The sequence below is a fragment of the Grimontia sp. NTOU-MAR1 genome, assembly GCF_035758505.1.
Classification (GTDB): Bacteria; Pseudomonadota; Gammaproteobacteria; order Enterobacterales; family Vibrionaceae; genus Enterovibrio; species Enterovibrio marinus.
Map to the genome: position 1 here is coordinate 807,401 of NZ_CP142108.1, position 115,343 is coordinate 922,743.

117 protein-coding genes, 1 tRNA gene and 2 pseudogenes (1 of these 120 cut by a window edge) are annotated in these 115,343 nt (G+C 47.8%); 78 read left to right on the forward strand and 42 right to left on the reverse strand.

What is annotated here, in order from left to right:
* Positions 1-195: 195 nt before the first annotated feature.
* From VP504_RS03590 to VP504_RS03630, 9 genes are all read right to left on the reverse strand, one after another.
* Complete coding sequence (locus VP504_RS03590) at positions 196-945, reverse strand: hypothetical protein (protein WP_325892986.1); 750 nt, start codon at positions 943-945, stop codon at positions 196-198.
* A gap of 140 nt (positions 946-1,085) precedes the next feature.
* The gene (locus VP504_RS03595; RefSeq protein ID WP_325892987.1) at positions 1,086-1,733 is read right to left on the reverse strand and encodes a hypothetical protein; all 648 of its coding nucleotides are present in this window, start codon (positions 1,731-1,733) and stop codon (positions 1,086-1,088) included.
* 100 nt (positions 1,734-1,833) lie between these two features.
* Positions 1,834-2,958 (reverse strand): hypothetical protein, encoded by a 1,125-nt coding sequence (locus VP504_RS03600; RefSeq protein WP_325892988.1) that lies wholly within the window; start codon positions 2,956-2,958, stop codon positions 1,834-1,836.
* 602 nt (positions 2,959-3,560) lie between these two features.
* Complete coding sequence (locus VP504_RS03605) at positions 3,561-4,157, reverse strand: class I SAM-dependent methyltransferase (protein ID WP_325892989.1); 597 nt, start codon at positions 4,155-4,157, stop codon at positions 3,561-3,563.
* A gap of 130 nt (positions 4,158-4,287) precedes the next feature.
* On the reverse strand, positions 4,288-4,818 hold the full coding sequence (locus VP504_RS03610; protein WP_325892990.1) for a hypothetical protein: 531 nt from the start codon (positions 4,816-4,818) through the stop codon (positions 4,288-4,290).
* 87 nt (positions 4,819-4,905) lie between these two features.
* Positions 4,906-5,373, reverse strand: a complete 468-nt coding sequence (locus VP504_RS03615; RefSeq protein ID WP_325892991.1) for a hypothetical protein — start codon at positions 5,371-5,373, stop codon at positions 4,906-4,908.
* A gap of 125 nt (positions 5,374-5,498) precedes the next feature.
* Positions 5,499-5,861 (reverse strand): hypothetical protein, encoded by a 363-nt coding sequence (locus tag VP504_RS03620; protein ID WP_325892992.1) that lies wholly within the window; start codon positions 5,859-5,861, stop codon positions 5,499-5,501.
* Between the two features lie 184 nt (positions 5,862-6,045).
* On the reverse strand, positions 6,046-6,510 hold the full coding sequence (locus tag VP504_RS03625) for a DUF695 domain-containing protein (protein ID WP_325892993.1): 465 nt from the start codon (positions 6,508-6,510) through the stop codon (positions 6,046-6,048).
* A 125-nt stretch (positions 6,511-6,635) separates the two neighbouring features.
* A complete protein-coding gene (locus VP504_RS03630) occupies positions 6,636-7,241 on the reverse strand; it encodes a glutathione S-transferase family protein (protein WP_325892869.1) in 606 nt (201 codons plus the stop codon).
* A gap of 277 nt (positions 7,242-7,518) precedes the next feature.
* On the opposite strand from VP504_RS03630, the gene VP504_RS03635 reads away from it, so the two are divergent.
* Positions 7,519-8,283, forward strand: coding sequence for an integron integrase (locus tag VP504_RS03635; protein ID WP_325893976.1), 765 nt, complete (start codon positions 7,519-7,521; stop codon positions 8,281-8,283).
* Positions 8,284-8,689: 406 nt separating this feature from the next.
* On the opposite strand, the gene VP504_RS03640 is transcribed toward VP504_RS03635, so the two are convergent.
* Entirely contained in the window at positions 8,690-9,385 is a 696-nt protein-coding gene (locus VP504_RS03640; protein ID WP_325892994.1) for a helix-turn-helix domain-containing protein, read from the reverse strand.
* Between the two features lie 160 nt (positions 9,386-9,545).
* On the opposite strand from VP504_RS03640, the gene VP504_RS03645 reads away from it, so the two are divergent.
* From VP504_RS03645 to VP504_RS03690, 10 genes are all read left to right on the forward strand, one after another.
* A complete protein-coding gene (locus VP504_RS03645; RefSeq protein WP_325892995.1) occupies positions 9,546-9,773 on the forward strand; it encodes a hypothetical protein in 228 nt (75 codons plus the stop codon).
* Positions 9,766-11,991 (forward strand): DNA-binding protein, encoded by a 2,226-nt coding sequence (locus VP504_RS03650; RefSeq protein WP_325892996.1) that lies wholly within the window; start codon positions 9,766-9,768, stop codon positions 11,989-11,991. The genes VP504_RS03645 and VP504_RS03650 overlap by 8 nt, the downstream gene beginning before the upstream one ends.
* 111 nt (positions 11,992-12,102) lie before the next feature.
* A complete protein-coding gene (locus VP504_RS03655) occupies positions 12,103-12,834 on the forward strand; it encodes an ATP-binding protein (RefSeq protein WP_325892997.1) in 732 nt (243 codons plus the stop codon).
* A 12-nt stretch (positions 12,835-12,846) separates the two neighbouring features.
* Positions 12,847-13,473 carry a winged helix-turn-helix domain-containing protein gene (locus VP504_RS03660; protein WP_325892998.1) on the forward strand — a complete coding sequence of 209 codons (627 nt, stop codon included), beginning with the start codon at positions 12,847-12,849 and terminating at the stop codon, positions 13,471-13,473.
* Positions 13,460-14,029: a hypothetical protein gene (locus tag VP504_RS03665; protein WP_325892999.1), complete on the forward strand. Its 570-nt coding sequence runs from the start codon at positions 13,460-13,462 to the stop codon at positions 14,027-14,029. Before VP504_RS03660 ends, VP504_RS03665 begins: the two co-directional genes overlap by 14 nt.
* 65 nt (positions 14,030-14,094) lie before the next feature.
* Positions 14,095-14,328, forward strand: coding sequence for a hypothetical protein (locus VP504_RS03670; protein WP_325893000.1), 234 nt, complete (start codon positions 14,095-14,097; stop codon positions 14,326-14,328).
* 1 nt (position 14,329) lies between these two features.
* The gene (locus tag VP504_RS03675; protein WP_325893001.1) at positions 14,330-14,941 is read left to right on the forward strand and encodes a DUF3164 family protein; all 612 of its coding nucleotides are present in this window, start codon (positions 14,330-14,332) and stop codon (positions 14,939-14,941) included.
* A 9-nt stretch (positions 14,942-14,950) separates the two neighbouring features.
* Positions 14,951-15,199: a hypothetical protein gene (locus VP504_RS03680; protein ID WP_325893002.1), complete on the forward strand. Its 249-nt coding sequence runs from the start codon at positions 14,951-14,953 to the stop codon at positions 15,197-15,199.
* Between the two features lie 57 nt (positions 15,200-15,256).
* Positions 15,257-15,469 (forward strand): hypothetical protein, encoded by a 213-nt coding sequence (locus tag VP504_RS03685; protein WP_325893003.1) that lies wholly within the window; start codon positions 15,257-15,259, stop codon positions 15,467-15,469.
* Positions 15,469-15,936: a gp16 family protein gene (locus VP504_RS03690; protein ID WP_325893004.1), complete on the forward strand. Its 468-nt coding sequence runs from the start codon at positions 15,469-15,471 to the stop codon at positions 15,934-15,936. Before VP504_RS03685 ends, VP504_RS03690 begins: the two co-directional genes overlap by 1 nt.
* Before the next feature lie 70 nt (positions 15,937-16,006).
* Here VP504_RS03690 and VP504_RS03695 read toward each other — a convergent pair whose 3' ends face one another.
* From VP504_RS03695 to VP504_RS03705, 3 genes are read right to left on the reverse strand one after another with little or no spacing between them, the layout of a single operon-like run.
* Positions 16,007-16,477, reverse strand: coding sequence for a hypothetical protein (locus tag VP504_RS03695; RefSeq protein ID WP_325893005.1), 471 nt, complete (start codon positions 16,475-16,477; stop codon positions 16,007-16,009).
* A complete protein-coding gene (locus VP504_RS03700; RefSeq protein WP_325893006.1) occupies positions 16,474-16,725 on the reverse strand; it encodes a hypothetical protein in 252 nt (83 codons plus the stop codon). Before VP504_RS03700 ends, VP504_RS03695 begins: the two co-directional genes overlap by 4 nt.
* A gap of 34 nt (positions 16,726-16,759) precedes the next feature.
* On the reverse strand, positions 16,760-17,605 hold the full coding sequence (locus VP504_RS03705) for a hypothetical protein (protein WP_325893007.1): 846 nt from the start codon (positions 17,603-17,605) through the stop codon (positions 16,760-16,762).
* 309 nt (positions 17,606-17,914) lie between these two features.
* Between VP504_RS03705 and VP504_RS03710 the strand changes: the two genes are divergently transcribed.
* The 10 genes from VP504_RS03710 (at position 17,915) to VP504_RS03755 (ending at position 24,956) form a co-directional block, all read left to right on the forward strand.
* Positions 17,915-18,322: a Mor transcription activator family protein gene (locus VP504_RS03710; protein WP_325893008.1), complete on the forward strand. Its 408-nt coding sequence runs from the start codon at positions 17,915-17,917 to the stop codon at positions 18,320-18,322.
* 167 nt (positions 18,323-18,489) lie between these two features.
* Complete coding sequence (locus VP504_RS03715) at positions 18,490-19,014, forward strand: glycoside hydrolase family 108 protein (protein ID WP_325893009.1); 525 nt, start codon at positions 18,490-18,492, stop codon at positions 19,012-19,014.
* A 10-nt stretch (positions 19,015-19,024) separates the two neighbouring features.
* On the forward strand, positions 19,025-19,636 hold the full coding sequence (locus VP504_RS03720) for a hypothetical protein (RefSeq protein ID WP_325893010.1): 612 nt from the start codon (positions 19,025-19,027) through the stop codon (positions 19,634-19,636).
* A complete protein-coding gene (locus tag VP504_RS03725; protein ID WP_325893011.1) occupies positions 19,633-19,857 on the forward strand; it encodes a TraR/DksA C4-type zinc finger protein in 225 nt (74 codons plus the stop codon). The genes VP504_RS03720 and VP504_RS03725 overlap by 4 nt, the downstream gene beginning before the upstream one ends.
* The gene (locus VP504_RS03730) at positions 19,857-20,186 is read left to right on the forward strand and encodes a DUF2730 family protein (RefSeq protein WP_158174741.1); all 330 of its coding nucleotides are present in this window, start codon (positions 19,857-19,859) and stop codon (positions 20,184-20,186) included. Before VP504_RS03725 ends, VP504_RS03730 begins: the two co-directional genes overlap by 1 nt.
* Positions 20,183-20,479, forward strand: coding sequence for a VpaChn25_0724 family phage protein (locus VP504_RS03735; protein ID WP_158174742.1), 297 nt, complete (start codon positions 20,183-20,185; stop codon positions 20,477-20,479). Before VP504_RS03730 ends, VP504_RS03735 begins: the two co-directional genes overlap by 4 nt.
* A 1-nt stretch (position 20,480) precedes the next feature.
* A complete protein-coding gene (locus tag VP504_RS03740; RefSeq protein ID WP_325893012.1) occupies positions 20,481-21,059 on the forward strand; it encodes a DUF3486 family protein in 579 nt (192 codons plus the stop codon).
* On the forward strand, positions 21,056-22,642 hold the full coding sequence (locus VP504_RS03745) for a hypothetical protein (protein ID WP_325893013.1): 1,587 nt from the start codon (positions 21,056-21,058) through the stop codon (positions 22,640-22,642). The genes VP504_RS03740 and VP504_RS03745 overlap by 4 nt, the downstream gene beginning before the upstream one ends.
* 9 nt (positions 22,643-22,651) lie before the next feature.
* Positions 22,652-24,208, forward strand: coding sequence for a DUF935 domain-containing protein (locus VP504_RS03750; RefSeq protein WP_325893014.1), 1,557 nt, complete (start codon positions 22,652-22,654; stop codon positions 24,206-24,208).
* Positions 24,201-24,956 carry a phage head morphogenesis protein gene (locus tag VP504_RS03755; RefSeq protein WP_325893015.1) on the forward strand — a complete coding sequence of 252 codons (756 nt, stop codon included), beginning with the start codon at positions 24,201-24,203 and terminating at the stop codon, positions 24,954-24,956. Before VP504_RS03750 ends, VP504_RS03755 begins: the two co-directional genes overlap by 8 nt.
* Before the next feature lie 136 nt (positions 24,957-25,092).
* Here the strand turns inward: VP504_RS03755 and VP504_RS03760 are convergent, their stop codons facing one another.
* The 3 genes from VP504_RS03760 to VP504_RS03770 are packed head-to-tail and all read right to left on the reverse strand — an operon-like array spanning position 25,093 to position 28,311.
* Positions 25,093-26,157 carry a serine/threonine-protein kinase gene (locus VP504_RS03760; protein ID WP_325893016.1) on the reverse strand — a complete coding sequence of 355 codons (1,065 nt, stop codon included), beginning with the start codon at positions 26,155-26,157 and terminating at the stop codon, positions 25,093-25,095.
* Positions 26,154-27,203, reverse strand: a complete 1,050-nt coding sequence (locus VP504_RS03765) for a serine/threonine-protein kinase (RefSeq protein WP_325893017.1) — start codon at positions 27,201-27,203, stop codon at positions 26,154-26,156. Before VP504_RS03765 ends, VP504_RS03760 begins: the two co-directional genes overlap by 4 nt.
* A complete protein-coding gene (locus tag VP504_RS03770) occupies positions 27,190-28,311 on the reverse strand; it encodes a PP2C family protein-serine/threonine phosphatase (protein WP_325893018.1) in 1,122 nt (373 codons plus the stop codon). The genes VP504_RS03765 and VP504_RS03770 overlap by 14 nt, the downstream gene beginning before the upstream one ends.
* Before the next feature lie 226 nt (positions 28,312-28,537).
* Between VP504_RS03770 and VP504_RS03775 the strand changes: the two genes are divergently transcribed.
* From VP504_RS03775 to VP504_RS03870, 20 genes and pseudogenes are all read left to right on the forward strand, one after another.
* Positions 28,538-29,500, forward strand: coding sequence for a phage protease (locus tag VP504_RS03775; RefSeq protein ID WP_325893019.1), 963 nt, complete (start codon positions 28,538-28,540; stop codon positions 29,498-29,500).
* Positions 29,501-29,506: 6 nt separating this feature from the next.
* A complete protein-coding gene (locus VP504_RS03780; protein WP_325893021.1) occupies positions 29,507-30,394 on the forward strand; it encodes a Mu-like prophage major head subunit gpT family protein in 888 nt (295 codons plus the stop codon).
* Between the two features lie 73 nt (positions 30,395-30,467).
* Positions 30,468-30,872, forward strand: a complete 405-nt coding sequence (locus VP504_RS03785) for a hypothetical protein (protein WP_325893022.1) — start codon at positions 30,468-30,470, stop codon at positions 30,870-30,872.
* Positions 30,873-30,875: 3 nt separating this feature from the next.
* On the forward strand, positions 30,876-31,313 hold the full coding sequence (locus tag VP504_RS03790; RefSeq protein WP_325893023.1) for a gp436 family protein: 438 nt from the start codon (positions 30,876-30,878) through the stop codon (positions 31,311-31,313).
* Positions 31,313-31,855 (forward strand): phage virion morphogenesis protein, encoded by a 543-nt coding sequence (locus VP504_RS03795; protein ID WP_188009246.1) that lies wholly within the window; start codon positions 31,313-31,315, stop codon positions 31,853-31,855. The genes VP504_RS03790 and VP504_RS03795 overlap by 1 nt, the downstream gene beginning before the upstream one ends.
* Entirely contained in the window at positions 31,852-32,463 is a 612-nt protein-coding gene (locus VP504_RS03800) for a hypothetical protein (protein ID WP_325893024.1), read from the forward strand. Before VP504_RS03795 ends, VP504_RS03800 begins: the two co-directional genes overlap by 4 nt.
* Positions 32,460-32,663, forward strand: a complete 204-nt coding sequence (locus VP504_RS03805; RefSeq protein ID WP_325893025.1) for a DUF2635 domain-containing protein — start codon at positions 32,460-32,462, stop codon at positions 32,661-32,663. Before VP504_RS03800 ends, VP504_RS03805 begins: the two co-directional genes overlap by 4 nt.
* Positions 32,660-34,132: a phage tail sheath subtilisin-like domain-containing protein gene (locus VP504_RS03810; protein WP_325893026.1), complete on the forward strand. Its 1,473-nt coding sequence runs from the start codon at positions 32,660-32,662 to the stop codon at positions 34,130-34,132. Before VP504_RS03805 ends, VP504_RS03810 begins: the two co-directional genes overlap by 4 nt.
* A gap of 12 nt (positions 34,133-34,144) precedes the next feature.
* Positions 34,145-34,498 (forward strand): phage tail tube protein, encoded by a 354-nt coding sequence (locus tag VP504_RS03815; protein WP_062715042.1) that lies wholly within the window; start codon positions 34,145-34,147, stop codon positions 34,496-34,498.
* 12 nt (positions 34,499-34,510) lie between these two features.
* Positions 34,511-34,903, forward strand: a complete 393-nt coding sequence (locus tag VP504_RS03820) for a hypothetical protein (RefSeq protein WP_325893027.1) — start codon at positions 34,511-34,513, stop codon at positions 34,901-34,903.
* A gap of 110 nt (positions 34,904-35,013) precedes the next feature.
* Positions 35,014-36,789: a hypothetical protein gene (locus VP504_RS03825; protein ID WP_325893028.1), complete on the forward strand. Its 1,776-nt coding sequence runs from the start codon at positions 35,014-35,016 to the stop codon at positions 36,787-36,789.
* 9 nt (positions 36,790-36,798) lie between these two features.
* The gene (locus VP504_RS03830) at positions 36,799-37,998 is read left to right on the forward strand and encodes a DNA circularization protein (protein ID WP_325893029.1); all 1,200 of its coding nucleotides are present in this window, start codon (positions 36,799-36,801) and stop codon (positions 37,996-37,998) included.
* On the forward strand, positions 37,991-39,040 hold the full coding sequence (locus tag VP504_RS03835; protein ID WP_325893030.1) for a phage baseplate assembly protein: 1,050 nt from the start codon (positions 37,991-37,993) through the stop codon (positions 39,038-39,040). The genes VP504_RS03830 and VP504_RS03835 overlap by 8 nt, the downstream gene beginning before the upstream one ends.
* A complete protein-coding gene (locus VP504_RS03840; RefSeq protein ID WP_325893031.1) occupies positions 39,034-39,624 on the forward strand; it encodes a phage baseplate assembly protein V in 591 nt (196 codons plus the stop codon). Before VP504_RS03835 ends, VP504_RS03840 begins: the two co-directional genes overlap by 7 nt.
* Positions 39,621-40,079, forward strand: coding sequence for a phage GP46 family protein (locus VP504_RS03845; RefSeq protein WP_325893032.1), 459 nt, complete (start codon positions 39,621-39,623; stop codon positions 40,077-40,079). The genes VP504_RS03840 and VP504_RS03845 overlap by 4 nt, the downstream gene beginning before the upstream one ends.
* On the forward strand, positions 40,069-41,148 hold the full coding sequence (locus tag VP504_RS03850) for a baseplate J/gp47 family protein (protein WP_325893033.1): 1,080 nt from the start codon (positions 40,069-40,071) through the stop codon (positions 41,146-41,148). Before VP504_RS03845 ends, VP504_RS03850 begins: the two co-directional genes overlap by 11 nt.
* The gene (locus VP504_RS03855) at positions 41,136-41,693 is read left to right on the forward strand and encodes a putative phage tail protein (RefSeq protein ID WP_325893034.1); all 558 of its coding nucleotides are present in this window, start codon (positions 41,136-41,138) and stop codon (positions 41,691-41,693) included. The genes VP504_RS03850 and VP504_RS03855 overlap by 13 nt, the downstream gene beginning before the upstream one ends.
* Positions 41,693-42,433, forward strand: coding sequence for a phage tail protein (locus VP504_RS03860; protein WP_325893035.1), 741 nt, complete (start codon positions 41,693-41,695; stop codon positions 42,431-42,433). Before VP504_RS03855 ends, VP504_RS03860 begins: the two co-directional genes overlap by 1 nt.
* A complete protein-coding gene (locus VP504_RS03865) occupies positions 42,433-43,458 on the forward strand; it encodes a DUF4376 domain-containing protein (RefSeq protein WP_325893036.1) in 1,026 nt (341 codons plus the stop codon). Before VP504_RS03860 ends, VP504_RS03865 begins: the two co-directional genes overlap by 1 nt.
* 112 nt (positions 43,459-43,570) lie before the next feature.
* Positions 43,571-43,759: pseudogene (locus VP504_RS03870) on the forward strand (tyrosine-type recombinase/integrase); the annotation flags it as partial.
* Positions 43,760-43,938: 179 nt separating this feature from the next.
* Here the strand turns inward: VP504_RS03870 and VP504_RS03875 are convergent.
* Positions 43,939-45,453, reverse strand: coding sequence for a fumarate hydratase (locus tag VP504_RS03875; RefSeq protein ID WP_325893037.1), 1,515 nt, complete (start codon positions 45,451-45,453; stop codon positions 43,939-43,941).
* A 317-nt stretch (positions 45,454-45,770) separates the two neighbouring features.
* Here VP504_RS03875 and pabB point away from each other — a divergent pair, with 317 nt between their 5' ends.
* From pabB to VP504_RS03895, 4 genes are all read left to right on the forward strand, one after another.
* On the forward strand, positions 45,771-47,123 hold the full coding sequence (pabB, locus tag VP504_RS03880; protein ID WP_325893038.1) for an aminodeoxychorismate synthase component I: 1,353 nt from the start codon (positions 45,771-45,773) through the stop codon (positions 47,121-47,123).
* A gap of 28 nt (positions 47,124-47,151) precedes the next feature.
* Positions 47,152-47,844 carry a CoA pyrophosphatase gene (locus tag VP504_RS03885; protein ID WP_325893039.1) on the forward strand — a complete coding sequence of 231 codons (693 nt, stop codon included), beginning with the start codon at positions 47,152-47,154 and terminating at the stop codon, positions 47,842-47,844.
* Between the two features lie 201 nt (positions 47,845-48,045).
* Positions 48,046-49,311, forward strand: coding sequence for a serine/threonine transporter (locus tag VP504_RS03890; RefSeq protein ID WP_325893040.1), 1,266 nt, complete (start codon positions 48,046-48,048; stop codon positions 49,309-49,311).
* Between the two features lie 224 nt (positions 49,312-49,535).
* Complete coding sequence (locus VP504_RS03895; RefSeq protein ID WP_002541359.1) at positions 49,536-50,897, forward strand: L-serine ammonia-lyase; 1,362 nt, start codon at positions 49,536-49,538, stop codon at positions 50,895-50,897.
* Positions 50,898-50,990: 93 nt separating this feature from the next.
* Here the strand turns inward: VP504_RS03895 and VP504_RS03900 are convergent, their stop codons facing one another.
* The 4 genes from VP504_RS03900 to VP504_RS03915 form a co-directional block, all read right to left on the reverse strand.
* Positions 50,991-51,575: an RNA polymerase sigma factor gene (locus VP504_RS03900; protein ID WP_325893041.1), complete on the reverse strand. Its 585-nt coding sequence runs from the start codon at positions 51,573-51,575 to the stop codon at positions 50,991-50,993.
* Between the two features lie 396 nt (positions 51,576-51,971).
* Positions 51,972-53,195, reverse strand: a complete 1,224-nt coding sequence (locus VP504_RS03905) for an L-lactate MFS transporter (protein ID WP_062712716.1) — start codon at positions 53,193-53,195, stop codon at positions 51,972-51,974.
* A 419-nt stretch (positions 53,196-53,614) separates the two neighbouring features.
* A complete protein-coding gene (gene nfsA, locus VP504_RS03910) occupies positions 53,615-54,337 on the reverse strand; it encodes an oxygen-insensitive NADPH nitroreductase (protein WP_325893042.1) in 723 nt (240 codons plus the stop codon).
* A 74-nt stretch (positions 54,338-54,411) separates the two neighbouring features.
* On the reverse strand, positions 54,412-54,897 hold the full coding sequence (locus VP504_RS03915; RefSeq protein ID WP_325893043.1) for a YybH family protein: 486 nt from the start codon (positions 54,895-54,897) through the stop codon (positions 54,412-54,414).
* Between the two features lie 97 nt (positions 54,898-54,994).
* Between VP504_RS03915 and VP504_RS03920 the strand changes: the two genes are divergently transcribed.
* Positions 54,995-55,759 (forward strand): response regulator transcription factor, encoded by a 765-nt coding sequence (locus VP504_RS03920; RefSeq protein ID WP_325893044.1) that lies wholly within the window; start codon positions 54,995-54,997, stop codon positions 55,757-55,759.
* A gap of 6 nt (positions 55,760-55,765) precedes the next feature.
* Here VP504_RS03920 and VP504_RS03925 read toward each other — a convergent pair whose 3' ends face one another.
* Positions 55,766-56,953 (reverse strand): iron-containing alcohol dehydrogenase, encoded by a 1,188-nt coding sequence (locus VP504_RS03925; protein WP_325893045.1) that lies wholly within the window; start codon positions 56,951-56,953, stop codon positions 55,766-55,768.
* A 346-nt stretch (positions 56,954-57,299) separates the two neighbouring features.
* On the opposite strand from VP504_RS03925, the gene VP504_RS03930 reads away from it, so the two are divergent.
* From VP504_RS03930 to VP504_RS03945, 4 genes are all read left to right on the forward strand, one after another.
* Positions 57,300-57,563: a GrxA family glutaredoxin gene (locus tag VP504_RS03930; RefSeq protein WP_325893047.1), complete on the forward strand. Its 264-nt coding sequence runs from the start codon at positions 57,300-57,302 to the stop codon at positions 57,561-57,563.
* Between the two features lie 217 nt (positions 57,564-57,780).
* On the forward strand, positions 57,781-59,463 hold the full coding sequence (locus tag VP504_RS03935) for an aspartate:alanine antiporter (protein WP_062712708.1): 1,683 nt from the start codon (positions 57,781-57,783) through the stop codon (positions 59,461-59,463).
* Between the two features lie 212 nt (positions 59,464-59,675).
* Entirely contained in the window at positions 59,676-60,350 is a 675-nt protein-coding gene (locus tag VP504_RS03940; RefSeq protein ID WP_325893048.1) for a response regulator, read from the forward strand.
* Between the two features lie 16 nt (positions 60,351-60,366).
* Complete coding sequence (locus VP504_RS03945; protein WP_325893049.1) at positions 60,367-61,704, forward strand: ATP-binding protein; 1,338 nt, start codon at positions 60,367-60,369, stop codon at positions 61,702-61,704.
* A 125-nt stretch (positions 61,705-61,829) separates the two neighbouring features.
* Here VP504_RS03945 and pgsA read toward each other — a convergent pair whose 3' ends face one another.
* The 3 genes from pgsA to uvrY all read right to left on the reverse strand — a co-directional run bounded on the left by pgsA (position 61,830) and on the right by uvrY (position 64,913).
* Complete coding sequence (gene pgsA / locus VP504_RS03950; RefSeq protein WP_325893050.1) at positions 61,830-62,384, reverse strand: CDP-diacylglycerol--glycerol-3-phosphate 3-phosphatidyltransferase; 555 nt, start codon at positions 62,382-62,384, stop codon at positions 61,830-61,832.
* Between the two features lie 42 nt (positions 62,385-62,426).
* Positions 62,427-64,196, reverse strand: coding sequence for an excinuclease ABC subunit UvrC (uvrC, locus tag VP504_RS03955; protein ID WP_325893051.1), 1,770 nt, complete (start codon positions 64,194-64,196; stop codon positions 62,427-62,429).
* Positions 64,197-64,268: 72 nt separating this feature from the next.
* Positions 64,269-64,913, reverse strand: a complete 645-nt coding sequence (uvrY, locus tag VP504_RS03960) for a UvrY/SirA/GacA family response regulator transcription factor (RefSeq protein WP_062663114.1) — start codon at positions 64,911-64,913, stop codon at positions 64,269-64,271.
* Between the two features lie 427 nt (positions 64,914-65,340).
* On the opposite strand from uvrY, the gene VP504_RS03965 reads away from it, so the two are divergent.
* The 4 genes from VP504_RS03965 (at position 65,341) to uraH (ending at position 69,234) form a co-directional block, all read left to right on the forward strand.
* The gene (locus VP504_RS03965) at positions 65,341-66,057 is read left to right on the forward strand and encodes a glutamine amidotransferase-related protein (RefSeq protein ID WP_325893052.1); all 717 of its coding nucleotides are present in this window, start codon (positions 65,341-65,343) and stop codon (positions 66,055-66,057) included.
* Between the two features lie 191 nt (positions 66,058-66,248).
* Positions 66,249-67,148, forward strand: coding sequence for a sulfotransferase (locus tag VP504_RS03970; protein WP_325893053.1), 900 nt, complete (start codon positions 66,249-66,251; stop codon positions 67,146-67,148).
* Positions 67,149-67,473: 325 nt separating this feature from the next.
* Entirely contained in the window at positions 67,474-68,685 is a 1,212-nt protein-coding gene (locus VP504_RS03975) for an MFS transporter (protein ID WP_325893054.1), read from the forward strand.
* Positions 68,686-68,880: 195 nt separating this feature from the next.
* Entirely contained in the window at positions 68,881-69,234 is a 354-nt protein-coding gene (gene uraH / locus VP504_RS03980) for a hydroxyisourate hydrolase (RefSeq protein WP_062712694.1), read from the forward strand.
* Between the two features lie 81 nt (positions 69,235-69,315).
* On the opposite strand, the gene VP504_RS03985 is transcribed toward uraH, so the two are convergent.
* Together VP504_RS03985 and VP504_RS03990 are read right to left on the reverse strand one after the other, a co-directional pair.
* Complete coding sequence (locus tag VP504_RS03985) at positions 69,316-69,855, reverse strand: cytochrome P460 family protein (RefSeq protein WP_325893055.1); 540 nt, start codon at positions 69,853-69,855, stop codon at positions 69,316-69,318.
* A 25-nt stretch (positions 69,856-69,880) separates the two neighbouring features.
* On the reverse strand, positions 69,881-70,447 hold the full coding sequence (locus VP504_RS03990) for a cytochrome P460 family protein (protein WP_325893056.1): 567 nt from the start codon (positions 70,445-70,447) through the stop codon (positions 69,881-69,883).
* Between the two features lie 160 nt (positions 70,448-70,607).
* Here VP504_RS03990 and VP504_RS03995 point away from each other — a divergent pair, with 160 nt between their 5' ends.
* Together VP504_RS03995 and VP504_RS04000 are read left to right on the forward strand one after the other, a co-directional pair.
* Positions 70,608-71,210 carry a cupin domain-containing protein gene (locus tag VP504_RS03995; protein WP_232314472.1) on the forward strand — a complete coding sequence of 201 codons (603 nt, stop codon included), beginning with the start codon at positions 70,608-70,610 and terminating at the stop codon, positions 71,208-71,210.
* 41 nt (positions 71,211-71,251) lie between these two features.
* Entirely contained in the window at positions 71,252-71,539 is a 288-nt protein-coding gene (locus VP504_RS04000) for a helix-turn-helix transcriptional regulator (protein ID WP_232314471.1), read from the forward strand.
* Between the two features lie 25 nt (positions 71,540-71,564).
* On the opposite strand, the gene VP504_RS04005 is transcribed toward VP504_RS04000, so the two are convergent.
* The 3 genes and pseudogenes from VP504_RS04005 to VP504_RS04015 all read right to left on the reverse strand — a co-directional run bounded on the left by VP504_RS04005 (position 71,565) and on the right by VP504_RS04015 (position 73,483).
* Entirely contained in the window at positions 71,565-72,143 is a 579-nt protein-coding gene (locus tag VP504_RS04005; protein WP_325893057.1) for a hypothetical protein, read from the reverse strand.
* Positions 72,144-72,535: 392 nt separating this feature from the next.
* On the reverse strand, positions 72,536-73,006 hold the full coding sequence (locus VP504_RS04010) for a GNAT family N-acetyltransferase (protein WP_325893058.1): 471 nt from the start codon (positions 73,004-73,006) through the stop codon (positions 72,536-72,538).
* A 33-nt stretch (positions 73,007-73,039) separates the two neighbouring features.
* Positions 73,040-73,483 (reverse strand): annotated as a pseudogene (locus VP504_RS04015) (GNAT family N-acetyltransferase).
* A gap of 287 nt (positions 73,484-73,770) precedes the next feature.
* Here VP504_RS04015 and VP504_RS04020 point away from each other — a divergent pair.
* A complete protein-coding gene (locus VP504_RS04020; RefSeq protein WP_325893060.1) occupies positions 73,771-75,402 on the forward strand; it encodes an MFS transporter in 1,632 nt (543 codons plus the stop codon).
* 258 nt (positions 75,403-75,660) lie between these two features.
* Here the strand turns inward: VP504_RS04020 and VP504_RS04025 are convergent, their stop codons facing one another.
* Positions 75,661-76,152, reverse strand: coding sequence for a DUF2867 domain-containing protein (locus VP504_RS04025; protein WP_325893061.1), 492 nt, complete (start codon positions 76,150-76,152; stop codon positions 75,661-75,663).
* 692 nt (positions 76,153-76,844) lie between these two features.
* On the opposite strand from VP504_RS04025, the gene VP504_RS04030 reads away from it, so the two are divergent.
* The 4 genes from VP504_RS04030 (at position 76,845) to VP504_RS04045 (ending at position 82,422) form a co-directional block, all read left to right on the forward strand.
* Positions 76,845-77,858, forward strand: coding sequence for an adenosine deaminase (locus tag VP504_RS04030; RefSeq protein ID WP_325893062.1), 1,014 nt, complete (start codon positions 76,845-76,847; stop codon positions 77,856-77,858).
* Between the two features lie 77 nt (positions 77,859-77,935).
* A complete protein-coding gene (locus tag VP504_RS04035; protein ID WP_325893064.1) occupies positions 77,936-79,738 on the forward strand; it encodes an amidohydrolase in 1,803 nt (600 codons plus the stop codon).
* Between the two features lie 292 nt (positions 79,739-80,030).
* Complete coding sequence (gene gltS, locus VP504_RS04040; RefSeq protein ID WP_046306778.1) at positions 80,031-81,257, forward strand: sodium/glutamate symporter; 1,227 nt, start codon at positions 80,031-80,033, stop codon at positions 81,255-81,257.
* 184 nt (positions 81,258-81,441) lie between these two features.
* On the forward strand, positions 81,442-82,422 hold the full coding sequence (locus VP504_RS04045; protein ID WP_325893065.1) for an FUSC family protein: 981 nt from the start codon (positions 81,442-81,444) through the stop codon (positions 82,420-82,422).
* Between the two features lie 23 nt (positions 82,423-82,445).
* On the opposite strand, the gene VP504_RS04050 is transcribed toward VP504_RS04045, so the two are convergent.
* Positions 82,446-82,536: transfer RNA gene (locus VP504_RS04050), tRNA-Ser, on the reverse strand.
* A 552-nt stretch (positions 82,537-83,088) separates the two neighbouring features.
* On the opposite strand from VP504_RS04050, the gene VP504_RS04055 reads away from it, so the two are divergent.
* From VP504_RS04055 to VP504_RS04080, 6 genes are all read left to right on the forward strand, one after another.
* Positions 83,089-84,234, forward strand: coding sequence for a transporter substrate-binding domain-containing protein (locus tag VP504_RS04055; protein ID WP_325893067.1), 1,146 nt, complete (start codon positions 83,089-83,091; stop codon positions 84,232-84,234).
* Positions 84,235-84,320: 86 nt separating this feature from the next.
* Positions 84,321-85,529, forward strand: coding sequence for an amino acid ABC transporter permease (locus VP504_RS04060; RefSeq protein WP_325893068.1), 1,209 nt, complete (start codon positions 84,321-84,323; stop codon positions 85,527-85,529).
* A 3-nt stretch (positions 85,530-85,532) separates the two neighbouring features.
* Positions 85,533-86,633 (forward strand): amino acid ABC transporter permease, encoded by a 1,101-nt coding sequence (locus tag VP504_RS04065; RefSeq protein WP_062713903.1) that lies wholly within the window; start codon positions 85,533-85,535, stop codon positions 86,631-86,633.
* Positions 86,634-86,651: 18 nt separating this feature from the next.
* Positions 86,652-87,401, forward strand: coding sequence for an amino acid ABC transporter ATP-binding protein (locus VP504_RS04070; RefSeq protein WP_002539046.1), 750 nt, complete (start codon positions 86,652-86,654; stop codon positions 87,399-87,401).
* A 215-nt stretch (positions 87,402-87,616) separates the two neighbouring features.
* Positions 87,617-88,282: a Bax inhibitor-1/YccA family protein gene (locus VP504_RS04075; protein ID WP_062713905.1), complete on the forward strand. Its 666-nt coding sequence runs from the start codon at positions 87,617-87,619 to the stop codon at positions 88,280-88,282.
* A gap of 108 nt (positions 88,283-88,390) precedes the next feature.
* The gene (locus tag VP504_RS04080; protein ID WP_325893069.1) at positions 88,391-88,720 is read left to right on the forward strand and encodes a TusE/DsrC/DsvC family sulfur relay protein; all 330 of its coding nucleotides are present in this window, start codon (positions 88,391-88,393) and stop codon (positions 88,718-88,720) included.
* Between the two features lie 34 nt (positions 88,721-88,754).
* Here the strand turns inward: VP504_RS04080 and yccX are convergent, their stop codons facing one another.
* Positions 88,755-89,027: an acylphosphatase gene (yccX, locus tag VP504_RS04085; protein ID WP_062713909.1), complete on the reverse strand. Its 273-nt coding sequence runs from the start codon at positions 89,025-89,027 to the stop codon at positions 88,755-88,757.
* A gap of 98 nt (positions 89,028-89,125) precedes the next feature.
* Between yccX and VP504_RS04090 the strand changes: the two genes are divergently transcribed.
* The 9 genes from VP504_RS04090 to VP504_RS04130 all read left to right on the forward strand — a co-directional run bounded on the left by VP504_RS04090 (position 89,126) and on the right by VP504_RS04130 (position 102,013).
* Entirely contained in the window at positions 89,126-90,511 is a 1,386-nt protein-coding gene (locus tag VP504_RS04090) for a methyl-accepting chemotaxis protein (RefSeq protein WP_325893070.1), read from the forward strand.
* A 139-nt stretch (positions 90,512-90,650) separates the two neighbouring features.
* Complete coding sequence (locus VP504_RS04095; RefSeq protein ID WP_325893071.1) at positions 90,651-91,838, forward strand: class I SAM-dependent methyltransferase; 1,188 nt, start codon at positions 90,651-90,653, stop codon at positions 91,836-91,838.
* A gap of 55 nt (positions 91,839-91,893) precedes the next feature.
* On the forward strand, positions 91,894-92,556 hold the full coding sequence (locus VP504_RS04100; RefSeq protein WP_325893072.1) for a YccT family protein: 663 nt from the start codon (positions 91,894-91,896) through the stop codon (positions 92,554-92,556).
* 526 nt (positions 92,557-93,082) lie between these two features.
* The gene (locus VP504_RS04105) at positions 93,083-96,250 is read left to right on the forward strand and encodes a chitinase C-terminal domain-containing protein (RefSeq protein WP_325893073.1); all 3,168 of its coding nucleotides are present in this window, start codon (positions 93,083-93,085) and stop codon (positions 96,248-96,250) included.
* 546 nt (positions 96,251-96,796) lie between these two features.
* The gene (locus tag VP504_RS04110) at positions 96,797-98,626 is read left to right on the forward strand and encodes an ABC transporter ATP-binding protein (RefSeq protein WP_325893074.1); all 1,830 of its coding nucleotides are present in this window, start codon (positions 96,797-96,799) and stop codon (positions 98,624-98,626) included.
* Positions 98,627-98,754: 128 nt separating this feature from the next.
* Positions 98,755-99,006: a hypothetical protein gene (locus tag VP504_RS04115; protein WP_325893075.1), complete on the forward strand. Its 252-nt coding sequence runs from the start codon at positions 98,755-98,757 to the stop codon at positions 99,004-99,006.
* Between the two features lie 49 nt (positions 99,007-99,055).
* Entirely contained in the window at positions 99,056-99,313 is a 258-nt protein-coding gene (locus VP504_RS04120; RefSeq protein ID WP_062713922.1) for a hypothetical protein, read from the forward strand.
* 307 nt (positions 99,314-99,620) lie between these two features.
* A complete protein-coding gene (locus tag VP504_RS04125; protein ID WP_325893076.1) occupies positions 99,621-100,997 on the forward strand; it encodes a hemolysin family protein in 1,377 nt (458 codons plus the stop codon).
* Positions 100,997-102,013: a hemolysin family protein gene (locus tag VP504_RS04130; protein WP_325893077.1), complete on the forward strand. Its 1,017-nt coding sequence runs from the start codon at positions 100,997-100,999 to the stop codon at positions 102,011-102,013. The genes VP504_RS04125 and VP504_RS04130 overlap by 1 nt, the downstream gene beginning before the upstream one ends.
* A gap of 104 nt (positions 102,014-102,117) precedes the next feature.
* On the opposite strand, the gene VP504_RS04135 is transcribed toward VP504_RS04130, so the two are convergent.
* From VP504_RS04135 to VP504_RS04155, 5 genes are all read right to left on the reverse strand, one after another.
* Complete coding sequence (locus VP504_RS04135; protein WP_442788890.1) at positions 102,118-103,722, reverse strand: ABC-F family ATPase; 1,605 nt, start codon at positions 103,720-103,722, stop codon at positions 102,118-102,120.
* A gap of 239 nt (positions 103,723-103,961) precedes the next feature.
* Positions 103,962-104,117, reverse strand: a complete 156-nt coding sequence (locus VP504_RS04140; protein ID WP_325893078.1) for a hypothetical protein — start codon at positions 104,115-104,117, stop codon at positions 103,962-103,964.
* Between the two features lie 18 nt (positions 104,118-104,135).
* Complete coding sequence (locus VP504_RS04145) at positions 104,136-105,995, reverse strand: hypothetical protein (protein ID WP_325893079.1); 1,860 nt, start codon at positions 105,993-105,995, stop codon at positions 104,136-104,138.
* Positions 105,996-106,417: 422 nt separating this feature from the next.
* On the reverse strand, positions 106,418-107,542 hold the full coding sequence (locus tag VP504_RS04150) for a M14 family metallopeptidase (protein ID WP_325893080.1): 1,125 nt from the start codon (positions 107,540-107,542) through the stop codon (positions 106,418-106,420).
* 194 nt (positions 107,543-107,736) lie between these two features.
* Positions 107,737-108,381: a hypothetical protein gene (locus VP504_RS04155; protein ID WP_325893081.1), complete on the reverse strand. Its 645-nt coding sequence runs from the start codon at positions 108,379-108,381 to the stop codon at positions 107,737-107,739.
* Between the two features lie 545 nt (positions 108,382-108,926).
* On the opposite strand from VP504_RS04155, the gene VP504_RS04160 reads away from it, so the two are divergent.
* Positions 108,927-110,129: a sugar transporter gene (locus VP504_RS04160; protein WP_325893082.1), complete on the forward strand. Its 1,203-nt coding sequence runs from the start codon at positions 108,927-108,929 to the stop codon at positions 110,127-110,129.
* 159 nt (positions 110,130-110,288) lie between these two features.
* Positions 110,289-110,813 (forward strand): spermidine N1-acetyltransferase, encoded by a 525-nt coding sequence (gene speG / locus VP504_RS04165; RefSeq protein ID WP_062714767.1) that lies wholly within the window; start codon positions 110,289-110,291, stop codon positions 110,811-110,813.
* Positions 110,814-110,887: 74 nt separating this feature from the next.
* Here speG and VP504_RS04170 read toward each other — a convergent pair whose 3' ends face one another.
* The 4 genes from VP504_RS04170 to VP504_RS04185 all read right to left on the reverse strand — a co-directional run.
* Complete coding sequence (locus tag VP504_RS04170; protein WP_325893083.1) at positions 110,888-111,862, reverse strand: ABC transporter permease; 975 nt, start codon at positions 111,860-111,862, stop codon at positions 110,888-110,890.
* A 1-nt stretch (position 111,863) separates the two neighbouring features.
* Positions 111,864-112,982, reverse strand: a complete 1,119-nt coding sequence (locus VP504_RS04175) for an ABC transporter permease (RefSeq protein ID WP_325893084.1) — start codon at positions 112,980-112,982, stop codon at positions 111,864-111,866.
* Complete coding sequence (locus VP504_RS04180; protein ID WP_325893085.1) at positions 112,979-114,523, reverse strand: ABC transporter ATP-binding protein; 1,545 nt, start codon at positions 114,521-114,523, stop codon at positions 112,979-112,981. Before VP504_RS04180 ends, VP504_RS04175 begins: the two co-directional genes overlap by 4 nt.
* Positions 114,524-114,664: 141 nt before the next feature.
* Positions 114,665-115,343, reverse strand: partial view of a BMP family lipoprotein gene (locus tag VP504_RS04185; RefSeq protein ID WP_062714776.1) — the 3' portion only. The gene runs 320 nt beyond the window's last position; the window shows 679 of its 999 coding nt (coding positions 321-999); the start codon falls outside the window, past its right edge; it ends in the stop codon at positions 114,665-114,667.

Genomic DNA, 115,343 nt, shown 5'->3' on the forward strand with positions numbered 1-115,343 from the left:
TTATTATTCTTGTGCTTACGCTACAATTTTTCCGAATTTTTCGATAGCAGTCTAACGCCGCGTTAAGTAGTGAGCAACGCCACCACCCTATCTAAGCTATTGTGCCGTAAACACTAAATTCAAAGCAAACTGAAAATGCCGAGCGTTGCGAATCTGTCTTAAACGCTTTGTTATACAAATTATTTCGACATTACCTCAAAACGGTATATCCATATCAAACTCAAACGTCTCATCTCTGTTTGGGTTGGTTCTCCAGTGTAAGTGAGATAACCCTAGAGAACTCACAAGCATACAAACTACTGAAAGTAAGAAAATCTTTATGTCACCTTTAATACGCTGATAAAAAGAGTTCAGTGATTCATATTCAAATAGCTCTAAGTCACGAAACTCTACAATTGCTAAGTCTTTTACTTCTTGAGTGATTTTCGAAGAATGCTTCAGAGCATTGTTAACGACACGCAACTGATTAATTGGCACATAATTATCAGCCTCACTTATTTTGACATTTCTTGAGTTATACTCTTTTTTCAAAGATTTCCAATTGAATAAAGACTTTTTGTCAACGTTATCAAAAGCTAAAGATAACAATCTCTTAAGCGTAATTTCCAACTGCTTAAATGAGTAGATCACTTGCATTTCCACTAAAGCAAATACTTGATCAGAAATGTATTCGCTGTGAGCTTGTGATGCTTGGCAGTCTAAAACCAAGTCATGGTACTCATCGATACTAAATTCAACGTACTCATCCGTAGCTTGGTTTTTTGCATCGTAATCCGACTTCCAGTCATCGTAACGTTTTTCAGCTGTATCCAACTCCCGCTTAAGTACAGCGTACTCCTCATTCATTTGAGTATTCAGCGAGGCTATTGCGAGATCGAACAAGTTTTCTCCACACTCAGCCGTATGAAATAACTCATCAACCAATTTTTTTTCTGTGCTGTACACCGAAACTCCTCATTTGTTTGTATAACGCCAAATTAAGGTGTGAACAACGCTAACCACCCGACCTAAAGCATTGTGTCATAAACACTAAACTTGCTTGAAGTGAAAGCGCCGAGCGTTGTGAATCACTCTTAAATTTCTTGTTATGTAACAACTATTTGCAAGATGTCATAGTGATCATTATGACGAACATTTGTGCACTTAATCCTTGCCCCTGTACCAAGTAGGACTTCGAGTTCTCGACCCTGTACCTGATTTTGAGCATTGCTAAACACGTAAACAGGTACTTTACAGTGTTCAGAAACAGAAATAACCCACAGGTGTTTAGTCAAGTGAGTATCAGAATGTGCCCCAGCGATCATGGCACAAAAAGAAGTTGATAATGGTTTCGTTAACGTGAACTCACGATTTAATACTGGCTCGCCATTGTCATTCAACAATGGGAAAGTCCCACCATGAAATAGTTGCTGTCCCGGGGACAAGTATTGGCCATTTTTCAAAAGCTCTTTCTGCACACTTTCCTGGCAGTAGTTTTCCGGATGGTTCCTGTATTTATTTATGTTTGGTACATCCTTCAGGCGTAGCATTTTTCGCTTACATTGTTTGTAAGCGTACAAACTACTTAGCTTTTCAGACACTTCAGTTTGAATTGCACCGTGAGTTCGGCAATAAGCTATAAAGTCAGCATATTCATCAGCAGAATTTAGTACCTCAGGTGAGAGAACTGAGCCACCAAAGTCGGGTTCTACAATTGGATATATGTCTACAATTGGCAAAACTGAACTTTCCATAAAGCCTCTTAAATAAGTGAAATGCTGATTTGTTACATAACGCAGTGTTCTGCGGCAAATTTGGAGCGCAGTGGAAAATTTGTCCGATAGCAACACCTTGTTAGAGTTTGATTCGATAAAGCTTATTACCTTTCTTGCTTTGTCGTTCTTCGAGTAAGCTATCACTCAACATCTCCTCAAGTTTTTCGCGTATTTCATTTACTGAATAGAGATCAAAGCTTTCGAATCCAGGTTGCCTACTTCCCCATTTCTGAACCCTTAGTGGAGAGAAAGCCCATCGTGAATATCGTTTCAGGAACTTCAGCAACAATTCTTTGAGGGTGCTATCTGTGACATTCTCAACATTGCGTGATTGATAGTCTGGATATGTTGACTTTAGATTGAAGAACTCTTTGGTATTGACATCGTATTTTGCTACAGGAATGCCTCTAAAATTGCTTGGGGCGCTAGCCTCCTGTGGGACAATAATCAGAGGCTGGACTGCTACTGAAATGTTTCTTTCTCGCAAATAATTCTCGTAAGTGGTCTTGTAGAATTCAATCTGATGTACGGCATTTATGAGAGCAGAAGGGCGAGTGACGTTTTTAACCTCAATGAGGTAATGAACATCTTTAGTCTCTATAACTCCATCAATAATCGAGCCCCTGCCGCTTCCACTTATACGAAGCTCTTTATGAAAGGATTTATGCGAGAAGGGTATATTACCTGTGTCTAAAGCAGTTAATACAGATCTTTCAAATTGCAAAGCTTGTTTAACAAGCTGATTTCTATCCACCGGAGGGCTTTTTTCTTCGGTATCCGTAATGCCGGTTGGTGGTTCTTCAACCTCTTCTACTGCCTCCACCTCGTCTGTACCAGCGATGCTTTCTTTCTCTAATTCTTCATCCACTTCACTTCGTGCTTTTTCTTCAATATCTTCTCTACTGGCCTTTCCTGTTAGATATTCCCAATACTCTTTTCGATTCCAAATTAGGGCCGCAATTTTTTCTAAGAACTGAAGCTCGGTAACCAACGTAGCAATTACAAATACAGATATTGTATAAACTAATGCGCTATGAGCAGAAAAGCTTATAGAAACTACTAGAATCGCCCCAAGAAGTTGGGTAACTAGCTTTCTGTCACTCTTAAACATCAAAATTACGCAAGCAACAAGCCCCACTATTGCAAATAGCGATGCTATGAGTTTTGTGTTGGTGAAAGCATCCAAAATTGAATTTATCTCCATGCTGTATAGCTCTAACGTTGCAATAACGGGCGCTTATCAAGCCACCCAAAACTGCTTTAATCCCTTGTATTCATGACACTTTGAAAAGCTGCCGCAGTGACAAAGCGACACGTTTATAGCCTTGTTATGCAAGCATCCGGACTCAGGATATGTCATGAAGTTTCACAACTTTTTCTTGGGCAAAAAGTGTTAATTTTCCGCAGTCCATACACTCTAACGACGTAGTACTTTTATTTGCCCAATCCAGACCTAAGAAGCTAGCTGCCCTCGTGTTAAGTAGAAAATTTGTATGCCTAAAGTACTCACTATTACAGTGACTACAAACGACGTTCTTTCCCGCTGCTCTGAACTTGAACAAATCGTAATTCTCCAACTCAACACGTTTATGCTTTAGTTTGATTTCATCAAGAAATCCCATAAACACCGGAATGCCTAGAATGAAAAGTAACGCAACAATTGCTAAGAGTGCTTCACCCATACTATCCAAATCACAACCACGAATGTATTAACTGCATAACGACAAGTTAAGTGGTGAGCGATGCGTGCTAAAATTGAGCAAAGCGAAATCAGCACGCGTTAGCGAATCCATCTTAAACTTTTTGTTATGTACGTTTTATCGCAACCACCCCGTAGGTGTGCCAATGCTTTTCAACACCTATAGTTGTTTTACCGAGTTCGTCACGTTCTGAAAACTTAACGATTTCAAAATTAGTAAATAAATCTCTGACCTTTTGTTCAGTAAGTGCTGTCGTAGGAATTCGAAAGCCTTGAGCCCAACTGTCTTTAAAACCCATAAAATCGCCAGCAAATACACCACCTATTGCTATCGAGGATTCAATTTTTGCCCAAGTTTTAGAGAATTGAAGTGGGTCAGCAAAAAATAAGCTTGAATTAGCCACAATTACCCCGGTCTCAGGATAGTTAAAGGTCTCAAATGAAGCTTGCTCAATATTTACCTGAGCTAATGAGCCAAACCTGTCACGACAAATAGTGACGGAATCTTGATTTACATCGAATCCAAACACCTTGTAATCTTGTTTCGACAAATACTCAACGTCACTACCTGTCCCACAGCCACAGTCGACCGCGACATTTAGACCTGATTCATTTAGTTGAATCGCTAATTCTGTCCTCATAGCGTGTGGGCGAGTGAGAGCCTTTTGGTAGTACTTTTTCCAATTATCTGTTTTGTCATCCATAATTTCGAAAATTTCCTGTAAGTACATAACGTCAGCATAACGGGCGTTTACTAGCCGAAGTTGATCGAAACGGCTAAATCACAGTTTTTAGGAAAATGCGCTACGAGTAAACGTCCCGTTCATGCTCTTGTTAGCTGTATTTTTCGCTCACCGCATCAACCCATTTTTCAAAATCAGGATTTGCAGACTGTGCAGGTTCAGTTATAACTGAGCCTACCGAAGGAATTGAAACTCCAAACTCTTCAGTAACCCAGTTTTGAAATGTAATATTTGAGCAATCTTCAACAGGAGGTTTACTCAAATCATCAAATCCAATTTCATCATACCCAATGGCCAGTAAGCGCAAAAAATCAACAAAATTTGATGCGAGAATTTTAAGCTCATCGCCTTCAGAGCCCATGTGAACAACTGGGTAATTACCCATTCCATTGTCCCAAAAGCAATAAAGTGAGCCATCGGGGCCGGCACCAAATTGGCCGAGTTTAGTTTCAACATCACGAAAGCCAAACCAGTAGAACATAGTATCCCCATCGTCAGCTCGTAGCTCAAAATAGCCACTAATAGGATACCCATTGTGCTGAACCCAATTTACAAGTAAACCGAGCTCTTTTGGGCATGGAATCGAATCGGGGATACCATTTTTAATTTCTTCAAGTTCCATAAAACCTCGATATACGTATACAGCTAACGCCGCGCTTCGCGGCTGGTTTGGAGCGCAGCGGAAAACCAGTCCGACAACAGCGCCTTGTTAGTGCTGACTACGCACAAACTGAAATCCCCGCTCTTTGGACCAGCTGTTAACGACTTTTTGCAATAGCTGCCTAGTACGCTGGTTGTATAATTTATCTTGCGAAGCTTCGAATAGTAATTGAGCCGATTCTTCGGACAACTCGATATTTGGAATCCATTCTACAGCCATTTCAGCCCAGCTCGACATTCTTTGTTCGAAGGAGAATATTACCGGAATGTGGAAAGGGAATGTTTCTGCCAACTCTGAATTTAAACCATTTTCGGTTAATCCAGCTCTCAATAATTCCAGCTGAGTCTCATAGTCTTCTCCGTAACCTTTTTCCATTATTGGTAAAAGCATTAACCCAGATTTTCCTTCGCCTATTTTTATTGGGTTTTCTTTGTCTATGTACCACTCGCCATCAAAATAAGAGACATATGCGGACCAACCTCCAGCATTTGTAAATAGTGGCCCGATCCATTTCATGGTGATAATTCTCCTTGAGCACTAACGCCCGCATAATGGGCGGATTAAGCTTGGCTAGAATTAGCGAGGAACGAGCGCCAGCCAAGCTTTATGCGTCCATTCATTAATGCGCTTGTTATAAATACTTACTCAAATAGTGCGAAAACTCTTTTATTTGAATGAGATAAGTATGCGTACTTCAATTCAAATAAATGACCCGCTAAATCCATAGAGTTAACATTAGTATTAACCCATGAGTGTTCATCCGACCAATGAACTGCTGCATTTTTCAATTGCTCATCATCAATCGTAACTAGTTGTTCAGAAAAACTCGTAGGCAATAACCATAGATTATCGTTTAGAGTGGATGCAGAACAGTCAAAGCAACCAAGTAAATCACCAATTTGATCTTTGGTAAAACACCCGCCACCTAGAATTGAGCCTTCTGGGACTTCTTCGAAACTATTTAAATCACAATCTTCTTTTTCTGCGAAAAATGTAACGTCCATACTCAATCCTTAAGGTATTTATAACGTTCGAATAACGGGCGTTTACTAGCCCAAACTGATTGAAATGCCTGAATCACAGCGTTTCTACGAAAAAATGCGCCACGAGTAAACGTCCCTCGTTCATTCGCTTGTTATGCATTGCTCGCTAGGCCGAATGTAAGACTCGAAATTTTCGATATATTCATCAAGGTTTTCTTCCAGCATTTTCTCTGCGCTCATTTATCTGATCTAGTCCATGCTCTCCTGGATATAATACGTTTTCGTATTGACTCCAATCTGGATCAGGTATGCAACCAAATTGATACTGATGCGAGCTATATGTGGATACAAATTTTTTAACGCTGCTTTCAAAATCAAAGTTTGGAGCTGAATAAAAGTAAAACTGCCTCATACCGTCAGTGGTAACTCTGCCAACCATTTCTATTTTTCCATTTTTAAGATGCTCATCAAGCCTATCTTCATAGTCACAAAGTACATCGAACTCATCTTCATGACTTAGCCCATCTGCTCTTTCTACCTTTAGTCGTATGAAGAGCCAACAGAGCATAGAATACGTGCCTGGATCTAAATCTGATTGAGCATCTAAATCGAGGTATATAGACGCAATTTTTTCATTTACATTCGCCTGATAGAAATCCCAATCAGCCATAGTCCAAGAAATTCCATCTTATGCATAACGCACGCTTAAGCGGCGAGTGAACGTGTGCCAAAATTTGAGCGAAGCGAAATCGGCACACGTTTGCGAGTCCGCCTTGAAGCGCTTGTTAGGCATTTTCACACTTGAGTGATTGTTATATAGTTATTTGTTCCTTCAACTCTTTTAATCCAATGATTAATAGCAGTGTACTTACTAAGATTGTATTCTCCCTCATGAGCTACATGAGTGTATGCGTAAAGAGAAATGTCAGCTATAGATAAATTATCACCTACAAAAAAGTCATTATTTTGAAGGTGCTTTTCCATAACATCTAAGGCAGCATAGCCTTTTGGTCGCTTTTCATTAAGTTGGGTTTCATATTCTTCCTTTGCATTTAAAATTGAAATCCAATAACGCGGACCCGCAAGAAATGGCTGATGGCCACTTTGTTCGAAAGATAACCACTTTAGTATTTCCGCCTGTTTTAACCTTGAGGATGGCAATAAAAATGTGTCTGTTGCCAGATACCAAAGAATAGCATTAGATTCAGTAAGGAAATTATCATCTTGAATTTCTAAAACGGGAACTTTACCATTTGAGTTAATTGATAAAAATTCGGCTGTCCTAGATTCACCTTTTGTGATTTCAATAGCAATTCTTTGATATTCCATTTCCAAAAAGGATAAAATTAATCTGACTTTATAACAGTTACCTGATAAGGCGAATTCGTATAATTTGAGCATTTATAATCCTTTATATGCCTAACAACTTATTAGCGGGCATAAAGCCCGTTTAGTCCAAAACCGAGACGCCCGATTAGTACGCTAACCATCGTATCATCGCGCATCTTACATCAATATTATCAATTACATAGAACTATGACTATCTTTGCAAACTGACAAAAACGGGCGTCCCGCATTTAAATTCTTCAATTTCTTACTATAGAGTAAAAACTGTGTATATGAACAGTATGGTTAAACATCTATGAAATCGCCCTTTCTTCAATCTGTCTGCGAGTTTATGTATTCACGTCACTATTCTAAAAGAACGGTTGACACATACATCTACTGGATAAAGATGTTTATTATCTATAACAACAAAAAGCATCCCGCAGACATGGGAGACAAGGAGGTAGAGCTATTTTTAACTTATTTAGCAAATGAGCGAAAACTGGCAGTGAAAAGTCAAGCAACAGCGCTCAACGCCGTTGTTTTTCTCTACCGGCAATATATAAAAAAACCGCTTGGAGAAAATTTGTCTTTCAATAGATCAAAAGTATCCCCAAAACTTCCCGTCGTACTGACCAAAGATGAGACTATACGCCTCTTCCAACATCTTCCTCCTAACCTTAGCCTTCCGATAAAACTGATGTATGGGAGCGGATTGAGAGTCACTGAAATGTTAAGACTTAGAGTGCAGGACATTGATTTTGACTATTACGCCGTTTTCGTTTGGCAGGGAAAGGGTAATAAAAACCGAAAAGTCACCCTAGCCAAAGAACTTGTTCCCTTGATTAGGAACCAAATTGCGATAGTTGATAAATACTTTGAGAAAGATATTTCTAACCCTAGCTTCAGCGGCGTCTGGCTTCCAAATGCGTTAGCAAAGAAATACCCCGCAGCGAGCAAACAGCTTGGGTGGCAATTTCTTTTTCCCTCTAGCAAACTTTCGGTAGACCCTAGCTCATCCTTGATTCGGCGTCATCACTTAGATGAAACGACCATTCGAAGAGCTATAAAGCGTGCAGCAAGAGAAGCTCAAATTGTAACCCACCACATAGATTGAAATATTGGGGAATAAATAGGATCGGGTGGGATTAGGTGAGACAAACCCAAGGCCACCAAGTGATTGAGGCTTTTTCAAACATCAAGTTTCAGGAAATTGGAACCGGATAAAATGAGACGGGATTTGGGCTATTTTTGAGGAAATCCGAAAATGAGGAGCCGGATAAATTGAGAAGGTTCCGTTACTTTAAACAGCGTTCAGGCCAATGGGAAAAAGGCTTTATTCTTGATTGAGGCCAGATCCCTTCCCAATTTAAGCGTTCAGAGAAAAGGAACTCAGATCCCTTTCTACAAAAGCAGCAAAAAAATTTGCTTCTACAAGATGTTAAAGCATTCTAAGTAGAAATTAGCCTACATAGAAAAGGAACTAACTAGATCCTTTTCCCGGCTAGTTTCTGAGATGTTCATCAACTTAAGTCTTTACCTAGCCAAACCACACGCCCTAGCAAATTAAGCTTATCTGCTTCAGTCTCAGACAAAGATTCTATTGATGCCTGATTCATATCAGCGTGCACATCAACGCCACCGTCAACCTTTACGACCAACCAACGAATAACAGTTGCACCTTTCAATTTAAGCGCGAAAGCACCGTCTGATAAGACTCTGTCCGAGAAGTCGATCATGACAGTATCACCGCCATTGATTAGCCCCCCTTCCACAGCACTTTTAACAAAAAAGACTTTGAGGTTGTCGGGATTAAATCCTCGCCATGATAACCATCTTTTCCTAAACGCAAGTCGCCTACGAACCTCTCCTACATATTCATCATCGGAGATTTGATCGATGGTGCTGTGATAACCATCAATTAGCGCGAACTCTTTACCTAGTTCTTGAGAGCTATTGGACTCAAGAGCGTATTTCTCCCCCTCACCCGTCGATAACCATTCCAAAGACACACCACGATATCTGGCGAACCTCACAACCTTGTCAAAAGAAGGAACCGAGCGAGCTGGCGGCAAGTACTTTCTAAGTCCGCCTTCAGAGATCCCAACAGCAGCAGCAAAGTCTTTCAACGTAGCTGTCCCGATAATCTCTTTGAGTCTTTCTGGGAACGAGTCAAAGCCCTCTTCTGGAAATGAAACGTCATCCAAATTTTTCGACATTTTTAAACCAATTGATATTCAAAGAGTTAATAAAACCACATGCAAATTTAATCACAGCGCAATCAATTTACCGCCCTAAAGTGACTTGATAAGTCTTATTGTCCGCTTTGGTAATTTACCGAAACAGACAGCTACATAGAGACTAACACGGAGCATAGACATGAAGGTAGATACTGCCGATGAAATATGCGGCGCATTAAAAGCTCAAGGATACAGCGTAGCTGCCTGGGCTAGAGATAAGGGGTTTCACCCAAGAACAGTCCATCACTGCATCAGGGCATTCGCACCTGAGACGGGAAATAAGCCCTGCAGAAAACTATCTAGGAGCATCATGGATGAGCTTGGCAAGGCTCTCGAACAAGATGTATTGAGGACAACTAATGAATAAACAATGGTACTCCGTCCTTGAACTCGTTGGTCTGCCAGGCGTTCCGACAACCGCTCGTGGTATGAGAATCAAAGCCGAGCGAGAAAGTTGGGAAACAAGAAACAAAGATGAAGGTAAAGGTTTCGAGTACCACATAAGTTCTTTGCCTAAATCCACAATTGCAGAATTAACAAAAGATGCAGTCCTTGAGCCTCAATGTGAACACGCTGCTTTAGAGCTTATAAGCGAATTAAACCAAGAAGAGAGAATGCTAAAACATCGCGTTCATACTCTTTCAGCTCAAGCAATGGGCGTTCTAAATACTTACCCTGAAAAAGACAAGAAACTTGCCTTTGCTCGCCTCACGATCGTGGAATATCGAGAAGCCTTCCTACGCGCTTTCGAAAACCAAGTAACTCATGGGCACAAAATGTTTGTGCAAGCCTTTAAAGCAAGAGAATTACCACTCGATACGAACGTTTATGACACTGTAAAAAACATCAGTCGCGCGACGGTTGATCGCTGGGAAAGCAGCTTAAAGGAAGGAGGGATCTTAACGCTTGTTAGAAAGCCGAGTGCTCGCCGTGGCGATAGCGTTATTGCTAACCAAAGTGAGCTCGAAAAGTTCTGTATTGCTTTGTTAATAGAGCGTCCTCACTTCAAAAATCAACCTTACAAAATGCGCGAATATGCGAGTGTCCAATCAGAAAAGCTAGGTGCTGGCTGGAAGATACCTGGAGCGTCCAGCTTTCGACGCTGGATAATACAATGGGTCACCTCAAATCAAGGAAAATACACATTTTCTACTGATCACAAAGGCTTTTACGGTAAAGAGCGCGGCCTCATTCAAGAGCATGAGCCTTGGGTAATTCAACCCAATGATCTTTGGGAAATGGATTCAACACCCACTGACATTATGTTGAATGTTGATGGCAAACTTGTCCGCTTTTCCATCATCGCATGTATTGATGTCTTCACTCGTCGAGTAACAATGTTACTCGCCCCTACATCTACCTCCACAGCTGTTTCGCTATGTCTACGCAAATCTATTTTAAGTTGGGGGCTACCCAATGAAGACGGGCAAATCAAAACGGATAATGGTTCTGATTATGTTGCCAAAACAACCGTCTCAATCATTCGAGGGCTCGGGGTAAAACACGTAAAAGCAACGCCGTTTTCTGGCTGGGAAAAGCCCTTTATCGAACGTTTTTTTGGCACATTCCAAGGCGGTATTGTGGAAGTGATGCCCAACTACATCGGTCACAACGTCAAAGATAGAGAGCTTATTGAGGCACGCCTTGAGTTTGCGGCCCGAATTGGCGAAGGCAAGAAAAAGCGCTACGAAGATGCCCTAAACATCGGCATGACGCCGACCGAGTTTCAGGCGTTCATGGATGACTGGCTAGAACACTGCTATCACCAAAAACCTCATAGTGGCTTAAACGGCTTAAGCCCCTACCAGAAATATTCACAAACAAAATATAAGCCAGTGATTGTGCCAAACCCTCGCGCGCTTGACGCCATGCTCAACTTCGCCGGAGAGAAAAGCATTCGTCGCGGTGGCGTTCAGGTCAACAGGCTCGTCTACCGTGCGCCAGAACTCCAAGAAGAAAAATACATGCGTCAGAGAGTCAACGTATACCTCGATCCATGCGATGTGGCCCGCGCCTATCTCTACCCCATTCACGGAGATGGTGAGTGCATTGAAGCCGTCAACGCTGACTTGATAGGCCGTGAAATCAGCCCTCAAGCCTTCATCGAAGCCAGACGTAAAACCGAAAAGCAGCTGCGTCAATTTAAACGCGATATGAAGCGTTATTCCGAGGAATTCGGCATAGATGATTTGGCCGCCGAAGCCATAGCCCAGGCAAAAGCCAAAAACAACACAGTGCCATTTCCCAAAGAAAGCATCGAACACAACAACGAATTACTCACCGCCCTAGAAAAAGCGGGCGTGAAGTCATCAACAGAACGCAGTAACGCAGAGCTCGAAGCAATTGAGCGCCATAGAGAGCAACGGAGAAAACAAGCCGAGCGCACTGCAGCGCAAGAGGCTCGAATGCTCAAAGGAGAACGAGAAATCGCCTGGGATATGGCAGACATCTTGGTTAACGGCGGCGAGTTAGACGAAAGGCAGCAAAAGTGGTTTAGCAACTACATGCGCACACATCAACTCACTGCACCTCAAATTAAAAAGTACATCGAATCCGGCGGTAAAACACGTCGGTTGGCTAAGTGATCTTGGCTTTGGGTATGACCTGAAGCGAGAAGGGACGGCTCACAATCCTGGCCGATTGTGAGCCCGATTAATTGCTCGTAAGAGCAACCAAAACCATAAGGTATGATAGACATGAGAAATAAGATTGTCGATGTGAAAAACGTGTCAGCCTCCTTGGCACTGTTAGAAAACCTATTAACCCGCTCCCAAATTGTGCCCGGTATGGGATTAATCCATGGCGAAAGTGGTTTTGGAAAAACCACCGCTCTTCAGTATCTCTTCAATCTGGATAGCACCAATGGCGTATACGTTCGTTGCTGCGCGAGCGATACACCTACCAGCATCTTAAATCGCATAGCCAAAGAATGTGGCCTTATTCCTGCGGGACGCGCTTACCAAACTCTCGACGACATTATCGAGTGCGTTCGCAGAAACGAATTTAGCCTGTTTGTTGATGAAGCTGACTATGTCGTTGGCAGCAAGAAAATCATGGAATCATTTCGTGATATCTACGACAACACCGAGCAGCCTGTTGTTCTGGTCGGTATGGAAGAAATCGCCCGCCGAATCTCACACCGCAAACAACTCCATAACCGCATCAGCGAGTGGGTGGAGTTCAAACCTGCCGACTTACAAGATGTCGCCACCTTTGCTTACGAACTTATGGAGATCGATGAGCACATCCAACTCGATGATGCAGTTCTCGATCACATCCGTGTGAAATCCCGTGGCGTTGTTAGAACCATTCTCTCGGCACTTAGCAAAATCGAGAGGTCAGTCAACGGCAACCCGCCTCCTGACGGCATAGTCACCATGGATGACATCTCAGGTCTTGATCTATTCATGACAGTTTCACGGGTTTAATAAGGAAGTCGTATGTCCAGTCCAAGTCAAACGATGTTGATCTGGGAATACCTTTCGCGACACCCAAACTCAACAGCCAGAGAAATTTCTGACGCTTTAAGCCTAAATCGCAGTTACTGCAATAGATTTGTTAATCAGTTAATGCGTGAAGGATTTGCCCATAGGGTAAGTGGCAAAGGCAATTGGAAGAGCCCTAGGCGATTCTCTGTCAACCCAGAGCTGAGGCCAAATTTAGGCTACGACGCTAAAAAAGGGTCACCAGCGACAAAGCGGTTTAAAAAGAAAGCGCGACAAAAACTTTGGAACAACATGAAGATAGAGAAAAAGTTTACGATTTCTTCAATTTTAGCCTCTATCGACGTTCCAAAGCCCACCGCTTACTCCTATCTAGCTGGGCTTAGAGCTGCAGCATACATAGAAATGGTGTTTGACGGAAAGTCATTAAAAGGGAAACAAAGTGGAACCTTTGAACACAGGTATCTCCTCATTCGTGATACGGGTCGTCTGGCTCCAATCGTCAGGAAAGATGGTTGTTGGGATCAAAATGAACAGGTGTTCTATCCCTTTCAGACGGTAAATAGTGGGAGTGCATCAAGTGCCCAGCATAGCAAAGGAGGCGTAAACCATGACATGGTTTAACGAACTGAGAAATCAGGTGGATGCCACTTCGCTAGGCAGCGTCGCCAATGCTATGGGGGTTTCCAAGGCGATGATCTCTCAAGTCCTTAATGGCAAATACAAAGGCAACATGCAGCGGGTTCAAGGTCTGGTGGAAAGCGTATTCATGGGGTACACGGTTGTGTGCCCTGTCTTGGGAGAAATTCCAAAGCATAAATGCGCCGCACATCAGAACGCCAAACATGTTGGCAGCACCCCCAATGCCATACGCCTTTGGAAAGCCTGCAGAAGCGGTTGCCCAAATAGCCAATTGGATGAACGTTTAACCACTCCTATCAGGTTAAGCATTGAGTCCAAAGCAGCCATGCAGAAATCAGAAAAGGTTCGCTCCCAACCAACCAGTGAAAAAGCAGCACTGCGCCAATACGATGCAGCCGCCGTTTGCGCACGGTTGGAAAGGCAAGCAAAAACCGATTCTGAACACATGGCCGGAAGCTATCACCGACTGTACATCGAGCTACTCAAACGCGAGTTGATAGCCGTTGGCAATCGCTACAACCGCCTAATTAAAGAATGAACATCGTGAATCAGCCAAGAGGTAATAAAAGGCTGAAACTCGAACCAGGGAATGAGGAATTCAAGATGAAAAGTTTGAATCCACAACATCAGGTAAAGCAGCTGCTGCGGGCTCTGCAGAAAATGAACTGTAGGGTCACTAAAACAGCTCAAACCGAAAAAACGCTGGTGATACACGTTGATGCCCCCGTACCGGAGCTTCAACACCATAGCGTTCTGATCACTGAAACCGTTAATGGCCTGACCCGTCGCATCCGCGCCGCACGTCACTCAGGCTGCTGTGTCGTATGGGAGGATTAATATGACTGTTCAAATTCCACAAGGTTACCGCGTTAATGCACAAGGCCACATGGTGCCGGAAACTCAAATCAAAGCCATCGACCTACTGAGAGACGATCTGGTTCAGAACGTAGTGTCTGCAGCCAGGGAACAGCAGCAAGCACTGGCAGCGTTCAAACTGCTGGCGATGAATGAGGTCACTGACTTTGTTGACCTGTCTGCAGAGGAATACGACGTCAAATATGGCGGCACGAAAGGCAACGTCACCCTGATGAGTTTCGATGGCCGTTACAAGCTTGTCCGCGCAAAAGGAGAACACAGAGTGTTTGACGAGCGAATCCAAGCGGCCAAGACCCTTATCGATACCTGCATCAACCGTTGGAGCGAGAACGTCAACGACCATATCAAAGCGCTGGTTGATCATGCTTTCCGGGTCAATAAACAAGGGCGTATCGATGTTAACCAGGTGCTCTCACTGCGTCAGTTAGATATCGATGATGCCCAATGGAATGAAGCCATGGATGCCATTGCTGATTCAATCCAGGTGACAGGTACCAGCAGCTATCTGCGCCTGTATGAGCGCAACAGCGATGGCAGCTATCGCCAAATTCCGCTCGACATCGCCAAGCTCTGAGGTGGGCCTATGAAACGCGAGATAGATATCGTCATGCCACTTATCCGGGGCCCGAAAGATATTGAACTGGGAGAACGTCGTCTGGCTTTCTTTGAAAGAGCCCGAAGCCGCCACAAAACAGAGGAACTGGTCATGTTACTTCGCACTGTACAAGGTGACGAAGCCAGCAAGCCAAACCTCTATCAGCGGGGCGTTGCTGACATGCTGCAGTACCTATTGGGTATCACCCATAAGCCTCCCCTCTCGGAGCAAGATTAAGCCTGAATCCAAGCCCCGAAACGCTCGGGGCTTTTCTTTTTAACGAGGGAATAAACCATGATTAAACCCCGTTTAAACCTTCCACTGGCAGGTTTCAAAAAAGCCCGCACTAACGAAGCAAATGCCTTGGTTAAAGATACCCAACTCATTCATTACGAGGCACCAGAATGCTCAGCGCTTTATGGCTATGCCAAAGAGGGGCAGCTTATCGCTGTCGAGTTTGTACAACTTGGAGCTGTTTCTGAATGGTGGATTAAGGAGAACAACTAATGGAACAGAGAACACGCCTGATTAGGCTAATCCATATTGGTAAAAGAGAGCTTGGCCTGGATGATGAAACCTACCGCGCCCTGCTGCAGCGAGAAACGGGTAAAGACAGCTGTAAGAACATGCTGAATAATGAGTTAGATACCGTACTTCGAGTAATGGAACGCCAAGGCTTTAAAAGAAAGAAAACCTCCAAACCCAGCCAAAATAAAAAACGTCTCAGTCCAAAAACCCAAGGCCAGCCCACTGTAATTTCCAAAATCCGAGCTCTTTGGATCACGATGGCCAAGGATGGGGTTATCAGAGATGGGTCAGAAGCAGCGCTTAATGCCTATGTACGTAGGATGACAAAAAACCAAACTGGTAGAGGAGTTGATAATCTTGCTTGGTGCAGTGCTCAAGAAGCTCTTAATGTAATTGAAAGATTAAAACGATGGCAAAAAAGAACTAAAAATGAGCTCAAACACTAACAACTAGTTAATCTCTTCTACCTCTAAAATCAATAAAGGAAGGCGACAAAATATGCCGCTCTTCCTTGCTTTAGCTAGCCCTCTCAACTTGATCAAGCAAAGCATCTTTTTCAGCCTGCGTTTGTTTTTTGCTCACCGCCTGTTCGGCTTGCTCTGTCGCCTTTTGATTTACTGTCTTGAAGATTAAAAATTTACCCTTTTTCATCGCCAGCTTTAACTCAAGCGCGTGCTCATATTCTTTACGCTTCTCTTCCCTTGTGTTTTCTGAGATTAGCGGATCATTGATCTGATCTTTAAGCTCTTTAAAATAGCCTCTAGACGACCAGATAGCGGCCAACTCAGTGATTGACATCGCACTTAAGCTGCCTAAAACATTGAAGATGTAAGCAAGGAAAATTGTGAAAGCTGGAACTACATAGACTGCATTCTCTTTGAGAAAAGGTTGTTCTAAGCCAGTAGCGAAATCTAACGCTAGAGCACCAAATACAGCAGCGCATCCATTTGCAATTGTTGGTGTAGTAAGGGAACTCTTATTACTCATGAAGCATTCCCTTCTTTTTGCTGGCTACTTTGGTAGATCTTAGCTACAGCTGCATAGAAGTTTTTATCCTTCGAAACATCAACTACTTCACTTTTAACAACGTAGCCTTTGCTGTCCTCCAACTCCATAGTGACATAATGAGGCGGTGAAAATTTGTATAGGATAAACGCGACAATTAACTTACTAACCCAGTAAAGAATGGGCGTACAAGCCAATATGAGCAGCAGTACTTCAAATACTTCTCCCATTACATCCTCCATTTGGTTAAGAAGCACATACCTATCAGGGGAGGCTTACTTTAACGATAGAATAAGTTTTGTCCAGATTTATCGTATTTTCTTTTTCAACGATCTCAACGAAATAAGCGTTTACGAAAATATCCGGTTCTTTTCCTTTGTGGAAGTTAGACAGGAAATCTTCATCTTCCATTTTGACGGTGTAAGTTACGCCATCAACATCTTCAACACGCCAGTTGGTATCTTTGTCTTTGTGTACGGAAAGAAATGTTACTATTTTCTCATCCATCGGCTTATTTGCTATCACATCAATTACAGTAGTACTTTTAGCTCGATAGTATTTCTCATCAGCCTGAGTTACCGATACATACTGAATCCGCTTTGCTTTGTCTTCTTCGGCAGAAAGTGCTTCGAACACTTCAATACCACCATCACGTAATGGCTTGCTTATGATCTTACTGAAAGCACCTCGGACTGATGTTGAAGCGAGAAGAGGACGCATGTAACTAGGTGCAACTTTCTCTTCACCATCTTCGGTCACTATTTTACAGTTACCTTCCTCGGTCATGGTTATTTTCTGAATTTTCTTAGCTTTTAGCCATTCGAGGTAACTTATCAATGATCCGGCTGCTATTGGGCCACCGAAACCGATAATCTTAAGTAGCTCAATGCCATCAGGTAGTTGCTGACCCAAGGTAAATAAAAACTCAAAAGAACCTTCTCGGAATCCTCCTTTGATTTGGAGATTGAGCTCTTCCTCTTTACCGCCCATTTCTTCATGGACTTCCCTTACTAATGCTTCAATCCCCTGAAGAGAATCAGCAACCAATTTAAGGTTCATTGAGTGCTCAACGAGAGCCTCTCCATCATATCGCAGTACAACTTGTTCCATTACATAAATCTCATATGAGTCAACATGCTTATAATAGTGCTTTTAGGAACAAAAATGCATAACTTAAGGTGAAAAATGTAAGCCAAATCAAAAAGCTGTATCTTAGTATTCACATAAAATACAATCGACATCATTCAAACTTTAGTTTCTTGTTTAGCGTGATAACTTCGTACCAATAAAAGCTACAGAAAGCCCGCCACACCTGACCTACAGACCAGTTGCTAGCTCAAGTGAAAAATCCACCATTGACGATCCTTTTTGATCCATCTGCAATAGATGTATCAATGTTTTTGGTGAAGTGGGGCAACAATGAAAGCAAAACAAACCGACCTGTTTGGAGATGGGCATCTCGACCCATCTCTGCTCGAACACCTTGACCATCTCCCGGATGAGCATAATGCCTGGCCAACTATTCTGTTGGAGCTTCATGGCGTGCTGCAGCAAAGGCTGAGTAAACGTGGGATTGATATCCCAGAGCTGGCGCTGGAGTGCGTGCTGGATATTGGCGAGTACATGGGCGGTATGCAGGTTTACCTGCCAAGAGGCGACCGATTACGCCAACAAATTCGAGACATGAACATCTGGCATGAATTCAACGGCACGAATACAAAAATTCTTGCGAGGCGCTACGACGTCACAGAGAAAACCATTTACGAAGTATGCGCCCGGATGCGTAAAATGGAACAAACAAGGCGGCAACCAGACTTGTTTGGTTAATTCCCCCAAGCACTTCTTGACGCGAACCAGACCGCCAACTTACCGACTACTGGCCCCTTCTCTCCGGGGCCAATTTTTTATCTGGTCAAAAACAATCACCAACGGTAATCCGCCAGACTCCCCCCGCCCTCATAACCTGACTGAAACCACCTACTGAGGTTTCAGTCATGCAATACCCCTTTAACACAAACGCTTTTCCACCCGCCTTTTGTCATGCTGTGCATTTTGTGCTTGAGCGCGAAGGCGGCTATGTCGATGACCCGCTAGATGCAGGCGGCGAAACCAAATACGGCATTAGCAAACGAAGCTATCCCAACCTCAATATCGCTACGCTCAGTCTTGATGATGCAGTGGCCATCTATCACCGCGATTACTGGATTAAAACCGGATGCCCTCACCTTCCTGCAGTGGCAGGCTTTCTGGTGTTTGATGCTGCTATCCAACACGGCAAACGCCAGGCAATTAAACAACTGCAGCGCGCTATTGGTGTGGTTGACGATGGTGATGCTGGCCCCAAGACCCGCGCAGCCGTCGAGCGCACCCCACCATTTGTACTCATCGCGCGATATAGCCTTCAGCGTGCCCGCTTTTACGCCAAGCTCGTTGCTCGTAAACCCAAACAAAAACGTTTCCTGAATGGCTGGTTCAACCGCATTGATGAACTGGCCCAGGAAGCTATTGCCTTCGAATAAGGAGCAAACCATGGCCCTAGCTACTATCGCGACTATCGCAAGCCTCGCCACCGAGTTCGGCCCCACTGTTCTCCGGGGTATTGGTTCCCTGTTCGGCGGCAAAACGGAAAGCGTCGCCAAGGACATTGCCAACCTGGTTGACCATGTTGATACCACGGTGAATGGCAAAGCAGCCAAAACGCAGAAGGTAGAGCAGTTGGTCGCCCAACTGCCACCCGATGCCCTGGTCGAACTGGAGACCATCAAAGCCGAGCTGGAGAAAGAGAAAAACCGCCGTCTGGAACTCACACTGAACGACAAACAAAGCGAACACAGGGAAACCCAGACGACCATCCGCGAAGGCGACAAAGCGGAAGATGAATATGTCCGCCGAACCCGCCCCAAAGGCGCTCGACTGTCTTTGTATTCCTGTATTACTTACATCTTCCTGTTTGAGGGACTGGCCGCATTTAGCAAAGGTGATGGGGCCAATATGGAATTTGCAGGCATCTTAATCGCACCGTTCCTGACTTACATGGGCTGGCGAACGCTGGATAAACGCGGTCACACCACCGCGATTAAAACGGCGTTTAAACAGGGATTATCTGCCTTTCAAACGCCGACTCAACAGGGGGCACGATGAGTGATATCGCCGATCGCGCTCAAATCAGCGATGAGATATTCGAAAGCGCCCTGCTTCACGCCCATCAATGTCGCCACCGGGACACCGCAGATATTGATGACGAGGGAAATCACTGGTGCATCAGCTGCGGCGAATTAATCCCCGCTGCACGTTTAGATGCCGAGCCCGATGCGGCGCGCTGTATTGAATGTCAGCTCTATCACGAACGCAGGGGGCGTTAATGACTCTGGAGCTCATCCGAACCTGGTGGCCAATAATGGCCACCGTACTCAATGTACTTTTTCTGCTGGCCTGTTTCGCCCTGATGAAAACCTTTGCCCGCAAAGAAGAGCTGCAGAACATCAAAGAGGCGCACAGTGAATTGGCACAGCGTCATATTGCCCTGCAGCAACAGGTCGAGAAATTACCCGACCATGATGAAGTGTCTGGCCTGAAACTCAGCATTGAAAAACTGCGTGGCGATATTCGGGAAATCAGGCCCAAGCTCGAAGGGCTAGACCGCATCAGCAACCTGCTGCTGGAAAATGAACTCAAGGAAAAGAACGGATGACATTGCAAACATTACTTCAACAAGACCGACGCCTGGTGATGTTGCGCGTGCTCAATGAAATGCCAGGCTATGAAGCTAACGATTCTATTATTGATTCCGCGCTGGATGCTTATGGCCATAATGTCAGCCGCGATTTGGTGCGCACAGAATTAAGCTGGCTCGCGGAGCAGCTGCTGGTCACGCTTCGCGATGTTGCAGGCACTCAAGTCGCGCGTATTACCCAACGCGGTATTGATATCGCCACAGGCCAGGCAACCCACCCTGCCATTAAACGCCCACGTCCAGGGGAATAATATGGCTGACAAGGCGCACACCAAAAACCGCATCAGCAAAATAGACAAGTTGCCGGACGATATTAAAACCCAACTCAATATTCTGTTGCGTGACGGCAAAATGCCCCAGACCGAAATCCGCGAACAGATTAATGCGTTGATTGATGAGTTTGACCTGCCCGACGAACAGAAAATCAGCCGCAATGCCCTAAGCCGATATTCGCAAAGTTTCCATAAAGGCATGGCGCGTTATCAGCAGGCACAACAACTTACCCAACAATGGGTAAAACAATTTGGTGAAACCCCGCAAACCGATATTGCCCGGAGCTTAATTGAAATCGGCAAAAGCCAAATCTTCGATATTCAAATGAAAGCGCTGGAAGAGAATGAACCGCTCGACCCGAAAACCCTGTCCGTGCTTTCACTTGCCATTAAACGTTTGCAGGAAGCGCAAAGCGGCAGCGTGAAACTCGAAAAAGAAATACGTAAGCAGGCCATGGAAGAAGCGGCAAGTACAGCGGAACAGGCAGCCAAAACATTAGGGTTAACCAAAGAAGGGGCCACCACCATCCGCAATCAAATATTGGGGCTGTCTTCATGAATACCCATCAAGAGCGCTCACCCATTGCGCGCGCAGTTAATCATCTTCATTACCAATATGATGAAAAAGAGGTGCTGCTCCCCTATCAGAAATATTGGATTGAGGATGAATCCCCGCTCAAGATTGCCGAGAAATCACGAAGAACCGGTATCACCTGGGCCGAAGCTTGTGACGCTGCCTTAACCACATCAAAAAGCAAAGCCCATGGTGGCTGTCATCATTTTTATGTCGGCTCAAATAAAGAGATGGCCCGCGAGTTTATTGATGCTGTCGCCATGTGGGCAAAAGCCTTTGATAAAGCAGCGGGCGAAATTTGCGAAGAAGTCATCGAAGAAGAAGACAAAGATATTCTGACCTTCGTGATTTACTTTGCGTCCGGTTTTAAAGTGCAGGCCCTGTCATCCAATCCTTCAAACCTTCGCGGGATGCAGGGAAACGTCACTATTGATGAAGCCGCCTTTCATGAACGTTTAGCGGAAGTGTTAAAAGCCGCCCTCGCCTTAACCATGTGGGGCTGTAAAGTCCGGCTTATTTCTACCCACAACGGGACTGAAAACCCGTTTAATGAACTCATTCAACAAAGCCGCGCGGGGAAAAAAGAATACAGCGTTCACACCATTACCCTGAGTGATGCCTGTCATGATGGATTATACCAACGTATTTGCCAGGTCAGCGGTCAGCGATGGAGCCAGGAATCCGAAGATAATTGGATAGCCGGATTAATTAAAGCAACGGCCACTGAAGAAGATGCGCTGGAGGAATATTTCTGTGTGCCGAAATCCGGCTCAGGTGTTTATATTCCCCGAAGCTATCGTGAGCGCGCAGCCATATTAGAAAACAACGTGGTTCACTTCAGTGGCTCGACTGCGTTTAACGCCCTGCCCGAACCTTTACGAGTATTGGAGATGGCCGAGTGGTTAAACATTCACGTTAAACCCCTGCTTGATAATTTGCCCCAGCACCTTCGCCATACCCTCGGGGAAGATTTTGCCCGCTCTGGGGATTTAACCGTTTTTGCACCCTGTACCGTGCTGGCCAATACCCAGCGCCAAATTCCTTTTTTGGTTGAGCTGTTTAATGTGCCGTTTAAACAACAAGAACAAGTGCTGTATTTCATTGCTGACCGATTGCCACGCCGTGATGGCATCAAACTCGATGCCAGAGGCAATGGCCAATATTTGGCCGAGCAAGCCGCAGAGAAATACGGGGCAGAAGTCGAACAGGTGATGTTATCGACCGCTTATTACCGCGAAAACATGCCTCGCTTTAAAGCCGCGTTTGAAGATGACGAAATACAACTTCCCAAGAATGAAGATGTGATTAATGACTTTTCATCGATTCAAATCATTCGTGGGGTACCCAGCATTGATGACACCCGCACCAAATCCAGCGACGGCCATCAACGTCACGGGGATTCGGCCATTGCCATCTTTCTTGCCTATTTAGCATCCAAAGAAGAATGCCGCCGTTATGAATTGCACCGCATTGTGCAAAAGGAAAGCCAACGACACCTGCATGATGACACCCGCCGACAGTTTACACACACCCGTGGCCTGAAAGGCATGCGCGGTGGCCTGCTTTAGGAGAGCACCATGATTATCAACCCAGCCACCAATAAGCCCTTTACGCGGGATGAAAAAGAGGCGCTGCAGCAACACCATAGCCGTGCCCATGTCACCAGTGTGCGCCGCCCGATGGCCGCCCACTCTGTCGCCAGTTATCTCTCTCCAGCTAAGCTCGCCAACGTGCTGCGCAATGCCATCAACGGGCAGGCCGAAGACTATTTTATCCTGGCGGAAGAAATGGAAGAGCGCGATACCCATTATCGCTCGGTACTCTCCACCCGTAAGCTCGCTGCAGCCTCCATCAGCCCAACCGTGGAAGCAGCCAGCGACGATGCCCAAGACCAGAAACTGGCCGAAGCGGTTCGCCAGCTTCTCCGCCATCCACAATGGGAAGATTGCGTGTTTGACCTATTGGATGGCATTGGTAAAGGGATTGGCCTGGTTGAATTACTATGGGACACCAGCGACACGCCCTGGCAACCGTTCGAATACAAATGGGTAGACCCGCGCTTTATCCGGCTGGATGAGGACACACAAAGTGAGCTGAGATTACTCACCGACGACAGCCCAAGCGATGGTGAACCTCTCGCCCCCAATAAGTACCTGGTACATCTGCCACGCATGAAGTCCGGTCACTGGTTACGTGCAGGTCTCGCCCGCGTGGTTGCTGTCATGTATATGCTGAAATCCTTTACGATTCGGGATTGGTGGGCATTTGCCGAAGTGTTTGGCATGCCCATCCGTGTCGGGAAATACCACAGCAACGCCTCTGAAGATGATATCCGTACCTTAATCGATGCCATCGCCACCATTGCCAGTGATGCGGGTGCCGCTATCCCTGAATCCATGCAAATAGACATGGTGGAAACCGCCAAAGGCAACGGCGGTGATACCTTGTTTGAAAACATGGCCGAATGGGCCGACCGCCAGATTTCAAAAACTGTCCTTGGCCAGACCATGACCACGGATGATGGCTCCAGCCAGAGCCAGGCCAAAGTCCATAACGAAGTGCGCCAGGACATTATCAACTGGGACGCCCGCCAGCTCGCCAACACACTGAACGCCTGTTTGGTGAAGCCTTTCATCGACATGAACTGGGGGCCACAAAAGCACTATCCCCGTATCATCCTCAAGCTTGAAGAAAGTGAAGACATCAAAGCCTGGGTAGAAGCCATCACCCCGCTAATAGACAGAGGCATGAAAGTGCAGGCATCAGAGGTGCGTGACAAGGTTGGGCTGTCTGACCCAGAAAACGACGGCGAGCTGCTCCATGCCATCAACAATGAGCCAGTCTTTGAAACTGCATTGAACCGACAACAGTTAGCCCTTAACCGTGCCCTACCCGCCATTGATACCGAGGCAGAAATTGACGAACTGGTAAACAGTGGGCTGAAAGACTGGGAAACCGTCAGCGCCCCAATACTGAACCCCATCTTAGAAGCTGCGCAACAGGCCGACAGCTTCGAAGATTTTAATCTGGCCCTAAGCGATATCGCCAAAGAACTTGAAGCTACTGACTTTGCGGAGCAACTCGCCAGGCTTTGCTGGCAAGCCCGAGCCTTGGGAGATGTAACCGATGGATAAGGCTATCGTCCCAGAGGAAGCGCTAGCCTATCTGAAAGCCAAAGGGTTAAAGGTGGGGTTCCATCATGCCGATGTGTGGAAAGAAGAACACAACATCGCTTTCACCGTCGCCAAGATGATGCAGCTCGATATGCTGCAGGATGTGAAAGACGCCCTCACCGAAGCGCTGGAACAGGGCCAAACCTTCAGCCAGTTTGCTGCGAACCTAAAACCCTACCTGATAAAGAAAGGATGGTGGGGAGAGCAACTTGCACGTGACCCGCTTGATGGCGATATCAAAGCCGTAAAACTCGGCAGCAATGCCCGATTAAAAACCATTTATCGCACCAACATGCGTACCGCACGTGCGGCAGGCCAATGGGAACGCATTGAGCGCACCCAAACCACCCATCCCTTTTTGCTGTATGAACTAGGGCCAAGCCGGGAACACAGAAAAGAGCATCAAGCCTGGGCGGGCATTATCCTCCCAGCTGACCATCCCTGGTGGCAAACCCACATGCCGCCGAATGGCTGGGGCTGCAAATGCAGAGTGCGTCAGCTGAGCCAACGTGAAGCAGATAGGCTGATTGCTTCAGGACAATACAGAACGGAAGCACCACCGCATGAGGAAAGGGATTGGGTTAACAAACGAACAGGAGAAATAGAGCGAGTACCGAGGGGGATAGATCCGGGGTGGAGCTATCATCCGGGAAGCCGAAAAGAAGAGATAAGAAGGCGATTTGGGAAAACGCAGCAGGAGGCGCTCTGAGCGCCTCTATGGTGTTAAGTGATGCGGTTGGTCTGATGGTCGGTGTTTAAGCGATTGTGTTGGAGTTTAAACAGGGATTAAACTCCAACGTTAGAACTAAAGATTTAAAAAAGCGAACATGGTGTTCAACTTCTCTCTACATCACCACGACAGGATGAGCTCTATCCTTTGGGGAACCACTGAATTTAGAATATGAAATCATACTATTCGCTGATGGTTTGCTTTTACCATAAACACTATGAATGCTAAAAAACACTTCATGTTGAGAGTTGCTGGCGAAGCCACTGTAATTATTCTGAATCATTCTATAGACTTCAGCTTCAAAACGTTCTTCTGTCATGTAGCATAAGTTTTGACACTCATCTATTAAGTCTTGAGCTGTTGGTCTACTTTCAGGCTGAGGAGATAAACAGCGATCTATAATCCGTTGTAATTCTGTAGCCAAAGGCGAAAACTGTTTGTTGGTGGTCATAAAGGCAGGCCATGCAACACGATTATTCGTTTTTACGTTAACTGCTGCATCTAAATAGACCCCGAACGGATACTCACCAGTGAGCAATTTAAACATCATCGCGCCAATAGACCAAATATCAATGGCACAAGTTAGTTTATCTCCTGGTTTTCTAAACATCATTTCAGGGGCCATAAAAGGAAGTGCTCCTTTAATCGTACCCGATGTCGATCTGGTTAAATCTCCAGAGTTAGCCTCTTCCTCAAAAACTTCTTCGGTCAAGGTGGCAATGCCAAAATCAGTGATTTTTAGGTAGTTAATACCAGCACTTGAATCTACCATAATATTGCTAGGTTTTAGGTCTCTATGCATCACCCCCTGTTTATGGGACGCATTTATTCCTTTAGCAAGCAAATGAAGAGTTCTAGCGCCTAAATGGGGATCTAGAAATTCACGAGTTTCAGTCTTTTGCTCAAGCGTCTGACCATCTACGAATTCTTCAATCAGAAAGACTTGATCTCCCTCTTCAAAGTAATCAATCGTTTTTGCCACATTGTGATGATTGACTCTCGCAGCAATTACAGCACTAGCTTGAAAGCGTTTAGTTTTCTGGCCCAACTGAGGAGTTTTTAAAGCTACATTTTTATTTAAGTATGAATCATTGGCTAAGTACACATCTTGCATGCCTCCTGCGCCAATGTGCCTGATGATAGTATATCGCCCACCAAACATCGTACCAGATTCAATCATGAAACCACCTCAGGGTTAGAAATATCAAAGGTTACAAATCCACGGTTTTGGCCCGCTTCCAAGGTAATTACGGATGCTTGCGGCATCGGAAGCCCCTGCCTAGCACCAATATTGTTAATTGAAACAGTCCCAGATAGAGCAGACACAAAGAACCTAAAGCCGTCATACTCAATTTCTATCTCAGAATGTCCGCTAACCTGACTTCCAAAGCGAAGCTTCGCTTTTCTATTAGACGAGCTAATCTCTTTCGCTTCAGCTCCCATGACCAACAACCCTTTATGTCGATCTTTCAATAAATGTTTACGAAGAGAACTTTCCACTTCATTCATGGTTGGACGATCAGATGCTTCATATGACAAGCAGCTCTCTAAAAGTAAACATAACTCAGGCTCTAACTCAATGTAAGAACTTAACCAATCAGTGCCTACTGGTGTTGGAGGCTGATTAAACAGGGATACTTGTGGAGGTACCCCCGCTAATGCTAAGGCAGTAACTCCAAAAGCATAAACGTCAACAGAAGAACTAAACTCCGCTTCAGTTCTGTTCCACAGCTCAGGAGCCATATACCCTATAGTACCTATAATGCTGCGTGTCTTAGCTGCATCGGTACCTCGAGATAGGCCGAAATCGAATATTTTCAAAACACCATCAACACTTCTCCGGATATTGTTAGGCTTTATATCTCTATGAATGATTCCGGAAGCATGGATGTCAGCAAGACCACAGGAAATTTGCCACAACGTAAATATAAGCTTAGCCATGTCACCTTTACACTCGCTAGGCTCAAGGTCCTTACCTTCAATATACTCTAATACTAAGCCGATTTTTTGCTCATACCGTAATACATCGTATAACTGAACAACATGTTTAGAACGAAGCTGCATTAACGCAAGTTGCTCGTCAAACATACGCCGCTCTTCACCAGCATCTTTAATGAATTTAATTGCAACTTGGCGGTCTAAATGTGAATCACAACAATAGAGTATATCTCCCATCCCACCACTAATTTCATCGCCAACAATATTATATCTACTAGGAATCTTCATCTGTTCCTCGATCCGAATGATCACATGTACTGATAGTTAATTGAAAATCTTCCACTTCCGCTACTTTAGGGCGAGAGCTCGATTTTTTTCTTTTTGTTGTTCTTCTTACACTTTCTTTCTTAACGGGATATTTATCATCGTTTAACTGATGTTTAACTTCCTCATTTTTTATATTCTCTTCACATTCGGATTTATTGCTTTCATCTTGCTTTTGGTTTGAATCATTAACTACTGGTGAAACTTGCAAATGCTGCTGTTTAACTTTATCGGTATGGGAGATAACTGGAAAGATGGTTCTTCCAAATGGATCTATCACTTCGGAATATAAACCTGTTGCTTCCCTTTCATTAGTATTAAGCAATTGTAAGTCTATAGCACAAATTGTTGCATTGTCAGGGCTTCCGCACCACCTAGCAATAGCAAGTAATCTTTCAACAACTTGAACAACATTATCTGAATTTTCTACAATTTGGCTAAGTGTTTTAGGCTCAATATAGTGCACTCCATCTGAAGTTAAATAAACTCTTTCAACTACTTCATCAAGCTCAGTTATGTGTGCCCTAATTCCATCCCCCATTCCAATAAACTGTAATAACTCTGTGCCAACACCTCCAACAGCTTCAGCAAGAGAATCATCAATGCTTAATCGAATAAGTTTTTTATTTTTATCCTGACCATATATACGACTATCACCAACATTAATCGTAACTGGTGGATTAAGGTTTGACACTAGAATAGCGGATAAAGTACAACCTCCATTGCCTCTATACTCCTCAAATACTGTCTGGTTACATTTTTCGGTAGCAATTAAGGCCTTTGATAGAAGAGAGTTGTTATTGTCGGATTCTAAAATTGAAGAACAAAAAGCTGCCAAAGCTAACTCTGCACACCTTTTGCCATCTCTCATTCCTCCCATACCATCAGCTAAGGCTAACAAGAAAAGCTGCTCATCTTCTTGAGAAAACTTCATCGAAAGAGCTTTATCTTGATTTTGGGATCTATTTAGCCCTTGATCTGATGCTAGCGCAATTGAGCCTCTTTCCGCGTGTATTAATCCGCGGTTCAAGACCTCTCTTGAGAGACTATCTAGCAACAGTTGTTGAAACATATATTTAACCTGTAGTCCATTGAATACAATCAAACTTTAAATTACCACAATGTGAGGTACTGAACTACCAAATCTCCCTGAAATTAGATACATCTTTTAGCCAATTAGTCATGTCCAAAGAAGCGATATATGGTAAGGCTAAGAACAACCACCCCCGTAAATCTCAACCAATACCCCACCCTCTTATTCTGGCCACAACCGTTTAACCAAAACGCAGGCCACCGCAATGCCAGACACTCCTCAAACACGCCACCTGGCGCTCTGTTTTCAACTGCCTCCACAGCAGGCAGATGCGCGTGAGCGTTGGCTGGAGCTTATCCCTGCTGGCACTTTCTCCGGCATCGATGGCCGCAGTTGGTCAAATTCATCGCCTGATGACGTAGTACTGAACTCTGCCGCTTCTGCACCCTGGGACATTGAACACGCTACTCACATCAAAGGCCCACTAGGCGAAGAAGCCCCTGCCTATGGCTGGGTGGAAGAATACGATGTGCGCGATGGTGCGATTTGGGGCCGCGTTGCCTTCAACCGTGAAGGCGTGGACATCATTACTGAGCGCAAATACCGCTACTACTCCCCTGCTTTTCTGCACGATGCACAAGGCAATGTGACTGCGATTGAATCCGTAGGCTTTACCAACAAACCCAACCTGACCGAACTCCCTGCACTGAACCGACAACAACAGGAGCAAGAAACCATGACACTCCCTGTCACTCTGGCAACGGCGCTGGCGCTGGATACGGCCACCGCGACCGAAGCAGATGCCCTCTCAGCGATTGAGACGCTGAAATCTGACAAGCAGCTGGCGCTCAACCGCGCCGACAACCCTGACCTTAAAAAGTATGTCCCGATGGAAACCCATCAGTTAGCGCTGAACCGTGCGGAAGCGGCCGAGGGTCAACTCAAAGCCCAGCAGGACGCAGAAACCGAAGCCGTGATTGATGAAGCTATCGCGGAAGGCAAGATTGCACCCGCAAATAAGGCGGCGTTCCTGTCTATGTGTCGCACTGACCGCGAAGGCTTTGACCGCTTCCTGGCGTCTGCGCCCAAAGTGGTGAGTGATGAAAGCCGACATACCCAGCCACCAAAAAACAAAACCAACCTGGATGAGCACGAGCTCGCCATCTGCCGAAAGCTCCACATCACGCAGGAGCAATATCTGGCCGCCAAAACCCACACACAGGAGTAACCACTGATGTCACAGTCTCAAGCGCAAATTCTGGAAGCCCTGTTCACGGGCATGAGCGCGGCCTACACCCAGGGGCTCACCACGGCCAGCCCGCAATGGCAGGAAATTTCTACTGAAGTGCCAAGCTCAACTTCTGCCAATAACTACGGCTGGCTGGCTGACATTCCGGGGATCAAAGAATGGGTGGGCGAACGCCAGCTGGCTGACATTGGCAAGCATGGCTATGCCATCGAAAACAAAACCTGGGAGACCTCTATCAAGGTCAAACGCGAAGACGTGGATGATGACCAGATTGGTATGTATTCCGTGCTCGCCAAAAACTTTGGTTTTCAGGTGGCGTTATTCCCGGATGAACTCGCCTACGGCCTCCTCAAAGCAGGTTTTGAGACCACCTGCTTTGATGGCCAGTATTTCTTTGATGCTGACCACCCAATGGGCGATGGCACCTATTCCAATATCATCGGTGTGCCTTCTGCTACAGGCGAACCCTGGTTTTTGATTGATGACACGCAGGTACTGAAACCCATCATCTACCAAAACCGTCGCCCGTTTGTGTTCAAGAACATGAACCCGAACGAGGAGTTCACCTGGTTCAATAACGCCATGGCCGCAGGTACCGATGGCCGCTCTAATGTCGGTTTCGGTTTCTGGCAAACCGCTGTGGGCTCAAAGACCGCACTGACGGAATTCAACTACGAAAAAGCCATTGAAGCCTTGTCCGGTATTCGCAAGAACAACGGCACGCCTCTGGGTATTCGTCCGACCAAGCTCATCGTTGGCCCGCGTAACCGCGCTGCAGCCAAGAAGCTTATCAACGTCGCCCTGCTAAGCGATGGCGGCAGTAACCCTTATTACCAGGATGTCGAGGTCGTGGTCAGCCCATACCTTGGTTAACCCTGTTTAAGCCACATTTAACACCATTCAGCATTGGCCGTCAGGCGGCCTTTGCGACCAAGAGGATGAAACAGTGAACGATGCCACTAAATCTGCCACGTCAGCCAAAGCGTCACGTTCTGGGAGCACTGAAAAAACCACTGGCACCCAAGGAACCAGCGCTGTTGACGCTACCACTGAGACACCGCAACCGGATAGCGAGCAAAGCCCTGTGGGCCCACAGGAAGCCATGATGGCCAAGTTGGGAAAGACAGCCTTTATTGCTCTGTTTGTCCGATCCAAACCCGTCGATGGTTTCTGGCGCTGCGCCCGCTTCTGGCCACACGACGGCGCACATGTGTTTGTGGTCGAAGACCCTGCCGCCGCACATCAACAATATGACGCTGATGTGTTTATCGATGCGGCTGCACTTGAACGCCTGGAGCAGGAGCAAATGCTCTTTGTTGAACGCCAGCATACGCAAGAGAAGGAAGCCTGAGCCATGAGCGCCACCGTCTATGCCAGCCAGCAGGATTTACTCGACCGCGATGCCTCGTTTGTGTGGACGGTGGCTGCTCAACAGGGTAACCCTGATGCCCTTGATGAGGTCGCCATCAATGCAGCACTCGGTGATGCCACGGAAGAGATAAACACTTTTCTATCCCGCTATCCATTACCGCTAAGCCGCGTGCCGAGAACGCTCAACCGGGTAGCTATTTCCATCGCGTTTTACTGGCTCGCAGACCGTGACAGCAGCGTGACCGACCTGGCGCAAAAACGCTATGACGATGCCATTGCCACCCTGAAAGACATTCAGGCAGGCCGGAGGGATTTAGGCGTTCCCCAGGCAGAGAAGCCTCAAGAAACAAACACCGGCAAAGCCGAGGTGATTGATGCCTCCCGGCCATCGATGCGCAAACAACTGGGCGGGGTGCTTTGATGGCTATCGCCGTGAATATCTCGGGGCAAGCTGAACTTGCCCGCATACAGGCCCACCTGGCCAGGCTCAGTGATACCGGTAATCGTAAAAAGCTGCTGAACCTTATCGGTGCGGAAGCCGAAACCCAGACCCACCGACGCATCAGGGACGAGAAAACCGCGCCTGATGGCACTCCCTGGGAAAGCTGGTCTGATGCCTACGCCAAAACGCGCCACGGTAACCATTCCTTGCTGATGGGCGAAGGCGAGCTGGATGATTCTATTCAATACCTGGTCAAGGGCAACAAAGTCTATGTGGGGTCGCCGCTCATCTACGCCGCTGTGCATCAGGAAGGGTTTGATGGTGCGGTGCAAATCAGCGCCCATCACCGACGTATTACCCAGGCATTCGGCAAGGTGCTCCGCCATCCAGTTTGGCAGAGCGTCGCCGCCCACGTCCGGCACATGAAAGTGCCGCAGCGTGAATACCTCGGGCTGTCTCAGGATAACCAGCAAGACCTCTATGCACTGATTGGTGACTTTTATGGGGAGCTCTTGCCATGACAAGCCGCCCGCAACTCGACATCACAGGCACGACGCTTGCCATCACTGCCGCCGCCGTGCAGGCACTTCATCACTTTCAAGGTGAAGCGCCCAACCAGGTCGGCAGCATCAACCGCCACAAAGGCCGCTTTGCCTCGCCTGATGCGGTGAAAAAGGAGGTCACCCATTACGGCGTTATCCGTGTGGCGGCGCTCAATGTCAGCAACGTGCGCCGCGAAGCAGGTAGCGTGGTCGGTCTGGTGTCTCTGGTGGCCTTTGTGATGACCACTGACCATTTTGGCCACCACCGCGACGAACGCGCCGAGGTCATCAGCAGCCAGCTCGCCCTCTTCATTGCCAGCCAGGATTGGACGCCCGCCTTTGGCCGGACAGCCTATAAACCTGCAGACCGGGTGACCGCCCAGAACCTTTGCACCGAAGCGCTGGATGATATTGGCGTGGCTATCTGGTCTGTCAGCTGGCAGCAGGAATGCCGCCTTAATGTGCCCGTTGACCTGTCTTCCCTGGATGACTTTCTTACGGTGCAACTCGACACCCCGGACGAAGGCAGCCCAACCCTGAGCGCAACGATTAACGTTCAACACCCCAACGACAAGGACACCCAATGAACAGCGTGACTCTCTACCCCAAAGATAAAAAGGTGAAAGTACGTAAACCGGACGGCGCACACCTCAGCGAAGAGGGTGAGCCTGTTGTGATGAACGCCTATTGGCACCGCCGTGTGAGAGAAGGCTCAGTGACCACGAACATGCCCGAGGTGGCCACCGACAAAACCAAAGACAGCGTGAAAGCGAAAGGATCGAAATGATGTCCATCCCAAATGATATTCGTGTGCCCCTGTTTTACATGGCGTTTGATAACGCGAACGCCAATCAGGGCGCCGCTATTCAGCAACATAAGATTCTGGTGATGGGTCACCAGACAGGCGGCTTGGCAAATCCGCTCGAACAATACCGCATCACCAGTGATGACCAGGCGCGCACTTTGTTCGGTGACGATGCCATGCTCACTGCCATGCTGAAAACCCTGCGCAAGGGCAATAGCTACACCGAAACCTGGGCCATGCCTGTCGCTGAACCCTCTGCAGGCTCTGCCGCTATGTCAGGTCAGGCCATCAGTGTGCAAGGCTCGGCCAGTCAAGCGGGCACCCTGTCACTGATGATTGCAGGCCAGCGGGTACAAGTCGGCGTGCAGACCAACGACACAGCAGGCGCGATTGCCAATGCCATTGTGACCACCATTAACAGCCAATCTTCACTGCCTGTCAGGGCGCAAATTCCTGAGACCGAAAACACCCGCGTGAAGCTTACCGCCAAATGGAAAGGCATCACGGGTAACGATATCGATGTGCGCTGCAACTATTACGATACCGAGCAGCTGCCCCCAGGCATTTCCCTTACCCTGACGCCGCTGACAGGTGGCGCGGGGTATGTCGATGCCAGTGAGGTCATTGGCGCGCTCGGTGATGAGTGGTTTAACCATATTGTCTGCCCATTCAACGATCAGGCTTTCCTTGATGGCCTCCGCACTGAGCTCAATGACCGCTGGGGCCCACTGCGCATGATGGAAGCGGTTTGCTACACCGCCTTTCGTGGCAACCATGCTGAAACGGGTACCTGGGGCAACACCCGCAATGATCATTTAATCACCTGCATGAGCACCAATCACGCGCCCAACCCGCCCTGGGAGTTTGCGGCGGCCTATGCGGCGCAAGCGGCTTATCATCTGGCGATTGATCCGGCCAGACCCCTGCAGACGCTACCTTTGGTGGGCTTGCTGCCCCCTGCGAAGCGTGACCGCTGGGACTTGGTAGAGCGCAACCTGCTGCTGCATGAAGGACTGGCAACCTATCAGGTGGATGCGGGTAACCGCTGTCTGATTGAACGGGAGATCAGCACCTATCAGGTGAATGCATTTGGCAGCCCGGATCCAAGTTACCTCGACATCACCACCCCCATGACCCTGGGCTATTTCCGCTTTGTGCATAAAGCTCACTTCACCCAGAAGTTTCCCCGTCACAAGCTCGCCGGGGATGACGTGCTCGACAGTCTTGAGCCGGGTCAACCTGTGGTGACGCCTAAAATTCTGCGCGCGGAAATGCTCGATGTGTTCCTGCAGCTGCAGGAGAAAGGACTGGTTGAGAACTTCGAGCGCTACAACGCAGAGCTTGAGGTCACCCGCGACCGCTCGGATGCCAACCGCATCAACGTACTCTGTACCCCGGATTTGATTAATGGCCTGCGCATCATGGCCATGAACGTCCAGTTCTATCTGTAAGGAGAAACGCCCATGGCTATTTTGGGTTATGCAAAGATCCGCGCCAATGGCGTGGAGCTCAAGACCAAAGGCGGCGCACGCCTCAACCCCGGCGGATTCAGCCGCACCTCGCATGGAGGTGGGGGCCGCGTCTGGGGCAACAGTAAACGCTTTGTTGCGCCCTCGCTCGATTTCAAGCTGGCGGTGGACAGCGATACTGATGTGCAAGCACTCAACGAGCTGGAAAACGCCACCATCGTGTTTGATGCCGATAATGGCCTCACTTACATGATGACGGGCAGCGCACTCGAAAACCCCGCAGAGCTGGATGAAGACAACGGCGAGACAGGCGGCAAATTCATTGGCAGCAAATGCAAACGCATTTAACCGGAGACACGCATGGCGAAAATTGAATTCACCCTCTCGCATGGCCTGCCCTTTGGCCAGGGCAATGATGCCGAGCTGCAGTATGACGTGGTGCTTCGTGAGCTCACCACACGCGATGTGATTGAAGCACGCACCAAGGCCGAACAGGTGGTTTTCGTGCCTGACCCTCAGACCGGGGGCGAGCGCGGGATCACCGTGGTCTCTGAAGTCAGGATGGGCATTGAACTCCTTTGCCGCCAAATCGAATCCATCGGGGAGATTAAAGGCCCACTTCCCGAGCGCCAGCTCTACCAGCTTCATGTCGATGACTTTTCCCTGCTTAATGAGCAGGCCGAGCGACTTGATGCGGCTGTGGGGGTGGCCGAAAAACGGGGGCGACTGGAGCAGTCAGGCAGCAGGACTTGAGCACGTCGTGTTGGCCCTGGCTGGCCGCTATTTCTCCCCTGTTGATCACTTTCTCGATAAACCCGTCACCTGGTTGTTTGACCATTTATGCGCACTGAAGGCAAAACAGCATGAGCCAACTTAACAGCGAAATCATCATCAACCTCTCGGGTAATCTCACCTCAAAGGCGCGGGCCTATTCCAGTGAAATGAAGAAGTTTGCTGAAAGCAATTCACGCATGGCCAAAGGCTTTCGCCATGTTGTCCGGGGCGTGAACAAAGGGCTGGATGCAATGGAAAACCGCTATACCGCCCTGGTGGCCACCGTCGCTGGCGGTGCAGTGGCCAACAGGCTGGTGACCCTCGACCGCCGCTTGTCCCGTCTGTCTGTCGCCGCTGATCTCACCAAAGAGCAAACCCGCGCTCTTTACGAAGAGATTGAAAATATCTCCCGCTCTGAAGGTATCCGCATCGACCCCACCCAAACGCTCGAAGGGCTGGAAGTGGTGATGGAAAAGCTCGGTGATATTGAGTTTGCGCGCAGGAACATGGAAAACATCGCCCTCTTCTCTCAGGCCACAGGCGCAACAGGTGGCCATATTGGTGCCGTTCTGACCCAGCTGAAAAAGCTGTCAGTGGAGACCCAACAGGAAGTGCTGACCGCCATGGACAGCCTGAACGTTCAGGGAAAAAGTGGCGCATTCACCATGGCATCTTTTGCCGCCCAGGGTGAGCGGCTGCTTTCCACCTATGCAGCCACAGGCCGCCAGGGTGTGGAAGCCGTGCTGGAGCTGGGGGCCACCATGCAGGTCATCCGAAGCGGTGCGGGCTCTGACGAACAGGCTGTGACTGCCTATGAAGCACTGATCCGCGAAATGACCACCCCGGACAAGGTGAAGAAGCTGAAAGAGCTGGCCGGGATCCATGTCTTTGACACGGAAAAACTCAAAGACGGCGTGGAAGTGATGCGCCCCTTACCCGACCTGATGAGAGAGATCATCACAGAAGCAGGCAGCAGCACCCGCTACACCATGACCCAGGCACTCGATACCATCAAGTTTGGGGAAGAGGCAATCCGCGCTTTAAAACCCTTAATGGGGGAGTTTTCCGCCAAGGGCAGTATCAACTCATTTGACGCATTTTTGTCTGTCACTGCCGACGGCTCAACCACCCTCAAGGATGCGGCCAAGGTCGCCAAGGATTACCAGGCGAGCGTCGACAACCTCATGACCGCCCTTCATCGCCTCACACAAAGAGAGCTGGCCGAACCCTTTCAGGATCTGGCCGATGCCGTCAACAGCCTGGACGCTGCCACCCTCGACCGCTGGCTGCAGCTTGGCAAGAATATCGGCCTCACCGTGGCGGGGTTGGTTGCCGCCCGCAAGGCGCTGGGCGTTGCCAAGGACTTAAAGGCTGTATTTGGTAAAAAAGGAGGCGTGGGCGATGCAGCCAATACCCTTGCCGGAGGTGTGACGCCTGTTTATGTGGTGAACATGCCAGCCACCAATGCCTTGCCACAGAGGCAGCCAGGCACACAGGGCAAATACAGCGGTGCCACTGGCCGACATCGCTGGCTGAATATCGCCGCCCAGAGTACAGGCGTCGGGTATGGCCTGATGAATCTGGCACCCGAGTTCTCCCCCATCAATATCCGCCGTGCCTCAGAAGTCGATACCACAGGTTTACCGGATTCCTTTGTACCCGGTGCGGGCCTGCTTGATGTGTTTGATGAGATTTCAGGCTGGTTCCGTGGAAGCAGTGCGACACCCCCTGCGAATGAGACGGGCGAAATTCGCGGAAAAATCGCCATTGAAATGCACGAGAACCGCACCCGGATAAAAAGCGCGGAGGTACGTTACAACGGCATTCCTCTGACGGTGGATCACGGTCTGTCTATGGCGGACTAAGGGAACAAGATGCAAGAACCTTGGCAAGACAGGCGCGAAGCTTCCTTTCGTGGGGTGCCCTTTCTGTTATTAACGGTGCGCGGCAAAACGGGCCGACGCGCCGTGACCCACGAATACCCGAAAAGCGACCAGGGCTGGCCCGAAGATAATGGCGGCGCTCTGAATGCAGAAACCATCAAAGCCGTTCTGGTGGGGCCAAACTCACAAGCCCAGTGCCAGCAGTTGCTCGATGCGCTGAATGTCGCGGGCCCAGGTGAACTGGTGCATCCCTATTGGGGGATCCGTCAGGTACAGGTCGGCGATGTCAGCTATGACTTCGACAACAACGAGCGCGATATCTGCCGCCTGTCGTTTCAGGTCTACGCCGCCAGCGATACCTTGTTTCCTGCTGATCGCATCGATACGCAACAGGCCGTGTCCTCACAGGCGGCGCTTGCAAACGAGTCACAATGTGATGCCTTTGCCCGTGAGGTTGAGACGCTGACACCCGAGCAAAACGCCAGTCTCGCCAAACAGATGGATGGCATGCTCGACAGCCTGGACAGCACAGTGAACAACCTGCCGGGGCTGCCCGAACAGACAGGCGACTGGGTCAATCGACTGGGCCGCATGAAATCCTCTATCACACGGGGTTTGACCTACCCCGGCCAACAAGCCAGGGACATCACCCAACTGGTGTTTCGGGTGAAAGATTTGGCGACCGAATTGCCGCTTTCCCTCGCGATATACGATCAGCTTGAGCAAACCTGGCAAGGTGAACGGGAGGCCATGAACCCCACCATTGATGCCCCGAGCGCTGACACCACACACTTAGCCAGCGATCTGATGCTAACCGCTGTCGTCACTGGCAAAGCCAATGCCATTGCTGCAGGCGAGTTATCTGACAGCAAGGAAGCCGAGCTGGCCGCGCAGACGCTCGCCACCTCCCTCACCCGGCAGGCCGAGCGCGCTGTCGAAGCCGGTAACCGTGAAGGCTGGAGAACATTGCGCGCGTTGCGTCTGTCTGTTGTCGATGACATCAAAGCCCGCGCGCGGCAGCTGCCGCGCATGCGCACGGTCAATATTGATCGCCCGCGTCCCTCTGCCCTGCTCGCTTATCAGCTCACAGGCGACGCCCGCCAGCGGGATGACATCGTCAAACGTAATCGTCTCGCCCGCCCTGCCTTCATCTCGGGTAATGTGGATGTCTTGGAGCAAAACAATGGATAAGGTCTCACTCAAAATCGGGGGTCGGCTTTGGCAGGGCTGGAAAGCCATCAGTATCAGCCGATCCCTGTCAGCTGTAACGGGTGAGCATCAATTCAGTATTACCCGCAGTTGGAAAGAGGCCGAGGTGTTACCCCTCAGGGAGGGCATGGCCGTCGAGGTATTGATTGCCCAGGAAACCGTGGCCACCGGATACATTGCTGAACGCATCCCAAGCTATGACGCTCATTCACTCAGCTATCAAATCACGGCCAGGTGCAAAACCAAGGACTTGGTCGAGTCGTCCCTGGTTCACCGCTCTGGTGAATGGAAAAACATCACACTGGCCAGCATCGCGGCAGAAATCTGCAAACCTTACCGCATCCAGGTAGAAGTAGAGACCGACGTCGGACGCCCCTTTGATACGGTTCGTCTGGAGCAAGGCGAATCACCCTTTGAGCTGCTGGAACGGTTAACCCGCCAACGTGGGGTGTTACTCACCAGCAATGCAGCTGGCAACCTGGTTATCACACGGGCCAGCACCCTCCAGCTAGATACAGCCCTGATATTGGGCCAGAACATTCTCGCCGCCCGAGGCCGATTCAGCGAAGCCGAGCGCTTCAGCCGTTACATCGTTAAAGGTGTGGGAAGTGGTGCCACCTTTGATGCAGAGCCTGCCGCCAAAATCGGTGGTCAGCTGGTCTCTGTGGATGACAAAGGCGTCACCCGGTACCGCCCTAAAATTATTCTCTCTGAGGAAGTTTTCACCGCCGATGGCGCAAGCCGTCGCGGCCAATGGCAAAAACAGCGGGCGCTGGCCGAAGCCACCCACATTGAAATCACCGTCAAAGGCTGGCGGATGCCTGACGGCGCATTGTGGCCACTCAATCGACGCATCCGGGTCGATGACCCTATTCAGGGCATTGATGCGGTGATGCTGATTGCTTCATTGACCTATCTCGAAGATGACCAGGGACGCATCACCGTGCTCGGTTTGGTTCCGCCCGAGGCCATGGATATCCCGATAGAAGCGGAGAAAGATACCCAACAGGTGGGCGCATGGTAAGCCCGTTTAACCGCCTTTTAATGCCTGTTAAACGGCGACTGCAGCTGATGGTGGATCGGGCTGTATTGCGGATTATCACAGACACGACCCAACGCCAGCAGCTTCAGATCCAAACACTCGCCGATGAAACCGACAGCAACATTGAACGCTGGCAGAACTATGGCCATACCAGCGTTCCCCCTGTGGGCTCCGAGGCCATTACCCTCGCCCTGAATGGCAACCGCTCTAACCTGGTGGTGATCTGCGCTGAAGATAAAACGGTGCGTCTGAAAGACCTCAAACCCGGTGACAGCGCCCTTTATCACCTCGAAGGCCATTTCTTCAAACTGACCAAGGGAAAGACGGGCGAGCTTATCGTAGACACCCTCAATATTTCAGTGAAACAGGTAAATATCACGGCCACAGACGGGGTTGTTATAACTGCCCCTGACGTGTCGATATCCGGCAACCTCACCATCGGCGGAAACTGCGAAGCAGCAGGCCGGGTGATTGGTCAGGAAGGCGGGACGTTTAAAGGCATCGAGTCCGAGGCTCACCGCCACAAAGAAAACGGAAAAGACAACTTATCGGATGGCCCGCAATGATTGGTATTTACTGGCATCAAAATGGCGCAGATCACAGCATTGAGCAGGGAAAATTGGCCGAAGATGATGGCCTGAACTCTCTGGTCTTCATGATGCTGATGACTGACGCACGAGCCAAGGAAAGTGATGTATTGCCCGCTGGGATCACTGACAGGCGCGGCTGGCCTGGTGACAGTTTTGTTGAAACGCCCTGGGGCTCGCGTCTTTGGCTATTGAGACGGGAAAAACTCACTACCGCCACGTTACAACGCGCTGAAGACTACGCGCGTGAAGCCCTTATCCCACTGCTGAAAGGGTACGCAAAACGCTACCGTGTCACGGCATCACGCACTGGGGCCGACCGCCTGCGTCTGGACATTGCTATCACTAAGCCCGATGACACCGCCATGAGTTATGGCATCAGCCTTCGATGGGACAGCCATCAACTGAATGCGCAGGTATCTTATGCCTTATAACCCGCCCACGCTTGCCGAATCCATCAAACAGATTGAAGGTGATATTGCGCTGGAGTTAGGTCTCAATGCGCACTTACCTGCTATTTGCAGCGAGCGGGCCATTGCCTTTGCGGTCGGTGCAGCCAAGCGCGATTTGCATGACCAGCTGGTTTGGCTTTCCAAACAGATTGTGCCAACCGCAGAAAGTGATGACAGCACCATTGAAGCCAGGGCCGCCTATGAAGGCGTGCCACGAAAACTGGCTCAAAACGCCAAAGGAAGCGCCACCTTCAGTGCCAGCGATAACGCCCAACTGCCTCTTGATAGTGTGCTCACCTCCGGTGACGGTAAGCGATACCGTGTCACAGACAGCGCACTGCCTACAGGTGGCGAACTGTTGGCAGAGATACAGGCCGAGCAGGCAGGAACATCCGGGAACCTGACAGCCGATGACACCCTGACACTGGTGAACCCCTCCCCCGGTATCGGCAGCCAGGCGACTGTCATCAGCATGGATGGCGGCACTGACATCGAGCCGATTTCAGAGCTGTTGGCACGGCTTTGGTTTCGCAAGCAATACCCGCCGATGGGTGGGGCTGTTCATGACTATATGGCCTGGGCGACTGAAGTGCCCGGCGTGACCCGCGCCTGGGCCTACGATGCCTGGCAAGGTGGCAGCACCGTCGGCCTCACGTTTGTGTGTGATGGCGATGCCGACATACTGCCTTCAACCACTAAAATGGACGCTGTCAGAGAGTATATCTATCGGCATAAAGACCCAGCCACAGGGCTTGAGGTAGGCCGCCCTGCAGGGATTGAAACCATCATTTTCAAGCTGCGTTTAAAGCCCGTTCAACTGACCATAAAACTCACCCCGGATAACAGCGAGACACGTGCCGCTGTCATCGCGCAACTGACGCGATTGGAGCGTTTACTGGCCCATCCCGGCAGCAGCTTGTTGCTCTCTCAGGTTCGCACCGCGATTGGCACCGCACCGGGGCTTGTGGATTACAACACCCCACTGGACAGTGATATCACCAGCCAAAGCGATGAGCTTATCACTTTCGAGGTACCGCAATGGATAGAGTGACGCGCGCACAATCCACCGATGCCTGGTTAGATGTGTTGCAACAACTGATGCCCCAGGGCATTGCCTGGCCTCGGGATTTGGACGCCAACCAAACGCGACTGCTTCGGGCTCTGGCCACAAGCCTTGCGGATATCGATGCCCTCACCGATGCCCTGCAACAGGAAACCACCCCTGAACAATCTCGCCTTTTACTGGGTGAGTATGAGCAATATCTCGGGCTGCCCGAGTGCAGTGAACAGCCTTTGTCACTGATGGAAAGGCAAGCGATAGCGGTGGAAAAAGATCTCCGAAAGGGCAGGCTTCAAGCGTGGAACATTGAACAGCGGGCCAAAGATCTCGGTTTTCGCATCACTGTGAAAGAGCACTTCCCCCATCATTGCCTGCGCGGATGCACCTATCCGCTTTATGAAGAGAAATATCGCCATCTGCTGCGGGTCATTGTGCATGACATCCCAGAAGCTGAGGGCAATCAGCTTGAATGCACCCTCACCCAGTTCAAGCTCGGCGGTAAATACTACGAATTCATCTACAAAGGTAGCGACTGATGCATTTTCTCAATAACGGCTCTCAGGTCGAAACCGTTCCTAGTACGAAATCAAGAATCGGAGCGCCAGGCTACTTCAGTGAGAGCAATGAAGACAACACGCCCAGCTATCCCGGTCAGGACTGGTTTAACGCAGTGATAAGGGAATTTCAAACGGCATTAACGCGCTATGGCGTGCCTTTTGACCCTGATAATTTTGATCATCTGTCTCAGCTTATCCAGCTCACAGCATTACCTATAGGGACTCCTCTCCCCTGGATGACAGATAGCGCCCCCGAGGGTTGGGCCATCATGAAAGGTCAGGCGTTTGATACTGACCTATACCCACAGACAGCTGCTATTTACCCAGATGGGACGCTTCCCGACATGAGGGGCCGTGGCTTAATAGGGAAAGAAGACGGTGAGATTGTGGGTGAATTCGCTGAAGGCCAAGTGAAATCCCATGGCCATGCTGGCTCAACCATCAGCAGCACCAATTTGGGCACAAAATACACCTCAACCAACGGTAATCACAGGCACTACACACGAGGGGGCTATCAAGGCGGCTATACGAGTAGCTATCACAACGCTGATGCCGCTGGCGGTAGCCATGGCAACGTCCTATATGGCAATACAACAGGCAATCACAATCACTCTGTCGCTATAGGAACTCATAGTCACAGTGTCACTATTGCCACCTTTGGTGCATCAAAAAACACCATCGATCACCTCAAATGTAACTGGATAGTGAGGCTTGCGTAATGAACAACATTAAACAAACTGCGGTTGTTGTAGACGTTTCTCACCTATCGCCAGATGGATGGTGGTTAGGTAATGAAAAACAACACGTCGCCAAGGGAACAGCTCTCGGCGCTGACTATACTGAAACGCTCTATACACCAACGGCAGAAGGGCTGACTTCGCGCTTTGATCGAGAAACTCAAACCTGGTCGGAAGAAATAATAAATAGAACCGCCACCCCTTACTATTCCATTGAAGGACGGGAGTATCGTCTAGCCTCCCCTGATAGCGCGGTGCCAGAAGCTATGCTGGTTACCCCGCCACCAGACCATGATCCGAATACCCAGGCAGTCCTTCATGATGGTGAGAAATGGCAGGTTTTTGACATCAAAGTTGGCCAGTCTTACTGGGATAAATCAGGCCGTGAGTATGTCGTTTCTGATGACTACTTTGCACTTCCTAATGAATGCACCTGGGAGCGTCCACCAGCAGCCAGAGAGAACTATGCCGTCAGATTGGTTCAGGGAAAATGGGAGGAAGTCGAAGACCATAGGGGTAAGGAGATCTTCAACAAAGCAGAATGTTTACAGGTCGAATTAGTTGAACAGTTGGGCCCCATCAAAGACGGATGGACATTGACTGCCCCACCAACGCCTTTTCATGAGTACAAAAACGGTACCTGGCAACCAAGCACTGACAGAGCAAAAAAAGCAAAACGAAAAGAGATAAATGCCTGGCGGGTTGAAGCAGAGAATGACGTCAGAGCAACCGTCGTCGCCAATGATACCGTCTGGGATGCTGGGCCCGAAGCCCGCATGAGAATAGACTCCACTATTCTTGCAGGAGTGATGCCGCCTTATTGGACTGACGCCAATAACCAAGACCACCATGGGATGAGCATAGAAGAACTAAAGCAGGTGAAAGCAGCAATAAACCTGCAAGGGTTCGTTCTCCATGACAAACAACGAAAGATGAAACAGGAAGTGGATAACCTGGAGAGCTTTGAAGCGGTGCTAGCGTTTAAAGTCGGGCAACAGACCGTTTAAGCAGTGTTCACAGAACCCCTCACACTGCACAAAGAAACCGCTTAAAATGGGATACCACACACTTTCCAAAATAAGCGGTTCCATTTTTCAGTTTTCGCGGCGGGCTACACAAATAAGCAAAGCAGTAAGTTGTCACACACTTCGACACTCATTTGCTACACATCTTCTAGAAGCCGGAGCAGACATCAGGACGGTGCAAGAGCAGTTAGGACATTCTGATATTAGAACCACGCAGATATACACACATGTTTTAAATAGCGGTGCCAGCGGAGTCATCAGCCCGCTGTCTAGACTACTATAATTCCACGCTACCGCCCCTGCGCGTTAAACCCAGTAGTCGTATTGATTGAAATACTAATAAACTGGGCACCCCAATAGAAATTGTGGCAATACTTCTACGATCAACCTCAAGCAATCGGCAAACAAAAACCGCAGCCTAGGCCGCGGTTTTATTGGTTTTCAAGCTGATGCCGTTTGGGCTTAGCCTTCCATTTCAGCGATTTTCACCTTCCAGGTGTCAGGGCCGATTTGGTGGGCGTTGTCACCGCGCGAATCGACGGCAACCGTCACTGGCATATCAACGACGTCAAATTCGTAAATCGCTTCCATACCCAAATCTTCAAACGCGACAACACGTGCTTTCTTGATGGCTTTTGCTACCAAGTATGCAGCACCGCCAACGGCCATGAGGTAAACGGCTTTGTGTTGTTTGATGGATTCGACCGTTGCAGGGCCACGCTCTGCTTTACCGATCATGCCGATAAGACCCGTTTCGCTGAGCATCATATCAGTGAACTTATCCATGCGGGTTGACGTCGTTGGGCCAGCAGGGCCAACAGCCTCATCACCCACTGCATCAACTGGGCCAACGTAGTAAATAAAGCGTCCGTTGAAGTCCACGCCGTCTGGCAGACCTTGACCGCTGTTCAGCATTTCCTGAATACGTTTGTGTGCGGCATCACGACCGGTCAGGATCTTGCCTGAAAGCAGAACCGTTTCACCTGTCTTCCACTCTTGGATGTCTTCTTTGGTGACTTCATCCAGGTTTGCACGACGAACGTTTTCGCCCACTTCCCAGGTGACTTCTGGCCACTCTTCCAGTTTTGGTGGCTGAAGGTCGGCTGGGCCTGAACCATCAAGGGTGAAGTGAACGTGGCGAGTCGCCGCACAGTTAGGGATCAAACAAACAGGCTTAGACGCTGCGTGCGTTGGCGCGGTTTTGATTTTCACATCAACAACTGTGGTTAAGCCACCAAGGCCTTGAGCGCCGATACCCAGTTTGTTCACACGGTTGAAGATATCAAGACGAAGCTCTTCTTCTGCGTTTTCTGGACCACGGTCAATCAGCTCTTGAATGTCGATGTGTTCCATCAGAGATTCTTTTGCCAGCACGGCTGCTTTCTCTGCCGTACCGCCGATACCAATACCGAGCATGCCCGGTGGACACCAGCCTGCACCCATGGTTGGCAGGGTTTTCTCAACCCACGCTGCTACATCGTCAGATGGGTTGAGCATCACCATTTTGGTTTTGTTTTCAGAACCGCCGCCTTTCGCCGCGATTTGGATTTCCACTTTATCGCCCGGCACCATGTTGATGTGAACTACCGCTGGGGTGTTGTCTTTGGTGTTCTTACGGGCACCCGCTGGGTCTGCAACCACAGAGGCACGCAGCGGGTTGTCAGGGTTGTTGTAAGCGCGACGTACGCCTTCATCGACCATTTGTTGCACGGTGAGGTCGCTTTCCCACTGGACATCCATTCCGATGTTCACGAAGCAGGTCACAATGCCCGTGTCCTGGCAGATTGGGCGTTTGCCTTCTGCCGACATGCGGGAGTTGATCAGAATTTGGGCGATGGCGTCTTTAGCCGCTTGGCTTTGCTCTTTTTCGTACGCCTTTTCGAGGGCTTGAACAAAATCGATAGGGTGATAGTAGGAGATGTATTGTAGGGCGTCAGCGACACTGTCGATGACATCTTCCTTACGAATGACAGTCATAGTTGCCTCTTTAATTTTTATGATTCTTTGGCGCTGTTCGCTCACTTATCAATGCGGGCTAAACAGTGCTTCCAGTCGAGCTTTGTATTACGAATAGGTATTACAAAATAGTAGGCCGCTTTCTCTTATTCGGCAGATTTGCCAGAGAAGCGACCCTCTCGCGTCCTTGATTGGGCGAATGACTTTTCGCCACTTGATTTTTCACTTTCCAAACTTGGCTTTAAAAGCCACGATTATGATACTCTTACGGCCGATTTAGCGCCAACAGACGCTTCAATGCCGATCACAAAAACACGAAAATGACCGAATCGAGACGAATGCCTATCACTCTGCAGTTTCTTGAGTACTCACCATCAGCACTCACGTCGCTTTTTTCCCGTATTGAATCCCAACCTTGGGCAATGCTGCTGCATTCTGCAGCGGAGCGTCATCCGGACAACCGCTTTGATATTCTGGTGGCCGACCCCATCGCAACGCTTTGCAGTGAAAACGGCATCAACCGCATTTGGTATCGTGACGGTCGCACCGCATCTGGCGAGACCGATCCGTTTGAAGAGTTGCATGCGCTTCAGCTTTCCCTTTTGCCTCGATCAGAACCCATTTCCCCTTGGCCATTCCTTGGTGGCGCTTTGGGTTACTTCGCTTATGACCTTGGCCGTCAGGTAGAGACTTTGCCTGAGCTGGCGACCCGTGATATCGACATTCCAGATATGGCTGTCGGTATTTATGACTGGGCAGTGATTGCAGACCATAAAGAGAAAAAGCTGGTACTGATCCAACCGGAGGGTAAAAACAGACTCGCATGGCTGGAAGGCCATCAGGAAGCAAAAGCCTCAGTATTCACTATGGAAGGTCAATGGCAGGCGAACATGACGCCGGAAACCTATAAAGAAAGGTTCGACCGTGTACAGGCATATCTGAAATCTGGCGATTGTTATCAAATCAACCTTGCTCAACGTTTTGATGCGCCTTATCAAGGCAGCGAGTGGGAAGCCTACCAAAGGCTAGCGAAAACCAACGGTGCGCCCTTCTCCGGCTTCATTCGCCTCGAAGACGCAGCGATTCTTTCAGTCTCCCCAGAACGATTCCTGCAACTGCATGGCAGAGAGATTGAAACCAAGCCGATTAAAGGCACCCGTCCTCGCCATAGCGACGCTGCGGCGGATGCAGCAAACATCCATTGCCTGAAGAATGCAGAGAAAGATCGCGCCGAAAATCTGATGATTGTTGACCTTTTACGTAACGATATTGGCCGAGTCGCCTCGCCAGGTTCGGTAAATGTACCTAAACTTTTTGATATTGAGACATTTCCGGCCGTCCATCATATGGTCAGTACCGTAACGGGAACGCTTTCTGATGATAAGTACGGTGAAGATTTGCTCCGAGCCTGCTTCCCCGGTGGTTCGATAACCGGCGCACCCAAAGTGCGTGCCATGGAGATTATCGAGGAGCTGGAGCCGCATCGACGCAGCATTTACTGTGGCAGCATTGGCTACTTGAGCCGGTGCGGCACCATGGACACCAGTATTACGATTCGGACACTGGTGTGCCATCAACAGCACATTTACGCCTGGGCTGGCGGCGGTGTGGTCGCAGACAGTCAGGCAGCGTCGGAGTATCAGGAAACGCTCGACAAGCTCAGTCGAATTCTTCCTGTGTTGTCTTCTTAGGGACAACACAGCGCATTAGGTAGGACGCATGTTGAAAATATTAAGGATGGATAACGCCTCGCAACAGCAAACGACAAATTCGGCCGCACACAGCCGCCAAAGCCATATAGGCCCCCTATCCCGCCATTGGCTGGTCCAGCGTTTTAGCCTCAGCCCAAGTTATCATTACGACAAGCGTGTCATTCAACGTGCGACAGATGCAATGCGTCTTCAGGGCACTCCTGACCTTCGACCCGCAGCAGTAATGATCGCGCTTGCAGAGAGAGATGGGGAACTCCATGTTCTTTTCACCAAGCGCGCGATGCATTTGAAGCATCACCCAGGGCAAATTAGTTTTCCGGGCGGCAAAGCAGAAGAGTCTGACACTGATATCGTCGCAACGGCAATCCGTGAAATGGAAGAAGAGATTGGTGTTACCACAGACAGAGCGCATCTTCTCGGCTGTTTGGCACCCCTTCCAACAGTCAGTGGCTATCTTGTGACACCTGTTATCGCGTTTGTTGATGCCGATTACATACCTGTTCTGGATGCCAACGAAGTTCACAGCCTTTTTGAGGTGCCACTTGCTCAGTTTTTGAGACAAGATGCCATCACAAAGCAACCATTCTATGTTCGTGGTAACACCTACCATATCTACGCGATGAGCTATAAAAATCACCTCATCTGGGGTGTTACCGCTCAGATACTACATGCCCTCAGTCAGCAACTTTCTCTCAACTAATTTTTAATGCCTCAACTATTTTTACGGTCTTTAAACAAGGTTTTTAAACCATAAAAATTGTGAATGTAGTGAGATCAAATAAATTCGTCACACGAAATATTGTTGCCACAAAAATGATCTTAATCACGGTTTACAGTGAAAAAATGTAAACAATACGCATCAGTTTCTGACCTGTTCCGTATTATTTTTGGTGATTAAACAATGCAAACTCAGTCAAACACGACTTCGAGCGCAGACAAAATGAAGTGGTCTGCTCTAGATACCACCTGGATGCTATCTCTGTTTGGTACAGCAGTAGGTGCAGGTATTTTGTTCCTTCCGATTAACGCTGGCCTAAACGGTTTTTGGCCTCTGGTTGCCTTGGCGATCTTGGTTGGTCCTATGACTTATCTGGCTCACCGCGGCCTTGCACGTTTCGTTCTGTCTTCTAAGAAGCCAGGCAGCGACATCACCGAAGTCGTTGAGGAGCACTTCGGCGCGACTGCGGGTAAACTCATTACGCTGCTCTACTTTTTCGCGATTTACCCAATCGTTTTGATTTACGGCGTTGGTATCACCAACACTGTTGACTCTTTCATGGTTAACCAACTTGGCATGGAATCTCTGCCACGCGCTGTTCTGTCTATCATCCTTATCATGGGTATGATGTCAGTCATGCTGGCGGGTGAGAAACTGATGCTGAAAGTGACTCAGTTCCTGGTTTACCCTCTGGTTGCCATCCTGCTGTTCATGTCTATCTACTTGATCCCTGACTGGAACATGTCTGCACTGCAGCAAATTCCTACAGCGGGTGATTTCATGACAACCCTGTGGATCTCTATCCCAGTTCTGGTTTTCGCGTTCAACCACAGCCCGGCGATCTCTGCGTTCTCTATGGCACAGACCCGTGACTACGGTGACAATGCAGAGCGTAAATCAAACCAAATCCTGTTCCGCACCTCGGGCATGCTGCTTGGTTTCGTAATGCTGTTCGTGTTCTCTTGTGTTCTGAGCCTGACGCCTGCTGATCTGGCAGAAGCGAAAGCACAAAACCTGGCGGTTCTGTCTTACCTGGCGAACAAACACGAAAGCCCATTCATCTCTTATCTGGGTCCAATCGTTGCCTTCGTTGCTATCGTCTCTTCTTTCTTCGGTCACTACATGGGTGCACGTGAAGGTCTGAACGGTATCATCATCAAGCAACTGCGCTCGCGCGGTAAACAAGTGAACATGAAGAAAATCGATATGTTCACCGTGGCTTTCGTTATCATCACCAGCTGGATTGTTGCAACCATCAACCCAAGCATTCTCGGTATGATTGAATCTCTGGGTGGCCCTATCATCGCGACCATTCTGTTCATCATGCCGATGTACGCGATCAAGAAAGTACCGTCTATGCAGAAGTACGGCGGTAAGGCGAGCAACATCTTCGTCACTTTCATGGGTATGGTAGCCATTTCAGCGATTATGTACGGTTTCATCGCCTAATAAATCGTGTAGAATGCACAGCCCCAAAAGAGCAAGGATGCTTAAATTCCTTGCTCTTTTTTGCTTTTTTCACTGAGCCACGGAAAGGTAAATACCTAACATTTAAGGTCAACAAAACCTAGGGTATATCGGCTCAGCAATATGTCACCTCCACGGATGGATATAAACGAATTAATCCAAATGCCCGTCCACGTAAACCACGGGCATTGACTGAGGTATGACACATGATCAGCGTTTTTGATATCTATAAAATCGGCGTAGGTCCTTCCAGCTCGCACACTGTTGGCCCAATGAAAGCCGGTAAATCATTCATCGACGATCTGACCCGCATGGAGAAGCTGCAGGACATCACCAAGATCACTGTGGATGTTTATGGTTCTCTGTCTCTGACCGGTAAAGGTCACCACACTGATGTGGCTATCATCATGGGTCTGGCGGGCAACTCTCCAGAGAACGTTGATATCGACAGCATTCCTGGCTTCATCGCACGTGTTGAAGAAACCGAACGTCTGCCAGTAGGTATCCAACTTCACACCGTCGACTTCCCACGTGAAGGCGGTATGAACTTCCACACCACTAACCTGCCCCTGCACGAAAATGGCATGACCATTACTGCATGGTCTGGTGAAGAGAAAGCCTACGCCAAGACTTACTACTCTATCGGCGGTGGTTTTATTGTTGACGAAGAGAACTTCGGCAAAGAAGACGAAAATAAAGTCGCTGTTCCTTATGAATTCAACAGCGCGGAAGAACTGCTGAACCATTGTAAAGAGACTGGCCTATCAATCAGTGCGGTTGTGATGGCAAACATGCGTGCGATGCACACGGAAGATGAAATCGAAACCTACTTCGGTAACGTGTGGCGCACCATGCGTGAGTGTCTGGATCGCGGTATGAACAACGAAGGTGTGTTGCCTGGTCCACTGCGTGTTCCACGTCGTGCAGCAGCGCTCCGCCAACAGCTTCTGTCTACCGAGAAGTTCTCGAACGACCCAATGGCAGTGGTTGACTGGGTAAACATGTTCGCGTTTGCGGTTAACGAAGAGAACGCAGCAGGCGGCCGTGTTGTAACCGCACCAACTAATGGCGCGTGTGGCATCATCCCTGCCGTTCTGGCTTACTATGACAAGTTCATTCAAACCGTGAGCCCTCGTGAATACACCCGTTACTTCGCGGTTTCTGGCGCGATTGGCGGTCTATACAAACAAAATGCATCCATCTCTGGCGCGGAAGTAGGTTGTCAGGGTGAAGTCGGTGTTGCCTGTTCAATGGCGGCAGCAGGTCTGGCTGAGCTGATGGGCGGTAGCCCACAGCAGGTATGTATCGCTGCGGAAATCGGTATGGAGCACAACCTGGGTCTGACGTGTGACCCTGTTGCAGGTCAAGTACAGGTTCCTTGTATCGAGCGTAACGGTATTGCTGCCATGAAAGCGATCAACTCTACCCGTATGGCGCTGCGCCGCTCTTCTGAGCCACGCGTGTCTCTGGACAAGGTTATCGAAACCATGCTGGAAACCGGTAAAGACATGAATGCCAAGTACCGTGAAACCTCTCAAGGTGGTCTGGCAATCAAAGTCATTTGCTAATTACCTCTACTGATTAGGTTCCGTTTCCTTTGAAACAAAAAGAAAACCGCCCAAGTTGGCGGTTTTCTTTATTCACGATTTGCTATTCGAATTTCAAGCCGTTGCAAGCATGGCCTCCTCGTTCTTCAGTACATGCTTCTCTGCCGCATCAATGGCGCGGTAAAGACGCATTTTCGTCGCACTCAAGCCAAGGCCCAAGACGTTGCTGATTTCTTCGAGCGAGAGGTCATGTTCGAAACGCAGCACCAGAATTTCCTGTGCAGTTTTCGCCAATGACTGCACTGAGTCTGAAATACCCTGATCAGATGTCACAGGACATTTCTCTTCAACGCCAACTTCCTCTTGTAACTCGTCGGAGACAAAACGTTGGCAATGAGTCGCACGTTTTTTCAAATAGCTTCTGCACTGATTGTCTGCAATCGCATATAACCAGCTTCTGAATGCAGCTTCGCCGCGATAGGCGTGGATGTAGCGGAAACTCCGCACTAAGGTTTCTTGCAACACGTCATCCGCGTCATAAGGACAACCTAACCATGCCATGCATCGACGATGTAATGGTGACAAGTAGCTCGCGACCAGTTGGTCGAAGTAGTTGCGGGCTAACGGGTGCCCCGCCTGAATCCTAGCTATCTGTTCACGCTCACTGTTTTTAATACAGGTTGAATCCACTGAATGCATGTTAATACCCTCCTGGTATTCGAGTGGTGAACACAACCTAGCCAATGCAAACTGAACAATCAAACAGTGTTTTCTATTCAAAAATGCCTGTGTATATCAACAAACATGACCAGTTATTCATCACCGCTATTGAACGGCGTTTTATTATCAATCACTTATTGGCACTGATTTAGAACAGCGTTCAATTACCCTAAAAAAGTTGCGACTTTAGAATGTCTCAGAAAGTCTCACCAGTGGAACACATTATCAGCTCTAGTCTAAGGTCAGACCTCGGATTTGCATATAATTCGGGGGGATTAATGATGCGATAAAGAGGACGAAAATGAGGAATTCTAGAAAATTTGGATATAAAAAAACCCGCATAAAGCGGGCTTTGAAAAGCTTTGTTGTTAGCGATTACGCTGCAACTTTCTGTGCGTTTGCTGCTTCTGCTTTCACCGGTTTGGTAATGAAAGACAGGACAACTGCCACAGCCAGCATTGCTGCACAGATGGTGTATGCCATCACGTAGTTGCCGGTCATGTCTACTGCGGTTGCAGCAACAACAGGACCAATGAAACCACTCACACCCCATGCGGTATAAAGCACGCCGTAGTTACCGCCGTAGTTTTTCAGGCCGTAGTAGTCAGCAGTGATAGATGGGAATACTGCCAGCAGTGTGCCGTAACCTACACCTGCAACAGCCGCACCTACCATCAGAGTGAACTCAGTGTTGTAGGTTGCGAACATCATCATGTTAATGCCTTGCATGATGAACGCCAGCATCAGAGTTTTCAGGCCACCGATCTTGTCAGACAGGATACCTGCAGCAACACGACCGCCTGAGTTGAAGATAGACAGAACAACAACAAGGAACGCAACTTGAGTCAGATCAGACTGGTTGATCGCGATAGAAGTGATGTTACCGATCACCATCAGACCCGCAGAAGACGCCAGCGCGTACATCAACCACAGTGAATAGAACTGTGGAGTCTTAACCATTTCACGCCAACCCATGTTGCTGTCGCCAGCGCCTGCTTTCGCTACGTAACCAGCAGGTGCTTCTGGCGTGTAGTCCGCAGGTGGGTTGTTAATGGTGCACGCCAGTGGAACAGCGATGGCCAGAATACCTACACCGAGGATCATGAAACTTTGCTGAACGCCGTAACCTTCAATCAGCATAGAAGTCAGTGGCGCCAGGTATACCGCTGCCAGACCAAAGCCTGCTGCGATCAGGCCGTTAACCATGCCCTTCTTAGATGGGTGAAACCACTTCATTGCTGCTGGAGACAGACACGCATAACCGAAACCGATACCACAACCGGTGATCACACCAAAACTCAGCAGCAGAGTCATAGGAGATGAAGCAAAGCTAGATACGATCATGCCAATACCAACCATGATGGTACCCAGGATCAGAACTTTACGAGGACCCATACGGTCTTGCAGGTTACCCGCCACCAGCAGAGAAAGTGCAAAACAGATGGTTGCAACGGTGTAAGGCATAGATGCATCAGCGTTCGACCAACCCTGTTCTACCAGTGACTGCTTGAATACAGACCACGCGTACAGGATGCCGATACACATATTGATAAAGAAACCGGCTGCAAGTACGCCCGTAGCTTTGTTCAGTTTGTTCATGTTACGACTCAATAAATTCACTAATAAAAGGTGTCGCCGGCATTAGCCCCCTACTGCGCCACCCAACCCAATATCCCCGCGTAACTCTTTAACTAAATTGATGAATTAATAGTCAAAACTGCGAAGATATAAATTATTTTTGGCATTCTTCAAATTTGATGAGAATGACAGAAGCGCGCGGAGTCTATCAGGGAATGAGAGCGTGATCACCATCTACTTTTGTTTATCGCGAAAAAAGTTTTTCTTGCGGTGGTTTATTGATCAATGGGTGTAACAAAACGTGTAGGAGCATAGAAATGAAATCACCCCGAGTCCCTTTACAATAAAGGCTCGAAGCGATAGATATGTGTACAATGAAACTTCGACATTCAGATGCCTTGCTGACCAAATCAAGGTCACTGATATCTTCTGAGAATGGATTACTTGATACTGAATCCTTTCCTCTCGAGGAAAGCTTTCATAAACGGACGTGCTTCTTTACTGAGAGTGCCAGAAATCTGCTCGCTCCAGCTCATCTCTTTGTTTCCACCTGTTCGGGTTTGGTAATACTCCCGTACCTCGGCGTCATAAGATTCCAAAACGGTTTTATTCATCTCTGAATACTCATCGGTATGAACCACCAACTCTGATGGCAAGCGTGGTTTGACTTCTGGATCTTGCGCCGGATAGCCAAGACAAAGTCCGAACAATGGAATCACATACGCTGGCAGTTGCAGAAGATCAGCCACTTTATCAGGATTGTTTCTGAGCCCACCAATATAAACGCCACCCAATCCTAAAGACTCTGCTGCTATTAGTGCGTTTTGGGCCATCAACGCGCCGTCTATCGCACCAATCAGGGTTTGTTCGGCAAAGCCTAATTGCGCATCTGGTTTAATCTGTAAATGACGGTTGAAGTCAGCGCAAAATACGAAGAACTCTGCGGCATCAGTAACATAAGCCTGATTCCCCGCATATTCAGCAAGACGTTGCCTTTTCTCTTTGTCGATAACCCGAATAATACTGGTGCATTGGATAAAGCTCGAGGTAGATGCCGCTCTCGCGCAATCGATAATCGCATTGCGTTGTTCATCCGTAATGCGTTGCTCAGTGAACTTTCTTATCGAGCGGTGAGAAAGAATGGTATTGATAGCGGTATTCATTAAGAAGGCGTCCCTGATTTTTACCAATAGTGGCCAATAATGACATAAAGAACACAGACGCCTGAATACGAAGCTTAATTGGCGTTAACAACGTCAAAAATTATTTTGGGCGGCTTGATGCCGAAAGGATGCACACGCCAAAGCACGGTGTAAGAACCTGTCTGTTGAATAGCGCCATCTGGGGTGTTAATGGTCAGTACATAGTTACCGGTTTCGACCACCTTCCGAAATCCAGTACGAATGATTTCAATCGGTTCCAGTTGAAGGTTGTCGACGCCTTGCTCAAAACCAGCACGCCAAGCCTGAACAATGTTATCTCGATAATGTACGGACGGATTCTGATCCAACTTCAAGGTGGCCGTTTTAGCGTAAAAATGACCCAATTTTTCAGCATCTTTTTGATTGTATGTTTCCTGAAATACTTGGCTGGCGTTAGTCACTTGCCCGACAGGATCCATAGGTTTTATCCATCTCTGTTCCGATGCCGAGACAAAGCCAGAAAAGACGAAAAAGAAACTGGTGATGACGATAAGAAATTGCTTTTTTTGTAGCAAGGACATGATAGCTCTCCGCTGGTTATTTAACGTTCTTTTCGAGTTTAACCAGCGTTAAAGGTGGTGGGCGATGACAAGAAATACCTAAATCAGGGATGTTAGGATGCTAAGTTACTCAGATAGAAAAACGCTAAAACGAGATTTATTAGATAGACGCAGAAAATCTCTGGATGGAGCCACTCAAGACGCTATCGCTCATTTGATTCTTGAACTTGATGATCCCAATGCGATGCTCAATATCGCTACCCGATTTATTGGCGAACGCCTAAAGGCAAACCGCGTTGATGCTGGCTTATCTTCACGTAAAGAGCGCAGCTACAACCCAACCAATGAATATAGCGATGCGACAGGAGAGTTACCGTCAATGATTGGTGCTCGGATCCCTAATCGACACTTGTCGATGCAAACCATATGGAAATCAAACGTCCCTATTCCGTTTCATCATGTTCAATCCAACCCCTTATTGAACGGTCTTCATGATGCATTGGCTGAAGCCGAAGCAGTATCTATGATCGCCGTATCGGTAAAGGTTCCAAAAAAGGATCTCGCGGTCTTGTGCATAGACCAATGTGATGGCTACCGAATTTGGACCCCAAAAGAAACGGAATACATTTACCAATTTTCCAATACCTTTCTGGCTCCACTGCTCAATGCAAGCAGAAGCTCTGCGGTCACTAAAAATTGCCTGGTAACGAAAGCTGAATTGCAGGCTGTCAAACTCGCCGCGGAGGGAAAAAGTTATTCGCAGATCGCCGATAAACTCCATAAATCGCAGCGCACCATCGAGAACCAATTAAGAAGCGCCAGAAAGAAAACTGGCGCACAAAATCAAACGGACCTTGTACGCCGTTGCATTCACTGGTTCTGAATACGGTCAGCTGGGATTTGGGCTCAAGCTTTCAGAAACGGATTCTTCCTTACACATCCGGCTGAGAATGTTAGTCAACCGCTCTTCATTCAATGGCATCGCATTACCTTTGATTGAACTCAACTTCATTGCCCTTGTCACAACATCGTTAAATACGGATTCACAAAGCCCATATTGGCAAAGCAAAGGTAATTCCAAACGCTTCAAAGTGCGCTGTACCCAGACAATGCCATCACTGGGCTCCGCGTTCATTCTCCCAGTCAGAATGCAGGCCAACTGCCGGTAACGGTTTAGCAAAGTAATACGTCCCGCTTCGCGCGCGGCAAGAACATTCTCAGCCATCACATAAGGGGCAAGTTGGGCTGTGATTACGCCGTGTGGAGCATCCAACACCGCGCCCAATACCGCCGCCAAACCATGTGCTGAGCCCAATTTAGCGTTGGACTGCGCCATGCCACCCAACATAGAAGCAAACGCCATGTCAGCCCGGGCTTTCGGGTCATCGTCTTCGCAGGCATGAATAATCGCAGGGGCTAGCCGGCGCAGGCCTTCTTCGCAAATCATGTCCGTCAGTGGATTCGGCTCACTGCAGACATAAGCTTCCATCAAATGAGTGAACGCATCCATGCCACAACGAGCAGAGAGCGATTTTTCTGCGCCATAAGTGAGGGTTGGGTCGATAATAGCCACATCAGGGATCAGATCAGGGCTTCGAATTGCTGCTTTCACTTTTTCCTGTGCGGATATCATAACGGCATTTCTGGTAACTTCAGAACCGGTCCCAGCGGTCGTTGGAATTGCAATACAAGGCAAAGGCTTAGCAGTGAATGGCAGAGCCCGGCCGACGACTTCCACATAGTCGTAAACACTGCCTTGGTTTGGAATAAGCGCAGAAAGAGCCTTGCCAACGTCCATGACGCTGCCCCCTCCTATAGCAATCACCATATCAGGTTTAAACAAACGCCCTGCCGCGGCCATTTCTTCCACCATGGCAATGAGCGGTTCATCATGAACAGCCAGACGTTGATACCGAATGTTTTGCTGGGAAAGATAAGTGAGCAATGGCTCTGCGCGTTGGTCGTCCCGTCCTGTCACGACAAGCGCACTGTATCCGTAGTTATTGAATATAGAGAAGGAATTGTTGAGAGCGCCTTCACCAAAAATAATCCGCGTTGCGGTCATAAATTGAAACATCGCACCTCCCTGGATCTGATAATTAACGAAAAGCAGATCCTTAAACCGAAAAATCCACTACTCAATTTACGCACTTGAGTGAGTATAAAATTGATACAAAGCAGAGACTGGGAGGTTAAAGCTTCAACGTTTTAAACATGTGCAGCCCGAATCACAACCTTTGAAAGGCATCATTGGAATACGATTTTCTATTGATAGATAATTTCGATTGAATTAAGAGACAAAACCTTCTTTTAACTGCCAAGAGCTTAAGGCATAGTTATCGCCAGTCAGATGATGAAGCCGCGGGACAGCATCCCTTGCACACGGCACCATCCAATCAAATTTAATAAGAAAGGAAATGATTATGTTCGTGGTTATTTTTGGTCGCCCTGGTTGTCCATTCTGTGTTCGTGCAAAGGATCTTGCTGACAGACTGAAAGAAGAGCGTGAAGATTTCAACTACCGTTATGTAGATATTCACGCCGAAGGTATCAGCAAAGCGGATCTTGAGAAAACCGTAGGTAAGCCAGTTGAAACCGTGCCACAAATCTTTGCCGACCAAGTGCATGTTGGCGGTTTCACAGACTTCGAAGCTTACGCAAAAGAAAATCTGGGTCTGTACCAGTAATTTCTTTTAGATTTCCTTGGAAGAGCCGGCAAACTTGCCGGCTTTTTTATCGTTAAAAAACAGAAAGCTGATAACAAAGTAGGCTTTAATATTTTCCATAAGCAAAGTAGGCAAAATTTAATACTATTTTTCATGCGAGTTTCCATTACATTTCATTGCAAATGCGTATAATGGCGCCCCAGAATTTCCCTTTGACCCGTGCGCGGATTACTGTTCAGTGAACATAGACGTCTACAACCTGCTTGTTAATAACGACATCCTCCTCCTTTTCGTTGTCTTGGCTATCGGCCTTACCATTGGCAAAATCAGAATCGGCAGCTTCCAGTTTGGTAATTCTATTGGCGTTCTTGTGACGGCACTGTCTTTCGGACATGCTGGCTTTTCATTCAGCCCAGAAGCCTTGAATATTGGCTTTATGCTATTCATTTTCTGTGTAGGTATCGAAGCTGGCCCAAACTTTTTTGGTATCTTCTTCCGCGACGGTAAATCTTATCTACTACTGGCACTTATCGTGCTGGCTGCTTCCGTTGGCATTACCTTGCTAATGCGTTATCAATTCGGCGTAGATGGCAGTATCGCAACTGGCATGATGGCAGGTGCCATGACGGCAACGCCAGTTCTTGTGGGCGCGAAGGATGCGCTTAATGCAGGGCTTGCTGGTAGTTTCACACCAGATCAACTAGCGGGGATGATTGATAACCTGAGCGTGGGCTACGCATTGGCATATCTGGTGGGTTTAGTGAGCCTGATCGTACTCGCGAACTTTATGCCTAAACTGCAAAAGGAAAACCTTGAACATTCTGCACAGAAGATTGCAATGGAGCGAGGCCTGGGCAACTCTTCCCAGCGTAAGGTTTATCTACCCATTATTCGCGCTTACCGTGTTGGTCCAGAGCTGATTAACTGGGTGGATGGTCGCAACCTTCGTGAACTGGGTATTTATCGCCAGACGGGTTGCTACATCGAACGTATCCGCCGTAACGGTATTCTGGCTAACCCAGATGGTGACGCCATTTTGCAGGAAGGCGATGAAATCGCACTGGTAGGTTACCCAGACAGCCACGCCCGCCTCGACCCTTCTTTCCGAAACGGGAAAGAGGTATTCGATCGTGACCTACTAGACCTCCGTGTGGTTGAAGAAGAAATCGTGGTAAAGAACGATGCCATCATCGGTAAACGTTTGTCAGATTTGAATCTGTCTGAATATGGCTGTTTCTTGAGCCGTGTCGTTCGTGCTCAGATTGAAATGCCTATGGATCACAATATCCTGCTGTCTAAAGGAGATGTACTCCAGGTAAGTGGCGAAAAACGTCGAGTCATGGGGCTGGCAGAGCGAATCGGTTTTATCTCAATTCACAGCCAGGTTTCAGACATGTTGGCATTCTGCTCTTTCTTTATCTTTGGCCTGATCTTCGGCTTGATCACCATGACTTTTGGCCAAATGACACTGGGCTTGGGTAATGCATCGGGCCTCTTGATAGCTGGGATTTTACTGGGCTTCCTGCGTGCGAACCACCCGACCTTCGGTTATGTTCCTCAAGGTGCTATCAACATGTTGAAAGAGCTAGGGCTGATGACCTTTATGGTCGGTGTTGGTCTGAGCGCAGGTGGCAATTTGGTAGAATACCTACAGCTTATGGGGTTCACCATTATGTTTGGCGCATTGGCGGTGAGCGTGGTGCCAGTGATACTGGCGTATCTGGTTGGTGCGTACATTCTGAACATGAACAGAGCGCTCCTGTTTGGCGCTATTATTGGTGCGCGAACTTGTGCGCCAGCCATGGACATGATCAACCAACACGCACGCAGTACCATCCCCGCCTTGGGCTATGCAGGTACCTACGCCATCGCGAACGTTCTGCTAACCTTCGCAGGCACCCTACTGGTTATTCTGACCTAAACTTATGTGCCTTGTCATATATCTGGTAAGGCAGTCAGCTGAGATTCAGTGAACAGACGGTAAACTGTTCGCTGAGTCATCCACAACCCCTGGTCAATTATCTTCTCTTACTTGTCTGCAACAAACCCGAAGGTTGCTCAAATAAGTGCAAGGTTTTGCACGTCATTTTCTATAGGCTGAAATAAAAGTATTACAGATTGAGGTAACGGTTTATGCGCATTCTCATTGTCGAAGACGATCCATTGCTGAGTCATCATTTGAAAACGGAGTTATCAGAACTTGGGCATCAGGTGCATTGTGCCAAGACAGCGTCTGAGGGGCTATTCGTTGCAAAAGACTATCCAAACGATATCGCTATCGTTGATTTGGGACTACCTGACCGAGATGGTCTCAGCCTTATTCGCGATATTCGTCGAGCCGAAATCCGTATGCCTATCCTTATACTGACTGGCCGCGCAAATTGGCAGGACAAGGTCTCTGGCCTCGATGCCGGCGCTGATGACTATCTGGTAAAGCCATTCCAGAAAGAAGAATTAGTCGCCCGACTCAATGCCTTGGTTCGCCGAAGCGCTGGTTTCGTCAAGCCAGAAGTTAAAGCAGACAAGATTTCTATCGATCTACTGGCGAAAAAAGTCTGTATCGATGGTACGCCTTTAGAGCTCACTGCTTTTGAGTACGATTTGCTGGAGTATCTCATCCGTCATAACCGCCAGGTCATATCAAAGCAACGCCTTTTGGATGTGCTCTATCAAGATCAGGAAGGCGACCCGAACACCATTGAAGTCATGATGAGCAGACTTCGTAAGAAGCTGACTCAGGCAGGACAAGAAAACCCAGTTTCCACTGTTCGCGGTCAAGGCTATATCTTCGAATTGCAGGTTGCCTGATATGGCACGGAGAATAATGCCTCAGATCCACAAACGGGTTATTTCCACTTCGATAGCTATCATCTCCATGTTCTCGCTATTGATTGGCTTTCTGATCAATCAGGTTTACGTAAAAAACTATGTCGCCATGTACTCGTCAGAATTGGTGGCTGAAGTACCTCATATTGTCGGCGAACTCCGCCGGGACAACATGCTGGAACTTGGTCAGAATGCACCCAATTATGATCAACCTATACCCGAAGCTAAACACTCGGATTATTTGGCATTTATCTGTGAGCAAGATGGTTCAGCGTCTTGGATGTCTTATGAAGCACGAACCAGTGGTATGAGTGACATTTGTTCGTACGTCCCTTACTCCATGAGAGAGCCGGACATGATTTACTATAAGGATGATCCTTATGTTGTTCATGTGATTTCAGAGGCGACTTACTCTACCAATCAACTCTTTATTGTAGTGCATGATATCACCTCACAATTGGAACAGTTTTCTAAGATAAAACGACAAATTTGGTTCTATGTTGGCTTGGCCTTTCTGGCTGCGACCGGTTTATTGTATGCCGCTTCATACTGGAGTTTCAGCCCGCTTAGGAAACTAGCAGATGAGCTGAATGAGATAGCGGAATCACGCCGTGAAACGCTCGATTTCGATTACCCTAAAGAGCTAGAAGATGTGACTGATGCACTAAACAGAATGATCACTCTCCGAAAAGATCAGACACAGCGCTATCGCCATGCGATGGATGACCTTGCCCATAGCCTGAAAAGCCGTTTAGCTGCGACGAATGCGCTGCTGGATGACGGTTCGTTAAGCCGGGAAGAAATGAGTAAACGCATCGTAGAGCAGGTCAGCCAGATGGATGACATGGTACAATATCAGTTGAAACGTGCGCTGGTCGGCCAACGTGGCTTGGTGCATGAGAAAACTGAATTGCTGCCAGTCATCAACAGCTTGGCCGGTATGTTCTCCAAAGTCTATAGCGACAAGCCGGTTAATGTCACCTTGCATCTTCGGGAGCAACCCTCTCTGCCGCTGAATAAAGCGGATCTGACAGAGCTGCTGGGTAACCTGTTGGAGAATGCCTTCCGTTTCTGTATCAGTGAAGTGCGAATCTCAAGCCAAGTTACGCTAGATCACTACGTATTGACTGTAGAAGACGATGGACTTGGGGTGGCTGAAACTATGCATGAGTCGATTTTCCAGCGCGGTGTACGTGCCGATCAGTTGAATCCCGGAACCGGGATCGGCTTGGCGGTTTGCGATGAAATTGTAGAAAGTTATGGTGGTAAGATTCGCGTGATCGAATCTGAGTTGGAGGGCGCCGCTTTCATTATGACCTTCTCCAAAATGCAGTAATTTTGCACGGGAAAAAACCAATCAATCACGTAGCCAGGCATTCTCTTATTTGAATTTCTTTGTTAATTAGCAAAAATGAAAGTACAAAAAAGGCCACACTCGCGGCCTTTTCAATGAATTTTCAATTAATTGTCTGCGTTCAGCAAGTCGTCTTTTGCTGCCAGTAGGTATTGGTACATAGACCAGTAAGTCAGCGCGGTAGCAATATAAAGCGCTGTATAACCCACATAAATAATCCACTCGCTGTCACGCCAAAGCAACATGGTTAGCGCAAACATTTGCGCAGCAGTTTTGAATTTACCCACCCAAGAGACTGCCACGCTCGCACGCTTACCCAGTTCCGCCATCCACTCACGTAAGGCAGAAATGATCACTTCACGGGCAATCATAGTTGCCGCTGGAATCGTCACCCATATCGAATTGTAGTGCTCGACGATAAGTACGAGGGCAATCGCAACCATCACTTTATCAGCAACAGGATCTAGGAAAGCCCCAAAGCGCGTGGTTTGGCCCAGGGTTCGTGCGAGATATCCGTCCAACCAGTCAGTCGCCCCGGCGATAACAAAAATCAGAGCAGCAGCGAAAGCTGACCATTCATAAGGTAGGTAAAACGCGATAACAAAAACAGGGATTAATGCGATACGTATAAGGGTCAGGATAATGGGGATATTCAGTCGCATACTTATAATACTTTGTGAGTGACGGCTTATGTTGCTTGAAAGTCATTGCTGTTGCAATGATGAATGAATTTTCTCGGCCAAAACACGGCTTATGCCCGGTACCTTGGCGATTTCTTCAACAGAAGCTCGTTTAAGTTCCTGGATTCCACCCATGTATTTCAGTAAAGCCTGACGACGCTTTGGCCCTACGCCTTCGATTTCCTGCAACACACTACTTTTTCGTGCTTTAGCACGTTTCGCTCTGTGACCGGAAATCGCGTGGTTATGGCTCTCATCGCGGATGTGTTGAATAAGGTGAAGCGCCGGTGAATCAGACGGCATAGAAAACTCTTCGCCCGTCACTTTGATTAAAGTCTCCAAACCCGGGCGTCGTGTGGTGCCTTTTGCCACACCCAGCATCAGGGGATGTTTCGGCCAATCAGCTAGAAGTGGCTTGACGACTTCCCAGGCGCGGTTCAGTTGCCCTTTGCCACCATCAATCAAAATGATGTCTGGGATCTTGTCCGGATCAACTTGCTTGCTATAGCGGCGCTCCAACACTTGTGCCATTGCCGCATAATCGTCACCTCCGGTAATGCCCGTGATATTGTAACGACGGTATTCCTGTTTCACTGGGCCATCTTGGTTGAACACCACACAGGATGCGACAGTTTGCTCGCCCATGGTGTGGCTGATATCGAAGCATTCCATACGCTTGACCGATTCAAGTTCAAGTGCTTCTGACAGCACACTGAACCGGTTATGAATGGTCATTTTGTGATTAATTTTGCTGGTGAGCGCCGTTGCAGCGTTAGTTTGTGCGAGTTTGAGGAAACGTGCACGTGCGCCGCGAGGCTTGCACTGCAAGTTCACTTTACGGCCGGCTATGTCTGACAGGGCGGTAGCCAGATCGGCCAACTCATCACCCAAATCCTGGCCAATCAAAATACTGGTTGGAATGGTGTTTCCCTCAGCTTGCTTCACGTAAAACTGCCCGATAAAGCTCGATACCAGCTCATTCACATCGGTATCAGCCGGCATTTTCGGGAAGTAACTGCGGCTGCCCAGCACCTTACCCTGACGAAGGAAAAGTACGTGGATGCATGCCACGCCATTTTCTATCGAAACCCCGATAGCATCCAGATCGTCATCGCTGTCTTGTGAAACAAACTGTTGTTCCTGAACACGCCGAAGAGCCTGTATTTGGTCGCGATATTCTGCCGCTTTCTCGAACTGTAGCGACTGACTCGCACCTTCCATTTTCTCCACCAGCGAAGCGATAACCTGACGGTCTTTGCCTTGTAGGAACAAGCGGGTGAAGTTAACCAGCTCATCATAATCTTCATCCGCAATAATGCCTTTAACACAAGGGCCTGCACAGCGCTTAATTTGGTACATCAAACATGGGCGGGTACGGTTGGCGTAAACGGAATCTTCGCACTGACGGATCGGGAAAATTTTCTGGAGTAAATAGAGGCTTTGGCGGACCGCACCTGCATCAGGAAATGGACCAAAGTATTCACCTTTACGCTTTTTCGCACCACGATGCACGGAAATTCGCGGATGTTTGTTTGCAGAAAGGAAAATGTATGGATAAGACTTGTCATCACGCAGTAGCACGTTATAACGCGGTAAATGCTGCTTGATGAGATTGTGCTCGAGGATCAACGCTTCCGTTTCACTGTGCGTGATCGTCACTTCGACATTGGCGATATTTTTTACCAATGCACGGGTTTTCTCTCCAGACACATTGGTACGGAAATAGCTGGAAAGCCGCTTCTTGAGAGATTTGGCTTTACCGACGTAAATGATCTCACCCGAAGCGTCCATCATTCGATAAACGCCGGGTTTGTCAGAGACTGTTTTTAGGAAATTTTTGGCATCAAACACAGCGAACAGAAGTTATTAAAGCGTTTCTGTGTCTAGCATACCATGACGAATCGCAAGATGGGTCAGTTCAACGTCACCATTGATACCTAACTTACTAAAAAGACGGTAGCGATAGCTGTTGACTGTCTTCGGGCTCAGATTGAGCTGCTCTGAAATGTCAGTCACTTTCTGGCCTTTCGTAATCATCATCATGATTTGGAGCTCACGCTCAGAAAGGTTTTTAAAAGGGTTCTCCTGTGCAGGAGAAAACTGACTCAACGCCATTTGCTGTGCAATCTCTGGTGAAATATAGCGTTGTCCGCTATTCACCGCACGAATTGCGTTAACCATTTCGCTCGCACCCGCACCTTTGGTTAGGTAACCAGCAGCCCCAGCTTGCATAACTTTAGTTGGAAATGGGTTCTCTGTATGAATTGTAAGAACAATAATCTTAGCGTCTGGGTTGTATCGTAGGAGCTTTCGCGTCGCTTCCAAACCACCAATTCCAGGCATATTCATATCCATCAAGATAATGTCCGCATGATTGCTGCGACACCACTTGACTGCTTCCTCACCGCTTTCGGCTTCCCCTACCACTTTGACACCACGCTCGTCTTCAAGAAGACGGCGTATCCCTGTGCGAACCAGCTCGTGATCATCTACAAGGAAAACACTAATCAAGCTTGTTTCTCCACTATGATTTTGGCTCGCCATGCGCCGGGATGGCGCTCGACTTTCGATGCATATTACTTGAGTTTAACCTAACAATAAAAGAGCGAACACATTGATTCTGTGTAAGAGAGCATGTTTTTATAGCTAATCAGTCATATTTTCAACAGCATGGTATCTTAAATTAGTCTTTGTTAACGATTCGGCAGAAAGTTTTCCATTAAGTACAAAACGTTACTATCTACAACCAGTTTTCAATTTTCTATCCGAATATCTAAAAAGCGCGACACACAGATATTCTTAATCGGCATACTTTATGCTTTTTGTTTCATCCATTATCGTTTACTTACACATTTAGTTAGTGAAATCTTGCTTTTGAAGCCAAGTTTTCCCTAACTCACTATGGTTACTGCAACGTGGTAAGGAGTATATTCTCAACATGAAGCTAGGCATTTTACTCTGCGACGATCACTACCCCGATTCTATCGCGAAGTACGGACATTATGATGCTGCATTCAAGCGTATGTTTCAGAGCAGCAGTATTTCAGCATTCAAAAGCTACCGTTGTCACGAGGAAGAATACCCTTCCTCCCCTGGCGATTGCGACATTTGGCTAGTGACAGGTAGTAAGTGGGGCGTTTACGATACTGACCCGTGGATTCAGGTGGTCGCTCAGTTTGTCCGGGATTGTGATGACGCCAACCAGCCAATGATTGGCATATGTTTTGGGCACCAGCTTATCCATTACGCACTGGGTGGATGTGTAGAAAAGTCCGAAAAAGGCTGGGGAATAGGTGTCTATGCCGTAGAAACACTAAACCAACCAACCACTTTGAACACCAAGTTCACCGGCACATTAAACTTGATTGCGTGTCATCAGGATCAGGTTATTGCTCCTGCAAACGGATTCGAGGTAGTTGCGGGCTCAGACTTTTGTCCTGTCGCCATCACCCAAAAATCAAAAACAACACTGACAATGCAATGCCACCCTGAATTCACGTCGGATTTTCTTACTCAGTTGATTGAACGTCTTCGCGATAAGGCCGGTGACGAGGTTGTCAACAAGGCGCTCAACTCTCTAGAAAATTTGGGGGAAGGAGACCGCAAGCAGGCAATTTCGTTGATCTTTAATTTCTGTCGTATCCAACAAGAATAGGTTCTCCATAAATATCCTAAAATCAGAAGCAGTTGTGGCGATGCGCGCAGGAATCGCAATTTCGTATTCTCATTCTGCAACCCAAGATGATACTCCGTATTCCATACCGTTTTATCTCTATGAATTAATAAGTTATTTATTCTGGCATCTTAATTGCTCCTTGATGCATATAAATCAAAAGGAGTGTTAATATGATCAGAGCCTCAACCCTAAATCAACCGCTTATCTTTGTAGGAGCACCACGTTCAGGGGTGACATTGATATCAGATATCGTGATGCATCATGATGAAATCTGTTGGCTTGATGAGAGCTTTGAAAAGCATCCCAAATCTGATTTCCAACACCGCCTTTTTAAACGTAAATGTGCGTTCCGAAACAAAGCGCTGCAAGACAACTCATTTTTGGGCTCGCTGGCACGAGAGTTCTCTCCTGTGCCGTCAGAGGTTATGAATTTCTGGGATGACTATACCCGAGAAGAAGTCGATTTTTATCGTGGCTTTGCCAGAGGTAAACACGCCACGCCAGTAGAAATATCCTCCATCAGGGAGATTCTCAGCCGTCGCATTGAGCTCTCTGGCCGAAGCCGCCTTGCATTGCGATTTACGGGCCCCTCGCGCCTTTGTTATCTGAACAGTCTTTTCCCGGATGCTAAATTTGTACATATTTGCCGTGACCCAGCCTCGACAGTGCATTCCATGATTTCAACAGAGGAGTGGGAGTATCAAGGTAAAAACCTCCTGTGGTGGCGCGGCGCTTACTCATTGCAGGAACTTGCTCAATACGACCGCCTGCGCGGTCATGCTGTGGCAGGAACGGCATTCCAGCTCAACAAACTCATTCAAACCACCATGGCCGAAGCAACAGAGCTAGATTTAAATATGTTATCTGTAAATTACGAGGATTTTGTGGCCACGCCAGAGCGGATCGTCGATAAGATTCTTGATTTCGCTGAGCTTCCTACCAATGAAATGATCGATGCTGCACTAAAACAGAGAGAAATCAGATGCAGTAACAAAGTCCTAAAAATGCCAGCTACCGACGTCAACACCGTGTACACATGGTGTCCAGGAGCATATAACCAAACAACCTGAAGATGCTCGCATGCAGAAGTCGCCAATGCGTTTTATGCATGGCTAGTTTGCATCGAATTCATTTGCTTCATGCCTTGAATATCCCTACCTTACGCGCTCTTTGCGTTTAGCTTTGAGGCACTATGTTTTCACAATCGCTTTTTGCCCAGCTTGTCAGATGGTTACTGGTACTGACAGTCACTCTGGTGAGCGTTCAATATTGCACGCCTTTACAACGCGCTTTTACGGATTACGCCGTAGGTGGCGGATGCCATCAACACCATCAAATGAATAATGAACACCAGACCCACAGGTCTCACTCAATAAAATAAACAAAGGTATATTAATGAGTATCTTCCGTTTCCCGCCGCTCGTATGGTTGGGGATAGGGATTTTGATTATCAGCCTAGGGATCAGGCAATCTTTTGGTATCTTTATGATGCCTATCACAGACACTTTCCAATCAGGCAGAGAATTTTTCAGCCTTGCTATTGCCCTTCAAAACCTTATGTTTGGACTTTTCCAACCTTTCGTGGGCATGGCTGCGGACAGATTCGGCGCTAAGCGTATCATCACTATGGGTGGTGTTGCATACGCATTGGGTCTTTACCTGACTTCCGTTGCAACCGGAACCGGTGTGCTGCACGTCTCAATGGGTGTGTTGATTGGCTTAGGCCTAAGTGCCACAAGTTATGTCATTGTGTTAGGTGCAGTTGCCAAAGTAGTGCCAGCAGAGCACACAGCAAAAGCCTTTGGTCTAACAACAGCCATGGGATCGTTCGGTATGTTCGCCGTTATCCCAGGCGCTCAGTCGCTGCTCGCAAACTACGATTGGCAAACTGCCATGCAGGTGTTTGCGATGTTCTGTACGCTGATGATCGCTTTTGCAGTTTTCATGAAAACCGCGAACCCTTCTTCATTAACAGGCGGACAGGCGGAACCAGAACAAACGCTGAAAGAAGCAATGGCTGAAGCATTTCGTCATCCCGGTTATTGGCTGATCCATGCTGGTTTCTTCGTCTGTGGCTTCCAAGTGATGTTTATCGCGACTCACCTGCCGAGCTATATCGCAGACAAGGGGTTGCCGGGAAATACCGCTGCGATGGCATTAGCCTATGTCGGTATCTTCAACATCTTTGGCTCTTATTTCTGGGGCCTAATGGGTGACCGATTTAACAAGCGCTATGTGATGACATCGCTTTACCTAATGCGCTCTGTCGTTCTGACACTTTTTATCACCGTACCTTTGACGACACATACAGCGACAATCTTCGGCGCTGCAATTGGCTTTTGTTGGTTAGGCACAGTGCCACTGACATCCGGTTTGGTGCGCCAGATCTTCGGTCCACGTTATATGTCGACGCTATATGGGATGGTATTTTTCACTCACCAAATCGGCAGTTTCATTGGCGCATGGGTTGGCGGACGTGTGTTCGACTACTACGGTTCTTATGAGCCAATATGGTGGGCAACTATCGTTCTTGCGTTCGCCGCTGCGCTGATCCACTTGCCGATTAATGACAAACCTGTTGTCCGCCCTGTATTGCAACATTCTTAACTCAAAACCGGGTCATTAAGGCCCGGCTGCCCCCTTAAAAGTATCGAAAATTCAAATGCATTTCGCGCTTGCTCAAACTTTTGTCACTTTGCGTTGGGATATTGACGCAGCAAATGCTAAGTTTTTGTTAAGACTGGCTTATGTCACTCTCATATACAACTGCAGAAAGTCGACGTCTCACACTGGGGTGAATAAATGGGAAAACTGACGACGCATGTTCTGGATACCGCAAGTGGGAAACCTGCAAATGGTGTAAAAATATCGCTCTACCGAATAGACGATGAAGGCCTTCAGCCACTGGCTACGACCATCACGAATAATGATGGCAGAACTGATTCCCCGCTTATTGATGAAGGGTTACTCACTTCAGGTCAATATCAGCTTGTCTTCGCTACCGCTGCCTACTTCAGAAATACCAATACGCTGTTGGAAACTGTACCTTTTCTTGACGAAATCGTGATTCGGTTTGGCGTTTCTGACCACAATCAGCATTATCACGTCCCACTACTTGTTTCCCCTTATGGGTATTCAACGTATCGAGGAAGTTAAAAAGAATTCATAGGAATTAAAAAAGCCAGCCTTTTGGCTGACTTGTTCTTACGGGGTTTGTTTATCAATTAACTGGTTCTGCTATTCGCTCAGGATTGGATAAGCTTCCGTGTAAATCCAGTCGTTGGCTTTTGCCGGTAAATGGCAACCAAGACAATCCGTCTTATAATCAGCAGAAGCATTCTTGTTCAAGTCGTCCGTTTTGAACAGAGCCCAGCCCCAGCCATCACCCCACGAACCATTGTCGGAAAAGCGGCCTTCGCCGTCTTTCACCATGACAAACCATTGTTTGAGATCAGCGGTTTCATGACTAACACCAGTACCGGTTGTGTAGTTACCCGTATTATGAGCACGCAACTCCTTAACGAGGGTCGCACCGTCTGGGAATTTACCGTTCTTGCGAAACGCTTCCACTGCTTCTTTTTCAGTGTAAACACCATGGAAACCGCTTGCACCGCCTTCAGGAACAAACCAAGATCCTAAATGGACCATGTTCGTTCTGAAATCTTTGGGGAAAGCGATATTTCCTTTATCATCTACGTAAGGTGAAAACGTATCATTTGCTACTACGGCAAATGATGCACTTGCTGTGAGCAAGCAGACAAGAAACGCCTTCTTCATATAATCACTCCTCTATACGGTCGAGTTATTTGAGGCTAGAGCTATATCCGCCAGTGGCCACCTCACCTTTCGCTTTACCAGCACGTAACACAGGGTAATACTGGGTGAAAACAAAGTCATCGGCTGCTGACGCTTGGTGGCAAGCGTTACAGGCTGCGGCAGGAAAAGCCTTTGCCGTATCGGTCAATGCGCTATGATCTGGCGTTGAAAAGCTGTAGTAAGACCAATTACCTGGCTCATCCGGGTTCAGGCTTTTACTCTTAATAGTGGCTTCAAGACCTATGTAATTCCCCTGAAAATAGCCATTGCCACTCACAGCCGCTTTACTACCAACACTCACAAGTTCTTTGATGATGATAGTCCCATCTCTGAACTCTCCCTTTTCCTTCCAAACTGCCCAGCTTTCTGGGTCGATATACACATTGTGATGCTCAGGGAATGCGGCTTTGCCATTATTCATGTCGTTAGGCGTAACTGGTGTACCTACATATACCCACTCGCGATATCCCTTAGGGCGTTGTAGCTCTCCATCTTTAACAGTGAAGTAGTCCTTGGCGATAGCAGCTGTTGAAACGAACCCACTTATACCCATTACCGATGCTAGGATTAGAGGTATGTACGTATTTGCATTTGTAATATTTTTTACTTCCATTTTCTCACCTTAATTACAGTTAAAACTCTCAATAGGAGAGCATTGAGCATCAGTCTAGGCTAAATTAGCAATCACCATTATCTCATAGGGAATCAGATCAGTGCCTCAGGGAATCAAAAGCGAAGAAACCTTTAGTTATCTCTCAGATGTTTTTGAAAATCTTAGATTTAGAGGGAATATCTTTTTCAGTTCTGACCTGAGTGCGCCATGGGGAATAACGTTGGAGGAGAGAGGTTTCCCGAGGTTTCACATCGCACTGAAAGGCAGTTGCTTCGTGGGGCTGGATAATGCTGAACCTCTACATGCTAATGAGATGGATATCTTCCTGCTCCCCAGCGGAGATGCACATTGGTTAGCGGATTGTCCGGAGAACGAAAGAACCTTGAGCAGCGTTGCTGAAGACGCATGCGAACTGGGTATGCCGCTATTTCAGGAAGGGCCAACCACTCACACGCTAATGTGCGGTCTTATCATGTTCGATGCCGGTTTAAGCCATCCAATTATTGATGCGTTACCACCGATTATTCACCTAAACAACATCGCACACGACAGCACTATCTGGCAGGTCGTCATCTTGATTAACAAGGAAATAGCGGAGCATGGATATCGTAAAAATGCTATCGTCGACAAACTTACGGAAGTGCTATTTTTGAAGATAATGTCTCATTTCTTAATCGAAAGTGAAAAAACTTCAGTTTTCTGAGAGCTGTAAAAGACAAACGCATTCATCAAGCTCTCATGCTAATGCATCATGAACCTGGAAAAGACTGGACGCTTGAAGAGATTGGGCGTCAGGTTGGCATGTCGAAAGCGACACTGGTTCGCCATTTTCAGGATGCGTTAGGTATGGCACCCATCGCCTACCTTAGCCACTGGCGTCGCTTAAAAGCATATAATGCGCTGAGATATACCAAAGATCCGATAGACAAAATTGCACTGTCGTTAGGGTTTACTTCTGGAAGAACTCTCAGCAGGGCACTGGTGAGGGAATTGGGGATGACGCCTACTGAAATCAGGGCACACGATGAATAGCGTGCCCTTCCAGTTACGCTTCGGACTAAAAATTTAAGCTCCAACCAGACGGAATTCCTTTTTCCTCTAGCGCCTTGAGAGCTTTTTGCTTGTCCTGTTCAGTGACATAGTTGAAACGAGCACTAAACGATGATGAGCCTGATGCGTCATACTCACTTTTACCCACGAATGTCTGGCTTGACACTGTGACTGTGTTTGGCTCCACATCAAAATAAACATTAGCGCGTTTTACAATATAAGACCGGCCACCGTTGAAAACCCGACGATAGTTAGCATGACATTTGAATTCATCAAACATGTACTCTCCAGGCTCTAAATCAGTGATTAAACCGTAAGCGGGTTTATCGTAAAGATAAATCTCTCGTAGTTCGCTTTTATCGAGCTCATCTGGAGTGCGGAATACCTTCTTAACTTCAAACGATATAGACCGACACGGATATTTTTTACTTTCCGATGTGTTTTCCATGTTAACGGGAATGACAACAGCTCCTGTTCCATTTGCAAGCGGCAAATTTTCTGCGGTTTTTGGTATCCCTGAACAACCAATTACACTCATGGCCACTGACGAAAAGAGTATCACCCTAAGTACTTTTATTTTTTTCATTTGTTTGCTCCTTGCATTAACAAAGCAAGGGTAGCTTAAAACTTGACACCTCAGCGTCTTAAATTGAAGACAAAAAAGGAGCCTGGCGGCTCCTTTTTTGTCTAACTCTTTCTATTACTTGCGGTCTTGGTCGAAGTCACCATGGAAGTGCTCGTGATAAGCCACTTCACATGGGATAAACTTTAATTAATAAAATGACAGTAAGAGAAGAATACATGAACGACTTATTAGTTACTCTTAAACAAATACTATAGCTGGGCTTGAACTGATAATTAAAAAGGTTTAGTAAGAATTACAAAGTATTAAAATTAAATTTTTCATTTGATATATTCGCGTCTCGGGCATCCTTAAATTCTAACTGGAAAACTGGTATACAAGATAAGTTAGCCTGACTAATATAACTTCGCCCGCATGATGTGTTGCGGGCCGATAGGACCGTCTAAGTAAAGTTCCCCAGTATCTTCAAATCCACCCTTTAGGTAAGTGTGATAGGCAGCTTTATTTTTACAATTCACAGTGAGATAAACCCATTCATAGGTCGTAAACTCTTCACTAATTGAATTCGCTATTATAGAAACCGCCTTTTTACCAATTCCCTTCCCTTGATATCTTCGATCAATAGCAAAACTTCTGAGCCCCACTCCGGCATTTTTTTCGCCTAATACTTCCGAGGAGAAATTATCATCTATTTTAAAATATCCTACTAGAGTATTATCCGAAGAAATAACAAACCTGAAGATATTCTTCTTGGTATCAGAGACAAAGTTCTCTGGTGGTGACGTAAACTTCACTTGTTCTTCCGCCAACAAAATAGCAAGTACGCTTATCTCATCTTCTTGTTTGAATTTCCTTATCGCTATCATTTTAAAACCTGTGAGTTTATATCTTTCAGAATGTTAGTACATTGTATCTACGTTTTGTTTATAGATATCAGGATGCCATACTTGCATCAGTAATTGAGGGTTTTCTATTGGCGTAAAACCATACTTTTCATACAGACCATGTGCATCCCGCGTCGCAAGCATCACACGACGGAGCCCTTGAAGGTCTGGATGTGTAACAACGTTATCTAGCAATACACTGGCAATCCCCTCTCCTTGACGATCTTCAACCACGAAAACATCTCCAAGATATGCAAACGTCGCCTAATCGGTGATCATTCGAGCAAAAGCAACTTGAGTCCCCAATCCATCAAACACACCAAAACATAGTGGATGCCTAAGGGCCTTTTCCAACGTCGCTCTAGGTATACCTTTTGCCCAATAACTCTCAGATATCACCTGATGAATAAGGTCTAAGTCCATCCCTTCTAAATCATTGGATACTCGATAGCTTTTCACGATATCTTCCTTCATCTTTTTAAAAATAGGCCATACTCATTCATGAATAAGAAACTTGTTAGATTTACGAGAGCCTGCAGTGAAAGCCTTTGAGTAGACTCATTTCAATGTAACCGCAGTGGTAACATTTTAATATTAATTCGTATTTTTGAAGCTTAGAGTCGGTTTGATAGAAAACTCTCATATAAACCTCATTCTTTTGCTCTTTAAACCACCCATAACTAGGGTCTTTTGACCTGAATTCCACTTTGTAAATTTGGAATCCAAACTACGCAGCATATACGGACATGAAAGCGAATATATTCATACGGATACGACCCATTCTCTTCACGATATTTGGGTTTGCCATCAGCCACAACCTCTTTTTTGTCATGCTACCTATCCGCATGAAGGAAAATGGCTACCCAACCGCTGATATTGGTCTGGCAATGAGTATGTTCGCTGTGGGGGCGATTTGTGCCGGTTTGTTTGGTTCCAGAGCCGTGCTTCGTGCTGGGCACATTCGCGCTTTCGCCTCAATGGCTGCCACACTTTCCATTGTTTCTGTCGTGCATAGCTACACCACAGACATCGTCATTACGGCCGCATTGCGTGCAATCGCAGGATTTTGTTATGTCACCTCATTCATTACGCTGGAAAGCTGGCTGAACGTTCTCAGCGATCGGAGTAACCGCGGTCGTGTTTACGGTACATACCAAATCTGCTTTGCTATTGGATTTGGTACTGCACCATTTCTCTTCAGTGCCTTTAATGAAAACGACCCAAGACTGTTTGGTGTAATTTCTGTATTTCTATGCGTGTCACTCATCATTATGTCGATGAGCCGCTTGCCTGCACCCGAATTGCCCCAAAAAGCCGTTCCGATATCGCTGAAAAGGCTATGGCAATACTCTCCTTCAGGTACGCTCGCATGTTTCTGTGCTGGGTTGATTAACGCCGCCAGCGTTTCACTTATCTCCCTTTACGCTTACAGCAAAGGGATCTCTGGTATCTGGCTGTCAATGATCCTCGGCTCTTACCAAATGGGCGGCTTGTTAACCCAGTTTCCAACAGGTTGGTTGGCAGATCGCTTTGATAAACGTGTCGTGGCATCAGGTCTGATGTTTATGGGGATCATCAGCAACAGCCTAATTGTTCTGGATAACTTTTATCCCTACCCAATTGAGATTCTCGCCGTGCTGTTCTGGATTTCTGGCGGCTCAGGTGTGGCCTTATTTCCGCTCGCCGTCACGCAGGTGTTTGACCACATTGATTCAAAAGAGGCCATGCCAGCCACTAGCACGATGCAAATCTTACTGGGTATCGGCGGTGTTATTGGGCCCATCGTGGCGAGTTTTTTGATGAATGAATTCAGCGTGGTTTGGCTGTATTACTACATCATCACCGTGCACATTTTTGTGTTTTTGTTCCTGATGGCACGCAAGCTTTTTGTTCGGACGGAAACCTTGCCTGCAGCTTCCACCTTCAAGGTTAACGTTCAACCTCTGGGTAGCGCCAGCGACTATGACCCTATGATGGACTTCAAGGATATCGACAAAGCCAACCCAGAGCTCAAGCTTTTGATTGCTGCACTTGGCCAGAATCCGTCAGACCCTGGCATACTGATTAAACTTGCTCTCCAAGGTTCCTCGCTTAATGCGAACGACGTAGCAAAGAATATCGTTCTCGCTTATCCGAAACGAAGTGGCGATATGCTTCGACATTTGATTGAGCAGTTCCCGAAAAGGCGCTTGGAAGTCGCTTTTTCTCTTCATGACCTCTTCATTTTGAGGAAGGAGCGAATAAATAGCCTGTTGCAAGAAGCTCTGCTGGAAGGAGCTTCTGACGAAGAAGTGGCGAAGATTAATGAATTGCTTGACGATATCGCTAGGGCTAACAACAAACCTGAAGAAAACGATGCCGCCGAAAAGCCAGCCTAGCGTTTTCTCGGAGAAGACATGAGATTGAAGTTTTTGTCGAAACAGATACCAAACTCATGGCGGCTTTGATGCAGTCAAGAGTCTTTGAGATCAGAGGTGTAATCACGCATCCAACGGATCGCTTGTTTGCATTAGAGTTGTTGGGAGGCAACTTAAGTTGTTTGGCAAGCCCCAGCGTTTTATCGAAGAGCTCTTCAGCACCGCCAAACTCGCAGACACCATATTTTCCCATCACCTTATAACAAGCTATAACATGCTTCAGAGCTTTCTCAATGTCACGGGCACGATGATTTTATGTACCGGACCCACGAAAAACATGTAAACCTTGCCAAAAGTGTTTTTTATATGCACCACAGAGCTTGCTGTGACTAACGCTTTATCACCGCGTGGCTCAACAAAGAATGACAATTTCACATCCAGATGTTTGTCTCTGTCTTCCATGATCACTTCAGAGTGCGATTTATAAATCATTTGGAAAATCCCAACTTTATCGCCCACCTGGTAGTCATCAGCCTGCTTCTTAGGATAGAAATCATCAAGATTTCCCAGGTGCTTTAAACCCAAACGGGAAACCACCTCATTGCGGATTTTCATCAAAGCGTTCACCCAATCAGGCGCGCTGTTCATGACTCGGAGATAAATCTCCATGGCTGATTCACCCTGATAACCAATCTCTTTGCTGTGGTTATCCGCAAAGTAAGCATTATCCGAATAACGAAAAAGCTCTGTGAAACTCGGTATCCCATCCATGATCTATTCTCTTTTTTGAATTTGACGATTCGTCACCTTTTGCCACGGTAACATATGCATAAAAGATTAGGTATACCTGAATTCATTTCTGGTCATAAAATTAACCTTCAATAGCTAAGATGAAAAAGCCTCATTTTAATGGCTTGTCATCCAGAGCAGCGTCGCCATTATTGTTGTTATGGTTACTCCCAGACTGAGTAAAGTGAAGAACTTTGTTACCAAGTTCATCGGTTAAGCTTCTCTACAAGGCTATATACCCAAACAACCTGAAGATGCTCGCATTCAGAGGTCATCAATGCGTTCAATTCGAGGCAAATTTCGCGAGGAATAGTCACTCTATTTCCGTGGAATTTAACAAAGAAGTGGGCGCGTTGAGGGCCTCCCTTCGGGCGAGTTGACTGACGCCGTGCTCTTTGTTGCTCCTTTTTGATGGAGTTGACACCGGCAAAGGAGCGCCGCGATCACAACGCCAGTCAACCTCGCTGAATCCTGCATCTTCAGGTCGTTTGGGTATAAATACTACTTTCTACCAGCAGCATTTTTGTTAACTTATGACAACCGACTCTAATACAGCTTTCGAAGTTTGACCGATAGGTCAACACCAACTAGCTTATATCCATACAGAATTCCATTCTCAAAAATTTGCCCTACCGATATATACCTTTCAATAAGTTACGAACAGGGAGAAGACGATGGAAAAGTTTATCCGATGTTTACCTAAGGTTGAGTTACACCTCCATATAGAAGGCGCTTTAGAGCCTGAGTTGATGTTTGAATTGGCTGAAAGAAACGGCATATCAACACCCTACTCCAGCGTTGAAGAAGCAAGAAGCGCCTATCAATTCCATAACCTGCAATCATTTCTCGATATTTATTATCAAGGTGCCAATGTCCTTATTACTGAGCGCGATTTCTTCGATCTGACTTGGGCCTATCTGCTTCGCTGTAAGGCAGACAATGTGATGCACACTGAGATCTTCTTTGACCCTCAAACCCACACTGACCGGGGGATCGCATTCGATACTGCCATAAATGGGATTTACCACGCGCTTCGCCAAGGGGAAAAAGAGCTTGGCATTACAAGCCAACTGATCATGTGTTTTCTTCGCCATTTATCGGAAGAAGCGGCTTTTGAAACATTGGAAATGGCGAAGCCTCACTTAAATCGGTTAGTTGGTGTTGGACTGGACTCTTCCGAAGTAGGCCATCCACCAGAGAAGTTCCAACGTGTATTTGCAGAAGCGCGAGCGCTGGGATTGAAAACTGTCGCTCATGCCGGTGAAGAAGGTCCTCCCAGCAACATCCGGGATGCCATCAATCTCTTGCATGTCAGCCGCATTGATCATGGCGTGAAAAGCAGCGAGGACCCCGAACTGGTAAAAGAGTTGGCGATATCTAGAATGCCTCTCACCGTCTGCCCGCTGTCTAACATCAAGCTTCGCGTGTTTGACAAGATGGCAGACCACAACATCCTCAACCTACTGGCTCAGGGGCTCTGCGTGACCGTCAATTCCGATGACCCCGCCTTTTTCGGTGGGTATATGACGGACAATTTTATTGCCCTTAATAATGCTTTGTCTCCCAGCCCTCAGCAGCTGGCACAATTTACCCGAAATGCCATTGAAGCTTCTTTCGTCTCCGAAGAACGCAAGAAGGAAATGATGCAAAATCTGGACGACTTTTGGGATAAACACGGCATACACTGATTCCAATCAGGTTATATACCCAAACGCACTGAATAAAAGGCGGGCCTAGCCCGTCTTGTCTTTCCTGAGGAGTCTCTATGAAAGCTTCAATCGCTGCCCTTTCAGCGCTGTTTGTCTCCGCTACAGTCTTAGCCACCAGCCCACCAAAACCTTTTGCTGACACCATTTACCACAACGCTCAGGTCATTACGGTCAATGACAAACAACCTGAGGCCGAGGCTGTGGCCATCTTAAACGGAAAAATACTCGCCGTGGGGAAAGCAGAAGAAATCCTCAGGCTGAAGGGTGATAAAACCAAAGTGGTGGATTTAAAAGGTTTGACCATGATCCCCGGCTTTATTGATGCTCACGGCCACGTAATGAACACAGGCTTACAGGCCGTATCAGCCAATTTGTTGTCACCACCCGATGGCCCAGTGACCGATATCACGAGCCTTCAACAAGCCCTAAGAAAATGGGCTGAAGTCCCCGTCAACAAAGCGCAGGACTTTATCATCGGCTTTGGCTACGACGATTCCCAGCTCAAAGAGAAAATTCACCCAACCCGCTTTGACCTGGATAAAGTCTCAACCGACGTTCCTATCCTGATCATTCACCAATCCGGTCATATCGGTGTTATGAACAGCAAAGCGCTGGAGATGATGAAACTGACAGCGAAAAGTAAGAACCCACCAGGTGGCGTGATTCGACGCGTGATAGATAGCGAGGAGCCGAACGGGGTTTTGGAAGAATCAGCTTTCTTTGGTGCATTGATTCCACTGTTTTCGCAAATCAGTCCAGATGAAAACGAAATGCTGTTCCGCGCTGGCATGGACTTGTACGCCAAGTATGGATACACGACTGCGCAGGAAGGTCGTTCTATGTCTGACAGTGTCAAAACCATGTACGAGATTGCCCAGCAAGACCCGCTTCCTATTGATGTGGTGGCTTATACGGACATTCAACTCGGCACTGACACCCTTACAGCACCTTACCTCAGCAATAGCTACACCAACGGTTTTCGTCTCGGTGGCGTCAAGCTGACACTGGACGGCTCTCCGCAAGGAAAGACTGCATGGTTGACGAAGCCATACCTAATCCCCCCTGAAGGCCAAAATGCTGAATACCGCGGTTATCCCATCATGTCTGACGAAGAAGCGGAGAAATATGTCGGCATGGCGATGGAAAATGGCTGGCAACTGCTAACCCACGCTAATGGTGATGCATCGATTGACCAATACATCCGCGCTGTAAAAAATGCGACGGCGAAATACGGCGCAAAAGAACGCCGATTCGTGGCTATTCACGCCCAAACTGCCCGTGAGGATCAAGTTCAGGCATTCAAAGACCTCAACGTGATTCCCTCGTTTTTCCCTATGCACACCTTCTATTGGGGAGACTGGCATGCGCAATCCGTGTTGGGTGATGAACGTGCTGAGAACATTTCCCCAACGGGTTGGGCACTGGATAGAGGCATGATTTTCACTTCGCACCATGATGCGCCCGTCGCTTTCCCAGACTCAATGCGGGTTTACTCTGCAACAGTTAACCGCATTACACGAAGTGGCCGTATTTTAGGTAAAGATCAGCGCGTATCCGCCATGACAGCGCTCAAAGCACAAACCATCTGGTCTGCGTATCAGCATTTCGAAGAAGATACTAAGGGATCGATTGAAGTTGGCAAGGTCGCCGATCTGGTTTTCCTCTCAGATAATCCGATAACTATCGATCCAATGAAACTGGCGAACATCTCTGTGATGACGACGATTAAAAACGGCAAAATTATCTACACCAAAGCCAGTGACAAAGCAGCCCTAGAAAGCTGCGCCAGTTCGACCAAATGCCAAAAGCTCGCATCTCATACCATGATGATTGCAGGCCTTATTCCTCATAAACATTAATTGACTCAAGACCTTATTAAGCCGGGCTCAAATTTCAACATCGCCCGGCTTTTTCTGAAAACGTCAATATTGCATAGCGGCACGTTCTCATCGCTTGTGGAGGGGTGTGAATATTTCCTCGGATAGACTTGTCATTCTATTCAACAATATGAGATAACGTCGCCCTGTTTTAAGCTGGCTAGCGCTTGCGGTTATGGATACCGCCACCAGATTTAGTCAAATACTCTCTCCAAAGCGCGCTAGAACGAAGACTCTCACTCATTACGGACGATGATGAGAACACAGAGGCTTTATGAATCAACTCATTTCCGTGGGCGCACTCGAATCCTTCCTGATTGCGATCTTCGTGCTCTTCCTTGGACACTTTATTAACGCCCGCGTATCCGTATTTAAGAAGTTCAACATCCCTGAACCCATTGTCGGTGGCTTGGTGGTGGCTGGCGCAATTACTGCGCTGCACTTCAATGGCATTGAGCTGGAATTTCACCTTCCGCTACAACACACCTTTATGCTGATGTTCTTTGCAACTGTTGGACTGGCGGCGAACTATACCCAGCTACTGAAAGGCGGCGCAAAGGTCTTTATTTTCCTCGGTGTTGCTTCGCTGTATATCGTGCTGCAGAACGGCATTGGTATTTCGATGGCAACAGCGCTGGGGCTCGATCCGCTGATGGGCTTGATTGCCGGCTCCATTACCCTTTCGGGCGGTCATGGCACGGGTGCAGCTTGGTCTCAAACCTTCCAGGATGTTTATGGCTTGGAGAATGTCCTCGAGATTGCCATGGCATCAGCCACTTTTGGCTTGGTGATGGGCGGCATTATTGGCAGTCCGGTTGCTCAACGTCTGGTTGAAAAGAACAAACTCAAATCCCAGTACGGCAACACCAACAATACGCATGAGCAATTCCCGGAGCTGGTCACGTATAACGAGAATGAGCAGGACAAAGTCACTGCAAAAAAAGTCATCGAAACCCTGTTTGTGTTGTTGATCTGTGTGACAGGCGCAAAGTATCTCGAGCAGTGGGTTAGCAGCTTTGAAATCAGCTGGCTGATGATCCCTGACTTTGTTTACGCCCTGTTTATCGGCGTTGTCATTACCAACGTTCTCGAAGTAACTAAAGTAGAAAAGCTGGATGTGGAAACCGTCGATATTTTGGGTACGGTTTCACTGGCGCTGTTCCTTGCCATGGCACTGATGAGCCTGAAGCTTTGGAACATTCTCGACCTGGCGCTGCCATTCCTGGCGATTCTGATGGTGCAGTCTTTGATGTTGGCGCTGTTCTCCTACTTCGTCACCTACAGGGTGATGGGCAGAAATTACGATGCTGCGGTCATTTCCAGTGGCCATTGTGGTTTTGGCCTGGGCGCAACACCGACGGCGGTGATGAATATGGGTTCGGTAGTAAACCGTTTCGGCCCATCCCCACAAGCCTTCATGGTCGTACCGATTGTGGGCGCGTTCTTTATTGATATCGTCAACCTCATCATTTTGCAGACGACGCTGACGTTCATCGGCTAACACAATCCCCGCTTCGTGCGGGGATTTTTCTATTCCTGACTGTCGCACTATTAGAAAAGCAAATTTGCACGTCTGTGAATAAGCTTTCTGCATCATTATTCCAGCGCCTTTCGCTATGTCCCATTACCGCAGTTTTGCTATTCGACATTCACGGCTGCTTTATGTGCTGAGGGTCGCCTTGGTAATGGGATTAATCCTCGTGATTGTCAGGCAGTTCAACCTTCCGTATGGATACTGGGCACTGATCACCGCCGTCACCATACTCGGAGCAATTCCCTTTGTTGGTGGTGTGATATCCAAAGCAAACCAAAGAATTTGGGGCACGGTCGCTGGAGCAGCTGTAGGGTTAGCCCTTTTCCTCATTCCTCCGCAATATCATTGGACACATCACCTCGCTTTTTTTGGCCTACTCATCGGCACTATGTACTTCACGCAAGAGAAATACGCTTACGCTGCACTCATGGCAGCAATAACCATAGTGATCGTGGCTGGTGGTGGCCCAGCCGATTTTGAAGCGGCAGGCTGGCGTATTCTCAACGTTGTTTGGTCAGCAGTATTGTCGATTCTCGCCAGTCTTTATGTTTTTCCAGCCAGAGCTACCGATCAATTCATCTATCTACTTGAATCCTTTTGCCATCAATGCGGTCAGTTTTACCATCAACACAATGAAACCATGTCAGACAACACATTTGTCCCACAAAATGCCAATTCGCTGTCTGACCTGATTGAGAAGCAACAAGGCTTACTGCCACATGCCGCGAGAGAATCCGCCCCGTTAAAGCCTGTTTTAGCCTCTATTCTTTCCATAGAAAAACGTATTTATACCGACTTGGAAACCTTGATCAGCACAAACTGGGATAGCCAACAAGGGAAAGAGAAGATCGGCGATCTTGATGGATTGAAAGCGGCTAAGGAAGAGTTAGCGTCACAATTTGATGCGTTGAGAGATAGCTTGGTGAACCGTGAAGTCAATATCTTGGATTCAGAATCTTTGCTCCTGATGAGCCTCAAACCCAAACATCAATTGTCCGACGATGACGATGCCAGTGACATCAGTTATTACGGTTACCTTTGGTTGAATCGTGAACTTGCTAGACAGTTGGCGCAACTGACTATCACGAGCAAGAAGCTGTTTCTGTATAGCGAAAAACAGAAAGGCCGCTGATAGTTCAGCGGCCTTTTCTAATGTGGCGGAGAGATAGGGATTTGAACCCTAGATACGCTATTAACGTATGCCGGTTTTCAAGACCGGTGCTTTCAACCGCTCAGCCATCTCTCCGTAAGTGCTGCGTATACTAACGGGCACACTGTACCATGTAAACCCATTATTTGTGCATTTGGTTCAAATGCATGCATTTACTCCACCATGCGCATATCATCACCAGCTCTTGACCTATATTCAACCAGTTATCTCTAACCAAACTACCCATTGAATAAGGAAATGCATAGACATCTAATCAAAATTGAGACAGCATTCTAGTCAAAACTAAACGCTAAAAAATAATAGGGTAATACAGATGTTGCCCTGTGTTGATTATTCGTTAAACATTGCTACCTTTCATTTACATAAAAACAGCATGTTAGGAGTTGTACTTCTTCACATTTTCTCCTGAAAATTGTCTCATTTCTTCGAAGATCAATGTCTAGATCACACCTCCATACTGTTCAATTTGCAGACATGTTTTCTCCCCCTATACTAAGTTTTGTTAACTTTATGTTAATAAAACTTCTAAATGGTTTTACGAGGTTCACATCATTTTTAGGCTGCTTGCCTCTTATGAGCCTTGTCCATGAGTAACAACCAGTAATAACCAATAAAGGATTGATAGGTATGGTTAATAAAAAGTCGACACTCGGGCTTGCAGTGTTCTCAGCTCTACTGCTTGCAGGCTGTGACAGCGGTGGTAACAGCGCTGAAAGTCAGAAGCAAATCGACGACCTTCAAAAGCAGGTTGCTTCACTAGAGAAGCAACTCTCTGAAGCAAAAGCGAGCTCTTCACAAGCACCCGCTCCTTCTGCTCAAGGTGAAAATACTCTGGAGAAAGTGAAGAAAGCAGGCGTTATCAGCTGTGGTGTGAGCACTGGTCTTCCAGGTTTCTCTAACCCTAATGCTAGTGGCGAATGGGAAGGTATTGATGTTGAGTTCTGTCAGGCGGTGGCTGCAGCTGTTCTTGGCGACAAGAGCAAAGTGAAATACGTTCCTCTGACGGCAAAAGAGCGTTTTACCGCACTGCAATCTGGTGAAATCGATCTACTTTCCCGTAACACCACGTGGACACTACAACGTGACGGCACTCTTGGTCTGAACTTTGTTGGCGTTAACTACTATGATGGCCAAGGCTTCATGGTGAAGAAAGATCTGGGCGTGAAGAGCGCACTGGAACTTGATGGCGCATCGGTATGTGTTCAATCAGGCACAACAACTGAACTCAACCTTTCTGACTACTTCCGTTCTAACGGCATGTCGTTCAAGCCAGTGGTTTACGATACGTATGACGCTACCGTAAAAGGTTTCGAGTCTGGTCGTTGTGACACACTCACTACAGACCAATCTGGCCTTTATGCTTCTCGCATCAAACTGGCCGACCCAGACAGTGCTTTAGTACTGCCAGAAATCATCTCTAAAGAGCCTTTGGGCCCTGTTGTTCGTCAAGGCGATGACAACTGGTTTAACATTGCTAAGTGGACACTAAACACCATGATCAATGGTGAAGAGTTCAACATTACTTCTGCAAATGTTGATGAGATGGTTAAGTCAAAAGATCCAAACATCCGCCGTATCTTGGGGCAAGACGGCCCTAAAGGTAAAGGCCTTGGCCTAAATGATGACTGGGGTTATCAGGTTATCAAACAGGTAGGCAACTACGACGAGAGCTTCCAGCGTACTGTAGGCACTGATTCTCCATTGAAAATTTCTCGTGGTGTGAATGCACTATGGAGTGACGGCGGCATCTTGTATGCGCCACCTATCCGCTAATAAGTCGTTCGTTTAACAAAACGCATGCTGGGGCACAGAATTCTGTGCCCCATAATTAATGTTATAAAGGATAGAGGTGCAGATGTATGGCATCTAAAGATAATGCGCTTAACTCGGGAGCCGCAGCGCGTCCTGAGAACAAGCAAAGCATCATTTACAATCCGACGTTCCGCTCTGTTATCTTCCAATCTGTAGCCATTATCGCGCTGGTGTTCTTCGTCTACACCATCGTTAACAATGCCCTGACTAACCTTGAGTCTCGTGGTATCGCTACAGGTTTTGGTTTCTTAACACAAGAAGCGGGATTTGGTATTGGCTTGACGCTAATTGAGTACAACGAAACGTACTCTTATGGCCGCACGTTTTTTGTTGGCCTTTTGAATACCGCGCTGGTATCTGTGCTCGGCATTGTGCTCGCTACAATCATCGGCTTCTTAATGGGTATCGCTAGGCTTTCCAACAACTGGTTACTCAGTCGATTTGCTGCGGTGTACATTGAAATCTTCCGAAATATCCCGCTACTTCTGCAAATTTTCTTCTGGTATTTCGCAGTTCTACAAGCTCTGCCCTCCCCAAGAGAAAGTCTCAGTATCGGAGAATCATTCTTCCTCAACGTGCGCGGTATGTACTTCACCCGCCCGGTTTTTGAAGAAGGCTCAACCATCATCTTTATTGCTTTGGCTGTTGCGCTTGTTTTCAGTTACGTCTTCGCTAAGTGGGCAAAACGGAAACAGGAAACGACCGGTCAGCAAACCCCAGTTTTCTCCATTTCACTGGCTGCAATTATCGGCTTACCGCTGATTGCATTCTTTGTCGCAGGTATGCCAGTTTCCCTGGAGTACCCGGAATTAAAAGGGTTTAACTTCCGAGGAGGTATTTCAATAATCCCCGAATTGGCGGCACTAACCCTAGCACTGTCAATATACACGGCCTCATTTATTGCGGAGATCGTTCGCTCCGGTATTAATGCTGTCAGTCATGGGCAAACAGAAGCAGCCATGGCGCTGGGTCTACCACGCGGTAAAACGCTGCGTTTGGTCATTATCCCTCAAGCTATGCGCATCATCATTCCGCCACTAACCAGCCAATATCTTAACCTGACAAAGAACTCATCACTCGCGATGGCCATTGGTTATCCGGATCTGGTGTCAGTATTTGCAGGTACCACGCTGAACCAAACGGGTCAGGCTATCGAGATCATTGCAATGACCATGGGGGTTTACCTGACTCTCAGCCTGTTAACGTCCTTGCTGATGAACATATACAACGCCAAGATGGCACTGGTTGAGAGGTAACCCATGACAAGAAAACATGAGTTTCAACCTGATCTGCCTCCACCACCGAACACGGTAGGTGCAGTGGGTTGGCTGAGGAAAAATCTGTTTTCAACACCACTTAATTCAGTCATGACTGTCATTCTGGCTTATATCGCCCTGATGGCACTCTGGTCTGTATTTGATTGGGCGTTTTTAAATTCAGATTGGGTCGGAACAACACGTGAAGACTGCACAAGCGACGGTGCTTGTTGGGTCTTCATCAATGTTCGCTTTGAGCAGTTCATGTTTGGATTCTATCCAAGTGAAGAGCTCTGGCGCCCTAAACTCTTCTACGCAATTTTGGCTATTTTCACAGCACTGCTGATCTATGAAAAAACGCCTAAACGTGGCTGGATTCTGTTGCTGTTCTTGGTGGCATTCCCCATCATGGCTGTCTTCCTGTTATTTGGTGATGTTGCTGGTCTGCCAAAAGTGGAAACGCACCTTTGGGGCGGGTTGCTGATCACCATGATCATCGCCATCGTCGGCATCGTGATTTCACTACCTATTGGTATTGTGCTGGCACTGGGGCGACGCTCAGAAATGCCTATCATCAGAAGCCTTTGTACTGTTTACATTGAGGTATGGCGTGGTGTTCCTCTCATCACTGTTCTGTTCATGGCATCGGTGATGCTGCCATTGTTCATGTCTGGTGAATCGGAAACCAACAAGTTAGTGCGAGCGCTGATTGGTGTGGTGATGTTTGCTTCGGCATACATGGCGGAGGTGGTGCGTGGTGGCCTTCAGGCGATTCCAAAAGGCCAATATGAAGCCGCAGATGCTCTGGGTCTAACTTATTGGAAGAAGATGAATCTCATCGTCCTTCCACAGGCGCTGAAAATTACCATTCCATCCATCGTGAATACCTTTATCGGTTTATTCAAAGACACCAGTCTGGTACTGATTATCGGAATGTTCGACGTACTGGGTGTTGGTCAGGCCGCGAATACCGACCCTAACTGGCTTGGTTTCGCTACTGAAAGCTACGTGTTCGTTGCTCTCGTTTTCTGGATCTTCTGTTTCGGCATGTCCCGTTACAGTATCTATCTCGAAAACAAGCTTCATACCGGTCACAAGCGATAAAGAACAAGGATTGTATTTATGAGTCAACAAGACGCCCCTGTTATTAAACTGACCGATATGAACAAATGGTATGGTCAGTTTCACGTACTGAAAAACATCAACTTATCTGTCGCGAAAGGCGAGAAAATCGTTATCTGTGGCCCTTCAGGTTCCGGAAAATCCACCATGATTCGCTGTATAAACCGCCTTGAGGAACATCAGCAAGGCTCGATTGTTGTTGCTGGCACCGAATTGACCGATGACTTGAAAAACATCGAAGCGGTGCGTAAAGAAGTTGGCATGTGTTTCCAACACTTTAACCTCTTTCCTCATTTGACAGTTCTGGAAAACTGCACTCTTGCCCCTATATGGGTGAAAAAGATGCCAAAAGACGAAGCGGAAGCTATCGCCATGAAGTATCTCGAGCGTGTAAAAATTCCAGAGCAGGCTGACAAGTACCCGGGACAATTATCTGGCGGTCAGCAGCAACGTGTGGCAATTGCACGCTCGCTGTGTATGAACCCTAACGTGATGCTGTTTGATGAGCCAACATCAGCACTCGATCCAGAAATGGTTCGAGAGGTGCTTGATGTTATGGTGGAGTTGGCAGAAGAGGGTATGACCATGCTGTGTGTGACGCACGAAATGGGCTTTGCGAAAGAAGTGGCAGACCGCGTTATCTTTATGGATGCCGGTGAAATCATTGAAGAAAATGTCCCTGAGGAATTCTTCAACAACCCGCAGTCTGATCGCACCCAACTCTTCCTCAGTCAAATCCTGCATCATTAATTGTTAATCAAAAGCCGCTACACTTACTCCAGATGTAGCGGTTTATTAACATCCATTTACAAACTCGAATACGCCCATGTGGCCCGATATATTAGTATTTTCAGGGGCTAAGCCACGTTATTATCACTTATGCGACGATTGCGACTTGAAAAATTAAGCCTAACACGCCATTAATGTCGTAATAGATAAAATATGCACCCCATTGGGAGAAACTTATGAACGAACGTTTTGTTTCAGCCAGTCAAACACAAGAAAGTGTATTGGCGACAAACAAAGTACTGCGAAACACCTACTTTCTGTTGTCACTAACACTGGTTTGGGCTGCTGTAGTAGCTGGCATATCAATGGCTGCTAACCTACCTTACCCTGGTATCATTATTACCTTAGTTGGTTTCTACGGTCTGCTGTTCTTGACTGAAAAGAACAAGAACAACTCGATGGGTTTGGTGTTTACCTTCCTGTTTACAGGTTTTACCGGTTACACCCTTGGCCCTATCCTGAACATGTACGTTGGCGCTGGTATGGGCTGGGCGATTGCACCGGCACTTGGTGGTACGGCACTAACCTTCATGGCGTGTTCCGCATATGCGCTGACAACTAAGCGTGACCTATCATTCTTGAACGGTATGCTGTTGGCTGGCTTTGTTGTCCTTGTAGTAGGTATGATTGCTAACATCTTCCTGCAAATGCCAATGCTGTCTGTCGCTATCAGCGGTATCTTCGTGCTGTTCTCAACAGGCGTTATTCTGCTGACTACTCAGTCGATTGTTCGCGGTGGTGAAACTAACTACATCTCAGCGACCATCAGCCTGTATGTGTCGATCTACAACCTGTTCCTGAGCCTGCTTCAACTGCTTGGTATTTTCGGTGGCGATGATTAATCGAACAGCTTGTTGTTAAAAAGCTCCTTCGGGAGCTTTTTTTATTTCAGCCTTTTTTTGTACAGGTTTAGGTATTATCCTTTGCGCGTCCGAAGTACGAGGTTATCCATGTTGGAATTAAACGGTAAGCAAATCGAAACCGATGCTCAGGGTTATCTGAAAAATTTTGCCGATTGGCATGAAGAATTGGTGCCGATGCTGGCTGAACAGGAAAACATCGAATTGACTGAGGCGCATTGGGAAGTGGTCTATTTCGTGCAGGACTTTTACAAAGAGTTCAACACCTCCCCTGCTATTCGCCTATTGGTAAAGTCGATGGAGAAAAAATACGGTCCAGAAAAAGGCAATAGTCGCTACTTGTATAAGCTGTTTCCTAAAGGCCCAGCAAAGCAAGCTACCAAGCTAGCAGGTTTGCCAAAGCCAGTGAAATGCATTTAAAAAGGAGCCGCTCGCTCCTTTTTGCACTCCTTTATTACTGAATAGAGAAGCCATCAATCGCCTGCCAGTCCACCTGCTCATGAACCAGATTGGTGACGTTCGCTGTCGGTGGTCCCTCATCCAACCAATTTAGCAAAGCCTCTACATTTTTCTCGTCACCACACATGAGAACGGTCACAGTGCCGTCCGATTCGTTACGCGCATAGCCGCTCAACGACAACTTCAGCCCCTCGTGAGCCGTGTGAAATCTGAACCCAACTCCCTGAACATGACCAGAGACGGTAGCTTTGACACATATATGTGACATTTATCAACATTCCTATATTAGTGTTGTACATATGTAGCGGTGTAATATGGCGTACGTTATATATGCACGTGCTCACATCTACTGGGGGAGCTCACACCATGAAAGAAACTCCATTCCGCTGGCTCGATCAATACCTGATCAAACTCAGCCTGAAAGAAAAATTCTACGTACTTTATGTTTCTGTTTTTGCAATTGCTATCGCAACGGGTGCAATTTTCTATTCAGCTTCTCAATCTCAAATTGCACAGGTACAAGAAAAACATAGTGCAGCACTGACTGCCGTGTTGTCTCACTACGACATCAGCGCCACCGAAGCCGCAGGTATTCTGGCTCAAAATGGCATTAAACGGGCTTCGGCTTATAGTGCACCTGCAGCTTACGAGATAGACAATGATGATGGCTTCTGGACACAAATCAGCGCAGCTTCGTGGGGATTAATGATGACCTTATTTTTTCTGGGTTTACTGGCACTGCATTACGTATCCAGTTTTATTGGCGGCGCGATGTACACAATGAATCATGCCCTGCAGCGCATGCTTGACGGTGACCTGACAAGCCGCATGAACTTCTTCCCGGCTCGCGATGAATTCAGTACGATCGCGAGCACAATCGACAGCGTCGCTGACCGTGAACACGGCCTTGTGAAAGCGATTAGGAACGCTTCACAGCTTATGGAAGAACTGTCAGCCGATTTGGGCCGTCGCAGCGCAGACAGCGAGAATCTTTCAACAGAGCAACGCACCTATCTAGATTCCCTGGCGAGTGCGACGGAAGAGATGGCAGGCTCAATTCGTGATGTTGCTTCCCACGCAGAGCAAACATCAGATGAAATTTCAGAGGCAGGCGTTGCATCCCAACAGAGCCGAACACAAGTGACCCAAACCTTGCAGGCAATTCAGGCATTGGCTTCAGAAATCGAAACCGCCTCCCAAGCCGTTGCGTCGCTAGAACAGAATTCTAACGAAATCGGCAGTATGGTTGCGACCATAAGTGCGATTTCCGAACAAACCAACCTGTTAGCACTTAACGCAGCTATTGAAGCAGCACGCGCAGGAGAACAAGGCCGCGGATTTGCTGTCGTTGCAGATGAAGTTCGCTCTCTGGCTGGCCGCACACAACAGACCACCGTTGAAATCCAGCGCATGATTCAGGATCTGGAGAACAACACCGCGCACTTACGTGGTGTGATGCAAGGTACCGTTGATAACGCAGCCGCAAGCGAAAGCCTGGTACAGAACATCGATCTTGAAATCAGCTCTATTTCTGAGCGTAGTCAGCGCATTACCGACCGCAGCACTGAAATCGCCACCGCTGCTAGCCAGCAAGGCAGCGTAGCTGGCACTATCTCTTCAGATGTAGAGCGAGTTCGCCAACAAGCATGGCAAGTGAGCGAAATGATTCAGCAGACATCTCAAGATGTCACGAATCTGCAAAAACAATCATCCAGTCTTACTGATCTTGTAAAAGGTCTACGCACAGAATAACGGCTTAATTGATGGAAAAACGGCCGCACAGTGTGCGGCCGTTTGCATTATTGCCAAGCATCTCTGACAATACAGCACCTTTTGCCGGTGACCACGCTTCCATAGCATGGTGCCCATATTTTGAAGTTAGGAAAAACCAATGAATCCGTCTGTTTATCTGGTTAAAGGCCGTGAAAAATCACTGCGCCGTCGCCATCCATGGGTTTTCTCCCGTGGTATTCAACGCGTAGAGGGTAAGCCGTCCCTGGGTCAGACAGTAGATGTATATGACCATCAGGGCCAATGGCTAGCCTGCGGTGCGTTTTCTCCTAATTCCCAAATTCGTGTCCGTGTTTGGACATTCGAACAAGAAGAAGTCAACGTTGAGTTCTTCAAAAAACGCCTTCAGGAAGCACAAGGTCTGCGTGATGTTTTGGCTGCCCGTGATGGCCTGACTGGTTACCGCCTGATTGCCGCAGAGTCGGATGGTTTACCGGGTATCACAATCGATCGCTATGAGAACTTCTTAGTTTGTCAGCTATTGAGTGCTGGCGCGGAAGCACAAAAAGACAATCTGGTAGAAGCACTTATCGCGCAATATCCAGAGTGCAGCATCTACGAGCGTTCAGACGTATCAGTGCGTAAGAAAGAAGGCCTTAAAGAGCGTAAAGGCGTTCTTCATGGTGAGATGCCACCAGCGTCCGTAGTCATTGAAGAAAACGGCCTAAAAATCAGCGTTGATATCACTGGCGGCCACAAAACCGGTTTCTATTTGGATCAACGTGATAGCCGTGAAGCGGCCGTCAAGTACGTTAACGGCAAACGCGTTTTGAACTGCTTCTGTTACACCGGCGGATTCGGCCTTTACTCGCTGAAAGGCAATGCAGCTGAAGTCATCAACGTAGATGTTTCGCAGCCTGCCCTCGATATCGCAAAGTCTAATGCCGAAATGAACGGTTATGACCTATCGAAAGCACAGTTTGTGAATGCAGATGTGTTTAAGCTGCTGCGCGAATACCGCGATGCCGGTGAATGGTTTGATGTGGTCATTATGGATCCACCTAAATTTGCAGAATCTAAAGCACAACTGACAGGTGCATGTCGTGGTTACAAAGACATCAACATGTTAGCCATGCAGATCCTGGAACCGGGTGGCACACTGCTGACCTACTCCTGCTCTGGTCTGATGGACAACGCCCTATTCCAGAAGATCATTGCTGATGCAGCACTCGATGCAAACCGCAGTGTTCAATTTATCGAGCGCTTTGAGCAGGCAGCTGACCACCCAATTGACAGTGCTTACCCTGAAGGTTTCTACCTGAAAGGTTTTGCCTGCCACGTAAAATAATAATCAAATAAGCCCGGCTAAACGCCGGACCGAGAAACACTTTTAGGGGAAAAAAATGGGAAGAAAATTGGCTCTCGCGTCTGTATTCGCGGCTTCGCTATCTTTTGGTGCACATGCTGGTGTGACGGTTAATCTAAGCGATAACATTGAACTGCTTACCTATAACGGCCAAACGCACAAGTCTCCTGTTTTCGGTAAAGAAGAGCCTGTCGTACTCGACGACGGAACTCAACAATTAGCCTTCCGCTACGTTGAAACCTTTGAAGAAGGAAAAGATGTTTCTTTTGTCCGTTCTGATGTGTTAGTCGTTAAATTTGATGCCAAAGACACAGAAATTTTCTTCGATTTTCCTGTGCACAAAAACAAGCGACAAGTTCGTGAGTTCAATGAAAACCCTGAGTTCAAAATTCTGGACGCCAACAAAGCGCCAATCAATTTTGAGCAAAACAAATTGCTGAAATCAGGTTTCCAGCTGAGTCGTGATTACTTGTCAGAGATACAGCGTTTCAACCTAACTAATGCGCCCGCATCACTGCAACTGACCTCAACAAAAGTCGCAGTTCAACCAACTACACAGCCAAGTAAGTCAACGCGCGGAAGAGTTGTCGTCGGTGGACAGAACGCGCTAAACGAGGTGGAGTACCAGCTTCATTACTGGTTTGAGAAAGCGGATGCAGAAACACAAGCGCGCTTCAAAGCCTTTGTAAACAGTCGCTAACCACTCGACCAATGACAGAGGCCGCAGATCAAGCGGCCTCTTTTTTTCCGATCATAACTAAGCCTCTCGTAACCATCCACTTTTCTTCAAACCAAGTTTTACCAGGCTGAATCGTATTCTTACCTGTTCATTCCTGAAGATATCGACATTTCTCCCGCAACACGCCTCGCAGGAAAATACACATTGTCGACAATACTTACCAAATATACAGAAAACAAAGAGCCTTTAACCAAACAAATTTTCTTATTGTTAACAAACATCATCTCACATTGGCTATCCGACCTTTGCTATTGAGCACATATTCACCGCACAAATTTCATGCAGCAAGTGAAAATTTCCCAATTGAAATTGTGAGTCGCTACCAAGAGCGCAAAGCTTTTCAATTCAAGAACTGACTAGAGATCTAAATCTGACGAAATCCGGGGTGTCTCACTCTTGCAACTCCTCTACTTTATTAATTGCGCGATTTAAGTGCGCTAACAACATACAAATCAATAGATAACACTTTATTTTCGAGGGATATCCGATGGATGTGACAGGTAAGAGCAAAGGATTCGCGCTCTCGGCAATCGCCGCAGCGTGTATGTTTTCTTTCAATGCTCAAGCTGCTGTTGACTGTACCAATATTGAAAAATGGTCAGCAGACAAAGCATATGGTGGCGGTTCAACTGTTCAACACGAAAGCAACGTCTACACCGCTAACTGGTGGACGAAAGGCAACAACCCTTCAACTTCGTCAGGCGATTACAAAGAGTGGAAATTTGTAGACCAATGCGACACTGGCGCTGTTGATCCTGTAAACGAAGCACCAACTGTTTCTCTGGATTCACCAACTGCTACTGACATCATCAAAGATGGTGACGTTGTCACGATAAGTGCAACTGCTGCCGACTCTGATGGCTCTGTTAGCAAAGTAGAATTCTTTATTGATGGCGCTTCAGTCGGTTCAGATACTACTTCTCCTTATTCTCTGAACTGGACTGCCGCTGAAGGCCCTCACACGATCGCAGTGAAAGTAACCGACGACAAAGGCGCTGTGACTGAAACAACCGCATTGAGCATCACTGTTCAGTCTGGTGATACCGGCCCAGTCAATGAGCCACCTGCAGTTTCTTTGTCAGCTTCTGCAACATCTGTTGATCAAGGGGCTGTAGTGACGCTAACTGCGAATGCAGCTGATACCGATGGAACAGTCGCGAAAGTTGATTTCTACGCAGCTGGTCAGCTGATTGGTTCAAAAACTGTGGCGCCATTCGTACTCGACTGGACAGCTGACAAAGTTGGCAACGTATCTGTATACGCAAAAGCGACTGATGACAAAGGTGCTTCTACTGACTCAGTGCTGGTCACTGTGAATGTAACTGGTGCACCAGTTGTTTCTAACTGTCGCCCAGAAGGCCTTTTCCAGACACCTGGCGTTAACGTTCCTTACTGTACAATTTATGACGTAGAAGGTCGTGAAGACATGGGGACTGACCACCCACGCCGCATCATCGGTTACTTCACCAGCTGGCGTGCGGGTGATGACCCACAAGCTGCTTACCTTGTTAAAGATATTCCTTGGGAAGAACTGACTCACATCAACTATGCGTTCGTAAGCATTGGTTCTGATGGCAAAGTGAATATCGGCGATGTAAACGATCCAAACAACGCCGCGGTAGGTAAAGAATGGCCGGGCGTAGAAGTTGATCCAGCACTGGGCTTTAAAGGCCACTTCGGTGCACTGGCAACGTACAAAGCGAAGCATGACGTTAAAACACTGATCTCTATCGGTGGCTGGGCGGAAACAGGGGGTCACTTCGGCCTTGACGGTAACCGTGTAGCAGACGGCGGCTTCTACACCATGACCACCAACGCTGACGGTTCAATCAACCACGCAGGTATCCAGAAGTTTGCGGACTCTGCTGTGGAAATGATGCGTGAGTACAAGTTCGATGGTCTGGATATCGACTACGAATACCCAACCTCAATGGCAGGTGCAGGTAACCCATACGATAAAGAGTTCATGGAACCACGCCGTCAATACCTGTGGGCTTCTTACCAAGAGCTGATGCGCGTCCTTCGTGAAAAAGTCGACATCGCTTCTGAGCAAGACGGTCACCACTATATGCTGACCATCGCAGCGCCATCTTCTGGCTACCTGCTGCGCGGTATGGAAACCTTCGATGTGACTAAGTACCTCGATTACGTCAACATCATGACCTACGACCTGCATGGCGCTTGGAATGATCACGTTGGTCACAACGCCGCACTGTTCGACACAGGTAAGGACTCTGAGCTGGCAGCTTGGAACGTATACGGCACCAGCCAGTACGGTGGTATCGGTTACCTGAACACTGACTGGGCCTACCACTACTTCCGTGGCTCAATGCCAGCGGGCCGTATCAACATTGGTGTTCCATACTACACCCGTGGTTGGCAAGGCGTAACAGGCGGTGAAAACGGTCTATGGGGTAAAGCCGCACTTCCTAACCAATCTGAGTGCCAGCCAGGCACCGGTGAAGGTGAGAAGAACAACTGTGGTCACGGCGCGATCGGTATCGACAACATGTGGCACGATACCGATCCAAAAGGTAACGAAATGGGTGCAGGTTCTAACCCAATGTGGCATGCGAAGAACCTTGAGCATGGCATCTTCGGTACCTACGCATCTGCGTACAAACTTGACCCAGCGAACGATCCACAAGACGTTCTGAAAGGCACTTACCAGCGCAACTACGACTCAGTCGCTGTTGCACCATGGCTGTGGAATGCTGAGAAGCAAGTGTTCCTGTCTACTGAAGATGAAGCGTCAATCAAAGTAAAATCTGATTACGTTATCGACAAAGGTATTGGCGGCATCATGTTCTGGGAACTGGCGGGTGACTACGCATGTTACCAACTGGACGCGAACGGCAACCGCACTGACGTTGTAGACCCAACCGAAAATGCTTGTACGACTGGTAACGGTGAGTTCCACATGGGTAACACCATGACCAAAGCAATCTACGACAAGTTTGCAGCAGCGACACCTTATGGTGCGAAACTGTCTGAAACTGCAATGCCAACCGAAGCGGTTGATATTACGGTTAGCGTAGGTGGCTTCAAAGTGGGCGACCAAAACTACCCAATCAACCCGAAAATCACTTTCACCAACAACACTGGGGTAGAGCTGCCTGGCGGTACTGAGTTCCAGTTTGACATTCCGGTTTCAGCACCAGACAACGCGAAGAGTCAGAATGGCGGTAAAGTGAAAGTCATTTCTTCTGGCCACACCAAAGCGAACAACATTGGTGGCCTAGAAGGTACTATGCACCGTTTAGCGTTCTCACTGCCAACGTGGGACTCTCTGGCTCCTGGTGCAACGTATGAACTGGACTTTGTGTATTACCTGCCAATCTCTGGCCCTGCGAACTACACAGTAAACATCAACGGTGTTGATTACGCATTCGCATATGAGTACAGCGACCTGCCATTGGCAGACCTGTCAGCAGGCGGTGGTAATGGTGGCGGTGACAATGGTGGTGGCACAGGTACTTGTGACACGACTGGCATCGTGGTTTACCCAAATCTACCTCAGACTGACTGGGCAGGTAACCCAAGCCACGCAGCTGCAGGTGACAAAGTCGTGAAAGACGGCGTTGTTTACCAAGCAAACTGGTGGACTGCTTCTGTTCCAGGTAGCGATGGTAGCTGGACCAAAGTGTGTGGTTAATCCACTAATTTAAATAACTTAAGTAGACAAAGCCGACTCAGTTGAGTCGGCTTTTTATTGGTCGTCGCACTAAGGACTGTTGACCTTACCTCAACACATGTCTGTTCAGAAGAATTGAACAGTTCCGTAGCAAACATTGGCATTATTCAATCTCTACCCAAACAACCTGAAGATGATCGCATTCAGAGGCCCTCAATACGTTCAATTCGAGGCGAATTTCGCGAGGAATAGTTGTTCTATTTCCGGGGAGTTTAACGAAGAAGTGAGCGTGTTGTGGGCCTCCCTTCGGGCGAGTTGACTGACGCCCTACTCGTTGTTGTCCCTTTTTGATGGAGGTGACAACACCTGAAAAGGGACGCCGCGACCACAACACCAGTCAAGCTCGCTGAATCCTGCATCTTCAGGTTATTTGGGTATATAAACCTGATAGAATCTCATCGTCTTTCATTTGGGTTCGCGTCAACAAGCTCCGGAATTATTTAATAATCAATTTTTTCCGTACTGAATTTCTGTATTGGGCGCGACCATCCTACTCCGGAAGGATTCATGATCTATAAATTGTTCGAACGCGTTACGCTAGCCTTTCCACCAGAGCAACCGGAACAGCCACCTAATGGCCTGCTTGCATTTTGTCGCCACTACACCAAAGGTTTTGAACGACCGCTGATTACCATGGCGGTGCTCACGGCATTTATCGCCATTGCGGAAGTATCACTGTTTGGCTTTATGGGACAACTGGTTGACTGGCTGACTAATCAAGATAAAACCACCTTTCTCGCTGACGAGGGAAATACTCTGATTGGGATAGGGCTGCTTATCCTGATTGGTATGCCGATACTGGTCGCTGTGCATTCTTTGGTTTTGCACCAGTCGCTACTCGGTAACTACCCGATGTCCATTCGCTGGATGGCACACCGTTACCTGCTGAAGCAGAGCATCGGCTTCTATCAGAATGACTTCGCAGGTCGTATTGCAACCAAAGTCATGCAGACTGCGCTGTCTATTCGCGAAACCGTGATGAAGCTGCTGGATGTGGCGGTATATATTGCCGTCTACTTTATCTCGATGCTGTTTATCGTCGGTCAGGCAGATATTCGCCTCATGCTCCCGATGTTGGTTTGGCTGATAGCCTACATTGGCATCCAGATATACTTTGTCCCTAAGTTGAAAGCAGTTTCCACCGAGCAGGCGGATGCCCGTTCATTGATGACGGGCCGCATTGTCGACAGCTACACCAACATCGCCACTGTAAAGCTCTTCTCACACACCGATAGAGAAACCCAATACGCCGAAGAAGGCATGGGCGTATTTATGGATACGGTTTACCGCCAAATGCGTCTCGCAACCGGCTTCAATATCTCAGTAGAGGTCGCGAATTACGCCCTGCTGTTTTCTATCAGTGCGATGTCCATCTGGCTCTGGTTAGACTCCGCCATCACTGTTGGGGCGATAGCTATTGCAGTCAGCCTTGCACTGCGTATCAACAGCATGTCGAAATGGATCATGTGGGAAATCGGCTCGCTGTTTGAAAACATCGGTACCGTCGTCGATGGAATGACGACGCTTTCCAAACCAGTCGAAGTGCTGGATAAGTCAAACGCACCTGTATTGGAAGTTCCTCAAGGTGCCATAAACTTCACCGATGTTCGCTTCCACTATGGTGAAGGCAAAGGCGTGATAGAAAAACTGAACCTCAACATCAAACCGGGCGAAAAAGTCGGTCTGGTTGGTCGTTCGGGTGCGGGTAAATCAACCTTAGTTAACCTTCTTATGCGTTTTCACGATGTGGAAGGTGGTGAGATCCGTATCGACGGTCAGAACATTTCAGCCGTGACACAGGATTCACTGCGCGCCAATATCGGCATGGTGACGCAAGACACTTCCCTGCTGCACCGCTCTATCCGTGAAAACATCCTTTACGGCGACCCGGATGCCAGTGAAGAAGCCATGCTAGCCGCAGCCAAGAAAGCTCAGGCTCACGACTTTATTGAAACACTGAGCGACCCGCATGGAAACCGAGGTTACGATTCGCAGGTAGGTGAACGCGGCGTGAAGCTGTCTGGGGGTCAACGCCAACGTGTGGCAATTTCCCGTGTATTGCTAAAAGATGCGCCAATTCTCATCCTCGACGAAGCAACGTCTGCACTGGATTCAGAGGTAGAATCAGCGATTCAGGAAAGTCTCTATCAGTTGATGGAAGGTAAAACGGTGATTGCTATTGCTCACCGGCTCTCAACCATTGCCGCGATGGACAGGCTGATCGTTCTCGATCAGGGCGAAATCGTCGAGCAAGGCACCCATCAAGAACTGATTTCCAGCGGCGGCATTTATGCCCAACTCTGGCAGCATCAAACTGGCGGTTTTATCGGTGACTAATCCCATCGAGGCTTTCAGGATATGAAAGGACGCTTCGGCGTTCTTTTTTGTCTCAGTTGTCTTTCAAAATCGCAAAGTTAGGAAAGCTCTCCTACCCTTGTATTGAATCATTGTAGGGGATGATATTTATGTTCAACGTGAAAACCACCATAAAAACAACTCTTCTGGCCACCACAGTTTTCGGCCTCACCGCTTGTTCTGATTACGACCCAGTCGCAGAGAGTGACTGCGGTAAAGTTGTTAGCCATGCTCAGAAAATTCTTGGTGCATTAGCACCTTCAGCGGGTGAATTAATGAGCCAGTGCAAAGCAGCTTCCGACAGTGAACGCGGCTGCGTGATGGCTTCCACCAAAAAAGGCCAGCTTGCACAATGCCTATGATCGAATAAATTGTCGTATACTGGCGCCCGTTTTTTAACGGGAGCCATGTATGCAACGTTCCACCCTTATCGGCCTGAAAGTCGGCCTGCTCGCCCTTCTTCTTTTTATCGGTATGCTTGGTATGAGCACCAATTCGCCCGCAACGGAGTGGCTCAAAGAAGCATTTCTGGGCATTAGCTTTGCGTTTGCATTTGGCTTAGGCGCACCGGAAGTATTGGCTTACTTACTGGCGACCATCGTGTTTATTGCAGTTTTCTGCGTGGGGTATTTCGTAGGGAAGAAAGCTTCTGGCAAATTGGATAGTTAAAGCAGACCACAACCCTGACTCAACCAAAGATTTTTGTAACAGCCCGTAAGCCCAAAAGTGGCTAAACTCGCCGTCATTAATCGCGATTTTCGGCCATTGCAGCCGACTTTCCGAGAGCCTGGAAATTCCGCAGGCCGAGTGTCTCACTAAGTTTGCAGGGCATAATCAAACTATTCACTAGACTATTTCCACATCGCGGAAATATACTGCGCTTCCTGTTATTACTGTAGGAATACTTTGTGGACCCCAACTCTAGTCGATTGTGTCAAACCTTACTGGCTTCTCGTCACCAAGGGAGGACGCAACAATGATTGAGACCCTTCTTACCCTTCTGTTCGGCATTCTATTTATTTTGGCTATTATCGCAGCAAACGGCTACTTCGTTGCCCAAGAGTTTGCGTACATGGCCGTGGACAGAGCAAGACTCGCAACGCTGGCAGCCACTGGTGATGAAGCCGCAAAACGCGCGCTCAAAGTCACCAAACGTACCAGCTTTATGCTTTCCGGAGCCCAACTTGGCATTACGGTAACCGGCTTGGTGCTGGGTTTCGTTGCAGAACCCCTTGTTGGCCAGTCGCTGGGCGTATTGTTGCAAGGCTTTGGGTTATCGCTAGAGGCGGGTATCGCTCTAGGTACCGTCATCACCCTGGGTGTCGCTATGGTCGTTCAAATGATCATGGGCGAGCTGTACCCGAAAAACCTCGCGATTGCGAATGCAGAGCCAATGGCTCGCATGATGTCCCGCTCAACACTGATTTACATGTCTGTGTTTGGCTTTTTCATCAGCTTCTTCGACAAATCAGCAAACCTGCTGCTTCGCGCGGTTCGCATTGAACCAGTACACGATCTTGACGTGAGTGCTTCAGAAGAAGACTTGCACCACATCATCGCTAACTCTCGTGAAACGGGTGATATCCCTGTCGAACTGTCACTGATGATGGACCGTATTCTGGATTTCCCAGAGCGCGACGTAGAACACGCGATGGTGCCTCGTTCTCAGGTGGACTGGGTTGAGCCAGAAACCACATTGACTGAGTTGGTGTCACTGATGGCACAAGCACATACCCGTTACCCAGTGGTTAACGACGATGATGCGCCTGTGGGTGTGGTTCATTTGCCTGACGTACTGGCCCGTATAGATGCTGGCCATGCTGACGACACTGTAGAATCAGTGATGCGCCCTGCTACCGTGCTGCCAACGCTAATGAGTCTGCCAGACGCTCTGGATCAGCTAGAGAAATCGACCAACCATCTGGCGTGTGTCATTGACGAGTACGGCGGTTTTGCTGGCGTGCTGACGATTGAAGACCTTGCAATGGAAATCGTGGGTGAAATCACCGACGAACACGACGCTGACGCGGCGGATGCCGTTGTGCCGCAGAGCGACAATGTATGGTTGATGGAAGGTGATGTCCACATCGACGAAGTAGAGCGTGCGATTGGCTTCGACCTGCCTAAAGACGATGTAGAAACCATCGCTGGCATGTTGATTGCTGAGCGCGGCGCACTTCCGGCTGAAGGTGAGACAGTCGTTATCGAACTGCCAGTCGACCCATCCGAATTTGCTTCTGGCGAGCTGTTCAAGCGCCATCTTGAAGTTGAAGTGTTGCGTATTGAGCGACACGTTCCAACAGAGGTGCGCGTCAAGCTTGTAGAGAATCCCATTGAGGAGGGTGAAGAATAATGACCGATCCGTTGATTGTCACTTTGGTGACCACTGCCCTAATCGTATTGAGTGGCTTCTTCGTTATCATCGAATTTGCATTGATGGGTGCACGTCGCCACCGCCTGGAAGAAATGGCTGTGGAAAGTGCGTCTGCACGCGCTGCGTTGCGCGGCATGAATGACCTGACACTGATGCTAGCCGGTGCCCAGTTGGGCATTACCTTCTGTACCTTTGCGTTGGGTGCAGTCACTAAGCCAGCGGTAGACCATTGGATTGGACCCGTGTTTGCCTCTATGGGCATGCCGGAATGGGCGGTAGATGGTGCGTCGTTCGGTTTTGCGCTGTTCGTCGTGACTTTCCTTCACCTTGTCGTGGGCGAAATGGCACCGAAGTCCTGGTCGATTGCACACCCTGAAAAATCAGCACTGGCGATTGGCCTTGTGGCACGGGCTTACGTGTGGCCGCTGCGTCCGTTGCTGAACTGGATTAACCGCATTGCGAACCGTCTGGTGAAAGCATCTGGCGTTGAACCAGTTGAAAGCGCTGCTGTCGGTGGGCAGGACATTGATACCATTCGTCAGCTCGTCGAACACTCAGGTAAAGTGGGTACACTGCAACCGAGTATTCAGAAGCAGCTTTCCGGTCTGATTGACCTTAGTTCAATCCCGGTTGAAACGCTGGTCACCGAAGGTCAGGTGATGGCGCATGTTGACAAACGCGCAACCGTTGCGGAAGTGCGCAAGGTGTCGATGGAATCTGGACACATGCGTATTCTGGTATTCGGCAACCGTGGCCTGAAACCGCTAGTGGTTCATGTACGTGATACCCTGCTGGAACCTGCTGACCGACCTGCACGTGAAATCGCACGTAAAGCGCATGTGCTTGATGCTAACACACCGGTATACGAAGCGCTGGCGCGTATGCGAGAAGCAAGTGTGCAGATTGCTGTGGTGGGCAAAGGCGACAAGATGATTGGTGTCGTCACGCTGGCAGATATCCTGAAGCGTGTACTGCCAACATCAGCAGCGAGCTAATCGTCCCGCAGTTATCTCAATAAAAAACGCCACCCTTTCAGGTGGCGTTTTCGTTTTTATCAAACCTTGAATCACAAGCGTTTACATGAAATCTGATAGTCAGCTTATGCCGCACTCAATACCTTCTGCTGATGGGTAAGGTACTCTTCGTATGTGCCTTGGAAGTAATCCAGCTTCTTGTCTTTGATTTCGATAACCGCCGTCGCCAGTGATGACACGAACTCACGGTCGTGACTCACGAAAATCAAGGTACCCGGATACACTTTCAGCGCGCTGTTCAGTGCTTCAATCGCTTCCATATCCATGTGGTTGGTTGGCTCATCCATCACCAGCACGTTGATGTCTTGCATCATCAGCTTGCCGAAGATCAGGCGGTTCTTCTCACCACCCGAACAGTTTCTAGCTTTCTTGTTCACGTCATCTTCGGTAAACAGCAGACGCCCCAGAATCGCACGCACAATCAGGTCATTGTGCTTCGCAGTGCGCCACTGCGAAATCCACTCAAAGATAGTCATATCGTTGTCGAAGTCAGCAGTACAATCCTGCGGGCAGTAACCGACAGACGCATTCTCCGCCCACTTCACCACACCTTGGGTTTGCTCAAGCTCGTTCACCAAACAGCGCAGCAATGTGGTTTTACCCACACCATTCTCACCGATAACGGCAAGGCGCGAGCCTGCTTCCAACAGCAGATTGCCATTTTCAAACAGCATCTCACCATCGTAGCCATGACCCACTTCTTGCAACTCAAGTGCCTGACGGTGCAGTTTCTTACCTTCACCAAAATCAATAGACGGACTTATACGGCTAGAGGTTTTCACCTCATCCAGCTTGATTTTGTCCATACGTTTTGCGCGCGAACTCGCCAGCTTTGCTTTAGAGGCGTTGGCACCGAAGCGGTTCACGAACTCTTGCAGCTCGTTAATCTCAGCGGCTTTCTTGGCGTTACTCGCCAGCAATTGCTCGCGTTGCAAACCTGACGCTTCCAGGAAGTAATCATAGTTACCCGGGTAGATACGCAGCTCACCGTAATCAATGTCTGCCATGTGGGTACAGACGGTGTTAAGGAAGTGCCGGTCGTGCGAGATGATAATCATGGTACACTTACGCTGGCTCAACTCTTCCGCCAACCAACCAATGGTGTGAATATCTAGGTTGTTCGTCGGTTCGTCCAGCAGCAGAATATCTGGGTTTGCAAACAGCGCCTGCGCCAACAGCACACGCAGTTTCCAGCCCGGCGCAACTTGCTGCATCAAGCCAAAGTGCAGGTGCTCTTCAATACCTGCTTTGATCAGGATATCGCCCGCGCGGCTTTCTGCGGTGTAGCCATCCATTTCCGCGAACTCGACTTCAAGTTCAGCGACTTTCATGCCGTCTTCTTCGCTCATTTCCGGCAAAGAGTAAATGCGGTCACGCTCTTGTTTTACTTCCCAAAGCTTCTTGTCACCCATGATGACCACATCAATCACGTTGAAGTTTTCAAACGCAAACTGATCCTGACTCAACACACCCAACTTCAATCCCGGCGCGATCGACACGTTGCCTGAGCTAGGTGCCAGTGCACCGCTCAAGATCTTCATAAAGGTCGATTTACCACAGCCATTCGCGCCAATCAGGCCATAACGGTTACCGTTACCGAACTTTGCTGAGATGTTTTCAAACAACGGCTCCACGCCAAATTGCATGGTGATGTTAGCGGTTGAAATCAATGAAGTATTCCTAGGTGAATGATGGGAAGTGTTCAGAGCGCCACTTTATCTGGCACGAACAAACAGTCGGCGAATTATACAGACTAAATTGGGATTGAACAGATGGGAGCAGGCTAGCGCTGGAAATGCAATGATTTTAACGCTATCTGTAGAAGGTGCCAGAACAGATCAGCCTGACACAATGATGAACAATTTCGACTTAGCTTTTGTGCGCTCCATCGTCCAATTCAGACTTAGCTCTATTTACGCAAAGTGACGCACTCACTTTGTTGTTTTAGCGCATTGGCGATTGAGCCCACAAAAAGAAACCGACCCATTGGGATAGATACGGACGCTCCCGATTCACGGATTTCACCCTCTCGGTTTGGTGCAACACCGTGTTTGGGCGCGTCCATTATTAATGCTGGTATAGGCTAGTAGATGTACACCGCGCCGGAATCAAACCCTGTTTGATCAGCACTGTTCTGCTCACCGTTGACACCTGTGGCCTTTGAATCTTCCCCAGTAGATCCCACCGCCAGAACCTTCCCATCATTTGAAAGCGATACTGACGCGCCAAAATAGTCCGCATATTGTGTATTCGTAGCCTTGATATAATGCAACTGCTCCCAAGCACTATCGGCAAAGCGAAAAATATACGCAGCGCCAGCAGTACCTGAATTGTCTTTGCTCTCATCACCATTCATGCCTTTGGCATCTGATTCTTCTTCGTAAGCACCAACCGCCAGGATGTTGCCATCCCCTGACACAGATACCGAGTAGCCAAACAGGTCACCTGATTCGGTATTCGAAGCCTTGATTTTGATTTCCTCTGTCCAAGCATTTTCGGTAAAGCGAAATACATATGCAGTTTCGTTTTTTTTCGTCCCGACCACAAGGGTATTCCCATCGTTGGATAGGGATAACGTATCGCCAAAATGGTGAAGATACCCACTATCCGAGGCTTTGACATAAGCTTCCTGACTCCATTCGGTATCGTCAAAGCGGAATACATAAACAGCACCGTAATCTTGATTTTCGTTGCTGTCTTGGTTCTGTTCACTGTGTATGCCTTTGGAAGATGAATCTTCTCTATAAGCCCCTACTGCCAGGGTTTTCCCATCCCCTGACAGAGACAAAGTGTTACCAAAGTTGTCATTTTTACCTGGATTCGAGGCCTTAATAAAGTCATGCTGCTCCCAATCAGTACCATTGAAGCGGAATACATACGCAGCCCCTGAACCAGACAAACTGCCACTACTATTTGGGGTTCCATTTGAAGATTCTCCTTCTGCCCCCACCGCGAGGGTGTCACCATCAGCTGAAAGGGATACTGAGATGCCAAATCTTAGGTATGCATGAAGGTCCATGGGCTTGATAAAAGCCTGCTCGGTCCATTCATCGTTCTTAAAGCGGAACACATATGCAGCACCCGAATCGTTTGTACAACAAGTTTCTGGTTGATTGATGCCTGTGGAGGTTGAATCTTGATACCGAGCTCCCACCACAAGAGTGTTCCCATCAGCTGAAAGGGATAGTGACTCGCCAAATCGGTCTTTATACCCGGAATTCGAGCCCTTGATATAAGCCTCCTGCGTCCATTTATTATTGTCAAAACGGAACACATACACAGCGCCAGAATCGAAGCCCCATGAATCGTTTTGTTGGTCACTATTGATGCCTTTGGCCTGTGAATCTTCTCCAGAAGCCCCCACCGCGAGAGTTTTCCCATCCGCTGAAAGGGACACATTAGAGAATCTGTCATACGTCCCAGGATTCGAGGCTTTGATATACGTTATGAAAGTGTTCAGATCATCGGAAGATAAGGTTTCGTCATTAGACGCTGTTGAGCCTGTGCTGTTAGTGGCTAATACAAAAAAGTCAGCCAAATGATTTATTATTGGCCCGCCCAAATTCAGCTTGAAGTGAAGCATATCGGTCGTCGTGCCCAGCACTTCACAATGGTTGAGGAATGTTACATCTTTTCTACACAAGGTATAACCCGTCGCATCCGTGGAGCTACTCCAATTGAAGCTCACTGGATAATAATCATTTGAGAGCGCCCCGACAGTCGGGCTCGCCAAATTCAATGGTCCCGGTAAAGGGATGCTGGGTGGGCTGGGGGAGGTCTCTGTATCGTTAACCTCCCCTGGAAAAGGGCTTGGCGAGGGCGAACCAGTACTCCCCCCTTGTACAGAAGTGTCTGCCGTTTTAGCGTCCTCCTCTCCACCACATGCAGTGAGTCCGAGCGACAATACTGGCAACACCCAGATCGCTTTCTTAAATAAATACATCACATATCCTCAAAAAATAGCATCCGGTGGCTGTGAAGCGCGTTAAGCCGAATAAGCACACCCTCAAATCTGGTTCGCATGAAAACTTCGTATCGAAAAATAAGCTAGAAGAGATTGAGGGGAATTCAATGGTGAGAATATTGATTCACAAATAAGACTGAGACATTATAAAAATCAGATTAATTGTTAAAGCAGACAGTTACCGAGAGAAACCTGGGGAAATAAAGAAAAAAATTTCACATATGAGACATACTCCTCCTTTAAACAATGCGGCCCACTTCAACATAATTCTTTTTGTTTTTCCTTTTATCAGAGCCATCACGGACTAAGTAACACTGACCTACTTAATGGGGCAGAACCACACTGCATAACCCCAAACCAAAAACGCCACCTCTCGGTGGCGTTACACTTCAATCAACCCGTCAAAGCTTTGGCAATGTCGCCCAAATAGCGGCAAGCATATCGCTGCCGAGAGCAGCACTGCGATCTGGTGACCACCCGTAAATTTCGTCTGGCTGGTCGTTGTGGTCTTTGAATGGCATTTCAACGGTGTAAGACAAACACTTAAACTGCTCTGCCACCCAGTTAGAGCCCACTGTCAGGTTAGCTGTACCGGGTGCACTTTTCGGGTAGCCGTGCTCGTCTTGAAACTCTGGGGTGATGGTCAGCAGCGCTTGCTTGAAGTGAGCTTCCATCGCGGCGAAATCTTCATCGTAGGAAGGAATGCCCTCACTTCCTGCCACAAAGTTGTACGGAATAGCTTCGTCGCCGTGGATATCCAGGAACATATCTACGCCCGTTTCCAGCATACGTTCTCGCACGTAGAAAACCTCTGGGCTGCGCTCTAGGGTCGGCGTTTGCCATTCGCGGTTAAGGTTTGCGCCGACCGCATTGTGACGAAGGTGACCACGGATACTGCCGTCTGGGTTCATGTTTGGCACAACACGGATAACTGCATTATCAATTAGCGCTTTGCCGATGGTGTCGGTTTCATCCAGTAGGCGCATCAACAGGCCTTCAATAAACCACTCTGCCATGGTTTCACCCGGGTGTTGGCGGCCAATCACCCAAATATTCTTTTTACCTTCGGCTGGTTCGCCAATGGTCAGCAGGCTGATGTCGTTGCCATCAATGGTTGCACCCAGTGTTTCCAATTTGCAGGCATAATGGGTATGCGCTTCGTGCAGCAAATCTTGATGACGCTCGTAAGAGTAAGGCGCGAAATAGGCAAAATACATGGAGCTTGCTTCCGGTATCACCGAGAAACGCAGGTTTTCGCCATCAAACTCTGAAGGAATACGGAACCACTCGTTACGGTCGTAAGACGCGACTACATCGTAATCCTGCCAACCTTCTGGGTAAGCGGATTTAGCAAGGTTTAGCAGCGTGAACTGGTGCAGTTCCTGCGAATCACTTTCCAAACGGAAGTGGAACCATTGCGCGGTTTCTGTGTTGTTGTCGGCTGGGATTGAAAGCTGGATATTGGCTGGTGAGTCAGCGGAAACCACCTGAATGTTGCCGCTGTCAAAGTTGCTGAAGATTTTCATTATTGATCGTCTTTCTTATCGGAATTTGTGAAGTACTTTAGCATAAACAGTTTTTCGTTAAAGCGATAAAAGACGTATTGAATCGTTAAATCTCACAGCCTAAGCCTTTTATCAAAAGGCTATATAAACTTTAAAAATAAAATAATTTAAAATGGCCACAGCTCCACGCGATGTGGCCACACTAACACTAAAATTTAAAAGTATTTTACCGAAACGTTTTGACTATGGCGGACTTCAGAATATTCGGGAATGAGGAATCTCATACGAAAACCATTAATACTTGGGGAGCTATTATGATAATAAATCGCAATGTGAGTCAATATAGGAGCATAGGTAAACTCTTTGTTTTTATTAGCAAATGACACAACAGATTTCTCAATATAGTTTTTGCCCGGATTGGTACCAGACTTAACATCAAACCCATCACCTTTCAATCGCAAAAACTGTATACCAGACTCTCCTACCAGATAATTTTCTTTAACGATTATCTTTTGTAACCAATGCTTTTTTGGTGAAAAACTATACCACGATGACTCGTTACCACCGCGATTGTAGAGAAAGGTATCTGTCCCTCCTCCAATACTACTGTTGTATGCGGTTCCGTTAAAACCGGTAACAAAATCTCTACTTACTACGGAAAGATCAAACATACTGCCACTAATCTCTTCATTTGGTTGTTTAGTAACTTCACCAATACCAATCTCTACTGTCTTTAGTTTATACGGGCCCCATCGCTCCCATTCTTCTTTTACTTTTTTGTCGACTGTTCCAGAAATAGACGGAAGTGAAAAAGTCAGGGTTATTAAAGTAAAAATTGATAGTAAGTTTCTTAGCTTCATGCTTAATCCTCAGTGTTTTCAATATTTGTAGGATAAAGATGTCGTTAGAAAATAATTATGTAAAGAATGATAAAAGTGCCACTTAGAATTTAAAACCTCCCGGATTTTCATGTCACTTTTTATCGATATAATGGTAAACAAATAACATCAGATCACATTGTTTCGTGTCGATACATAGTGAAAATAAAGAGGAAAAAACCAACAAATCCCACTTAGGGAATGAACATTGTTTTTGCTGTTAGAAAATATCACTCAAACTTAAACCACGCGGTTTCAATCTATATTCATACTTTAATGGTATCTAACCTCTCTCAGTGTCTTCTATGGGCACTCCCTCTCCACAAAGCGAACGGAAATTTTCAAGTAAAGGTTGGGTTGGTGACATGGCTTGGTTGCCAGAAGTCGCCCTCGCTTGCCCTTACCTGTTAAGCTCTCGGTAGAATTGATTGCAAATTTTTTGACCATTGCCTCTTTTTTGAACCTGCATTACACTCGCGTTCCTTTTTCGTTTGTTGTTTATTTTTTGCCTGTCGCTTCGCATCACCATGCACACCAAAAACCAAAACCTGCTGCCTTGGCTCAGAGTGTTTCTGATCGCCCTGAGCGCCTTTATTTTCAATACCACCGAATTTGTCCCTGTCGGCATGTTGGCGAACCTTGGCGAAAGCTTTGGTATGCGCCCAGCGGAAGTCGGCCCAATGCTGACGATTTACGCCTGGATTGTGGCGCTGGCTTCTTTGCCAGTGATGCTACTGCTTGCCAATTTTGAGCGTCGCCGCTTAATGCTTGGCGTATTCGCATTGTTTGTTGTAAGTCATGTCATTTCTGCCATGGCAACCAGTTATAACATGCTGCTGGTTTCCCGTGTTGGTATCGCATTTGCGCACTCGGTGTTCTGGTCGATTAGTGTTGCGATGGCTGTAAGAATGGCTCCGAAAGGCAAAAGCGCGGTGGCAATCAGTCTGCTTGGAACCGGTACAGTGTTAGCCATGGTGATGGGGGTGCCATTGGGTCGCGTTGTTGGCGAATGGTTCGGCTGGCGCACGACTTTCGGTGGCATTGGCGTAATTTCCGGCGTGCTGATGTTGGCACTTTGGCGCTGGCTGCCTGAGCTGCCGGTTTCCAACTCCGGCAACCTATCCAGCCTGCCCGAGATTGCGCGTAATAAGCCGCTGCTGAGCCTGTATCTATTGACGGCGATTATCGTCACTGCTCATTTTACGGCTTACACCTATCTTGAACCGCTGATTCAGCAGGTTTGGAGTTTGAGTGCGGATGTCACCACCTGGGCGCTGATGACTTACGGCGCAGCGGGTATTGTTGGCAGCTTGTTGTTCAGTCGCCTTCAGCCTCGCCATCCAAACACCCTGCTGATTCTGAGCTTTGGCTTGCTGGCGTTGTGCCTTTCTATGCTCTCGAGATCCGGCGTAGGCATATTCCAGCTTTTCCCGGGCGTGGCTCTTTGGGGCGCAGTGATGATGACAGTCGCCCTCGCCTTACAAACACGCGCGCTGGAATACGGCTCGAAAGCGACCGATATCACCATGGCTATCTACTCCGGCATTTTCAATGTAGGAATTGGCGGCGGCGCGCTGCTGGGTAGTCAGGTTGTGCTTCACTATGGCGCGGCGAAAAACGGCCTTGTTGCCCTTGCCGTGATAAGCTTTGGTCTGCTGCCACTTTGGTATCTGGTACGGAAGAAAAGAACGGACGATATGGAGCCGGAGTTGGTTCAGGTACCATCTTAATAGCCAGAATTAAAAGCCGCTGACTGAAATCAGCGGCTTCTCATTTGTTTCCACTAAAACGATAAAACATTTCATTTCCCTACTTCGAAATCCGGTGATATCTTCCGTCGCCGACAAAAATTCAGTCGCGCTAACAGACACTTTAGAACGAGAAATAGTATGCAAAACGCTATTCGATTACGCGCCCTTGAGCAAACCGATCTTCGCTTTATCCACCAGCTAAACAACAACCGCTCAATCATGTCATATTGGTTCGAAGAACCTTATGAGTCTTACTATGAGCTGGAAGATCTGTTCAGAAAGCACATTCATGACAGCACCGAGCGTCGTTTTATCGCAGAGAACGAACAGAAGCAGGCGGTTGGCCTTGTTGAGTTGGTGGAAATCAACTCGATCCACCGCAATGCAGAGTTCCAGATTATCATCGCGCCGGATTTCCAAGGTTGCGGCTATGCCAAGACACTCATCAACAAAGCGTTGAATTACGCCTTTACGATTCTGAACCTGCACAAGGTCTACCTGAACGTGGCAGTGAATAACGAAAAGGCGATTCACTTGTACAATAAGTGTGGCTTCGTTGAGGAAGGCCATCTCGTGAAGGAAATCTTCGTGAATGGTGAATACTGCGACATTAAGCGCATGTACATTCTTCAGGATGATTACTTGGCAAAACGTAGTGCTTAACCGTATTTAGATTGCTAAAGAATAAAAAAAACGAGGGCAAATGCCCTCGTTTATCTTTGTGCACTTTTAAGCCATTAGCGTTCTTTCTCGTATGGTCGCCCAATCGCTTTCGGAGCAACGGCTTTGCCGATAAAGCCAGCAAGCAGTACCACGGTCAGTACATACGGCAATGCCGAGAATACCTGAGTTGGCAACACCCCAATCAACGGGATTTCTACGCCTTGCATACGTGTTTCAAGCGCAGACAGGAAACCGAACAACAAGCACGCTAAAAACGCGTTGCGCGGCTGCCATTTACCGAAGATAACCGCTGCCAGTGCAATGTAGCCCTGACCTGCTGTCATCTCCTTACCAAACGCCGCATTCTGTGCAGTGGAAAGGTAAGCACCCGCTAAGCCACACAATAACCCCGCTATCAGAACCGCGCGATAACGCAACCAAACGACCGATATACCTGCGGTATCAATCGCGTTTGGTTCTTCACCTACTGCACGTAAGCGCAAGCCAAAACGGGTTCTAAACAGCACCCACCATGTCGCAATCACCGCAATAAAGGCCAGATAAACCAGAACGTTGTGGCCAGAAACCACATCTCTATAAAGTGGCCCCAATACAGGAATAGTATCTCCTAACCATTCTGCACCCGGCAGTTCAGTGGGTAGGAAGCGTTGGTCATTATGAAGCGTTGGCGTTTGACCACCGCGTTCAAACCAGGCGTGCCCGAGCGTTATCGTCATCCCTGACGCGAAGAAGTTCACCGCCAGGCCTGAGATAATCTGATCGCCCTTTTGAGTGATCGACGCATAGCCATGGATCAGCGCCAACATCATGGAACCCGCAATGGCAGCCATCAAGCCTAACCAAGGGTTGCCCGTAACATAAGAAACCGCCGCCGCAGTGAAGGCAGAGAACAACATCTTACCTTCAAGGCCAATATCAACCACGCCTGCGCGTTCTGAGAAAATCCCGGCCATTGCAGCAAAAATCAGCGGAACCGCGAGACGAAGCGTTGAGTCAGCAGAGGAGAGAATCCAGTTAAACCATTCCATGTTACGCCCCCTCTGTTTGCGCGCTACGGCGCATAAAGAAGCCTTCAACCGGCTTACGAATCAGCCTGTCTAATGCACCCGTAAAGAAGATAACCAGACCTTGAATAACCATGATGAGTTCTGGGTTCAGACTCGGCATTTCAAACTGCAGTTCAGTACCACCTTGGTAAAGCGCACCAAACAGCAAGGCTGCGATAATGATACCAAAAGGATGATTTCGCCCCATCAGTGCTACGGCGATACCAATAAAGCCGAAACCACCAGTGAAGTTCAGGATCAGGCGGTTTTGTGCTCCGTACACTTCATTCACTGCCATCAAGCCCGCTAATGCACCAGAAATCGTCATCGCGATAATGATGATTTTCTTGGCGTCGATACCTGCATATTCAGCGGCTGTCGCGCTTTGCCCAACCACACGAATGGCATAGCCGAGGCGTGTTCTGAACATCAGCACCCACACCAAGTAGGCAACCAGCAGGGCGAGAAGGATGGAAGGGTTGAGCAGAGAGAATGGAAGCTCGAGACCATAGCTTGCGCCAAGCTCATAAAGTTTCGGGAAAACCGCTTCAGGGTTGAAATAGCGTGAATCAGTCGAGTTGCCGCCGTATTTGGCGATATGTTCAACCAATGCGTAACCCATCACTGAGAAGGCAATAAAGTTGAACATGATGGTGGTAACAACAATGTGCGAACCACGTTTCGCCTGCAGATAACCCGGTACTGCGCCCCAGATTGCGCCGAAAGCCGCTGCTACCAATATAGCCAACGGTGCCATCAGCCACATATTGAGCACGTCATCGAGAAGCAGCATCAAAATGCCGATACCGAGTCCTGCAATGTAAGCCTGCCCTTCACCGCCGATATTGAACAAACCCGCATGGAAAGCGACTGCAACTGCCAGACCAGTGAACACAAAGTTTGTCGCGTAATACAAAGTATTGTTCAGTCCGCCAAATTCCAGATTGGTTGCACCCTGAATCATCACGCTGAATGCCGCTGTTGGGCTCTCACCCACGAGCAACACCACCAAGCTGGAGATGACCAGCGCCACGGAGAGTTGAATGAAGGGAACCAGAAAGGTTTTCACCCACATTGGGGCGCTTTGTTGAGGTACATTCATGCTGCGCCCTCCTCTTCTGCGGCGTTCGCCATCAAGATACCGAGTTGGCGCTCGTCCATGTCTTTGGCAATCACATCACCGGTGATTTCACCGTCCACTAGCACAATGATGCGATCGGACAGCGACATAATTTCTTCCAGTTCTGTCGAAACCAGCAAAATCGCCGCACCTGCGTCACGGGCGGTGATCAGGTTGCGGTGAATAAATTCAATGGCACCGATATCAACACCACGGGTTGGCTGGCCAACGAGCAGTACATCAGGATGACGAAGCATTTCTCGTGCAATGATAAGCTTTTGTTGGTTGCCACCGGAGAAGTTAGCAGATTTCAGATGAGGGTCAGTCGGACGGACATCGTATTGCTCCATCATCTCTCGGGTCGCGGCCTCTATGGCAGCAGGATCGAGCAACGTCTTTCCATAAGCTTCATCGTTCTGGAAGCCTAAAATGGCACTTTCTGATGCAGGCATGGCTTTCACCAAACCTTGTTTAATGCGGTCTTCTGGGATATGTCCTACACCTAAATCTCGCATTAACCCTGCGTCGCGCTTGTCTTTTTTGGCAAACCTGCGTCTTCCTTGTGAGGTGCTCAAAGTAAACTCCCCATTTTGCGGAGTGAGCACACCGGAAAGTACAGAAAGTAGCTCAGATTGGCCGTTACCGGATACACCCGCTACGCCGAGAATTTCGCCTGCGCGCAGCGAGAAGCTCAGATCTTTAAGACGCTTCACGCCTCGGCTATCAAACCAGGACACATTGCTCACGTTCAGGCGCTCATCGCCTGACATCGCATCTGTTTTGTCCACACGAAGAAGAACTTTGCGACCCACCATCAACTCGGCCAGCTCATCCACATTGGTTTCTGCTGTATTTCTGTGAGCCACCATCGCACCCTGACGCATTACAGAGACCGTGTCTGTGATTGCCATGATTTCTTTGAGCTTGTGGGTGATCAGAATGATAGTGACACCCTGTGATTTTAGAGTGTTGAGAATATCGAAGAACTGCTCAATTTCCTGCGGCGTCAGTACGCCTGTCGGCTCATCCAGAATAAGAATGCGCGCGCCACGATAAAGTGATTTAAGAATTTCGACGCGTTGTTGAATACCGACCGGAAGCTCGCCGACAATGGCATCAAGATCCACGGTCAGGCCATATTCGTCTTCAATTTTCTCCAGTGCACCACGCACGTTGCGGGAGGCTACATTAAGTAGGCTATGTCCTTCCGCGCCAAGCATGATGTTTTCAAGAACAGAGAAGGTTTCTACCAACATAAAGTGTTGATGAACCATACCGATGCCGTGGGAGATAGCATCTTGAGAGTCTTTGATTTTGACCGTTTCACCATCCACTTCGATGGTGCCTGAATCAGCCTGATAAAATCCGTAGAGAATCGACATCAATGTCGATTTACCTGCACCGTTTTCCCCGACAATACCGTGTATGGTTCCTGGCATCACCGTAAGATCGATGTCTTTGTTTGCATGAACTGCGCCGAATCGTTTGTTGATCCCTCGCAGTTGAATGGCGGGTTGTGTCATGCCAGCTCCTTGGCATCAATTTAAGAACGACTTAAGCGATTATCCCCGTAAGAGCAATAAGTTAGGTTGCAAGGCGAATCGCTATCTCTTGATGCAAATCGCCCCCGGAAGATCAGATCCACCGGGGGCGACAATCACGAATTAGTATTCGCAGGAATCCGTGCTGAAGTAATCGTGAACCACGATTTTACCCGCAATGATGTCATCACGGATTTGCTTCACACGCGCTTCCATTTCTGGGGTAACCAGATCTCGGTTGTGCTCGTCCAGCGCCCAGTCAACACCGCCTTCTTTCAGACCCAGCGCCTGAAGACCCGGAGTGAACTCGCCATTTTTCGCATCATTAAATGCGTCCTGAACCGCGACATCTACACGCTTAACCATGGAAGTCAGCATAACACCTGGGTGCAGGTAGTTTTGGTTTGAATCGACACCGATGGCATACTTGCTGCCGTCAACAGCTGCTTGGTAAACACCCACTCCAGTGCCGCCCGCTGCTGCGTAAACCACATCTACGCCTTTATCAAACTGTGATTTCGCCAGCTCTGCACCTTTGGTTGGGTTATTCCATGCAGCCGGGGTTGAACCCGTCATGTTCTGGATAACTTCCGCACCATCAGCCTGGAACTTCGCGCCTTGCTCGTAGCCACACGCAAACTTACGGATAAGAGGGATGTCCATGCCACCAACGAAACCGACTTTGTCGCTTTCACTTTTCATCACGGCTAGTGCACCAACCAGGAACGAACCTTCGTGTTCTTTGAACACCACAGAACGTACGTTTGGCAGATCGACCACTGCATCAATGATAACGAATTCA

What these genes read in the sequence shown, in the direction of transcription:
- nfsA (WP_325893042.1), bottom strand. Translation starts at nt 54,337, where the DNA reads ATGAATACCGCTATCAATACCATTCTTTCTCACCGCTCGATAAGAAAG.
- VP504_RS04060 (WP_325893068.1), top strand. Translation starts at nt 84,321, where the DNA reads ATGGCATCTAAAGATAATGCGCTTAACTCGGGAGCCGCAGCGCGTCCT.
- VP504_RS03705 (WP_325893007.1), bottom strand. Translation starts at nt 17,605, where the DNA reads ATGGAACAAGTTGTACTGCGATATGATGGAGAGGCTCTCGTTGAGCAC.
- VP504_RS03925 (WP_325893045.1), bottom strand. Translation starts at nt 56,953, where the DNA reads ATGTTTCAATTTATGACCGCAACGCGGATTATTTTTGGTGAAGGCGCT.
- VP504_RS04120 (WP_062713922.1), top strand. Translation starts at nt 99,056, where the DNA reads ATGCAACGTTCCACCCTTATCGGCCTGAAAGTCGGCCTGCTCGCCCTT.
- VP504_RS03775 (WP_325893019.1), top strand. Translation starts at nt 28,538, where the DNA reads ATGCCAGACACTCCTCAAACACGCCACCTGGCGCTCTGTTTTCAACTG.
- pabB (WP_325893038.1), top strand. Translation starts at nt 45,771, where the DNA reads ATGCCTATCACTCTGCAGTTTCTTGAGTACTCACCATCAGCACTCACG.
- VP504_RS03620 (WP_325892992.1), bottom strand. Translation starts at nt 5,861, where the DNA reads ATGGACGTTACATTTTTCGCAGAAAAAGAAGATTGTGATTTAAATAGT.
- gltS (WP_046306778.1), top strand. Translation starts at nt 80,031, where the DNA reads ATGAATCAACTCATTTCCGTGGGCGCACTCGAATCCTTCCTGATTGCG.
- VP504_RS03770 (WP_325893018.1), bottom strand. Translation starts at nt 28,311, where the DNA reads ATGTTTCAACAACTGTTGCTAGATAGTCTCTCAAGAGAGGTCTTGAAC.
- VP504_RS03605 (WP_325892989.1), bottom strand. Translation starts at nt 4,157, where the DNA reads ATGGATGACAAAACAGATAATTGGAAAAAGTACTACCAAAAGGCTCTC.
- VP504_RS03795 (WP_188009246.1), top strand. Translation starts at nt 31,313, where the DNA reads ATGGCTATCGCCGTGAATATCTCGGGGCAAGCTGAACTTGCCCGCATA.
- VP504_RS03890 (WP_325893040.1), top strand. Translation starts at nt 48,046, where the DNA reads ATGCAAACTCAGTCAAACACGACTTCGAGCGCAGACAAAATGAAGTGG.
- VP504_RS03730 (WP_158174741.1), top strand. Translation starts at nt 19,857, where the DNA reads ATGACTCTGGAGCTCATCCGAACCTGGTGGCCAATAATGGCCACCGTA.
- VP504_RS03860 (WP_325893035.1), top strand. Translation starts at nt 41,693, where the DNA reads ATGCATTTTCTCAATAACGGCTCTCAGGTCGAAACCGTTCCTAGTACG.
- uraH (WP_062712694.1), top strand. Translation starts at nt 68,881, where the DNA reads ATGGGAAAACTGACGACGCATGTTCTGGATACCGCAAGTGGGAAACCT.
- VP504_RS04080 (WP_325893069.1), top strand. Translation starts at nt 88,391, where the DNA reads ATGTTGGAATTAAACGGTAAGCAAATCGAAACCGATGCTCAGGGTTAT.
- VP504_RS03655 (WP_325892997.1), top strand. Translation starts at nt 12,103, where the DNA reads ATGAGAAATAAGATTGTCGATGTGAAAAACGTGTCAGCCTCCTTGGCA.
- VP504_RS03595 (WP_325892987.1), bottom strand. Translation starts at nt 1,733, where the DNA reads ATGGAAAGTTCAGTTTTGCCAATTGTAGACATATATCCAATTGTAGAA.
- VP504_RS04025 (WP_325893061.1), bottom strand. Translation starts at nt 76,152, where the DNA reads ATGGATGGGATACCGAGTTTCACAGAGCTTTTTCGTTATTCGGATAAT.
- VP504_RS03845 (WP_325893032.1), top strand. Translation starts at nt 39,621, where the DNA reads ATGATTGGTATTTACTGGCATCAAAATGGCGCAGATCACAGCATTGAG.
- VP504_RS04070 (WP_002539046.1), top strand. Translation starts at nt 86,652, where the DNA reads ATGAGTCAACAAGACGCCCCTGTTATTAAACTGACCGATATGAACAAA.
- VP504_RS03800 (WP_325893024.1), top strand. Translation starts at nt 31,852, where the DNA reads ATGACAAGCCGCCCGCAACTCGACATCACAGGCACGACGCTTGCCATC.
- VP504_RS03875 (WP_325893037.1), bottom strand. Translation starts at nt 45,453, where the DNA reads ATGACTGTCATTCGTAAGGAAGATGTCATCGACAGTGTCGCTGACGCC.
- VP504_RS03760 (WP_325893016.1), bottom strand. Translation starts at nt 26,157, where the DNA reads ATGATTGAATCTGGTACGATGTTTGGTGGGCGATATACTATCATCAGG.
- VP504_RS04010 (WP_325893058.1), bottom strand. Translation starts at nt 73,006, where the DNA reads ATGATAGCGATAAGGAAATTCAAACAAGAAGATGAGATAAGCGTACTT.
- speG (WP_062714767.1), top strand. Translation starts at nt 110,289, where the DNA reads ATGCAAAACGCTATTCGATTACGCGCCCTTGAGCAAACCGATCTTCGC.
- VP504_RS04035 (WP_325893064.1), top strand. Translation starts at nt 77,936, where the DNA reads ATGAAAGCTTCAATCGCTGCCCTTTCAGCGCTGTTTGTCTCCGCTACA.
- VP504_RS03975 (WP_325893054.1), top strand. Translation starts at nt 67,474, where the DNA reads ATGAGTATCTTCCGTTTCCCGCCGCTCGTATGGTTGGGGATAGGGATT.
- VP504_RS03780 (WP_325893021.1), top strand. Translation starts at nt 29,507, where the DNA reads ATGTCACAGTCTCAAGCGCAAATTCTGGAAGCCCTGTTCACGGGCATG.
- VP504_RS03920 (WP_325893044.1), top strand. Translation starts at nt 54,995, where the DNA reads ATGCTAAGTTACTCAGATAGAAAAACGCTAAAACGAGATTTATTAGAT.
- VP504_RS03750 (WP_325893014.1), top strand. Translation starts at nt 22,652, where the DNA reads ATGATTATCAACCCAGCCACCAATAAGCCCTTTACGCGGGATGAAAAA.
- pgsA (WP_325893050.1), bottom strand. Translation starts at nt 62,384, where the DNA reads ATGCGACTGAATATCCCCATTATCCTGACCCTTATACGTATCGCATTA.
- VP504_RS03715 (WP_325893009.1), top strand. Translation starts at nt 18,490, where the DNA reads ATGCAATACCCCTTTAACACAAACGCTTTTCCACCCGCCTTTTGTCAT.
- VP504_RS03735 (WP_158174742.1), top strand. Translation starts at nt 20,183, where the DNA reads ATGACATTGCAAACATTACTTCAACAAGACCGACGCCTGGTGATGTTG.
- VP504_RS04175 (WP_325893084.1), bottom strand. Translation starts at nt 112,982, where the DNA reads ATGAATGTACCTCAACAAAGCGCCCCAATGTGGGTGAAAACCTTTCTG.
- VP504_RS04145 (WP_325893079.1), bottom strand. Translation starts at nt 105,995, where the DNA reads ATGTATTTATTTAAGAAAGCGATCTGGGTGTTGCCAGTATTGTCGCTC.
- VP504_RS03850 (WP_325893033.1), top strand. Translation starts at nt 40,069, where the DNA reads ATGCCTTATAACCCGCCCACGCTTGCCGAATCCATCAAACAGATTGAA.
- VP504_RS03790 (WP_325893023.1), top strand. Translation starts at nt 30,876, where the DNA reads ATGAGCGCCACCGTCTATGCCAGCCAGCAGGATTTACTCGACCGCGAT.
- VP504_RS04180 (WP_325893085.1), bottom strand. Translation starts at nt 114,523, where the DNA reads ATGACACAACCCGCCATTCAACTGCGAGGGATCAACAAACGATTCGGC.
- VP504_RS04130 (WP_325893077.1), top strand. Translation starts at nt 100,997, where the DNA reads ATGACCGATCCGTTGATTGTCACTTTGGTGACCACTGCCCTAATCGTA.
- VP504_RS03965 (WP_325893052.1), top strand. Translation starts at nt 65,341, where the DNA reads ATGAAGCTAGGCATTTTACTCTGCGACGATCACTACCCCGATTCTATC.
- VP504_RS03755 (WP_325893015.1), top strand. Translation starts at nt 24,201, where the DNA reads ATGGATAAGGCTATCGTCCCAGAGGAAGCGCTAGCCTATCTGAAAGCC.
- VP504_RS03900 (WP_325893041.1), bottom strand. Translation starts at nt 51,575, where the DNA reads ATGCATTCAGTGGATTCAACCTGTATTAAAAACAGTGAGCGTGAACAG.
- VP504_RS03635 (WP_325893976.1), top strand. Translation starts at nt 7,519, where the DNA reads ATGTATTCACGTCACTATTCTAAAAGAACGGTTGACACATACATCTAC.
- VP504_RS03765 (WP_325893017.1), bottom strand. Translation starts at nt 27,203, where the DNA reads ATGAAGATTCCTAGTAGATATAATATTGTTGGCGATGAAATTAGTGGT.
- VP504_RS03740 (WP_325893012.1), top strand. Translation starts at nt 20,481, where the DNA reads ATGGCTGACAAGGCGCACACCAAAAACCGCATCAGCAAAATAGACAAG.
- VP504_RS04100 (WP_325893072.1), top strand. Translation starts at nt 91,894, where the DNA reads ATGGGAAGAAAATTGGCTCTCGCGTCTGTATTCGCGGCTTCGCTATCT.
- VP504_RS04140 (WP_325893078.1), bottom strand. Translation starts at nt 104,117, where the DNA reads ATGGACGCGCCCAAACACGGTGTTGCACCAAACCGAGAGGGTGAAATC.
- VP504_RS03700 (WP_325893006.1), bottom strand. Translation starts at nt 16,725, where the DNA reads ATGGGAGAAGTATTTGAAGTACTGCTGCTCATATTGGCTTGTACGCCC.
- VP504_RS04095 (WP_325893071.1), top strand. Translation starts at nt 90,651, where the DNA reads ATGAATCCGTCTGTTTATCTGGTTAAAGGCCGTGAAAAATCACTGCGC.
- VP504_RS03895 (WP_002541359.1), top strand. Translation starts at nt 49,536, where the DNA reads ATGATCAGCGTTTTTGATATCTATAAAATCGGCGTAGGTCCTTCCAGC.
- VP504_RS03630 (WP_325892869.1), bottom strand. Translation starts at nt 7,241, where the DNA reads ATGCTCAAATTATACGAATTCGCCTTATCAGGTAACTGTTATAAAGTC.
- VP504_RS03660 (WP_325892998.1), top strand. Translation starts at nt 12,847, where the DNA reads ATGTCCAGTCCAAGTCAAACGATGTTGATCTGGGAATACCTTTCGCGA.
- VP504_RS03625 (WP_325892993.1), bottom strand. Translation starts at nt 6,510, where the DNA reads ATGGCTGATTGGGATTTCTATCAGGCGAATGTAAATGAAAAAATTGCG.
- VP504_RS04020 (WP_325893060.1), top strand. Translation starts at nt 73,771, where the DNA reads ATGAAAGCGAATATATTCATACGGATACGACCCATTCTCTTCACGATA.
- VP504_RS04170 (WP_325893083.1), bottom strand. Translation starts at nt 111,862, where the DNA reads ATGGAATGGTTTAACTGGATTCTCTCCTCTGCTGACTCAACGCTTCGT.
- VP504_RS03970 (WP_325893053.1), top strand. Translation starts at nt 66,249, where the DNA reads ATGATCAGAGCCTCAACCCTAAATCAACCGCTTATCTTTGTAGGAGCA.
- yccX (WP_062713909.1), bottom strand. Translation starts at nt 89,027, where the DNA reads ATGTCACATATATGTGTCAAAGCTACCGTCTCTGGTCATGTTCAGGGA.
- VP504_RS04000 (WP_232314471.1), top strand. Translation starts at nt 71,252, where the DNA reads ATGCATCATGAACCTGGAAAAGACTGGACGCTTGAAGAGATTGGGCGT.
- VP504_RS03720 (WP_325893010.1), top strand. Translation starts at nt 19,025, where the DNA reads ATGGCCCTAGCTACTATCGCGACTATCGCAAGCCTCGCCACCGAGTTC.
- VP504_RS03650 (WP_325892996.1), top strand. Translation starts at nt 9,766, where the DNA reads ATGAATAAACAATGGTACTCCGTCCTTGAACTCGTTGGTCTGCCAGGC.
- VP504_RS03745 (WP_325893013.1), top strand. Translation starts at nt 21,056, where the DNA reads ATGAATACCCATCAAGAGCGCTCACCCATTGCGCGCGCAGTTAATCAT.
- VP504_RS03835 (WP_325893030.1), top strand. Translation starts at nt 37,991, where the DNA reads ATGGATAAGGTCTCACTCAAAATCGGGGGTCGGCTTTGGCAGGGCTGG.
- VP504_RS03840 (WP_325893031.1), top strand. Translation starts at nt 39,034, where the DNA reads ATGGTAAGCCCGTTTAACCGCCTTTTAATGCCTGTTAAACGGCGACTG.
- VP504_RS04030 (WP_325893062.1), top strand. Translation starts at nt 76,845, where the DNA reads ATGGAAAAGTTTATCCGATGTTTACCTAAGGTTGAGTTACACCTCCAT.
- VP504_RS03695 (WP_325893005.1), bottom strand. Translation starts at nt 16,477, where the DNA reads ATGAGTAATAAGAGTTCCCTTACTACACCAACAATTGCAAATGGATGC.
- VP504_RS04055 (WP_325893067.1), top strand. Translation starts at nt 83,089, where the DNA reads ATGGTTAATAAAAAGTCGACACTCGGGCTTGCAGTGTTCTCAGCTCTA.
- VP504_RS04160 (WP_325893082.1), top strand. Translation starts at nt 108,927, where the DNA reads ATGCACACCAAAAACCAAAACCTGCTGCCTTGGCTCAGAGTGTTTCTG.
- VP504_RS03825 (WP_325893028.1), top strand. Translation starts at nt 35,014, where the DNA reads ATGAGCCAACTTAACAGCGAAATCATCATCAACCTCTCGGGTAATCTC.
- VP504_RS03640 (WP_325892994.1), bottom strand. Translation starts at nt 9,385, where the DNA reads ATGTCGAAAAATTTGGATGACGTTTCATTTCCAGAAGAGGGCTTTGAC.
- VP504_RS04105 (WP_325893073.1), top strand. Translation starts at nt 93,083, where the DNA reads ATGGATGTGACAGGTAAGAGCAAAGGATTCGCGCTCTCGGCAATCGCC.
- VP504_RS03905 (WP_062712716.1), bottom strand. Translation starts at nt 53,195, where the DNA reads ATGAACAAACTGAACAAAGCTACGGGCGTACTTGCAGCCGGTTTCTTT.
- VP504_RS04090 (WP_325893070.1), top strand. Translation starts at nt 89,126, where the DNA reads ATGAAAGAAACTCCATTCCGCTGGCTCGATCAATACCTGATCAAACTC.
- VP504_RS04045 (WP_325893065.1), top strand. Translation starts at nt 81,442, where the DNA reads ATGGGATTAATCCTCGTGATTGTCAGGCAGTTCAACCTTCCGTATGGA.
- VP504_RS03600 (WP_325892988.1), bottom strand. Translation starts at nt 2,958, where the DNA reads ATGGAGATAAATTCAATTTTGGATGCTTTCACCAACACAAAACTCATA.
- VP504_RS03680 (WP_325893002.1), top strand. Translation starts at nt 14,951, where the DNA reads ATGAAACGCGAGATAGATATCGTCATGCCACTTATCCGGGGCCCGAAA.
- VP504_RS03815 (WP_062715042.1), top strand. Translation starts at nt 34,145, where the DNA reads ATGGCTATTTTGGGTTATGCAAAGATCCGCGCCAATGGCGTGGAGCTC.
- VP504_RS03940 (WP_325893048.1), top strand. Translation starts at nt 59,676, where the DNA reads ATGCGCATTCTCATTGTCGAAGACGATCCATTGCTGAGTCATCATTTG.
- VP504_RS04065 (WP_062713903.1), top strand. Translation starts at nt 85,533, where the DNA reads ATGACAAGAAAACATGAGTTTCAACCTGATCTGCCTCCACCACCGAAC.
- VP504_RS03985 (WP_325893055.1), bottom strand. Translation starts at nt 69,855, where the DNA reads ATGAAGAAGGCGTTTCTTGTCTGCTTGCTCACAGCAAGTGCATCATTT.
- VP504_RS03645 (WP_325892995.1), top strand. Translation starts at nt 9,546, where the DNA reads ATGAAGGTAGATACTGCCGATGAAATATGCGGCGCATTAAAAGCTCAA.
- VP504_RS03945 (WP_325893049.1), top strand. Translation starts at nt 60,367, where the DNA reads ATGCCTCAGATCCACAAACGGGTTATTTCCACTTCGATAGCTATCATC.
- VP504_RS03830 (WP_325893029.1), top strand. Translation starts at nt 36,799, where the DNA reads ATGCAAGAACCTTGGCAAGACAGGCGCGAAGCTTCCTTTCGTGGGGTG.
- VP504_RS03610 (WP_325892990.1), bottom strand. Translation starts at nt 4,818, where the DNA reads ATGGAACTTGAAGAAATTAAAAATGGTATCCCCGATTCGATTCCATGC.
- VP504_RS03930 (WP_325893047.1), top strand. Translation starts at nt 57,300, where the DNA reads ATGTTCGTGGTTATTTTTGGTCGCCCTGGTTGTCCATTCTGTGTTCGT.
- VP504_RS03810 (WP_325893026.1), top strand. Translation starts at nt 32,660, where the DNA reads ATGATGTCCATCCCAAATGATATTCGTGTGCCCCTGTTTTACATGGCG.
- VP504_RS04155 (WP_325893081.1), bottom strand. Translation starts at nt 108,381, where the DNA reads ATGAAGCTAAGAAACTTACTATCAATTTTTACTTTAATAACCCTGACT.
- VP504_RS03685 (WP_325893003.1), top strand. Translation starts at nt 15,257, where the DNA reads ATGATTAAACCCCGTTTAAACCTTCCACTGGCAGGTTTCAAAAAAGCC.
- VP504_RS04005 (WP_325893057.1), bottom strand. Translation starts at nt 72,143, where the DNA reads ATGAAAAAAATAAAAGTACTTAGGGTGATACTCTTTTCGTCAGTGGCC.
- VP504_RS04150 (WP_325893080.1), bottom strand. Translation starts at nt 107,542, where the DNA reads ATGAAAATCTTCAGCAACTTTGACAGCGGCAACATTCAGGTGGTTTCC.
- VP504_RS03670 (WP_325893000.1), top strand. Translation starts at nt 14,095, where the DNA reads ATGAAAAGTTTGAATCCACAACATCAGGTAAAGCAGCTGCTGCGGGCT.
- VP504_RS03710 (WP_325893008.1), top strand. Translation starts at nt 17,915, where the DNA reads ATGAAAGCAAAACAAACCGACCTGTTTGGAGATGGGCATCTCGACCCA.
- VP504_RS03865 (WP_325893036.1), top strand. Translation starts at nt 42,433, where the DNA reads ATGAACAACATTAAACAAACTGCGGTTGTTGTAGACGTTTCTCACCTA.
- uvrC (WP_325893051.1), bottom strand. Translation starts at nt 64,196, where the DNA reads ATGATGGACGCTTCGGGTGAGATCATTTACGTCGGTAAAGCCAAATCT.
- VP504_RS03725 (WP_325893011.1), top strand. Translation starts at nt 19,633, where the DNA reads ATGAGTGATATCGCCGATCGCGCTCAAATCAGCGATGAGATATTCGAA.
- VP504_RS03855 (WP_325893034.1), top strand. Translation starts at nt 41,136, where the DNA reads ATGGATAGAGTGACGCGCGCACAATCCACCGATGCCTGGTTAGATGTG.
- VP504_RS03990 (WP_325893056.1), bottom strand. Translation starts at nt 70,447, where the DNA reads ATGGGTATAAGTGGGTTCGTTTCAACAGCTGCTATCGCCAAGGACTAC.
- VP504_RS03665 (WP_325892999.1), top strand. Translation starts at nt 13,460, where the DNA reads ATGACATGGTTTAACGAACTGAGAAATCAGGTGGATGCCACTTCGCTA.
- VP504_RS04110 (WP_325893074.1), top strand. Translation starts at nt 96,797, where the DNA reads ATGATCTATAAATTGTTCGAACGCGTTACGCTAGCCTTTCCACCAGAG.
- VP504_RS04115 (WP_325893075.1), top strand. Translation starts at nt 98,755, where the DNA reads ATGTTCAACGTGAAAACCACCATAAAAACAACTCTTCTGGCCACCACA.
- VP504_RS03820 (WP_325893027.1), top strand. Translation starts at nt 34,511, where the DNA reads ATGGCGAAAATTGAATTCACCCTCTCGCATGGCCTGCCCTTTGGCCAG.
- VP504_RS03915 (WP_325893043.1), bottom strand. Translation starts at nt 54,897, where the DNA reads ATGTCCTTGCTACAAAAAAAGCAATTTCTTATCGTCATCACCAGTTTC.
- VP504_RS03805 (WP_325893025.1), top strand. Translation starts at nt 32,460, where the DNA reads ATGAACAGCGTGACTCTCTACCCCAAAGATAAAAAGGTGAAAGTACGT.
- VP504_RS04075 (WP_062713905.1), top strand. Translation starts at nt 87,617, where the DNA reads ATGAACGAACGTTTTGTTTCAGCCAGTCAAACACAAGAAAGTGTATTG.
- VP504_RS03690 (WP_325893004.1), top strand. Translation starts at nt 15,469, where the DNA reads ATGGAACAGAGAACACGCCTGATTAGGCTAATCCATATTGGTAAAAGA.
- VP504_RS03615 (WP_325892991.1), bottom strand. Translation starts at nt 5,373, where the DNA reads ATGAAATGGATCGGGCCACTATTTACAAATGCTGGAGGTTGGTCCGCA.
- VP504_RS03675 (WP_325893001.1), top strand. Translation starts at nt 14,330, where the DNA reads ATGACTGTTCAAATTCCACAAGGTTACCGCGTTAATGCACAAGGCCAC.
- VP504_RS04125 (WP_325893076.1), top strand. Translation starts at nt 99,621, where the DNA reads ATGATTGAGACCCTTCTTACCCTTCTGTTCGGCATTCTATTTATTTTG.
- VP504_RS03885 (WP_325893039.1), top strand. Translation starts at nt 47,152, where the DNA reads ATGTTGAAAATATTAAGGATGGATAACGCCTCGCAACAGCAAACGACA.